This window comes from Alteromonas sp. 5NW40-0090 (assembly GCF_057552975.1).
The window spans coordinates 173,015-288,357 of record NZ_BAAJLT010000001.1 but is presented as its reverse complement, the minus strand read 5'-3'; the positions used below and the strand labels follow the sequence as shown (position 1 = coordinate 288,357).

The window sequence follows — 115,343 nt, the reverse complement described above, 5'->3', positions numbered from 1 at the left end:
AGAGAGTGCTTTGATGGAAGATTATGACAGTGCCATGCATGTCATAGGAGCGCTAAAATCTAAAGGGTTTATTATAGCATTGGACGACTTTGGTACTGGGTACTCATCGTTAAAATATTTAAAAGATTTCCCGATTGACGTACTAAAAATAGATAAGAGCTTTGTTCAGGGTATTGGTCTTAATAGTGGCAATGAAGCAATTATTCTAGCGACATTACGTATGGCTGAGAGTCTGAATATTGAATGCGTGGCTGAAGGAATTGAGACCTTGGAGCAGGTCGAATTCTTTCAGCGAAACGGCTGCAGATATTTGCAGGGTTTTTATTTCTCTAAACCTGTTGCTGCTGACAAGCTATCAGGCCTAATAAACGCAATGAATACGAATGGCAAGTCGCTAAGTTAATAGCGGCTTGCTAGCATCGCGTCGCATTTGTATTCAAATGTTTTAATTCAAACCGCGCTGTGTTTCTAAGTAGTTGGCAAAGCTGCCAAGCCAATGGCTGGCCATATAATGCATGTCGCCAAACACCGCGTTGAGCCCGGCCTCTCGATGTGAACTTAATGCTTTCTTAAGCACAGGTAAGCGTTTGTCACGTTTAGGCAAAGCCTGCATTATTCCTTCTATCATCCACGCTTGGCTGATGTTCAGCACGTCTAAGTGAGCGAGTTTACCATCTGTTTTGTTAGTCACAGTCGCAGGCGCTAGCCAAGTTGATGTTTACCGTGAGGCCTGGGAAAAACGCTGAAAGCCATTGGCTATAGTCTTTTTTAGACATTACTTGGCGCATTAAGTCAGCTTCTGCCAAACACGGTGATAGGAAATCTTGACCAGAGGGTTCGTAAGCAAGAGGGCATTGTTTATCGGCCAGATAATAGTTTTTCACTCTAGATGTTAACAGCGCTTCAAATTCCTTGTTCTCTGCAGTTTTTGCTCAATCTAACATTAATCCAAAAGCAAAGGCGGTTTGGGTGTGTTCACCCGTTCGAATAGGGTAAGCCAATTTAGGTAACCACGCGCTTACTCTTGCCACGATTTCTTCCTCAAGTGGCAGTAGCGCGTCCAGCCACACCTTTGCTTCTGGAATTAATGATTGACGCAGTTCCGCAGTTAATTGTAGAAACCAAGTTGCCTTAGTTTTAATTCAGCTTTCGATACACTCTAGTTTTTCAGTAAACACACTTGTACAGCCAATATTGTCTATTACCCACTGTGCGTTGTAATAGGTGTCGCCATATCTTTCCCCGCTGTCGCACATAAGCGTAACTATTGAACCCGCTTCACCCTTTTGTTTCATTCGTTTGGCAATACTTAATGCGCCCCATAAGTTGGTACCGGTAGAGGGGCCGGCTTTTATTCCCATGGAATTGTTTAACCAGTGCATACTAGCAATACTGGCCGCGTCGGGAACCGCAATCATGTCGTCTATAACGTCGTGCTGAAAAGAGGCTTCCACTTTAGGGCGTCCAATCCCCTCTATGCGGCTTCCACGGGTAGCGGTAAGTGTATGATCCTTATTCTTGAAGCTATCAAAAAATACACTGAATTCTGGGTCCACTACAACGAGTTTTGAAGCGAGGCCTTTGTATCGTATGTAGCGGCCTATGGTTGCTGATGTTCCGCCTGTGCCTGCACTCATAACCACGGTGTGTGGAACAGGGTGGGGCTCGGCTTTCATCTGCTCAAAAATACTTTCAGCAATATTATTATTGCCGCGCCAGTCTGTAGCGCGTTCAGCGTAAAGGAACTGATCCATAAAGTAGCCGTTAAGTTCTTTCGCTACCTTAGTGGCTTCGCTGTGCATTTGAGTAGGGCAGTCGACGAAATGACATTGACCACCGTAACGTTCAATAAGCGCTATTTTACTCTGGGCGGTAGATTTAGGCATGACGGCAACAAACGGCACACCAATCATTTTTGCAAAGTAAGCTTCAGACACAGCCGTGCTGCCTGATGATGCCTCGACCACAGTTGTTCCCTCTACAATTTTTCCATTACATAGGGCATACAGAAAAAGGGAGCGAGCCAAACGGTGTTTTAAGCTGCCCGTGGGGTGAGTGCTTTCATCTTTTAGATAGATGTCGATACTTTGAAATGCTATTTGCTCAAGCTTTATCAGGTGGGTGTCTGCAGAGCGCTGATAATCTGCATTAATGGTGTTAATCGCTTTTGAAACCCAGCTTTTCATAACAGTTCTCTCCTTTAATTAAATTCTTGGCCATTACTTAAGAAAATGCGCGCTGCAGTCAAAGTTCAGAGGGGGACTGTCCTCTCTAAACGCCAGAAAAGAATATCAGTACAATATGAGTAATAGATTCTATTATTCCACTTTGTGGCTATATTTGTGCAATATAATTTCGTTTAATGCTTTAATGATGCAGTTATATTTTAAAAGTGGTGATGGCGTAGAAGTTTGAGAGATTAGAATTAACCCAAGGTTGTGACGACAAGGGCAAAAAGAAAGCCGAAAGGAAGGTAACTTTTGGTAAGGTTCATTCCACGTAACGCTAAACAGACCCTTGTTATTCTTCAGTACAAAAAAGTTCAGAATCCTCATCTATATTGGTATCGTTAGCAAACGACGTTATTAAAAGGTAACAATATGAAAATTAGGGCGCTTTTCTTTGCCACAGCTCTTTTGCCCGCATTATGCGTATCCTCGTTGGCTTATTCGAAAGAAGAGCAAAGGCTAAAAGTTGCTACATTTAACGTAAGTATGGAAGCGACTAACTATAAAGCCTTAGGCATGGAGCCGAGCGACAAAGTACTTCAGCATGTTCTGTCTACGGGTGAGCACAGCCAAGTTAAAAATATTGCTGAAATTATTCAGCGTGTTAACCCTGATATTTTATTGCTCAATGAGTTTGATTACATTGCAGATAAGCGTAAAGGGGTCGAAGCGTTTATTAAAAATTATCTAAATGTTTCACAGCGTGGCCTAAATCCAGTGGATTACCCTTACACATACGTAGCGCCAGTAAACACGGGCGAGCCCACCACCTTCGACTTAGACAATAATGGTAAGGCAGAAGGTATTGGTGGCGATGCCTTTGGGTTCGGATTATACCCAGGACAATACGGTATGGCGCTACTGTCAAAATATCCTATTGATGTGGATAGTATCCGTACCTTTCAGACATTCAAATGGCACCATATGCCTCATCCCCAAGTACCTATTATTCCTGATGAAAATGGCAGTGTGGACAATGGCAACCCTTGGTACGATGTAAATGAGTGGGCGGCATTGAGGTTAAGTTCAAAGTCTCACTGGGACGTACCAATCAAAGTGGTTGATAAGACCGTACACGTGTTAGCAATGCACCCAACGCCACCGAACTTTGATGGAAACGAAGACAGAAACGGAAAGCGCAATTTCGATGAAATAAGGCTGATGGCGGATTACCTTTCTCCTAACAAAGGCGCATATATCTATGATGACACGGGTGAGAAAGTGAGCCTAGCAAACAATACGCGCTTTGTGCTTGTAGGCGATTTTAATGCTGCCGATATCGGGGACAAACACAGAGAAGGTGTAATAGAACAGCTAACTGAACACCCGCTCGTCAATAACGACACCATTCCAACAAGCGCAGGTGGTGCAGGTGCATCCGGCGCTGCGTTTAGCAAGCGTTTTACCGCTTATTGGGGCGCGAGAGCCGACTATGTTCTACCATCTCGATATGGATTCGATGTACATGATGCAGGCGTTTTTTGGCCAGCTAAAACAAGTGACCTGTATCGATTAGTAAAAGACCGTGCCGCCAGCTCAGATCATAGGTTAGTCTGGGTAAGCTTGTCGCTAGAACAAGATAAATAAAGATCATCAAACGATTGCCTATTATTTACTTGTTGTTTTATCTTACTTGAAATAGCCGCAGTAAGCGGCCTTTTTTAGCCCAATTTAGTTTAGCTACGTTTTGCGGCTTTGAGCATTACCCGAGTTAGATGTTGTGAAATAGGCAATTACTGCTAAATTAGCGACAAACCAAAGGTCTTTAATAACGAATTGACCTAGGCGGTTGACGATAGTCGTGCTGTTAAAGGTATCCGGCACAGTAAACAAAAACGTTTGTGTCATCAGAAAAACCGATAAACAAGCCAGTCCGCTCGCAATGATCACCGGCTTGTTCTTAGAAAAGATGCCCGCACCCAATAGCAATGCAAAGAGGACATCAAACCCACCAATTACATTCGATGCCCCTTGAACGCTAAACACAGCATATAGCCACGACATAAACGGTGATGTTTCAACTAGCCCCACAATTGCATTAGCTTCAAACTCGAAAAACTTCATGCCTCCTATCCATAATAAGACCATGGCTACAGGAGCAAAGTTGAGGTATGTCAGTTGCCTGTGCGAAAATTTTTCGCGATAAAACAAGAATAGGAAAAGCGGTAATACTGCGAAGTACTTGATGATGCCTTGACCGCTGCCAATAATCGGGAAGCCCCCTAAATCGGCCATCCATCTCGTTGGTGATAATAACGTCAGCAATGGAACGGCAGTTACAAAAGCGGCATATATTGTTACTGCTCTTGCTGAAACAAGGCTAAAACGTGCTGCAATGGTCATTAACGGTAGTAACAGCAATGCGATACCTGAAAAAGCACCAAGGGCACTCTCGCTCAACACAGTGTCTAACGAGTAGAAATTAAATGTAGCGATAAGTGCATTGGGGTTTGCACCCAATAAAAATGTTAGGCCAAGAACTGCGAAGCTAAAAGTGAGCAATGCGGTGACCATGTTTTCGGTTTGGTTTAGTGTCATAAAGCGTCCGTAAATACTGCTAGTTTTGCGAAGTGTATGTAGAGACCCGTCGAGGTAGCACTAAAATTTCATAGGTTTGATAATTTATTAGGCATAGCGCAATAAGCAAATAAGGATTTATCGACAAAATAAGAACTTATCTAATAGCGGTTGTCATAAGTAGCAGCGGTCTTAAATAAATTAGGTCTTAAGTAATGTGGGGCTTAAATAGTTTGGTTTTTAAACAGTAGTGGTTTAAAAAGTAAAATAAATTGAGAGAAAAAATGAAACAAGCAAGCAGTAGAGCACAGAAGCGTTTTAGGATCTGGTTTATAGCAGGCGTGTGTGCAGCCTTGTCTGCTTGTGGCGCTCAGCCCCCAGAACCTATTGATGAGCCAATCGCGAGTGTTGAAGACGTCGAAAAATTAGAGCAAGTTGTTGATACCTCTTTGCCTTTGGTGCAGCAGGCCTATTCCATTGAGTCTGAAAAAGTGTGCGATAAACACGGTGGTAACTGGAAGAAAGTAGGCCGACAGCAGGCGCATGCTTGTGTGCTACCAGCAAACGATGCTGGTAATGCGTGTAATGACAGCAGCGAGTGCGAAGTGGCTTGTGTTACGAAAAACAATAATATGGAAGCGGGAGAAAAGGCGCGCGGCGTGTGTTTAGAAAGTACGGACTTATTCGGCTGTAGAGCCTATGTGTCTAACGGCGTTGTGGAGCATACCTTGTGTGTTGACTAAGAGGTTGTTTAGCAAACGAACGTTGAATGAAGCGCACGCCATCGGCAATGCGCTTCACAACAACGCGGGTTAATTAACGTTGGGGAACTCGATTTTGTCCAGTTCGCTCGCCGTTTCATTGCACTCACCTAATAGGTGAAGCCTATCTTCGGTTTGGTGTGTATCTATTTCTAGAAAGCCCGTTTGGCAGTAACCGGTCTCATCCAGTTTCTCATCTAGAGACGTATAAAGTTGCTCAATCATTCTATCGCTGCTATGTGACGAGCCTTCGCGACTTTCCTGTCCTTTGCGACCGCCACGACCACTTCGTTCGCCTCCCTGACCACGGCCGCCTTTACCGCCACCTTTGGCACTGTCACGATGCTGCATTAACGGAATGCTAAAGGCGAAGAGCTTGGTACCGTCTTGCTTGATCTTCGTTTCAAAAAATATTTCATCCATGTCTAAAGGTGGTGGCCTATGAGCGCACGCACTGACAATCAAAGAGGTCGTTATTACTAATAGTGTTTTATTCATTTTATTTAACGCTTATTTGAACCACGTCACTTTGAGATTCAAACGCCTCTTTAGTTGCAGCACCCAGTGTAAGTTTTAAGTAAAGCATTTCGGTATGCAAACTTCATAACGAGCGTATCGTTACAAGCAACACTCATTACGTTATGCATTTTACATCAAAAAGAAGCGGCATTGCCGAAGCGACAAGTCTCAACCAGATAGTCAATAAGTGCTCGGGTACGGCTTGGCACATGCTTACGAGAAGGATAAACCAAGGTAAACAACAAGGTTTCACTTCCAAGTGACGGGAAAATTCGTATAAGTTCGTTAGATGCGACTTCTTTTTGCACAGTTGAAGGTAGCAGCGTAGATATTCCCAACCCTGCTTTGACCATTTCTTGAACAAGGTGAGGAGAGTTACACAGCTCGTAATGTTTGGGTGTAACGTCTATTGGTGTGTTGTCCAGCATTAGGTAATGCATGATTCGTGAATTTAACTGAGATAGCAAAATCCAGGTATGATTATTAAGTTCTGCAATAGTCTTAGGTTCACCATATTTCTTGAGATAATCAGGGCTAGCATATAAGGCGAATTGTTCTTGATATAAGACCCTACCGACGAGCGAGTCGTCTCGTGGCAAACCAATTCGAATTCCTACATCAATATTCTGAGCGATAAGGTCGAGCTTATCGTCACTGCTCACTATGTGTAAATCTATTTCAGGATAGCGGCGCTTGAACTCAGGCAGCAACGGTAATAAAAATTTGTGTGCAATGTCGTTGGTGACTGTTATTGATACTCTTCCTTTTGGCGCCGGTTGACGCAGCTCTTCATCAATACCATGCAAAATCTCGTGGCACTTTTTCGCATGGGAAAATACAGCATTTCCCTCGTCAGTAAGCATGAGCTGTCGAGTAGTTCTTTGCAGTAATCGCACGTCAAGAGATGCTTCTAAACCTGCCACTTGCTCGCTAACTCTAGATCGACTGGTGCCTAAACGGCGGGCAGCTTCCGCAAAGCTTCCACATTCTACTACGCTGGCAAATATGGCGAGTGCCTTAAGATGTGAATAGTTAATTGTACTCATATTCGTAACAATTCGTTCTGTATGTGTCTACTTATCATAACAGTGTTTCACGCACATAATCACCTCTGTGTTCAACCAGTACTCATTTAATTGATAGAGGATAGATTATGATTGCAGTAACCGGCTCTAACGGACAATTAGGTCAAAAAGTTATTCAAACACTGCTTAATACAGAGAAGGCAAACACTATTGTTGCACTAGTGCGCAACCCTGATAACGCACACGCATTAAAGCAGTTGGGAGTAGTAGTACGGCAGGCCGACTACAATAACCCGGAAACGCTTAAGTCAGCTTTTGAGGGTGTTGAGAAGTTGTTGCTAATATCAGGTACAGAGTTTGGGAAACGCTTTGAGCAGCACAAAGCGGTAATAGATGCAGCTATGGCACAAAACGTTAGCCTCATTGCTTATACCAGTTTGTTGAAAGCAGATACGTCTCCTTTGCTGTTAGCGCAAGAACATAAACAAACCGAGGCTTACTTTAAAAATGTGTCAGCGCCTTTCGTGTTTCTTCGAAATGGGTGGTACACGGAAAATTACACCGATAATGTAGACAGCGTACTGCAGATGGGAGCGGTGGCAGGCGCTGCAAAGCAGGGAGTTTTGTCTACCGCTAGCCGACAAGATTATGCAGACGCCGCAGTGGCCGTTCTCCTATCATCGCAAAATCAAACAGGCAAAATTTATGAGCTTGCTGGCGACACGGGCTTTACGCTAATGGAGTATGCTTCCACCCTATCTGAAATTACCGGCGAAGATATTGGTTTTTTAGACATGGATGAGAGCGCTTATAGAGAAGCACTCATTAAAGCTGGGCTGCCTGAAGGTATGGCAGCAGCATTAGCAGATTCAGAGCATTACGCCGCCTCGGGGTGGCTTCAAGATAACAGCGGCACCTTATCATCACTACTTGGTCGTCCAACTGCAACTCTGCGTGCAACACTTGCTGCGAAAATGAAAAGCTGAGTATTTAAAAGCTAAGTAAATTACCATCCCATGCGCATTACCTTGAATTATCATTCAAGTGATGCGCTTATTGTGCAACACTTGCGTATTCATATTTTAAATCACTTGCATCCGCAATTTGCTTATTTACAGGGATAGGTTCCATGCTTTCCAACATCATTCGCTTTGCGAAAAACATCGTCGTGTCGTTAATTGCAATCTTTGTGTGTTTTGGTGTGCTCGACTTCTTGTGGCTTGGCGTTATTGCGGATGGCTGGTATCAAAGTGAAATGGCTCCTCTGCTTAGAAGTCAATTTATCACGTGGCCTTGGGTGGTTTTTTACCTCATGTATGGATGTGTGGTGTTTGTACTTGCTGTGGTGGCGAACAGAGATAAGTCGTTACTTTATGCAGGGATCGATGGCGCGCTTCTAGGGTTGGCCAGTTATGGCGCCTACAATTTAACGGCGTACAGCATTATTGAAGGTTTTACTTTGTTTATTATGTTGATTGACTGGGCGTGGGGCACGTGCCTAACCAGCGCAAGCGCCATGGCCGGCTGGTTAGGGTTTCAAATGGTTAAGGGAAAGAGTAGCGAATAATGCGTTTTAACACGCTGGCGTATTGTTTTAAAAAGCCGCCAGTGTTGTAGTACATGCCGTGTTCTTCGAATACGGCTTTTACCTTGGGCGCCATCTCTCGGTAGCGTCTGGCTGGGATATCTGGAAACAGGTGGTGCTCAATTTGAAAGCTTAAATGCCCAGTAAGCACGTGAAACAGGTTTCCGCCCTTTATGTTCGACGAGCCCAGCGCTTGTCGGTAGTACCATTGCCCTCGGGTTTCATTAACACAATCTTCTTGTTTAAACGTTTCCACGTCGCCAGTGAAATGACCGCAAAAGATAATAGTAGATGTCCATAAATTGCGTAGTAAATTGGCGATAAGGTTGCCGGTAAATACCCATAAAAATAACGGCCCAGCTAATAAAGGAAATAGTGCATAATCTTTTACTAACTGACGTGCGCCTTTACTAAAAAAGCGTTTCTTAAGTTCATTATGGGTAACCTGATTCTTACGGTTGTCCTTCTTTTTTCCAAAAAAGACCCGCTCAGCGGCCATTTCGTGATACGACACACCCCACTGAAATAAAACACTAAGTACGATGTAAGTCGCAAACTGCCATAGGTTTTTTACACGCCATCTAAAATCGTTAGACAGGCGAAGCAAGCCGTAGCCAAAGTCTCTGTCTTTTCCAATAATATTGGTATACGTGTGATGCTCATAATTGTGAACGCGATTCCAGCTCGCACCATCGCAGGCAATATCCCACTCATAGCCTTTCGAATTAATGTGTTTGTCGTTCATCCAATCGTACTGGCCGTGCATTACGTTGTGGCCTATTTCCATATTATCGAGAATTTTTGCTGTAGCTAAACTCAATACGCCGGCAACCCAGAGCAGCGGTTGAATGAACCCCAACATTAAAAGTATCCGTCCGCTCCACTCGCAAATTCGCTGAACAAGAATAATACGTCGGATATAGGCCGCATCTTCAGCGCCCACTTTTCGTTTAATGTCAGCTTTAATTTCATCAAGCTGAGCGGCAAGTAACTCGTAGTTCGGTTTCTCTTTAGTGCTCGTTGACCGAATAGCTTTGGTTTCACTTATCGGAGAATGCGCTTGTTCGATGGCTTCTTCACGGTGTTGGTTGTCTATTGCAACGCTGGTGTTCATAGTTGAATCTCCAAATCAGTAACGGCTTGTGATACACACAGCTGAATAAGTTGCTCTGCGCTATCTGAAAGCTCACCCGTGCGGGTATCTCTCACTACGCCCCGTTTCTTAACACATTGGCATTGATGACAAATTCCCATGCCACAGCCATAAGTCACTGGTTGTTCTGCTTGCTGAAGTTGTATAAGTAGGGTTTGCTGATTGTCGACAGTTAAAGATTGGCCGTTGTGTACCAGGGAAAAGGTTTCACTTTGGCTAAGACTAGAACTGCTTACGACAGGAAGCGCAGCGAAGTGCTCGCTCGAAAGAGGCGCATTGATTGTTTTTGCATAACTTTCAACTTGCTCGAACATGGCATATGGACCACACACTAACCAGTGTGCATTGGCAAAGTTACACAGATGCGCTTCTACGTCTCCGTCTTTTTGCTTGCTCAAAATATCATAGGTGAAGTGCTCACAGCGCTGACTGAACGCTGATAATTCATTGAGTAATACATGCTCGTCCGGCTTAGCAAAATAAAGTAAGTGTACCGGTGTATGGTTTAGCTGCGCGTTGTTGACGGCATCGTCAAGCATGGCAATGAAAGGAGTTATACCCGAGCCGCCCGCTATCATAAGTAGGGGCTTTTCAACCTTCGGCCAGATAAATTCCCCCATAGGGGCTGAGATGTTTACCCATTGACTAGGCACACAAGAGTGAAGATAAGGTGTTAATGCGCCCTGAGCTTTAACCTTGGTTACAAGACGAATCTGCTTTTCTTTTTGTCGGGTGTTAGCACCACTCGCTATGGTAAACACGCGAGTGGTGAGCCTGCCATTAATTTCTATGGTTAATGCGATATGCTGCCCTGCAACATGCGTTGGCCAAGACCTCTCTGGCATAAGTAACACCTCGAGCATATCCGTGCTTAGTTTTTTTACTGCCACAACTTTGGCTCTGAAATACCCATCGCGCCACGCGGGTTTAACTTGCTGCATCAGCACTTCCCAGTAGCCCTTCCAAGAGGCATGGTGAAAAATGCGATCAGTGAATTTATCTAGTAATAGTCTCAATGTAGAAATCACACCTGTATTTCGTCGGAATATCTTAAATACAAAAAGGATGAAAATATTTTAGCTTACACTTGTACGCTAATTCAGCGCACAAGTGTAAGCTTAATTTTCTCTGCGTCAAGAGGAGATGCATGAAATTTGGGATAACGTCGCCGAAATACACCGGTACTTTTGTGAAAAATGCAAAAGTGCTTTGTTAAAAGTACGGGTTCTAACCCAGCTTTAGGGCCTTATATTTACCGTTATCTACACGTGTAAATTTTAAGAGTAAAGTTTAAAGGACTGTATTATGAAACTATTTGAAACCCTATCGCTGGCTGGAAAAACGCTTAACAATCGAATTGTTATGCCGCCAATGACTCGCTCCCGCTCAACACAGCCGGGAGATGTGCCCAACGCATTAATGGCTGAATATTACGCTCAGCGCGCAAGTGCAGGGCTTATTGTGAGTGAAGGCACACAAATTTCGGCACTCGGTAAGGGGTATGCGTGGACACCAGGTATTTATACCAAGGCGCAAATTGAAGGCTGGAAGTTGGTAACTGATAAAGTCCATGAAGCGGGTGGTGTGATGTTTGCGCAACTTTGGCACGTGGGCCGCGTATCTCACCCTTCAAATACAGAAGGGCAGCAGCCAATTAGCGCATCGGCGGTCCAAGCAAAAGGGGTAAAAGTATTTGTTGATGAAGGCGGCAACCCTGGCTTTGTTGAGTCGGTCATGCCACGCGAAATGAGCATTGAAGATATAAAAGCCGTGGTAGAAGAGTATCGCGTTGCGGCGCGTAATGCAGTAGATGCTGGGTTTGATGGCATTGAGTTGCATTCGGCTAATGGTTACTTGCTTAACCAGTTTATTGATTCTCAGAGTAATGCAAGAGCTGATGAATACGGCGGAAGTGTACAGAACCGTATTCGATTCTTGAAAGAAGTGGTGCAGGCTGTGTCTGAGGAAATTGGCGCTGATAAAGTAGGTGTACGTTTAGCGCCCCTAACAACATTAAACGGGACGGTCGACGACAATCCCGAAGAGACCTATCTTGCTATTGCTTCCATGCTTAATAGTTTCAAAATTGGCTATATGCATATTGCGGAAGCCGACTGGGATGATGCGCCGCAAATGCCAATATCATTTAAACAGGCAATTCGTGAAGCCTTTAGCGGCCTGCTCATTTATGCAGGAAAGTACGACACAGAGCGTGCCGAAAAAGCGTTAACTGAGGGATGGGCAGATATGATTGGTTTTGGTCGACCTTTCGTGGCGAACCCAGATTTACCCTACAGACTAGCGAATAATGTACCGCTGAATGAGCACAACCCCGATACGTTATTTGGCGGTGGTGAGAAGGGCTACACTGATTATTCTTTTGCTAAATAGCCTGAAATTCCAGCGGGTGTGTAAAAAACACTTTGCTCAGGAAAAAGGGGCAATCCATTAAAAATAAGCATGGCTCTTTTTTACCAGAACGAACAGCACTTAAAACATGTTGTTCGTTCTAATTCTTACTTTCGTCAGTCAGCAGTTAGACTCATTACGGATCAGTTATACACATTTGTGTTAACACCGTTGATTCTCACCGAGTCATTTCTACACTTTACGGTTAATATTTACGATTGCGATATAGCCAAGTGAAAATTCCGCTTCCCGCTATTAACATTGACGTGGCAAGCCACAATTTAGAAATGGGCGTGCCGTTGGGGCACTGCAACGCCATCGTTGCCCCCGCAAGGTTCTGGCAATCGACGAGTTGGCCCAAGGCCAATACAAAAAGACCGAGAAGTACGCCGATAACGGCATAAGATAAATTATTGAACGACATACTTTTCCTAAAAGGTTTACCAAACAATTCGCACACTAAACGCATGTGACAATAAGCAATAATGCTCCAAATTAGTGCAGCTGAAGGCTGCCTTTTTAAACATTTACTCTATTCGTATGGGCTAAGACAGCCTACCCAATAGTCGGTGCGCGCCATTGAACGGCAAAAATACTCGCTTCAACGAAGGCGCTTAAAATCCATACGAAAATTTGCACAAACTCAGTGTCGCAATATTTGCGCCAACCCCTATCAAAATTCCTTCAAATTCGGTACTATCCGCGGTCTTAAATTTTTAACGAAATAAGCGGACTATGTTTGAAATAAACCCCGTTATGAATGCGATAAAAGATATCCGCGAGCGCACTGAAGCGCTTAGGGGGTATCTTTGACTTTGATGCAAAGTCAGAGCGTTTAGAAGAAGTTAGCCGAGAGTTAGAAAGTCCTGACGTTTGGAACGAGCCAGACAGAGCGCAGGCCCTTGGCAAAGAAAAAGTGGCCCTGGAGCAAATCGTAGAGACGATCCACAAGCTCGATCAGGGAACTGAAGACGTTGAAGGTCTCGTTGAATTGGCCGTTGAAGCTGAAGATGAAGATACCTTCGTTGAGGCCCAAAGTGAACTTGATGGCTTAATTGAGCAACTAGAAGTGCTTGAGTTTCGTCGCATGTTTTCTGGCCCTAACGACGAAAACGACTGCTATATTGATATTCAGTCGGGCTCTGGTGGTACAGAAGCGCAAGATTGGGCCAATATGCTGCTACGCATGTATTTGCGTTGGGGCGAAGCGCATGGTTTTAAAACGGAACTTATTGAAGTGTCGGAAGGCGAAGTCGCGGGCATTAAAAGTGCTACGCTGCGCGTTCAGGGCGAATATGCGTTTGGCTGGCTGCGCACAGAAACAGGCGTGCACCGCTTAGTACGTAAATCGCCGTTTGACTCGGGCAACCGCCGTCATACGTCGTTTTCATCTGCGTTTGTATATCCTGAAATTGATGACGACATCGATATAGAAATCAACCCGTCTGATTTACGTATAGACACCTATCGCGCATCGGGCGCGGGTGGTCAGCACGTAAACAGAACAGACTCTGCGGTACGTATTACCCATGAACCTACGGGCATTGTGGTGCAGTGTCAGAACGACCGCTCGCAGCACAAAAACAAAGATCAGGCGATGAAGCAGTTAAAAGCCAAACTTTATGAGTTTGAACTGCAAAAACAAAACGCCGAAAAACAAGCGATGGAAGACAGCAAGTCTGATATCGGCTGGGGAAGCCAAATACGCTCTTACGTTTTGGATGACTCTCGCATTAAAGATTTGCGTACTGGCGTGGAAACACGCAACACTCAAGCCGTGCTGGATGGCGACTTGGACAAATTTATTGAAGCCAGCCTGAAATCTGGGCTGTAAACCGAACAACGAAGTGAAAGGTTATGACTGACCAACAAACAGACGATAACAAATTGATTGCAGAGCGCCGTGCTAAGCTAAGCGCTATTCGCGAGCAGTGCCGTGCAAACGGTTTCCCAAACAGCTTCCGTCGCGAAAACTATGCGGATGAGCTTCAAGCTAAGTTCGGTGAATTCGACAAAGAAACGCTACAAGAGCAGGGTAACAAAGTAAGCATCGCTGGCCGTATTATGGCAAAGCGTGGCCCTTTCATGCTGCTTCAAGATATGACTGGCCGTATTCAGGCATATGCAGATAAAGACACGCAAAAAGCCCTTAAAGCAAAATATGGTGCACTAGATATTGGTGACATTATTGGCGTGGCGGGTGACCTGCATAAGTCAGGTAAAGGCGACCTTTACGTGAACATGGAGCAATACGAGTTGCTAACCAAAGCACTTCGTCCATTGCCAGAAAAATTCCACGGTTTGAGTGACCAGGAAACGAAATATCGCCAGCGCTATGTTGATTTGATCACAAGTGAACAAACGCGCAAGACGTTCATGATCCGTAGCAAGATTGTAAACGGTATTCGCAATTACCTTACCGAACGTGACTACCTTGAAGTAGAAACGCCAATGCTACAGGTTATTCCTGGTGGCGCGACAGCGAAGCCGTTCGTGACTCACCACAATGCGCTAGATATTGATATGTACCTACGTATTGCACCAGAGCTTTACCTTAAGCGCCTAGTGGTTGGTGGTTTTGAGCGTGTGTTCGAAATTAACCGTAACTTCCGTAACGAAGGCTTATCAACTCGTCACAACCCAGAGTTTACTATGCTTGAGTTCTACCAAGCGTATGCAGACTACAATGACCTGATGAACCTTACCGAAGATATGCTGCGCACGCTGGCAGAAGATATTCTTGGTACAAGCATTATCAAAAACACAACTAAAGACGCTGAAGGTAACGTAACGTCTGAAGTTGAATACGATTTTGGTAAGCCGTTTGACCGCTTAAGCATGGGCGAAGCTATTCTTAAGTACTGGCCAGAAGCTAACGAAGAAGCTATTCGCGACCCAGAGGCGAACCTTGACGCGCTTAAAGCAATGGCAAAACAGCTTCACATTAAAGAGCCTGAAGTTGATGGCATTTGGGGTGCGGGTAAGTACCTTTGCGAAATCTTCGAAGCAACAGCAGAAGAGAAGCTTATCCAACCTACGTTTATTACAGAATATCCGTGGGAAGTATCGCCGCTTGCGCGCCGTAACGACAACAACCCATTCATTACCGACCGTTTCGAGTTCTTCGTAGGTGGACGTGAGTTAGCGAACGGCTTTAGCGAGCTTAATGACCCAGAAGATCAGGCGGAACGTTTTGCGAAGCAGGTTGAAGAGAAAGACGCTGGCGACGATGAAGCCATGCACTTTGACGATGACTACATCCGCGCCCTTGAATATGGCTTGCCGCCAACGGCGGGTGAAGGTATCGGTATTGACCGTCTAGCTATGCTATTTACTGATAGCTCTACCATTAAAGATGTTATCTTGTTCCCACACATGAAGCCTCAGGCGCCAAAAGACGCGCAAGAAGCGGGTGAACAAGAATAATCTTAATCCTTAAATAGCGTGATTTAGGTGTTCGGCGTTGTTAAAGCTTCAGCGCCTTAAGACGCTCTACTAAAAGGGTATTCTCGGGAACGGGAATACCCTTTTTTGTTGCCATATCTACAATGTAACCGTTGATGGCGTCTATTTCTGTTTGCCTACCGTGGGCCACGTCCTGATGCATACTTGAGTAGTTTTCTCCGGTCGCCTTGGCGACAGACAGTACATTTTCATGAACTGACAGTGCATCAAAATCTAGCCCGTAAGCATTCGCTACCAGAGTAAACTCATTGCAAATTGCGATGCGGCTTTGTTCAAATTCAGTGTTACCAATGTGCTTATTTTGAATATTGTGAAGCGCCGTTAGTGGGTTAATTACGGCATTAACGGAAAGCTTCGTCCACAGTGCTTTTAGAATATTACTTTGGTATTGCACCGGAGGAAGAGCCTTATCTAACGTGGCAATTGCGCTGGCTAGCTGTGGCACTATTTGTGAAAGGTCGGTCAAAGTTTGAGGTGATGGTTTATTTACATTTGGCGCGCCAATTTGCGTTGCGCCAACGCCAGTATACTTAACATGAAAACCACTTGATGTGCTTACCTTTAACGCGCCATGACTGGTTGTAGCGAGAAGCAAAGGATAATCGCCGCCAAGTAAATCTCTTGCGACCTCAAGCCCGCCCATACCGTTGTGCAGCAGCACTACGGTAGGTTGTTGCGTGAGATAGGGAAGCCACTGCAATAGGGCTGCTTTAAGTTGATATACTTTTAAGGGGAATATCAGCACATCACTTTTAGGTAACACAATAGGTGAGGGTTTGGCTGGTTTTAGCGCAGTGGTTTGGCCGTTTTGCCAATGTGCGCAAGACGGCATGGTTCTTATATCTCTGGGGTAGCAGTCATACGGCACGCCGTTTTTCTGGGCGCTCGCAGCAACTAGGCTTCCTATGGCACCGCCGCCGACTATGTGTAGTTTACCCATTAGCATCTATTAAACACTCAATGTCGTTCTATTTTATTATGGTCATCGACACTTATCTGGCCTATCGCACTTTTCCTTATTGCGCCGGCATATAGCGTGCAGGCAGGGAAGGCCATGGATAAGTCTCTGGTGCGTTAAGTCCGTTGTACCAAGCCTGCACGTCGTCTTCGTTTATGACTTCACCTTTATCGAAAGGTGCAGTAACCGCTAATTCACCAGAAAATAAAGGAAGCTGTAAATGCCATGCATGAAGATACATCCTGTCTGATGCCTCACCACCATAAAGTGTATCACCCAAAATAGGTGCACCAATGCTTTTAAGCGCAACACGAATTTGATGGGTTTTTCCCGAATGAGGCTTAACGATAAACCCTCGGGTACCGGGCTTAGCCGCGTTACTGAAAAACTGAGTAATAGCCGGATTTTCTAAAGTTTTAAGCAAAATCCGCTGACCGCCTCGACGATTTTTCATATCGCCCATTAACGTGCCTTGTTTCTTTTTCGGCTTGTGATTACTAAGGGCCAAGTAATATTTGCTGACGCGTCTTGATGAGAATAACTCGCCAATTTCACTGGCTACAGCTGCATTTTTAGCAAGGCACAAACAACCCGACGTGCCCGTATCTAGACGGTGGCAAAGATGCAGTTCTGTCAAACTCAACTGCTTTTTTAACCGGGTAACAATGCCTTCTACTTTTTCTGATTTACCGTTTTCGGCAGCACTGTCATCAACGTCAGCCTCATTAGTGGCATCGTGCATAGCAATGCCAATTGGCTTATTAACGATGACGAGGTCAGCGTTTTCAAAAAGAATAGGGATCGGCTGCACTAGCTATTTTCTAACTCTGAAATGGCTTCTTCATAATCAAGCTCGTCGACTGCATCAATAATTGCCGCCCGTTTGTCTTGAGGTAACGCAAGAGCATCTAACCATTCATCTAGCTTGTCCTGCGCAATAAATTCGCTCGCTTTTAGCGCCGACAATAGCTGTTTGCGAGCCTGCTCAGCTGCCGCGCCGTTCGCTGGTGCAGGTGTGGTAGCTTCTGGCTCGTTAATCAGTGTGTCTACTGTCGCAATGGTTTCATTAAGTACTGCGACAAACGCAGGGTATTCTTCAGCCACGCGTTTATCATTTCTAAAACCGCTTTCAATCGGTTTACTCGCATTATGCAATGCAAAAAGCCCAAGGTTTCCTGTCACCCCTTTCAGAGTGTGAACAAGAGAATAGGCTTCATTAAAGTCACCTTTAGCAACATGCGCTTGTAAGTCAGCATCAAGAGAACGGTATTCATCCGTAAATTTACCAAGAAGGGTGAACAACAGTTTTTTATTACCACTTAACTGTGACATTCCGAAGTCGATATCGAGCACTGTTGTTGACTGTTCCATACATCTATCCTTTTATTTCGCAACTTCTAATGGGAAATTTCTTATCCAGGCAGAAACTATTTGTCAGTTCATTCGTACCACTTAACGGATTCAACTGGCTAACAGCTTCTTTACCAAAGACTATGAAGTGTAAGTGTATTTCAGAAATACACAAATTAATACAATCATAGCAAAGTCGAAGCAAGTAAAGCGCTAAAAAGTCTGGTAATCTTCGGTGTTCGCTCGCGCTTTTTAGTCGCAATTTCATACTTAATCGTCGGCTGTGGTGATGAATTACGGCAAAGTATAGTCAGAGTGAAGTCGAGTGAAAGAATGTAGTAATTTAAAAGGAATCATCATGTCAGGAAAACTGACCCTACGTACCCTCTTTATGACCATAAGCGTCATTGCAGTAACAGCGTGTCAGCACGTACAGGAAGAGAAAACAAATAGTCAACTAGACACTGTAGCTGGCGCGTCAAACACCGTGTCGATCCCTTACGAAAAATACACATTAGATAACGGGCTCACGGTCATTCTGCACGAAGACCATTCTGATCCGCTGGTTCACGTCGATGTTACCTATCACGTTGGCTCTGCGCGAGAAGACGTAGGCAAATCGGGATTTGCTCACTTTTTTGAACACATGATGTTTCAAGGCTCAAAGCATGTTGCCGATGAGCAGCATTTTAAGGTTATTACAGAATCGGGCGGTAATTTAAACGGCACCACCAATACCGATCGCACTAACTATTTTGAAACAGTGCCTGCCAACCAATTAGAAAAAGTCCTTTGGCTAGAATCTGACAGAATGGGCTACCTGTTAGAAGCCGTAGACCAAACTAAGTTTGAAAACCAAAGAGAAACCGTTAAAAACGAGCGCGCCCAACGTGTGGACAATCAGCCCTATGGATTGCGTTTCGAGTTGAACGGTGAAGCGCTATACCCAGAAGGGCATCCATACTCGTGGATGACGATCGGCTATGTAGAAGATTTAGACCGCGTTGACGTCAATGACCTAAAAGCCTTTTTTAAGCGCTGGTATGGCCCGAACAATGCGGTCCTAACCATTGGTGGCGATATCGACGTAGCCAAAACCAAAGCGTGGGTGAATAAATACTTTGGGGAAATCCCAAGAGGACCGAAAGTAGAAGAGCCCGAGCCTCAGCCTGTAACGTTAGACGAAACCCGTTATGTAACGTTAGAAGATAAAGTTCATCTTCCGCTTCTGCAAATAACTTATCCTACAGTGTATGGTCGCCATGAAGACGAAGCGCCACTGGACGTGCTGGCCGATATTTTAGGCGGTGGAAAAACCTCACTGTTTTACAAAAACCTAGTGAAAGAAGGCATGGCGGTGCAAGCCGTGGTGTCTCACCCTTGCCGCGAACTTGCCTGTGAATTCCAGCTACTCGCTTTAGCTAACCCTGCAAAAATCACCTCACTTTCTACTCTCCAGAACGTACTGAATGAAACCCTAAAAGAGTTTGAGACACGCGGTGTAACGGCAGATGATTTAGCGCGTACAAAAGGACAAATTGAAGCACGTACGGTATTTGGCTTACAAAGTGTATCTGGCAAAGTGTCAGCCCTCGCCGCTAACGAAACCTTTTACCAAACGCCAGATTTGATTGCCGAAGATATTGCGCGCTATAACGCCGTAACTGCTGAAGACGTTATGCGTGTTTACAATAAATATATCAAAGACGCCAATAGCGTTGTATTAAGCGTGGTGCCAAAAGGGCAGGTTCAGCTCGCTGCGGCTGAGCAGACCTTTGAACGTCCGGTGAGAAATATTGAAATCGATACGGTAGAAGTGTCTGAAAATGAAGCCGTTACCAGTGCTCTATCTACCAATACCGCCCCTAGCTTTGATAGAAGCGTAATGCCGAAAGCCGGTGAGGCACCGGTTGTGGAAGTTCCTGATTATTGGGAATCTGAACTTGCCAACGGCATTGAAATACTTGGCGTAACCAGCACCGAAACGCCAACGGTAACGCTTACATTAGGTATGGATGGAGGCATGTTGCTAGACCCTGAGGGTAAAGCGGGTACGGCCTACTTAACCGCGTTACTTATGAATGAGACTACAAAGCATTACAGCAACGAAGAATTAGCCAGCGAACTTGCAAAACTGGGTAGCGCTATCCGATTTAGTACTGCAGGTAGATACTCACAAGTTTACGTGTCTACTTTAACCAAGCATTTAGATGAAACCCTAGCGCTGTTAAAAGAAAAGCTGTTCAACCCTGCGTTCACTCAAGAAGATTTCGACCGCATGAAAGAGCGTGTTGTACAAGGCTTACAGCAGCAAGCGAAAACGCCGTCTAGCTTAGCCCGCCGCGCGCGTGACCTCGTTTTGTTTGGTGAAGAGAACCGCGTGAGCCTGCCGGATGAAGGCACGCTGCAAACTGTGCAGAATATCACGTTGGAAGATGTTAAAACGTTTTATGCCAATTACTATTCGCCAGATAAAGCGAGTATCGTCGTTGTTGGTAACTTACCGAAAAAAGACATGGTAAATACACTAGACTTTATTGGTCAGTGGAAGGGGAATACCTATGAATTTGCTGATTACAGCGACTTTCCCAAGTACGAAGAAAACCAAATCTTCCTAGTAGATAGCCCAGAAGCGGTTCAGTCGGTAGTATTTATTGTTGATAGAAGCTTACCTTTTGATGCGACAGGCGATCACTTTAAGTCTCGCCTTATGAACTTCCCATTAGGGGGAGCATTTAACAGCCGCATAAATCTTAATCTTCGAGAAGATAAAGGCTTCACCTATGGAGCAAATAGTGGTTTCGTTGGTGGCAAAACCCTTGGCTGGTTTGAAGCAAGTACCGACCTCACTGCTGCTAACACAGGTGAAGGTATCGCTGAAATTTTAAAAGAGATTAATCGCTACCGCACTGAAGGTGTAACCGAGGAAGAAATTGCGTTCATGCGCAATGCCTTTACGTTAAGCGATGCACTTGAATTTGAAACACCTACCAGTAAAGCGCGCTTCCTACGACAGTTGCTTAGCTATGGTCTTGATAAAGGTTATCGTGCAGAGCAGCTTGCTATTATCAACAATATTGATAAAGAAACGATGGATGCGTTGGCAAAGCAATATTTGAATCTCGACAAGATGCAAATTATTGTAGTAGGCGATAAAGCAAAAATTTTGCCTCAGTTAAACGCGCTATCGATGCCAATTATCGAGTTATCAGTAGAGAGTAATACTCGAGAAACGTTAAACTGATAGATTAATTTTTGTTGAATTTACATTATTGCCCCCCATAACAGGGGGCTATATTGACATAACGGACCACCATTTTGACTGTAGACTCATCCCGTTTTGAAGCGCGCATTGCTGCGCTTAAGTCACCCGAATTTCTCGCTGCGCTAAAAGATATTAAGCGCGGCGTTGAGCGCGAAGCCCTTCGTATAAACCCGAACGGAACGTTGGCACAAACACCCCATCCTAAACCGCTGGGATCTGCGCTAACCCATGATTCAATCACTACAGATTTTTCTGAGTCTTTGCTTGAATTCATCACGCCGCCAGAAAACAGTGCTGTCAAAACGATTTCTCAGTTAAAAGATATCCATAAATTCGTTATTGATAATATTGGTGAAGAGCAAATATGGCCGCTAAGTATGCCATGCTTTATAGATGATGAAGCGCACATTCCCATCGCCTATTTTGGTGAGTCAAATGTGGGCAAGATGAAGCGTGTATATCGCATTGGTCTGAAAAACCGCTACGGCAGTATGATGCAGGCAATTGCCGGCGTGCATTTCAACTTTTCTCTTCCCGAAACGTTTTGGAAGCTATGGGCTGAACTGAACGGAAAAGAACATTCTCAAGAGCAGACTTCAGCCGATTATTTTGGGCTTATCCGCAACTACCGCAGGTTGTGTTGGCTTATTCCTTATTTGTACGGTGCATCCCCTGCATTATGTGGATCGTTTTTAAAAGGAAAGCAGCATGCGTTACCTTTTAAAAAGGTAGGTAAGGGCACGGTATACATGCCATACGCGACATCACTTCGCATGAGTGATTTAGGCTACACAAGTGCAGAGCAATCGTCGCTTAAGATTTGTTACAACAAGCTAGACAACTATGTCACCTTGCTGCGCGATGCGATGAATACGCCGTCATCTAGGTTCAGCCAGTTTGCTGCAGGCGAAGAGGGCAATTATCAACAGTTAAGTCGCAACATCATTCAAATTGAAAATGAACTGTACTCGCCTATACGCCCTAAGCAGCCCACTCAGTCAATGGAAAAGCCAACAGACGCTTTGGTTAGACGCGGTATCAGCTACATTGAAGTGCGCGCTCTAGATGTAAATCCATTTTCGGCAATTGGTATTTCACAGGCGCAATTTGATTTCTTAGATGTTTTCTTAGTAGCGTGCTTACTAATGCCAAGTGCAGAACTTGATGAAGCGCAGCTTAAAGAAGCTAAAGAGAATATGAATAAAGTGGTGTTAGAAGGGCGAAACCCCGATTTGCTCCTGCAAAATGGCGGAGAAAATATTTCACTACCTAACTGGTGTGCTTCGCTGTTTAAGTCCTTCGAGCAAGCGGCCGAATTACTTGACTTGGCCAATGATACGTCGCGTTATACCCAAGCGGTGAAGGTCGAGGCTGAAAAAGTAGCGGATCCGGCGCTAACGCCGTCAGGTAAACTACTTGCGACTTTGCTAGAAAGCGACAAAGATAATGGCGTGTTGGGCTTAGAACTGGCACAAGCTTATCAAGCTGAGATGAAGTCTTTTGAATACTCGGATACAGATGCTGCTGGATTTGCTGCCCAAGCTGACGTGTCGTTTGCTGCTCAAAAAGAAATAGAAGCTGCTGATGTGAAAGACTTTGATACATTCATTCGTGATTATTTCGCTGAGGCCCCAGCAAAAAAAAATGCCTGACATAGGTCAGGCATCGAAGGGTTCCAGGGAAACACACATTTTACTAGAACATTAGTTAAGACAAGCTATGAACCAAAAGTTCAAAAAATTGGTTGTTTTTTTATCAACTCTCATCGTTCTTTTTCCACTGTTTATCGCTGGGTGTGCAACTACGCCTCCTAAAGACATCAGTAATTTGTGCGAAATATTCTACGAAAAGGACGATTGGTATGATGCAGCTGCTGATGCCCGCGATAAATGGGGTGTGCCTATACATGTTCCAATGGCCATGATGTATCAAGAAAGTTCCTTCCGCCACGATGCGCTTCCACCGCGAGATTATGTTTTCTTCGGGCTTATTCCTTGGGGGCGTGTTAGTTCGGCTTATGGCTATTCACAAGCGAAAACACCTACCTGGTCTGACTATATGAGAGAAACAGATAACAGTGGTGCGGATCGTGATGATTTCGAAGACGCTATCGACTTTATGGGGTGGTTTATTTACAAGTCGCAAAAAGTGAACGGTATTTCTAAATGGGACGCCTACGCGCAATACCTTAACTATCACGAAGGATGGGGCGGGTACAAACGCAGAAGCTATGATAGAAAGCCGTGGCTGAAGAAAGTGGCGTCAAAAGTTAAAGCGCGCTCGTTGCGCTATGCTACGCAACTTAAAACCTGCGAGGAAGATCTTCAAAAAGGTTGGTTTATGAAGCTGTTTAGCTAAATTACAGAAACGAGAAGAAGCGACGTTATAGTCGCTTTTTTTATGCGTCTATGAACGTTGATTAAAATAAGTAGAAGAATATATTGAAGAAAAAATTGAGGGATAGACGGGCGTCTATCCCTCAGCGACGCTAAGCCAAGACCGTTTTTTTACCCAACGTCGAACAGGCATTTACAAGATATTGCAAATGAGAATGATTTGCAATACATTTTTGTGGTTAATTTTATGCCTCGATATGCAGTTAATTTATCTGGCCCTAATCTTGTTCTATACTTTTTAAGTGGAGGAACGTATGGATATAGACAAGTTTAGTGCGCATGGAGAAGTTCACGCTCATTTTCAAGCAGAGCAAAATATTCTACATATAGACTTAGTAGGTCCGTTTAATCTTGAGTTCATGCAAAAGTATGAGCGTGTGGTTGGCGCACAAAGAAAGAATATTGATACACCGTGTTGGGGAAGCTTAGTAAATGTGCATGGTCTAGCACTTGCGCCCATGGAGGCTACTAACGCTGGGCAAGAAATTGTTAGTAAAGCCGTAGCATTGGGACTAATCGCCACGGCAGTGGTGCTTCATGAACCAGAAGGTGTGGCAATGCAAAAGAAGTTTTGGTCTCGTGTTTATGAATCTTCAACACTAGCATTCGAATACTTTGACGACACTGCTCAGGCAACACTGTGGTTGAGTGAAAAAGTACTTGCTTGTCTGCAGGCCCACTATGTTAATCAGTTCAATAATGCCAGACGATAGCCATAACAGTCCTAACTTGGCGAACTCGCCCTGTCAAAACTGATCTTTGCTCAGTGCTCCACTCTACCAATTGAATGAAGGCATAACAGGAGGTAGCCATGGTAGGTAGTCAGCACCAATACCGTTTTTTCAACGTCAACAATGTGCTATTCGATATACCAAGCAATGTTTACGACGATAGCGTCGTCGACGGATGGTTTAGGAATATCGCAAGAGAGGGTCAGAAACTTGATAAGTGGGTAATTCTATCTATTCCCGACAAAAGTTTAACGATTACACATACTGCCGCATCTCAACTTTGCTCACGGCTTCCCTTTCTGAGAACGTATGGATGTTTGGGTTTTCTTTTGCTTGCGAACCATGTAAACGCCAAAATCTTTCAACACAGTCTTCGAGCAACACCCCCCAATTTTGATATACAAGTTAGTGAGTCGATGGAGCAGCTGTGCCGTAATGCGGAGGCGTTGCTTGGTTATGAGGGAAACCTGAACATATTCAATCGTTACAACTAAGTATGGCAAAGCCCCAATTGTGATGGCGCGACAAATAGGCGGATTGGTATTAACTGTATGTTGACCTGGATCAAATAATTAGGCCGACAGCTAACGACTAGAAATCGAATTTGATCTGGATCACATCCTCTATCTAACGCCTCTTCTACTATTTACTTAGTTGAAGAGGAGATTACTTATGTTGTGGACTATGATGAAAGACCCCGTAGTATGGGGCTCACTACTCGGTATAGGCATTATTGTAGCGATGATGATGTATTACACTTATTTGTTTATGCACAACAGTGCAGATGAAGACAAATAAGTCACCATGTAAGGCTGTTCAGGTGCAAATTAACGCTTGTTGTTTTGAAGCGGTATGTCGATGAGTACCAGTAGTGCTGCTTGTCCACCGTATTCGAGGGGCGCTTGATGAAATGCACGTACGTGTGGGTGCTGAACTAAGTAATGGGGCAGGGCGGCTTTTAGCACGCCCTGACCAAAACCATGCATTACGCACACGCAATCTATCAGTTCTTTTCTTGCCGTGTGAATAAGTGCGGCAAGCTCGGCTTTTGCCATCTCTCGGGTAAGGCCATGTAAATCTAACGTCATTTCTGGCGAGTAGTCGCCACGGCGCAGCTGCTTCAAAATATGCGTAGACTCACCTTCTTGGCAAAAGCGCATGGGCCCTTCTTGCGGCAACGCTGCCTGGTACATATCAGAAAAGTCGAAGCTTGCCGCTAATTGCTTGCTGTGTTTTAGATGTTTACCTTTTACCTGCTGCGACTTCTTAAATAACTCAACTTGCTTATCAGGCTCAACTTTATCTTGTGATAAAGGCGTCACTCCCTGCATTGCATCGGCAAATGAAAAAGTCTCTTCCTCGGTATTCGTAGACATATTTCCATTACGGGCGCCTTCCTGTCTCGCCTGACTTTTATGGCGATGAGGTTCAGAAAGTTGCTTCTTTAATGCTTTGAGTTCTTTTTTAAAGGTTTTCATCAACAACAGCTTGGGTAAATACACTCGAGTTTAACGATTCAAAACGCCTAAATTATAACGAATAGAAAGATTCGGTACGTAGTTAATTATGTGAATCGGTATGAAGTTTGGGTATGATACCAGCTTTGAAATTTTTGATGTACCCAAACGCCATGACCGATAAGTTTTACCTTGAAGAAGCCATTGAAGATCTGCATACCCTGTTAGATATGACACGATGGGCAACCAGCCGTTTTAACGATGCGGCCTTGTACTTTGGTCATGGTACTGACAATGCATGGGATGAAGCGACAAGCCTAGTTATGCAAGCCTTACATTTGCCTCATCCTATATTAGAGCAAGTTGGGGACAGCGTAATGACGTCTCGCTTAACGAAAAGCGAGCGAGAGAAGATTGCAGAGCTTGTTTTAAAGCGCGTGCAAACTCGCATGCCATTGCCTTATATCACAAATGAAGCCTGGTTTTGCGGTATGCCATTTTACGTAGACGAGCGCGTGCTTATTCCACGTTCACCGTTTGCTGAACTCATTCAAAACGAATTTGCGCCTTTTGTAGAGTCGACGCCAAACACTATTCTCGACATGTGCACGGGCGGTGCGTGTATTGCTATTGCGCTTGCTCATGCATACCCAGAGGCGCAGGTAGACGCTGTAGATATCAGCACAGATGCCTTAGAAGTTGCCGATATTAATATTCAGGAGCATGGTCTAAGTCACCGTGTGTATCCAATCCAGTCAGATCTGTTTTCAAGTTTAGAAGGGCAGGAGTACGATCTTATCGTGTCTAACCCGCCTTACGTTGATGCAGAGGACATGGCTGATTTGCCAGAAGAGTATCACCACGAGCCTGAGCTCGCCCTTGCCGCAGGTGAAGATGGTTTGGAACTGGTTGATATCATGCTTAAAGAGGCGCCAACTTACCTTAATGACGGTGGCTGGTTATTCGTAGAGGTAGGGAATAGTGAAGTGCATATGAGCGAAAGGTTCCCTGGCTTAGAAGTCATTTGGCTTGAATTCGATAACGGTGGTTCAGGTATTTTCGCCGTGCGCAAAGACACACTAGTACAGTATTTTAGTAGTAAGGATTAATAGTTAATTATGTCAGGTAACAGCTTCGGAAAACTTTTCACTGTAACCACGTTTGGTGAAAGCCACGGCATTGCAATTGGCGGTGTGGTAGACGGTTGCCCTCCTGGACTTGAGATCACAGAAGAAGATCTTCAGGTTGATTTAGACAGACGCAAACCCGGCACTTCGCGCTATACCACAGCGCGAAGAGAAGACGATGAAGTACAAATTTTATCTGGCGTATTTGAAGGTAAAACTACTGGCACCAGTATTGGTTTATTGATTAAAAATAAAGATCAGCGAAGCCAAGATTACGGCAATATCAAGGACCGCTTTCGTCCAGGCCACGCTGACTATACCTACGATCAAAAGTACGGAAGCCGTGACTACCGAGGTGGTGGTCGTTCATCAGCCCGCGAAACAGCTATTCGCGTAGCCGCAGGTGGTATTGCGAAAAAGTACCTCAAAGAAGTGCACGGCATTGAAGTGTTAGGCTATTTGTCTCAGCTTGGCCCGGTAACGGTAGATAAAGTTGATCATAGTGTGACTAACACTAACCCGTTCTTCTGCCCAGATGAGTCTAAGTTAGATGCGCTGGACGAGTACATGCGTGACCTTAAAAAATCTGGTGACAGCATTGGCGCAAAAGTATCGGTGGTAGCGAAGAACGTGCCTGTAGGCCTTGGCGAGCCAGTTTTTGATAGGCTAGATGCTGAAATTGCCCACGCCATGATGGGAATTAACGCAGTGAAAGGCGTGGAAATTGGTGATGGTTTTGATGTTATTAATCAAAAAGGCAGTGAACACCGCGATACGCTTACTCCTGACGGCTTCACCTCTAATCATGCAGGTGGCGTGCTAGGCGGCATCTCTACCGGTCAGGATATTGAAGTACACATGGCGCTTAAGCCTACCTCAAGTATTTCGGTTCCGGGTAAAACTATCAATAAAGATAATGAGGAAATCGATATCGTCACCAAAGGGCGTCACGACCCGTGTGTGGGTATCCGTGCTGTACCTATTGCCGAAGCCATGCTGGCGCTGGTATTGATGGATCATCTGCTGCGTCACCGCGCGCAAAATGCCGGTGTGATATCAACGACGAAACCAATTGCGAGTCAGGCATAGCGTTTATAATCCCAACGCCGCATTCTAACGACCGCCATATTCACGCGGTTTACAAATACGCGCAGCACTAAAAACATGCTGTGCTAATGAATTTTACTATTCGCCACTACCCGTTTTGCGCTAGTGGCGTTTTTGCATATGGAGATGTGAATTGTCATCTAATGGTCTAAACCACGGCGAAAGCGTTGATACAGCCGCAAAAAGCAGCAAAGCTGCTCTCTTTATCCTGGCTATTACCTACTGGCTTTATTTCGGGCAACTTGGCGTGCTAGTGCCTTATTTAGGTATCTTCCTTGATGGGCGGGGATTCTCCTCTGCCGAAATCGGTGAGCTCTTTGCGGTTATAACGCTAGCACGTATTTTAGGGCCAGGCCTGTGGGCAGGCGTGGCCGATAAAACGGGTAATGCCATCGGCGTAATGCGTTTAGGCTGCTTGCTCACCGTACTGACTTTCAGTTCGGTGTTTTACTTCACCAGTTTTTGGGGGCTTACGCTGGCGTTCGGATTAATGATGATGTTCTGGACAGCGGTGTTGCCTCAGCTTGAAGTTATCACAATGAACACGGTGGCGAAAACCAACGCTACCTATGGGCAGGTAAGACTATGGGGGAGCGTTGGCTTTATTTGTTTGACGGTCGGTGTAGGAAAGGCCCTAGATATTTTTTCTACCGATACGCCAGTGCACGCCAGTATTGGCGTACTTGCACTCTTGTTTGTAAGTACCTTGTTTATACGTGCTCCCAAAGAACCTGCACCTGAATCGTCTACGGCGGGCAGTATTTGGAAGTACGCCAAGCAAAAACCTTTTGCTATCTTTATTTTCGCTTCAGCGTGCTTGCAAATTAGCTTTGGTGCGTATTACGGTTTCTTCGCACTTTACATGCGCGACCTTGATTACAGCGGCCAACAAACTGGCATCTTTATCGCGCTAGGGGTACTTGCCGAGGTGGGGATATTTCTCATTGCCCGCAGGCTTATTAGTCAGTTTGGCGTTTGGAATTTATTGTTTGTGAGCATCGCACTAACAGGGCTTCGCTGGTATGTGATGGCGGCATTTGCCGATAGCTTTATGGTGATCGTATTAAGCCAGCTTATTCATGCCTTAAGCTTTGGGTTAACCCATGCTGTGTCGGTGCATTTTATCCACCAGTTCCTTCCGAAGGCGTATCAAAGCCGAGGACAAGCTGTATATATCAGTATAGCGTTTGGATTAGGTGGCGCATTTGGCAACTACATGGCTGGGCAGCAGTGGCAGCAAGGTACTAACGCCTATGAGACGTTCGTTACCGCAGCCGTTTTTGCAGCAATAGGCGCACTGTCACTGCTACTGTGTTCCAGAAAAGACATGGAAAGTGCAAAGGCGGCTTAAAATCTTGTTCTGATGGCTGACCGCAGGCTTACGCCTGCGGTACACGTTTACACTCTGATATCACGTCAATGCCTTCATCACCATTGTCTTGCTCTAAACGTACATCAAATTTCCACAGCCTGTGCAGGTGGCGCATAACTTCATCTTTTGAATCGCCTAGCGGAATTCCTCGCTGAGGAATATAGCGAAGAGTAAGCGAGCGGTCGCCTCTCACATCAACGTTATGTACCTGGATGTTGGGTTCTAAATTACTCAAATTGTATTGAGCAGACAGCTTCTCTTTAATAATTTGATAACCCATTTCGTCGTGGATAGCGCTTACCGCAATAAAGGGCTTAGCTGTATCGTCCTCAAGGGCGAATAACTTAAAGTCGCGAATTACTTTAGGTGATAAAAACTGGCTAATAAAACTTTCGTCTTTAAAGTTTTCCATGGCGAAATGCACGGTCTCAAGCCAGTCTTTACCCGCAATACTCGGTAAATATTTATAATCTTCTTCAGTTGGGGACTGACATACCCGTTTAATATCCATAAACATGGAAAAGCCTAATGCGTATGGATTAATGCCAGAGTAGTAAGGGCTGTTGTATTCTGGCTGCATGACAACGCTTGAATGACTGTGCAAAAACTCCATCATAAAGCGGTCGCTGACCAACCCCTCGTCATACATCTGATTTAGAATATGGTAATGCCAAAAACAGGCCCATCCCTCATTCATTACTTGGGTTTGTTTTTGCGGATAAAAATACTGCGAAACTTTCCGTACAATACGCACAATCTCTCGCTGCCAAGGTTCAAGTAAAGGAGCGTTTTTTTCGATAAAATAAAGCAGGTTTTCTTGCGGTTCTTGTGGAAAGCGAATTTTTTCTTTGTGTTTGCTATGCGGGCTATTTGGCAAGGTGCGCCAAAGCTCGTTCACTTGCGATTGCAGGTAGGCCTCGCGCTCTTCTTGTCTGTTTTTCTCTTCTTGTAACGAAATTTTCTGCGGGCGTTTGTATCGGTCAACGCCGTAATTCATTAGCGCGTGGCACGAGTCGAGCATATTTTCGACTTCATCAAATCCATATTTTTGTTCGCATTTAGCAATGTAGTTTTTAGCAAAGACCAGGTAGTCGATGATAGAGCTGGCATCGGTCCAGGTTTTAAATAAGTAGTTGCCTTTGAAGAATGAGTTGTGACCGTAGCACGCATGAGCCATAACGAGCGCTTGCATGGTAATGGTGTTCTCTTCCATTAAGTACGCAATGCAGGGGTCAGAGTTAATGACGATTTCGTAAGCCAGCCCCATTTGTCCACGACGGTATTGTTGCTCAGTTTGAATAAACTTTTTGCCAAAGCTCCAGTGCGTGTAGTTAAGCGGCATGCCGATGCTGGCGTACGCATCCATCATCTGCTCGGCGGTAATAACCTCAATTTGATTAGGATAGATGTCTAACTTAAATTTTTTGGCGATGCGATCGATATGTTGCTCATACTCTTCGATAAGTGGAAACGTCCAGTCGGGCCCATCGCTTAATAAGTGGCGTTTTGATGTTTCAGGCTTGCTGTTTTCTTTTGCCATAGCGTCGGTTGTCATATTAGGCTCCTTGCTGCGCATCTTGTTCAGAGCGTTTGAATAACTCTCTGAACACAGGATAGATGTCGGCCTGTGTCTGTATGTGCTTACATACAAAGTTGTCGTGAGTGGCGGCCACTTTCTCGTATTCTCGCCACAAACTTTGGTGCTGCCTCTCGGTTATCTCGATATAGGCATAGTAACGGGTTGCGGGTAGCAGTTTAGCGGCAAGTAAGTCACGACACTGCGGCGAGTCATCAGCCCAATTATCGCCATCTGACGCTTGTGCTGCATAGATATTCCAATTTCCATCGCTGTAGCGCTCGCGAACGACTTCATCCATTAGCTTCAATGCACTTGAAACAATAGTGCCGCCGGTTTCTTGAGAGTAGAAAAACTCGTGCTCGTCTACTTCTTTCGCTTGCGTGTGATGACGAATGTACACCACGTCTACGTTTTCGTAGGTTCGCGTCAAAAAGAGATACAGCAAGATGTAAAACCGTTTAGCCATGTCTTTGGTGGCTTGGTCCATAGAGCCAGATACATCCATTAAACAAAACATTACGGCTTTGCTTGAGGGAAGCGGACGCTTGTCATAGTTCTTAAAGCGCAAATCGAAAGTATCAATAAAAGGCACGCGGGCTATTTTGGCTTTAAGTGCTTCAATTTCTTCATTTAATGCATTTATGGCTAACGTATTGTCGTGCTTGTCTTCTATAAGCAGTGCAAGTTTTTCTTCAAGCTCTCTCAGTTTCTTTCTATCATTTCCGCTTAAGGCAATACGCCTTGCCACAGAGCCTTTGAGTGAGCGAACAATATCTAAATTACTTGGCACGCCATCGGTCTGATAACCTGCGCGATAGGTTTCGTATTGGGTGACTTTATCAAATTGATTTTTCTTTAAGTTGGGAAGCGCTAAATCTTCAAAAAGTAGATCTAAATATTCGTCTTTGGATATAGAAAATACGAACTCATCTTGGCCTTCGCCTTCATTGCTAGCGTCGCCTTCGCCTGCGCCCTTGCCACCGCCACCTGGCGGTCTATCAATTTTATCACCCGCTGTGAATTGGTCGTTGCCGGGGTGGACAATATCTCTACTGCCGCCGCGGCCGGTATGAAAAATAGGTTCAGAGATATCTCTGGCTGGAATGCTTATTTGCTCGCCAGAATCTAAATCGGTAACAGAACGTTTACCCACTGCATCAGAAACAGCGCGCTTTATCTGCTGTTTGTAACGCTTGATAAAGCGCTGGCGGTTTACCGTACTCTTACCTTTGCTGTTTAACCTTCGGTCAATAAAATGCGCCATACACACCTGCTTGTCTTGTTGTGAACTACAAATACCCGTGCTGAAGCACGCATTACACGCGCTTCAGCACCACATGCGTTTAGCGCTAAGACGCTTTACGTACGCGCAGGTACCATTCACACAGCAACCGAACTTGTTTTTGCGTATATCCCTTCTCGGTCATACGATTTACAAAGTCGTCGTGTTTTTTCTGCTCCTCTGCAGAGCCTTTGGTGTTGAAAGAAATAACCGGCAGTAAGTCTTCCGTGTTAGAGAACATTTTCTTCTCAATCACGGTGCGAAGTTTCTCGTAACTGGTCCATGCTGGGTTTTTGCCGCCGTTATTTGCACGGGCTCTCAAAACAAAGTTAACGATTTCGTTACGGAAGTCTTTAGGATTACTTATTCCCGCAGGCTTCTCTGTTTTTTCTAACTCAGCATTCAGTGACGCTCTGTCGAACAGCTGTCCGGTTTCTGGATCGCGATACTCTTGGTCTTGGATCCAGAAATCAGCATAGGTGACATAGCGGTCAAACAGGTTTTGCCCATATTCAGAATAGGACTCCAAGTAAGCCGTTTGAATCTCTTTACCAATGAATTCCACGTAGCGAGGGATAAGGTAGCCTTTCAAAAACTCCAAATACTTATCAGCGGTTTCTTGAGGGAACTGCTCCCGTTCAATTTGACGCTCCAGTACATAAAACAAATGGACTGGGTTTGCCGCCACTTCTTGGTGATCGAAGTTAAAAACCCGAGAGAGAATCTTAAATGCAAAGCGGGTGGATAACCCTTCCATGCCTTCATCGACACCGGCGTAATCGCGGTACTCTTGATAAGACTTGGCTTTCGGATCGGTGTCTTTCAGGCTCTCGCCATCATACACGCGCATTTTAGAAAACAGACTGGAGTTCTCTGGCTCTTTCAAGCGCGATAACACCGTAAACTGCGCTAAACACTCTAGCGTGTCTGGAGCACACGGCGCGCCGTTAAGCTCGCTGCTGTCTAGTAACTTTTTGTAGATCTTAATTTCTTCACGTACTCGCAAACAGTACGGTACTTTTACAATATAGACACGATCTAGGAAGGCTTCGTTATTCTTATTGTTTCTAAACGATTGCCACTCAGATTCGTTTGAATGCGCAAGTATAAGCCCATCGAAGGGTAGGGCAGAGAAGCCCTCTGTTGGGTTGTAGTTACCCTCTTGTGTAGCGGTTAATAGTGGATGCAGCACCTTAATCGGTGCTTTGAACATCTCTACAAATTCCATTAAGCCCTGATTGGCTTTACATAAAGAACCCGAATAACTGTAAGCATCGGGGTCGTTTTGTGCATATTGTTCTAAGCGGCGAATATCAACTTTACCCACCAAAGATGAAATATCTTGGTTGTTTTCATCACCAGGCTCAGTTTTAGCAATACCCACCTGGTCGAGCACTGACGGATAAATGCGAACCACCTTAAACTGGGTAATATCGCCATTGAATTCATGCAGGCGTTTGCGCGCCCACGGCGACATAATGGTTTTTAAGTAGCGTTTAGGAATGCCGTACTCTTTTTGTAAAATGTCGCCATCTTCTTTGACGTCAAACAGACAGAATGGATGGTCGTTAACAGGCGAGCCTTTCAGCATGTAAATAGGTACGTGCTGCATCAGTTCTTTAAGTCTCTCTGCCAGAGACGATTTACCGCCACCCACTGGACCGAGCAAATAGAGAATTTGTTTCTTCTCTTCAAGACCTTGCGCGGCGTGTTTAAGGTAAGAAACAATTTGCTCTATGGCCTCTTCCATGCCATAGAATTCTGAAAAAGCTGGATAACGAGAAATAACGCGGTTTGAGAAAATGCGGCTAAGTGCCGGGTCGTTGGCAGTGTCGATTAATTCAGGCTCACCAATAGCTTGTAGCAAACGTTCTGCTGCATTTGCATAAGCGGTTTGATCCTCTTTACAAATTTCAAGGAACTCCCCAATGGTGAACTCTTCCTGTTTTCGCTCTTCATAGCGACTTTGATAGTGTTCAAAAATACCCATGAATACCCCTTAAATACGGAACCCCGTAATTTCAGCTTAGTCGGTATTTGGGAAAAGGATAGTAATTATTGTGTATAGTTTTTAATCTTTTCGTCTAATGAAAAATGCAACTTTAATAAGAATTTAGTGTCACTTAATCAACAACAGCGCATAAAAAAGCCCCGCTTAGAAGCGGGGCTTTTTATTCGTATTCTTTAGCGCTGTGTAGTACGAACTGCGTACTACAAAAAAGCGTAAGGCTTACGCAAAGTTTTTGCTTGCGAATTCCCAGTTAACCAGTGCCCAGAAGTTTTCTAGGTACTTAGGACGCGCGTTACGATAATCGATGTAGTAAGCGTGTTCCCAAAGGTCAACTGTAAGTACTGGTGTTAGGTCATCGCCAGAAATAGGTGTTTCAGCGTTGCTAGTGTTAACGATATCTAGGCTACCGTCTGCAGTTTTAACTAGCCATGTCCAGCTAGAACCGAAGTTGTTTACTGCTTTGTCGTTGAACGCTGCTTGGAAGTCTGCAAATGAACCCCATTTTGCGTTGATCGCATCAGCTAGTGCGCCAGTAGGCTCGCCGCCGCCATTCGGGCTAAGGCAGTGCCAGTAGAACGTGTGGTTCCACACTTGCGCTGCGTTATTGAAAACACCGCCTTCAGAAGATTTGATGATTTCTTCTAGGCTTTTGTTTTCCATGTCAGTACCTTCAACTAGGCCGTTCAGCTTAGTTACATAAGTAGCGTGGTGCTTGCCATAGTGGTACTCAAGCGTTTCAGCAGAAATATGCGGTTCTAGTGCATTTTGTTCGTATGGTAATGCTGGTAGTTCAAAAGCCATGACGGTCTCCATGTTGGTTTAGTATTGTAGTCTAAAGCACACTTATCTTCGCCTGTTCAATAAGTGCCAGTCAACGCTTTGCTGACTATATCACTTTAGACGCTAAAGCATATCCCAGATGTGGGGATAAAGTCTTATAACTCAATGACAAAATTGTGAATTTTTTTTCAAAATCTATTTTGTGGAAATATAGCGTTGGTAGATATACAGGTAGATAGGGATAGAGCGTACTAAAAGATCAATTCAGTAATGGGTAATTAAAAAGGATTTTATGATACCCTTTGCCTTGATAAATCATTCATGCATTCCCATCTTTAGTGGGAATACACTTTTGTGCTCAGAGGAATCAAATGGATAATACTGAAAATCAATCAACGCTAGATAGAATCAAGCAGCAAATCGAAGAAAACCCAATTTTGTTGTACATGAAAGGTTCTCCTAAACTACCTAGCTGTGGCTTTTCTTCACAAGCATCACAAGCGTTGATGTCATGTGGCGAACCATTTGCTTATGTAGATATTCTACAAAACCCTGATATTCGTGCTGAACTGCCTAAATACGCGAACTGGCCTACTTTCCCACAATTATGGGTAGAAGGCGAGCTTGTTGGTGGTTGCGATATTATTATTGAAATGTTCCAACAAAACGAACTTCAGCCGCTTATCAAAGAGACAGCTGAAAAATACAAAGAAGAAGAGTAAGCCTTTCGATTTGTAGCAGATTTCTGACATCTTGAATATCGATTACAAAGCTGGCTTTATGCCAGCTTTTTTCATTAAAAACCGCCAAAAACGCCTCACTTTTATTCCCGTGAAAATTATATAGACAGGTCAGAAATAAAGATCCTCTATGGTCTGAAAAAATATTTTTATTTTGTCTAAAAAGGTTTGTTTTTTAATATCTTGCGTTCTATAAAATCAACCATCTGGCCACAAATGAGTCAGTGTTGAAGGTATAAAATAACAACCTCTCGAAATACTTTTTTATTGTGTGAATAACGCTGAAAGTGTTTTAGAGAAAATCCGGGAAATCACCATGAATACAACCTTGTCTTTATTGACTAAAAACGTGCGTGGCGTATTAGCTGCATCAGCCGCGTTTTCAGTAATGGCTGCGGCACCTGTCTATGCACAGGAAGCTGAAGAAAGTGCAAAAGCTGAAGATTTTGAACAAATTGCTGTAGTTGGTTCGCGCGCAGCACCTCGCTCCGTCGCAGACTCAGCGGTGCCAATTGATATTATTTCTGACGAAGAGTTTAAGCAGCAGGGTGCCACAGATATGGTATCTATGATGCAAACTGTTGTTCCGTCTTTTAACGTAAACGACCAGCCAATAAACGATGCTTCAACGCTTGTTCGTCCCGCTAACCTTCGCGGCATGGCATCGGACCACACGCTAGTGCTTGTAAATGGTAAGCGTCGTCACCGCTCTGCGGTCATCACTTTCTTAGGTGGCGGTCTTTCAGATGGTGCACAAGGTCCTGATATTTCTGTTATTCCAGCAGCGGCACTGAAGCAGGTAGAAGTCCTTCGTGACGGTGCAGCGGCGCAATACGGTTCAGACGCCATTGCTGGTGTAATTAACTTCGTACTTAATGATGCGTCGGAAGGCGGTACATTTGAAGCACGTTACGGCTCTTTCTACGAAGGCGACGGCGATATGATTCAGCTGTCAGGTAACGTGGGTTTGCCATTATCTGACAAAGGCTTTCTTAACCTTTCAGCTGAGTACCGTACTGCTGACGATACGTCTCGCAGCGTTCAGCGTGACGATGCTGCTGAACTAGTAGCTGCGGGTAACACCTTTGTTGCAGACCCTGCACAAATTTGGGGCTCTCCTGAAATTAAGCATGACATTAAGCTTTTCGCTAATGCGGGACTTGAGCTTTCCGATACGTCAGAAGCGTATATATTTGGTAACTTTGCCGAGCGTGAAGTTGAGGGGGGCTTTTATTTCCGTAACCCGCACAACCGTGGTGGCGTAAATGATGGCGGTATTGATCCTGCTGATCGCAACGGCGACGGCGTGATTGAAGAGGGGGAAGGTTTTCAGTTGCTGCTAGTTGGTGACTTAACAGGCGATATGTCTGGGAACTGCCCAACAGATATACGCGTTGGCGACAATGTCCTTACTAATCCACGCTACATCAATGAAGTAGCGAACAACCCAGATTGTTTTGCATTTAACGAAATGCTTCCAGGTGGATTCACACCTCGCTTTGGCGGTACGGTAACAGACATGTCTCTTGTCTTTGGTACTAAAGGCGAGTTAGACAACGACATTACCTATGACGTAAGTTTAAACCTTGGTCAAAACGAAGTTGATTTTGCTATTAGCAACACTATCAATCCGTCACTTGGCCCAGAAACGCCAACGTCATTTAGCCCAGGCCGTTACACGCAGTCTGAGCAAACTCTTGATATTGATTTTACAAAACCTTTCGATGTTGGTTTGTATGAGCCGCTATTCGTAGCGACTGGATTCCAATACCGCAACGAGAGTTATGAGAGCGTTGCAGGTGATACTGCCTCTTATGAAATAGGTCCGCTGGCGACACAAGGCTTTGGCATTGGCTCAAATGGTTTCCCTGGCTTGGCGGCCAATAGCCAAGGTCGTGTGTCCCGCAACAACATCGCGCTTTACATTGACGCTGAAGCCTATATCACTGAAAACTTCATGCTAGCCGGTGCGCTACGTTACGAAGACTTCTCTGATTTTGGCGATACCACGAAAGGTAAAATTGCTTTCCGTTGGCAGGCGCTTGAGAACATTGCGTTCCGCGGTGCATTCTCTACAGGCTTTAAAGCGCCTACGCTCGGTCAAAGTAACGTTCGTAACGTAACCACAGCGTTCGGCACAGGTGGTGAGCTTATCGACCGTGCAACGTTGCCACCAACAGATCCGGTATCTCAGCTTAAAGGTGGCGAGCAGTTAACGCCTGAAGAGTCAGAAAGTATCACGTTTGGTGTGGTAGCCGATTTCGATAATGGCCTATTCATTACCGCTGACTACTACAACATAGAACTGACTGACCGTATCAGTACGGCGTCTGGTATCGAGTTGACTGACGAAGATATCGCAGCACTGCTTGCGCAAGGCATTAATGATGCGTCTAGCTTCCAAGAGATCAGTTTCTTTACTAACGACTTCGATACAACGACAGAAGGTGTAGACGTTGTAGCGAATTACGCAATGGAAATGATGGGCGGTGAAACTAAGTTCTCACTTGCTTACAACTGGACGTCGACAGAAGTAGATCGCGCGTCAGAGAACATCTCTGACTTCCGTATTCGCATGCTTGAAGACAACCTTCCAGCAGTACGCTACAGTGCAACAGCGAATCACACCAATGGTGACTGGCGCTTCCTTGCACGCTTGAACTATTACGGTAGCATCTTTGAAGATCACTTAGATTCTGCATTGCCTATCGATAAAGTAGGTTCAGAGTTTACTGTTGACTTAGAAGTAGCTTATAACTTCACTGAAGAGTTTACTGTAACGGTAGGCGCGAAAAACGCCTTTGATGAATACCCAGATGAGAATACACAGTATGCTGGTATCGCAGGTTCGTTGTATCCAACTACCTCACCAATCGGTATTAACGGTGGCTTCTATTATCTAAGAGGTGTTTACACGTTCTAATCGCTAATACTAGCGAAAACAACTTTCACAATTGTTTCGACGTGGAGGGGAGCGTTAGCTCCCCTTTTATTTTCAATATCGAACATCATTTACGTGAAAAGTCATGAAGAAACAGGCATTATTGATGCCATTGTAAGCAATTCGAAACACACAACTTTTATTATTATGACAAGAAAGTCGACAGTAGCTGAAACCTTTTTAAAATACCGCTCGAAATTAATGCGCGCGGTAGGTTCTATTGTTGGCGCTGACGATATTGAAGATATCGTGCAAGAAGCCTTTATAAAGAGCTACGAAGCAGAATTAAAACAAGAAATACAATACGAGCGGACATACATGCTCAAAACAGCGCGTAACTTAGCGCTAAACCATGTTGCTAAAGCTGAAAATAAAAACAAACAGCAGCTGGATGACATGGATATTTTGCCTTACGAACTTGTTGGGCACAGTTTAGAAAAGAATGTAGAAAGTAAAGAGCGCTTTATTCATTTTTGCCGAGCGACAGACACACTGTCAGCTGATGTAAAACGCGTATTTTTACTGAAAAAAGTATATGGCATGCGACAAAAAGAGATCGCAGAGCTTGTAGGGCTAAGTGAAAGCACCGTAGAAAAGCATGTCGCCAAAGGTTTAATGATGTGCTCTAGATATTTAGCTGAGCTGTCAAAGGACAGTGCACCTTCCCGTGCCACTGCTACCGAGACTCAGGACATAAGCAGTAGTTAACATGAACAATATTCGCCAGTTTTCAAGCAAAGAAGATATTCAAGAGCAAGCCTGCCTTTGGATAAGCCGTCTCGATCGCGGTTTAAAAAGTGACGAAAAAGTAGAATTAGACGCCTGGTTGGCAGAGAGTAATGCGCATCGCCAAGCATTATTAGATGCCGCTAGCTTGTGGGACGATATGTCGGTGCTTAACGAACTAAGCGGCCTGTTTCCACAACCAACAACCCGTAGTACCGCTAAAAACAAAGCTTGCCGAAGGCTGCTGTGTGGAGCATCGCTGCTACCTTCTTAGTCATGGCAATTGCTGTTGGCGTCATTGTTCAGCGAACTTGGTTAAACAGCGCTCCTGAATTTGCTGCTATAAGCCAAAAAGTACAAACCGGCGTGGGTGAACAGAAAAATGTAACGCTAGCGGATGGTTCAAAGCTTCACTTGAATACTAACTCTACGGTAACCATAGACTTTACATCGACGGCGCGTAACATTGTTCTTTTGAAAGGCGAAGCTCACTTTGAAGTCGCTCACGATAAAACGCGGCCATTTTCCGTTACTGCGGGAAACAATACGGTTACTGCGGTGGGTACAGCGTTCAATATGCAGTATGTTGATGACAACGCGTTCGAACTTGTTGTTACCGATGGCAAAGTGTTAGTTAAAGACCGCTTCAAAGCGTCGTCTTCTAATGACTCCCTGTTTGGAAAGCGCCCCGTTGCTGAAGAGGGGCTATTGATGTTTGCTGGGGAGAAAGCCACCGTTGTGGGTAAAGTTGAAGCCCGTGAGAGCATGTCACAAAATGAAATTGATGATGATCTAGCGTGGCAGCAAGGTATGATTGTTTTCAAAGGTGAACCTTTGGAATCGGTGCTTGCTGAAATTGGGCGATACACACCCGTTCGCTTCCATATCTCTGACGATAGTTTGCGAAAGCGAAGAGTGGCTGGCTATTTTAAAGTGGGCGATATAAACGGTTTGCTATCGGCACTTGAAAGCAGTTTTAATATTAAATACGAGAAGGTCACTGAAAACAGCATTGAGCTTAAGCTGGCGAAAAGTTAAATATTTCTGAAAGTTAGATGTTATCGGTTATTCCCTGTTGGCATCAATTTATTTAATGTGACACTATAATTAAAATAATAAGCACATCGATTTTTTATCTTGCACTACAGCAATTTTGCGATAAGCAGGCAAACGAAAAAGGCAATAGAGAAGCTGCATGCCCTTGCGTGTTTGGCTGGTTGTCGTTCGCAAAAAAAAATCTGGAAACCTTCAATCTTTTCGATTGGTTCACCTTTGTATATAGCTTCCGGTGTATGCTTATTTCTGTCAGCAACCCCGTCACTCTCTGCGCAAGACGAAAACCGTTTACCCTCTGAAAAAACATCGGCAACTGTGCCTAATGCGTTTAGTTTTTCAATTCCAGCCCAAAACGCTAACGAAGCGCTAACGGAACTGGCAAAGCAAGCCAACACCACGTTACTGTTTCCATTTGACCTCGCGAAAAAAGTCACCACTAATGCAGTCAGCGGTACTTTTACGTTGAATGAAGCATTGGCTCAACTTCTAGAAGGAACGGATTTAGCCGTAGTAACCGACGAAAGTGGGGCATTGAGTATTCGTTCGCGCGCGTCGTTAACAGCAAAAAACGACGAGTACAAAAATGAAGAGCAGCCGGTAGAAGAGCAAGCTAATGGACTTGAAAAAATTGCTGTAGTGGGTACTCGTAATGCGCCACGAAGCGCCGTCGATTCGCCGGTTCCCCTTGATGTCATAGATGCACAAGCGCTGAGTTCACAAGGTAATAGTGATGTGCTGTCTATGTTGAGTGCTATGGTTCCTTCACTCAATGTGAACGACCAGCCCATTAATGACGCTAGCAGCTTGGTAAGGCCTGCAAATCTAAGGGGCATGTCTTCAGATCACACGTTGCTACTGTTAAATGGAAAGCGACGCCATCGTTCAGCCGTTATTACGTTCTTGGGGGGCGGTCTATCTGACGGTGCACAAGGCCCCGACATCTCGGTAATTCCCGCGTATGCTTTGAAGCAAGTGGAGGTGCTTCGAGATGGTGCTTCAGCTCAATATGGCTCAGACGCTATTGCGGGCGTTATCAACTTTGTACTTAATGATGCCCGTGAAGGTGGTAGCGCAGCGTTAAAAGTTGGTGGGTTCAGCGAAGGTGATGGTGAACTGTTTCAAATACAACTTAATAAGGGCTTTGCGTTAGGCGAACATGGCTTTTTAAATGCGACGGCAGAGTATCGGCAGCAAAATGGCACCTCGCGCTCTGTGCAGCGTAATGATGCCCAAGCGTTGATTGACCAAGGAAATAGTTTTATAGCTTTTCCTTCTCAGGTTTGGGGAGCACTTGACGTTAACGAAGATATTAAGCTGGCGCTTAATACTGGGGCAGACCTTTCGTCAACGTCACAGTTTTATAGCTTTGCAACTGCCGCGAGAAGGGAGATAAACGGGGGGTTTTACTTTCGAAATCCTCAAACCCGCGAAGGGGTATTTAGCCGAACGAACCCAAATACGGGGGAACGTCGTCTTATCGTCGCCGACTTAGACGGGTTAGATAACGGCATAGCGTGCCCTTCAATTACGCTATCGAATGACAATGTATTAGACAATGCAAACTACCAACTTATCGCTGATAATTCGACAGAGCTTGGCGCAAATTGCTTTGCTTTTAATGAGTGGTTCCCCGGCGGCTTTACGCCTCGATTTGGTGGCACAATAACTGATGCCTCTATAGCCATGGGCGTAAAACAAGAACTGTCTGGTGGTTGGGCAATGGACATCAGTGCTGCCCTGGGTTACAGCGATATAGAGTACGTCATCTCAAATACGGTTAATCCTTCTCTGGGTCCGCAATCGCCAACGACCTTTTCACCGGGTGGGGTATCGCAAGTAGAGCGAACATTTAATCTGGATTTTACGAAACTCATTCAAACCATCTTCGACGACCCGGTTAGCATTGCAGTTGGTGTAGAGTGGCGAAAGGAAACGTATTTTCAAAAAGCTGGAGATGAAGCTTCGTACATTGCAGGGCCTTTTGCTTTAGAGCCGCCGATAGGTTTAAGTCAGGGCTTTTCAATTGGCTCAAACGGCTTTCCTGGTTATCAGCCGCAATCTGCCGGGCACTGGAGTCGCAGTAATTGGGCAATGTATGCGGATTTGGAGTTTTACGTTACTGACTCATGGCAGTTTGGTGTGGCGACACGGGTAGAGCATTTTAGTGATTTCGGGTCAACATTTGATGGAAAGCTAAGTACCCGTTACAAACTTAATGACACATTTGCATTGAGAGGTTCGGTAAACACAGGCTTTAAAGCGCCGACAGTAGGGCAAAGCAACGTTATTAATGTAACTACGGCCTATGGCCTTAATGGCTTAGAAGATCAAGCTACTTTACCCCCTACAGACCTTATATCGCTCCAGTTAGGTGCTACGCCACTGACTCCGGAAGAATCTGCAAACTTCAGCCTAGGCGTGGTTATGCAAGCAGGTGACAGTTTCTTTGCCACGCTTGATTACTTTAACATCCGCCTTGCCGATCGCATTAGTACAACGTCTGCCATTCCTTTGACCGACGACGATGTCAACGCACTTATTGCTCTAGGCCGTCCCGATGCAGCGAGATATAATTCAGCTAAATACTTTACCAATGACTTTGACACAAAAACACAGGGTGTCGATTTAGTTGTTAATTACAACTTCGCTTTACATGATTGGTCAAATGCATTGCTCATTGCCTACAACTGGACAGACACGCAAGTAGAACGGGTTACTCTTTATCCAGCGCTGACCGATGGCGAAATACAGCTTCAACCTAATCTTACTTCGGCACGAATACGAATGTTAGAGGATAATCTACCTGCGCATCGAGGCAGCATTACACTAGAGCAATCGAGAGGCGCATGGGCATTCACTTGGCGACTGAACTATTATGGAAAGTTTTATGAAGATCATCTTGATGCATCTGCTGGTTTAAATATTTACGGCAGTCCACTCACCACTTTTGATGCGCAGCTCGCTTGGAAAATATTGCCTGATACTCAGCTTAAAATGGGGGCGCAGAACTTGTTTGATGCGCTACCAGATGAAAACCCGTTTAAAGGGGAAGTGGGAGCGCTATATCCACCCACCTCGCCAGGCGGCATTAACGGTGCATTTTACTATGCTGGTATCGAATATAGCTTTAAATAACCCAAAGCAATGGCCAGGCGACTTTTGAAAGAGTAAAAAGGTGGGAAGTTAAAGTGAAACGGTATAACCATAGCCTGCAGTTCAAATAGCTATAATAGGCTTGCTAGAATAAGGTAGCGCTATTTAGCCAACGTCTTTGAACAGTGACTCATCAATAATGGTTTGATCAATGATTTGTTGTGCCATATTTATGCATTTACCGCATTGAGAGCCAAGCTCTAAATGTTGACGTAACTCACGCATATTTCCCACACCGTTTTCTTCAACGGCAGCGCGAATGCTTTTATCAGTTACTCCATAGCACATACAAACAAACATTAAACGTACTCCAAATGAATCTGTAAATGATAATAATTGTTATTCTTTACTTTAGCAAGTGGATAATGACAAATTTAATACAAGGTCAATGGGGAAAGACTGAACCAAGTGGGAGTGTTGGTAGGATCAGTTAAAAAAACTTGTTGTTTAATATTGTTATTTTCCTATTCGTACCTATTTCGTCTGGAAGAAATTTCATATCCAAGTGGTTACGCAACGTAATCGCTTCTATTATTACAATCCAAATATAAATGGAGAGACTCATGAGTGTATTAGTTGGCCGTCCAGCCCCCGATTTTACTGCAGCTGCGGTACTTGGTAGCGGTGAAATCGTAGATTCATTCACGCTAAGTGAAGCAATCAAAGGCAAGAAAGCTGTTGTATTCTTCTACCCACTAGATTTTACGTTTGTATGCCCGTCGGAGCTTATTGCTTTTGACAAGCGTTTTGACGAGTTCAAAAAGCGTGGTGTTGAGGTAATTGGTGTGTCTATAGATTCTCAGTTCTCTCACAACGCGTGGAGAAATACGCCAGTAAATCAAGGTGGTATCGGTCCGGTTAAGTACACCCTCGTTGCTGACGTTAAGCATGACATCTGTCAAGCTTACGATGTAGAGCATCCAGAAGATGGCGTAGCGTTCCGTGGCTCGTTCCTAATCGACGAAGAAGGCATGGTACGTCACCAAGTAATCAACGACCTTCCACTTGGCCGTAACGTTGATGAAATGCTACGCATGGTTGATGCACTAGCATTCCACCAAGAGCATGGTGAAGTTTGCCCAGCGGGTTGGACTGAAGGTAAAGCGGGTATGGATGCGTCGCCTGAAGGTGTTGCTAAGTACCTATCTGAAGAAGCAGACAAGCTATAAGCTAAACTGTTAGTAAATGATAAGAAAACAGCGCCTTTTGGCGCTGTTTTAGTTTATAGCTAGGCTTCGCAAATCTACCCTTGACTCTCTATTGGCCAGCCACCTAACGCTTTGTATCGGTTTACCATATAACAAAATAGCTCTGTGGTTTTCTGAGCATCGTACAGGGCGCTATGTGCTTCGTTTTGATCAAATGCAATCCCCGCAGCACGGCATGCCTTAACCAAAACAGTCTGACCTAAGGCGAGACCTGCAAGACTGGTGGTATCAAAAGAAACAAACGGGTGGAACGGTGTACGCTTTATATTGCAGCGTTCTATCGCGGCATTGACGAAACTTTGATCGAATGTTGCATTGTGAGCAACAATAACTGAACGTTGGCAGTCTGCATTTTTTTGCGCTTTGCGGATACCTTTACACAAGTCCTTCATGGCCTCGCTTTCTTCAATGGCCCCTCGCAAAGCACAATTAGGATCGATGCCGTTAAATTCAAGCGCAGCGGGCTCTAAATTTGAGCCCTCAAACGGGTCAATGTGATAATGAAAGGTTTGATCAGGATGAAGTATACCGTCTTCATCCATTTTCACCGTTACCGCAGCTAATTCTAACAGGGCGTCAGTGCCTGCATTAAATCCAGCTGTTTCAACGTCGATAACAACGGGAAAGTAACCTCGAAAGCGCTGGGAAAGAAGGGGCGGATTGGCAGACATAAACACTCTTGTAATACTGGATTGCGTAAAATAGTTGGCGGCTTTGATGCTTACCAACCTACGAAACATATTGTGTAGGAGAATTATCGCAAGGATACCTCTGAGTTGCCAGTTTCAATTTGTAATCAATAAATCAGATACATAGCAATGGTACAAAACGCGAGTGGTATTAAACGCTAAACTTTTCTACAATTTGGACGATATTCTTAATAAGCGTGCAAAAATTAGAGGATTCACTTTGTGGTCCTGCGTGTAAACTGATTAATCAAGCACATAAATTTACGGCGTATTAATAACCTTTATCCGTATTAGTTTGTCTTTCGTTGTGGTGTCGAAATGGTATCGAAATTAAAATATATCGCTTTATTGGGGTTGGTGGGGTCATTGTCTTCCCACGCTGCCATGCGGCAATATTCCGCAACTATAGAAAGTTCCAACTGGCGTATTGCTAGCGACACCCGTCTTCAGTGTACTCTCAACCACGAACTACCGGGTTATGGCGAAGCTATGTTCACAAGCACAGCATCGAAGCAGCTTAATATGGAGTTTGAACTGGACATGCACTTGTTGCCAAACAAGTTTGACATGGCTGCAGTTTATTCAGTACCGCCTAAATGGATGCCAGGCGTTGCGCCTAAAACTATTGCCGACATGTCTATTCGTAAACAGTACAATGGCGACTTACCACAAGACGCTGCGTGGACAATGCTGTCTGAGTTAGAGAAAGGGTTTTGGCCTACAATTTACTATCAAGACTGGTATAACAAATACGACCAAGTGAGTGTGGCGCTAAATGCCAGTAATTTCTCCGGCGTATACCGAGAATTTGTAAAGTGTGTATCGAATTTATTGCCGTTTGGTTTTGATGACATTGCCTACACGGTATTGTCGTATCAAAACAACAGTACAGAGCTAACCAAATATTCGCAGAAGCGCTTAACCATGATAGGTGAATACTTAAAAGAAGACAGCGAGCTTGAGCTTGTGCTTCTTGATGGTTACACCGATAGCTACGGCGGTCGCTATAATAATGAACAGTTGTCTATTCGACGTGCTAACGAAGTAAAAAGCTATTTGACTACGCTAGGTGTACCTGAAGATCGAATTCAGTTAACAGGCCACGGTGAGAAACGCCACATTGCGCCAAACGATACGCGAGAAAGCCGCGCCCAAAACAGACGCGTGGTGGTGCGACTTTCAAAATCCTAGGCGCTAATTGTCGCGCCTACACTCGCTTTTAAATGCGTTAGTTTAATTTTTCTCGCCACCTTAATACCGGTACTAAATGATCGGTGAAAACTCCGTCAGCACCTACCACCTTGTCTAAAACTTCCAAGACTTGTTCTGAACTCATACCTGCCGGTAGTGCATCATGTCGGTAGGTGTAGGGGTGGATTGTCAGGTTATTTTCGTGGGCGTAGGCAATCCATGCCGCGGCTTCTATTTTTCCTTGAGCCATCGCTTCATTATCAAGTAAATGGCCTAACCAAGGGCCTATGCCGTCGGTATACAACGCAACCTGCTGCATGCCTTCCTGAGTGCGCAGCCAGTTATAATCTGTGTCGCTTTCGCCCCAGTCATTTTCGCCAATCAGCATCACAACTTTGCCTTTATAGCCCAGGGTTTCACGAATGCGCTTAACTTCGTTAAAATCGAAGCATTGCAGGTAGCTATTACCGCTCTCTCCACCAAACCCGTAAGCATTTAAAGCATCCACAACGATTTTACTGGCATCAACGCCTTCTTTAATGTGAAAGGCAGGGGACTTTACTTCAGGATAAACCCCTACAGACGTCCCAAATTGGCGATTTAGCTCGCTGATTAGCTCAAAGTGTTCATTTAACGTGGCCACTTTAAAATTAGCACGCGTGCCGCGGTACCTATTTTTAAAAACTTGCTTCCCGTCACTGTTAGCGCGCTCGTGTACCCGTAGTTGTCGCAGTTCTTCAAGAGTAAAATCACGCGCGTAATAGCGTCCGTCATCGCGGTGGCGTGCAGGAAACACATCTTCTACATTGGTGACCGTTTCTAAGTGGATGTCGTGTAGCACAACGGGTATGTCGTCTTTGGTGATAACAACATCTTGCTCAATAAAATCAGGGCCCAGAGAAAAGGCGAGGGTAGCTGCTTCGAGGGTATGCTCAGGTAAATAGCCCGACGCGCCGCGATGGGCTATCACGGTAAAGTGCGTTTCAACATTTTCTTGTGTGTCAGCGTGTGTTTGCGCACTCTCGTTATTTGCAGCCATGGCCGATAACGCACTGCCAGCAGCAACTGCACCGGTAAAAGCGACAAACAACGCTGGCAGAATAGCGGCCAGTATTGCTATTGGCTGACTGCGTAAGCCTATATTGTGCGCTGCTCGAGATTTCCGACATATCGCTGTTCTAGCTTGGCTTTTGTTTTTATCATTTTGCGAAAATAATAAGCGGTTACGTAGCATGTCGTGTCACTCCATGTGGTTTTTCATCGGTTTTTTTCCAGTGCCGCACGTTTTTAAGTTGATAGTTTGGCGACTTAAGCGTTCAAATCGCTCTGATTACGCTGGCTGCATCTTTAGTTCTTGTTTTTGAGCCATTTCATAGCGAAATGGATTTATTTTGTATGAGTTCTATTGCATACCCATCGGGGTCGCGAACAAAAGCAATAACAGTGGAGCCGCCTTTAACTGGCCCCGGTTTACGATATACATCAGCGCCATTTGTTTCTAAGTTTTCACAAAACTGATAGATATCATCGACCTCAATCGCAATATGACCATACGCGTTACCTTTATCGTAGGTGTTGTCGCCCCAGTTATAGGTAAGCTCTAAGACGGTACTCTCGGTTTCATCGCCATATCCTACGAAAGCTAGCGTGTATTCATACTCTTTGTTTTCAGACTGACGAAGAAGGCGCATGCCCATTAGTGAGGTATAAAAGTGAAGAGAGGCCTCTAAGTTTTCAACTCGAAGCATGGTGTGAAGCATTCGCATAATAAATTCCCATTGGAGCCACCGGAATAATGCGGTGGCACACTGCACTGTGATTGCGTGTTGGGCGTTACTTTTTGTACACATAAATACTGTGGGTACTTTATTTTAGTAAACGCAAACAACACGCTTTTATGATAATTAGGAAATGTTAACGCTTTAAGACAATATTACAATTCTAGTTAAACGTACTATACCTGCGGTAACACGCCGCGATTACGAACATTTTAAGTCTCGCTGAGTGGGTAATTATCTATGCGGACTGGTATTAATAGCCCCATAGGCCGATATTATCAATTTTAAGACGGCGAGGTTGGCTCAATAGGTACACCACCATGTTACCTAAATCTTCATTTTGAATCAGGCCTTCGTCCACTTTCTCTGTTACTGCTTTCTGCGACTGAATCAGTGCAGGGTTTAGGGAATGTACATGAATACCGTAGGGGCGAACCTCTTCTTGCAACGCTTTTCCAAGCCCCACCATCGCAAATTTTGATGCACAGTAAACGCCTGCATTGGCATAGCCGTTCAATGCCGCCTGAGAAGCGATATTGATAATGTAGCCTTCCTTGTTGTTAATCATGTGAGGCACGACCTCTTTGCTCATGAGAAAAGTCCCTTTTACGTTAGTATCCATTACTTCGTCCCAATCATCTTCACTGGTTTCCCAGATAAGCGTTTCTTTACCAAAACCACTGTTATTAATTAGAACGTGTAGCTCGCCAAATGTAGCTTTTACCTTTTTGACAAAGTTGGCGACCTCATCGCTTCTTGATACATCACAAACTTGACCAACGACCTTGCCCGGGAATAGGGCGTCGAACTGTTCTACAGTCTGCTTGATCGTATTTTCAGTACGCCCGCATATGGCGACGTTCATTCCTGCTTCAAGCAGAAAGTGTGCGATAGTTTTACCTAGCCCTTTTCCGCCTCCAGTAATAATGGCTGTTTTACCTGCTAACGCATACATGTCTGTCATAACTTAAACCTTAATGAAAAAAATAAGGTTAACCGAGCTTTCAACTGCCTTGAACAAACATACGTATTCAGCTTCTCAAAAAACATTTTTGTAAAAAAGTTGTGTTTTGGTTAAAAAATAAACTGAAAACTAGTGGACATTACTCTCAATAACCTGTACCTTTCGCATCGCTCTAGATATGTTATTTGCTTTACCTAATACTGCGCTGTACCTCTTTTTTAAATCTTTCAAATTGAAGTTTTATATAGATATACAACTGCTTTACTAGCTTGGAGATGTCTATAGCTATTCGGTGGTTTCCACCATTACATCAATTTTTTAAAAGGTTTTTATTATGTCTAATTCTGTAAACGGTACAGTTAAGTGGTTCAACGAAGAAAAAGGTTTTGGTTTCATCACTCCTGAAGCTGGCGGCAAAGACGTATTCGTACATTTCCGTTCAATTACTTCTGACGGTTTCAAAACGTTGAAAGAAGGCCAAGAAGTTAGCTTCGAAGTTGAACAAGGCCAAAAAGGTCCACAAGCTGCTAACGTAGTAGTTCGATAAGACCTCTATGCTTATCTAGGGTCATTTCTCTTATCTGAAGTGGCCTCATAAAATATGGGCTCTTTCTGAAACTTTGTGTTCACGCAAGAGCCTAATTATCGTTTTTCGATTTCTTTACCCAACCTGCGAGGAATTCAAAAAAAACAACATTAATAAAGAAGTATTTACTATGCAATTTCAAGATTCCATTTCTACCTTTAATAGCGCCATATCACATGCGTTAATTTCTAATATCTCCATAAATAAAACAACCGTTGCCTTTAAACATGCGAATACGTATAGGCATGTAGAATTGCCATCAAGGCAAGAAGCAAAGCGATTTGTTGCCCAGCTTATTCAAGCGCAATAAAACGTAAGTATTTCGGACTAGCAGAGGCGAGGGCAAGCAGAGTACTGGTAAGCATTGGCCAGCACGAGATGCACTGACCAATGTTCGATGATTACTAACGTGTAACTACTGTTTAGCTTTTAAGTTAACGTCCGAGTCAGCTAGCAAGTATATGCTTGCTGCGTAGGCTGCAATATTTTGCGCAAGCTCATCGGGGTCAATTTTATCTAAGGTATCATCTGGCGTGTGGTGAAGATCAAAATAATCTCTACCGTTTTGGTTTAGCCTAATCGTTGGTACGCCTTTCGCTGCAAGCGGAATAATGTCAGGGCCGCCGCCAGCAATGTCTGAACCGCCACGCACTATCCCTAGCGGTGATAAAATCTTCGCGATTTCGTCGACTAGCACAGTCGCTTCGGGGTTCACGTTTGACACAAGCTGCCAGATAGTTTGCGCGCCAAAGTCAGACTCTGTGGCCAGAACGTGGTTTTCAAGGTTCTTTTCGTGTTGTTTAGCGTAAGCAAAGGCGCCTAATAGGCCCACTTCTTCAGCGCCAAACATAACCACACGAATGGTGCGTTTTGGGCGCTCTGGCAGTGAAGCAATTAACGCAGCAGCTGCCGTGGTAATAGCAACGCCCGCGCCGTCATCAACAGCACCAGTACCTAAATCCCAGCTGTCTAGGTGGCCGCCAATAAGGATAATCTCTTCGGGCTTCTCACTGCCCACTAAATCCAGTATTACGTTGCCGCTGTTTACTTCGCCTTTCCATTTCGATTCAGAGTGAAGCGACAATGACAGCGGTTTACCTAAGTTATGTAAACGTCGTAAATGGTCTGCGTCAGGGTTTGAGATAGCGACTACGGGAATATCTGCCCAATTATCGCCGTCTGAACTCATCATGCCTGAATGAGGAAAACGATGAGAGTCAGAACCTACTGAGCGCACGACCAGCGCTTCAGCGCCACCGCGTTGCGCATGTTGCCAACCAATACGGCGACGTTGATTTGCTTGACCATAGCCTGCACCTGTTTGGCTTTTAACCATGGCGTCGCCATCGACAAATGCAATTTTGCCTTTAAGGGCACCATCTTTAACTGCGGTTAGCGCGTGAATGTCTCTGAAATAAACGATGTCTGCATTGATCTCCCTTTCAGAAGGCGCTGCGCCGCCAAGGGCTGTGCCGTAAAGTGGTTGGGCATAAGGCGCCGTGAGTGAAATGTGTAGGTGGCCTCTATCCCAAAATGGCATAGTGAATTCTTCTATGCTGACTTTATCAAAACCAAGACGCTCGCCTACCACCACGCCCCAATCTCTGGCTCGCTTTTCAGCTTCAGAGCCGCCTAAGCGAGGGCCAATCTCAGTGGTTAGTGATTCAACAATGCTGTAGCCTAAGTCACTTTTCAGCGCTTTTTGAATTAATGCTTCCGCATTTTTCTTTTGCTCGTCAGTAATGGGGGAAGTTTCTGCAAAAACACCAAAACTGCATGCACTTACTAATGCACCAAACGCTAGCTTTCTAGCGATAGTATTCAATCGAGACATGTGTTCTCCATGGATTTATTTTTATATTTCTTTTTTATTTGCGCGAGCAAAACGTTAACCCATCCATCATAGCCAATTTGATTGTCCCTTTCGAGGCAAACCACAAGGCTAAGTCGTATGTTAATCGCAAAATCGTTTGTGTGAGTAAGTGAATGGAATTAAAAAAAGAGGAGCCTAATGGCTCCTCTTTAAAAATGTTCTATTTGCGCTTCTTTTTAAGCGCCAACTTTTGCTTTTTCTCTTGTTCTTTCAGCACTTCGTTAATAAAACTCTTTCTGCCGAACTCACGTGTGATAACACACTTGTTTAAGTCGAAACCGCGGGCAGGGCAGTATTCTCTACCGTACAAGATAATCTGTAGATGCAGGTCGTTCCATCTTTCTCTAGGGAACAAGCGTTTTGCGTCACGCTCTGTCTGCTCAACACTCTTTCCGTTCGACAAACCCCAGCGGTACATTAAACGGTGAATATGAGTATCTACCGGGAAAGCAGGAATGCCAAAGCCTTGAGACATAACCACAGCAGCAGTCTTATGACCCACAGCGGGCATGGCTTCCAGCGCTTCAAAGTTTGCAGGCACTTCACCATTGTGCTGCTTGATGATCATGTCAGACAAATGCCAAATGCCTTTGGACTTCATGGGAGACAAACCACAAGGACGGATAATGTCTTGTATTTCTTCAATACTCATTAGCACCATGTCGTAGGGATTATCTGCGCGAGCGAATAGCTTTGGCGTAATTTGATTAACGCGCTCGTCGGTACATTGAGCCGACAGTAGAACTGCAATGAGCAACGTATAAGGGTCTTTATGATCTAAAAAGATAGGAATTTCCGGATAAAGGTCATCCAGTATTCGCATGATTTCTTTTACTTTTTCCTGCTTAGAAAGCGGCTTGTCCGGCTTAACTACATCATTCATTTCTAAATACTTTTTTTTGCATGTTTTAGCGTTTAGCTTTCGGCGGTAACGCGTACCCGTTCAGCCTTTACTGCTGGCGATGTTTGCTTAGCGGCTAACTTTGCATCAATACTGTTTTTGATAGCAATGAGAAGACCCATACCTAAAAAGGCACCAGGCGGCAGTATCGCAAGCAAAAACGGATTTTCAGTGTTGAAAAGCGTTATGGTCCAGTTCTCAGCAATTGAGCCAAACAGTCTGTCTGCCCCTGCTAGTAATGTACCTGCACCCAATATCTCGCGCATACCACCTAAAATGACCAGCACTGCGGTAAAACCCAGTCCCATCATGAGTCCGTCGTAAGCAGAGGCGAGCGGCCCATTTTTCGACGCAAAGGCCTCTGCGCGGCCTATGATGGCGCAGTTAGTTACAATCAGCGGAATGAAAATACCTAGCGCTAAGTAAAGGTCATAGGTGTATGCATTCATTAATAGCTGAACAATGGTAACGAACGCAGCAATGATCATAACAAAAACGGGAATGCGAATTTCGTTTCTTACCACATTACGAACGAGTGAAACGGTAACGTTACTGCCAATGAGTACCAACATGGTAGCAAGGCCTAACCCGAGACCATTGATAAACGTCGCGGTAACGGCCAATAGCGGGCACAAACCTAACAGTTGTACCAGCGCAGGATTGTTCTTCCAAAGCCCTTGTAAAGACAGGTCGCGAAAATCAGTCACGTTATAGCTCCTCTACACTATGAGGTTGAGCCTCATTCACGTTAATCGCATCAATCGTTTCAACGGAATCTGTATTTGCGCAGGTGTTAGGAGCGTTGAAAAGTGCAGATTGGTTGGCCTGTGCATAAAGCAAGGCTTCGCGTACTGCTCTTACTACTGCTCTCGGCGTGATGGTAGCGCCAGTGAACTGATCGAACTCACCACCGTCCTTTTTGACCTGCCAAGGCGCCAAATTGTCGGGTGAAAAAGGCCTGTCACTGAACGTCGTTATCCAGTTGCTAACGGCAAGCTCTATTTTATCGCCAAGCCCAGGGGTTTCTTTGTGTTCGATAACGCGCACGCCAAGCACCCTCATACTGATGCTATTAGTGTTGGGCGCAGAAATATCGGACGCATTCTCGTCTTGCTGAGATGACTTCTGAGGTGTTGAGTCAAGCTCGGCCAACTCCGAGAGCGCTAACGCGGTGATATTGAGATTTTTGCTCTCACCGTCGAGCGAGTCAGTACTCAAGCTGCCTGGTGTGTTTCCACCAACTTGTGTATCCACTTTTACACCAACAACGATATCGATATCTCCACTGTATCCGTCTGGAGCAGTGGCTTCTAATACTAATGCGCTAGGTTGGCCATTTAACGTCGCACGATATATTTTGTGGGCTTTTTTGTTGCCAAGTTCAGGTGCATTGACCTCTGTGCAGTTGGCGTAAAGGGCATTGTCGTGGAATTCGCTAGGCACGACTTCATTAAGTACGCTTAGCAGTTTTTGCTGCTTTTGTTGCTCAATTTTATCTTGGGTGCCAAAAAATGTGAGTGCTATTAATGCTGTGGTAACAACGGCAAACGCACCTAACATAAGGCCGTTTTTGGCCAGGCTTTCTTTCATCATTAGTGTTTACCTCGACCTTTTACGTTTTTGCCGTACACGCGAGGACGGGTATAGTAATCAATCAAAGGCACCGCCATATTCATAATAATAACCGCAAACGCGACAGCATCAGGGTAACCACCAAAGGTACGGATTATTACCACCCAAAAGCCAATCGCTGCACCAAATATAATGCGGCCTCTTGGTGTTGTTGACGCTGAAACCGGGTCGGTGGCGATAAAGAAGGCGCCTACCATTACTGCACCGTTAAACAGGTGAAATAGCGGTGAAGCGTAGTAATCGGCGTTTGCTAAATGAAGCAGTGATGCACAAACAAACACGCTTAGCAGCATACCTCCCGGGATATGCCAGCTGATAACGCGGGTCTTCCATAGGTAGAGGCCACCAAGTAGGTATGCAAGACTCACCATTCCCCATCCAGCACCAGCAGCTTCGAATACCCCGCCATCGAAGATTGGCTTCGCTAATGACTCTGAGTATGTTACGCCTTGCGTTAGGTCGGTTTTCAATGTGTCTAACGGTGTAGCCATGGTTACACCATCGGCAATGGTTTTGAGTTGAGTGACATCGTATCCGCTAGTAGTAAAACCAGTAAATATGAGTGATACCGAATCAAAGAAACTTGGCGTAATGCCAGCGTGAGTCGCAGGAGGCAGCCATAGGCTCATAGCCGCAGGGAATGAAATAAGCAGCACCACATACGCAATCATGGCAGGGTTGAAAATATTAAAGCCAAGCCCGCCGTAAACCTGTTTAGCCACCGCAATAGCGAAGAAAACACCCGTTACTGTCATCCACCAAGGTAGGGTAGGAGGAATACTAATTGCGATGAGTAAGCCGCTTAATACTGCGCTGTAATCTGTTAATGTGCGCTCGATGGGGCGATTTCTTAAAAATAAAATCACGCCCTCAATGACCAGTGCACTCACTACCGCAATGATGGCTTGAATGAGCATTCCCCAGCCAAAAAAGAAGGATTGTGCAATTATGCCAGGGAGCATGGCATAAATAACCATACGCATGACTTGGCCAGTATCGCGTTTAACCCGTTGGTGTGGTGAACTCGATAAACTTAACTTCATTATGATTCTTTCTCTTGTTCAGCTGCTGCTTTTTTTGCTTTAGCCTTTGCTACTGCAGCTGCAATGCGCGCCTTTTTCTCTTCAGCTTGATTTGACGAGACTGCGTCGTTAGCGTCAGTCTCGACATCAGGACTCGATGCTTGCGTTTTTTGCGAAGCGGCCTTTTTAGCTTTCGCTTTCGCTACCGCCGCTGCGATCCTAGCCTGCTTTTCATCTAGCTGTTCTTTGGACTGACTGTCTGGTTGCTCATCTAATTGAGTTGGCGCACTCTGCACTGAAACTGACTTATCAGGTTGCCCGTCATCGCTATTTTTAGCTGCTTTTTGCGCTTTAGCTTTAGCGATTGCCGCGGCAATACGCGCTTTTTTCTGCGCTTCAGCGGTTAGCTCTGAATTAGCTTCAGTATCGGAAAGTTCAGTATGTTTTTCGCCTTGAGAGCCCGCAGGTTTTTCTGTTGAAGATACTTCAGACTGGCTGGCTTGCGCGGCTTTTTTTGCTTTTGCTCTAGCGATAGCGGCAGCAACTTTAGCTTTTTTCTCATCTTCTGGCGATGATGACTGATTACTTGGCTGGTCTGTGGTTGATGGTTCGACAGCGCTTTCATCTTGCGTTTCGTTTTGAGCTTGTGCGGCTTTCTTCGCTTTTGCTCTTGCGATTGCTGCAGCAACCTTTGCCTTTTTGTCATCTTCTGGCGATGACGCCTGTTCAGCTTGCTTATCCGCGCTTTCAAGTTGAGCTTCGTTCTGGGCTTGTGCGGCTTTTTTCGCCTTTGCTCTGGCAATAGCTGCCGCTACTTGTGCTTTTTTATCATCTGCTGCAATGCTTGGGTTGTCGGTATTTGTTGTATTACTGTCACCCTTTGCGTTGGCCTGCATAGCCGCTTTCTTTGCTTTCGCACGCGCAAGCGCCGCCGCTACTTTGTCCTTTGCCTCATTTGAACCTGAATCGACAGCGCTATTCACATTATCGGCTACAGCATTTTCTTCTTTGGCTTTGTTGGCGGCTAAACGTGCTTCTTTTGCTTTTCTATGTTTTTCTTCGCGCTCAAGTTTTTCGCGCTCTAAACGTTCTTTACGTGCTTCAAAACGCTGTTTAGCCTTCTCAGCCTTGTTCTTTTCATCACGCTGAATACGTATTTCGGATTTAGCCTGGCGGTAATAATGCACCAATGGGATTTCACTGGGGCAAACGTAAGCGCACGCGCCGCACTCTATACAGTCGAAAAGGTCGTATTCTTCGGCTTTGTCGTATTCTTTTGCTTTGGCGTGCCAAAACATTTGTTGGGGGAGCAATGACGCAGGGCATGCGTCGGCGCATGCGCTACAGCGAATACAGGGGCGCTCTGCATTGTCGTCTACCAGCTCTTTTTTTGCTGGAACCAGCAAACAGTTTGTGGTTTTTACTACGGGGATCGAAGCGTCTGATAAGGTAAAGCCCATCATAGGCCCGCCCATAATCACTTTAGGTGCTTTCTGTTTTTTCGGGTTGTAGTTTGCTTCATTCAATAGATGAGAGACGGGCGTACCCAACAACGCTCTAAAATTGCTTGGTGATTCAACGGCTTCACCAGTTACGGTTACAACCCGTTCAATTAGCGGCTTACCGTGTAAAATAGCGTCTGCAATGGCATAGCAGGTACCCACGTTGAACATCATCACGCCTACGTCGGCAGGCAACCCATTTCTCGGTACTTCTCGCCCAGTCAGTACCTGAATCAGCTGTTTTTCTCCGCCGGCAGGGTATTTAGTTTCAACGCTAATAACGCGATAGTCTTTCTTATCCTGACAGGCAATATTAAGTGCTTCGAAAGCCTCGGGCTTGTTGTCTTCAACGGCCACCACAATGGCCTTCGGCCCAATAAGGTGAGTAAGAATGTCTAGACCCTGGCGTATTTGCCAGGCATGCTCACGCATCAATCGATCATCAGAAGTAATGTAAGGCTCGCACTCAATCCCATTTAAAATAAGAAACTCAACAGGTTTAGACGTTGAGGTTTTTATATGGGTAGGGAAGCCGGCACCACCCATTCCTGAAATTCCTGCTTGGCAAATAGCTTCTATAAGCTTGTTCTTATCTATGTCGCTATAATTTGCTATTGGAGATAGGTCGCACCATGTGTCTTTACCGTCAGGACGTATCGAAATACACATTTCTGTTAGGCCGCTAGGGTGCGCTACAACATGTGGTGCAATCGCAACAACCTCGCCTGAGGTTGGCGCATGAACTGGCACAGAAAAAGGCGATGAGCTTTGCGAAAGAATTTGGCCTTTCAATACGCTATCGCCAACTTCTACGCAGCAGATACCGTCTGAGCCAATGTGCTGCCTTAAAGGAACAATCAATAATTCGGGTAACGACGGTTTCTTTATTACTGATGTATTAGATAGAGATTTCTTATCGTCGGGATGTACGCCACCTGGAAATGAGTACATCTTTCCCGCTTCGAGGGTCTCTATAATTGAATCAAAACTTGGATACATCACAATTACGACACCATTTTGATGGGAATATCACCTTTAGGCGATGATTCAAAATCCCACTTCCATGTAGAAGTTGTTTGAACAATTGGTACCATGTCGATACAGTCGACAGGGCAGGGATCTACACATAGGTCACACCCTGTACATTCATCAGTAATAACCGTGTGCATGTGTTTGGCGGCACCTAAAATGGCGTCGACAGGGCAGGCCTGAATACATTTGGTACAGCCGATACATTCGTCTTCGCGTATAAACGCGACTTTTTTAACGTCTTCTTCACCGTGAGCAGCATCAAGAGGTTTTGGTTCAACCCCCATCAAATCTGCGAGCTTTTTAATCGTTGCCTCGCCACCAGGTGGGCACTTATTAATATCATCACCGTCTGCAATTGCCTCAGCATAAGGCTTGCAGCCCGGATATCCGCATTGGCCACACTGAGTTTGTGGTAGTACGGCATCTATTTGCTCAACAAGTGGGTCGCCCTCAACTTTAAAGCGGATGCTCGCGTAGCCCAGAACCAAGCCAAAAATAAGCGCAAGGACGCCAATGGCAACAACGGCGAATATAATAGCGGTAGATATCGTCATTACACTTTCACCAGTCCACTAAAGCCCATAAATGCGAGAGACATGAGACCAGCGGTTATCATAGCGATTGAGGCACCTTTAAAAGATACAGGTACATCAGCAGCAGCTAGACGCTCACGCATGGCCGCAAATAACACCAGTACTAGAGAGAACCCTACAGCAGCGCCGAAACCATAAATAAGACTCTGCATGAAATTATGCTGTTCGGTAAGGTTTAATAGCGCTACACCAAGCACTGCACAGTTGGTTGTGATAAGAGGAAGGAAAATACCTAACAATCTATATAAGGTAGGGCTGGTTTTGTGCACGACCATTTCTGTGAACTGAACCACCACCGCGATAACAAGAATAAAAGCAAGCGTTCTAAGGTAACCGATGCCCAGTGGAGCAAGTAAATAGGTTTCCACTAGGTAGCTCGACGCAGAGGCAAGGGTGAGTACAAATGTGGTGGCCATAGACATGCCCATAGCAGTTTCAAGTTTGCCAGACACACCCATAAACGGGCATAAGCCGAGAAACTTAACCAACACAAAATTGTTAACCAGTACTGTACCAATCAATAGCAGTAAAAATTCAGTCATGAATAACGCAATTCCTTCGAGGAATTTTGACGGACAATGCCCGCGAATTAAAAAGAAAAACAGATTAGGTCTATTATCCCTTTTTAGAACGGGTTTAACAACTTGATTGAATTAGGGTTATTTAATGTCTAAACGCGTTGTTTTAGGAATTAAAATAGAATGAAGTGGGTGAGGCGATTAAGAGCCAACTAAGTGGCTCCCCCTCCCCGACTCGAACGGGGGACCTGCGGATTAACAGTCCGTCGCTCTAACCAACTGAGCTAAGGGGGAATCGACACCTAAGTTGTTTGCTGAAGTTGGCTCCCCCTCCCCGACTCGAACGGGGGACCTGCGGATTAACAGTCCGTCGCTCTAACCAACTGAGCTAAGGGGGACCTGTGCTTCAACGGAGGCGAATATTAAAGACGTACTTAGGAACTGTCAACAACATAAATGAAATATTTGTGCTGACTGCGCAAAAAATAGCTTTTTACGGCTTTTATGTTCATTTTGTCGTCAATGCTGAGAAAGTGATGGTTAATAACTGCACATTATTCCCTCATCGCTTATGAACAAGAGGTTGTTTTAGTAATTGATAGTTTTACCATCTCGTTTACTTATATATCTCACTTAAGTTAAAGGGTATAACTAAATAGAATAAAAAAGCGCTTCCATACTGGTATTATGTACAGGTTTTAATAAATCTGTAACCTGTACCTGAGGATTAAAAGGTTAGTCACCACTTACGTGCTGAGAAATTAATCGAGCACGAAATCCCGCCGAATATGGTCTGGCGTTAGTTATCCACTAAATCTGTGGATAACTATGTTGATAGCTTAGAATCGCTGTAGTTATTTACGAGATCGCTTACGTATTGATCTAATCAGGTTATGGCGTTATTAAGTGGATAATCTTTTTAATACAAAGCTTTAGGGTGTTTTTTTTGATCTTGTTTCCCGATCAGAATAGATCGGTTGAACAAAAATTAGCTTGTGTGTTAATTCAACGAATGCCTAAATGCTATTCAATGAAATCCATCTTAATTCTCAACGCCTTACATTTTGTTAACATTTTTGTGTGTCTTTTAAACGCTCTATTTGGATAGCTCGATGTGCCCGAGACGTTTTGCCTGCATATTAAAAGTGAAACAGGATAGAAATTAAACTGTAATGAAAACATACGCACGAGTTTTGATTTATTTTTACAAAAAACTAGTAGTTTTGTGGCGTAGCCAGCGAAATGGTTCATCGCACGTACTTTTGTCAAAAACATCGCTTTTTATACAACCCTCTTATGCTTTGTTTTGTTTGTCGAATACGCATAGCTAAATAGTGTTCACTCTTTTACACTAACGCGCAATTGATGAGGGGATTTTTAGTTTGCCGGAGCTCAAGTGATAAAAAGTAACGCTAAACAACGTACTTCCGACTTATTGGAAGGAGATATAGGTACTACGTTAAAGCGTATGACTATTCCCATGATTCTGGGAATGGTAATGATGATGAGCTTTGGACTTATCGATACCTTTTTTGTGAGCTTGTTGGGCACCGACCCTCTAGCTGCTATTAGTTTTACCTTTCCCGTTACTTTTACCGTAATAAGCCTAAACATAGGTTTAGGTATTGGTACCTCTGCAATTATAGGCAAATTACAGGGCAGTAAAGAAATAACCAAGTCTCAACATTATGCGACGGGTTCATTAATGCTGTCCGTTTTGCTTGTGGGTGCATTAGCTGCAATTGGCTTTTTCACCATAGAGCCTGTGTTCAAGTTGCTTAATGCAACAGACAATCTCATGCCTTACATATCTGACTATATGGGATTATGGTACTTGTCGAGTATCTTTCTGGCCATGCCGATGGTGGGCAATAGTGTGCTGCGAGCGTGTGGCGATACCCGCACACCCAGTATTGTTATGGCGGCAGGCGGCGGATTAAACGCGTTGCTTGATCCTATATTCATTTTCGGCCTTGGGCCCATTCCAGCAATGGGAATAAAAGGCGCGGCACTCGCTACCTTCATAGCGTGGATAGTTGGTGCATTATGGATTCTTTATATTTTAGCCGTTCGTCGAAAGTTGATGTTGCCTCGACTGCTGACACTTGCCGAGCTGCGTGATAGCAGCCGTGAAATTCTCAAAATAGGACTACCTGCGGCGGGTGCTAATATGCTTACCCCTGTTGCCGGTGGCGTGATGACAGCTGTAGTTGCTGGTTACGGCGCCGAAGCGGTTGCAGCGTGGGGAGTAGGAAATAGAATGGAGTCTATTGCAAGTATTGTTGTGCTAGCACTTTCCATGACACTGCCTCCATTTATCAGTCAAAACGTTGGGGCAGGCCAAGTAGAACGGGTAAAAACGGCATATTCGCTTACATTAAAATTTGTTCTGGTTTGGCAGTTCGCCATTTTTCTTGTTATGTGGGGACTGTCTAGCTGGATAGCCGTCGCTTTTGCTAATGAAGCAGAGGTAAGCGTACTAATACAGTTGTTTCTTATGATTGTGCCGCTGGGTTATGGCATGCAAGGCATTATCATTCTGACTAACTCATCGTTGAATGCCATGCATCGTCCAATGACGGCATTAACGTTAAGTGTCATCCGCTTATTTGTTTTCTTCGTACCTATCAGCGTTGCGGGTAGTTTTCTATTTGAACTGAAAGGGTTATTTGCAGGAACAGTCATTGCCAATATTGCAATGGCGTGTGTTTCATTTGTTGTTTTCAAACGTGCGATTACTCAGTTTGAATCAGATAAAGAAACGTCTGAGCACAGCTAATACCAGAGCGGCTATTTAAGGTTGTGCGGTTTTAATGTGAGTAGTTTGACCGCAAGCAAGATGTTAAGCAGTAAGCTAAAGAAAAGGTTAAGTAAATGAGTAGAGGGTTTGAGCTTCATTCTAAATACAAGCCAGCAGGCGACCAGCCAAAAGCAATAGAAGCTTTGGTGGATGGCCTAGAAAGTGGCTTGGCCGGCCAAACACTGCTAGGTGTTACGGGGTCGGGTAAAACCTTTACCATGGCTAATGTCATTAAAGAAGTGCAGAGACCAACGCTTATTCTTGCACACAACAAAACCTTAGCTGCTCAGCTTTACGGTGAGATGAAAGAGTTCTTCCCCAACAACGCCGTAGAGTACTTCGTTTCATATTATGATTATTATCAGCCAGAAGCCTACGTTCCAAGTACAGATACCTTTATTGAGAAAGACGCATCAATCAATGATCACATTGAACAAATGCGACTGTCCGCCACTAAAGCGTTGATGGAGCGCAGAGACGTAGTCATTGTAGCGAGTGTGTCGGCTATTTATGGTTTGGGGGACCCTGAATCCTACATGAAGATGCTATTGCACCTTCGCCAGGGCGACACCATGGACCAACGTGACATTTTACGTCGCCTTGCAGAACTGCAGTACAAGCGTAACGATTTAGCCTTTGAAAGGGGTACGTTCCGTGTGCGTGGCGATGTTATAGATATTTTCCCTGCGGACTCTGAAAAGCAAGCCGTAAGGGTCGAGCTTTTTGACGACGAGATAGATAAAATTAGCCTGTTCGACCCGCTAACCGGGGCTGTCGATAAGTCAGTTATTCGAGCAACGGTTTTTCCTAAAACGCATTATGTAACCCCACGAGAGAAAATCCTCAATGCTATTGAGCATATCAAGGAAGAACTTGGCGATCGCAAAAAGCAGCTTCAGGAGGCGAACAAGCTGATTGAAGAGCAGCGTATTTCACAGCGAACCCAGTTCGATATCGAGATGATGATGGAGCTTGGCTATTGTTCTGGGATCGAGAATTACTCTCGCTATCTTTCAGGAAGAGCACCGGGCGAACCACCTCCAACCTTATTGGACTATTTTCCAGCAGATGGCCTAATGTTTATCGACGAGTCTCACGTAACTGTCTCTCAAGTAGGGGCAATGTATCGCGGGGATCGCTCTAGAAAAGAGACCTTGGTGGAGTTTGGTTTCAGGCTGCCGTCGGCATTGGACAATCGTCCGCTTAAGTTTGAAGAATTTGAACAGATTTGTCCCCAAACCATCTATGTTTCTGCGACGCCAGGCGATTATGAATTAAAGAAAACTGACGGTGAGATAGTAGAGCAGGTCGTACGTCCAACAGGTTTGCTAGACCCTGTTATTGAAGTACGGCCTGTAGCCACTCAGGTTGATGATGTCCTGTCTGAAATTCAAAAGCGGGTAGAGCTTGACGAACGTGTGCTTATTACTACCTTAACCAAGCGTATGGCTGAAGATTTAAGCGAGTATTTAAATGAGCATGGCGTTAAGGTTCGTTATCTGCATTCGGACATCGATACCGTAGAGCGAATTGAAATAATCCGAGACTTGCGGTTAGGTAAATTCGACGTGCTGGTTGGTATTAACCTGCTGCGTGAAGGTCTAGACATGCCGGAAGTGTCTCTTGTGGCTATCTTAGATGCCGACAAAGAAGGCTTCTTGCGCGCTGAACGTTCGTTAATCCAGACTATTGGTAGAGCCGCGCGTCACGTGAATGGTAAAGCTATTTTGTACGCTGACAGTATTACCAAGTCGATGAAAAAAGCGATGGACGAGACCGAGCGCCGTCGTGAGAAGCAAATGGCGCATAATGAGGCAAACGGTATTACGCCAATGCGACTTAATAAGCCTATTACCGACATTATGGACTTAGGCGACTCTGCACACCCTGCGTCAGGTAAAGTCAGACTGCGCAAAGTTGAAGAGAAGAAAAAACAGCAGAAAACAGCTAGTGCCACTGAGCTGATGGACCAGATAACCGAGCTTGAAAAGCAGATGTTCGAATATGCTCGAGAACTCGAATTTGAAAAAGCTGCATCATTGCGTGATGATATAGAAGCGCTGAGAAAGCAGGTAGTTACACTGTCCTAGTCCACACTTATCGAAAGATAACGACACTCTTTTTTCGCTGCAATGTGTCGAGAATTTATCTAGGCCTGTTGATCTATGATGTAATGCAAAGGTCAACAGGCCCTAGTATGCGTGCTTTAGTATTAAACTAAATAACTCTTACTGAGCTTAAGCGTATTTCTTCTTTAATGGCCTTTATATTCCTATAGATATTCTGGGTTTAATGCCGACCTGGCTAGCACAAATTTGTAATTTTCATCACATAATGAGACGAAAAGCCGTAAAATATCGTTGTAATAGCGCAATTAGTTACATATAGTTCTAGCTTGAGTATCGATAACTATACCTATAAACAGGTGCTAATATGCTTAATCGTCTTCAGGAGTCAGATATCAAGCTACTGCGAGTGTTTTACGCGGTAGCGAGCTGCAACGGATTTACTGCGGCAGAACCTGTGTTGCGTATGCAACGCCCCAATATCAGTGCCGCAATCAAAAAGCTAGAAGAGCGTTTAGACTTGGTGCTATGCCACCGTGGCCGTGGTGGCTTTCAAATGACAAAAGAAGGCGAGGTGGTTTTTCAAGAAACCAAGCGCATCTTCAATGCCTTCGACAACTTTGTGTTCAACCTGAAATCGCTGCACGATGACTACTCCGGCCATATCACGCTAGTGTTAATGGCGGGCCTTCCACTTTCAATGCATTTAGCCGTGAGTAAAGCGGTTAAAAGTACTATGAAGAAGTTTGACGATATTCATGTGAATATTCAAACACGTCTTTACAACGAGGTTGAACATGTCGCGCTATCTGGCGAATGCCATCTTGTTGTTTCAACCTACGATATGGTTAAGCCTGAATCAGTAACTTTCCACCCCGTCGGGATTAAGACGGAAGGACGATTGTACTGCGCGCCAACTCACCCTTTGGCGAAGTATCGCGATACTGAGTTACCAGAAGGCGTTAAAATTGGTGACTATCCTGCTATCGGAATTTCAGGCTTATCGTCAGCTAACTATATCGAAGATGAAACCAGGCTATCTATCCAGACCTTCTCTGATTCATTTGACGCAGCAATGTCGGCGATAATGACCGGTGAATACATAGGTTTGTTGCCAGATTATATGGCAAAAGAGCAAGGGGCGGCGCTAGGACTTGTTCCAATTGCGCAGGGGAGTTTATTTAACTTCAGTCACGAGTTGTTTGTTATGAATGGCAAAAACACACGGTTAAATCCGGTCTTACGTCACTGTATTAAAGAGTTAAGCTATTTTATTTCTGAAAGTCAGAAGTAGATTTATCAACGCAAGCGATATGAAAACACCTCTTGTCTGAACGCGTCTAAAAACACGTAAACAAGGGGTGCTTTTTTATCGGACAACGTGTGCCGGTTAGCGCAACGTTTATTCGTACTCTAAAGGATCGATTGCATCGTTTTCTTTAAATGCCTCTAGGCGTTCTTCGCACGCTCCGCATTTTCCACACGCTTTTTCCCTGCCATTATAACAGGTCCAGGTCTGTCCATAATCCAGTCCCATCGACAAGCCGTCCGTTAAAATAGCCGTTTTGCTGTCGTCAATATAAGGCGTCATAATAGTAACGGGAGTATAGTTAGCAATCCCGCATACATCATTCATTTTATGCACGAATTCAGGGCGGCAATCTGGATAAATGGCGTGATCGCCAGAGTGAGCACCATAATAAACTTCGTTAGCCTCTAAACTTACTGCGTAGCCAACGGCTAGTGAGAGTAATATCATATTACGATTTGGCACCACGGTTTGCTTCATGCTTGGCTCTTCATAGTGGCCTTCTGGTACGTCGATATCTGACGTGAGGGCAGAGCCACCGATAAGCGTATTTATAGCGCTAATATCAACAATTTTGTGTGGGACATTTAGGGATTTGCATACGTTCGCCGCATAATCTAGCTCTTTTTTGTGGCGTTGACCGTAGTTAAAGCTCAGTGCATGAACTTTTTTACCTGCTTTAAGCGCTCTGTGCAGCACTGTGAAGGAGTCCATGCCTCCTGAATAAATAACAACAACGTTTTCTGACATAGTTTTTCGAAGATTTAAGAAATTATGCCCGAATTTTATGTGATCCTTGGTAAAATCCCAACATACAATCGTTAAAGGGTATCAAATTGTCTGTAATGTCCACATTAAACATCAATGAGATGTTTGAAACTATCCAGGGTGAAGGTGCTCACACTGGTATTCCTTCTATCTTTGTTCGTTTACAAGGCTGTCCTGTGGGCTGTCCATGGTGTGATACCAAACACACATGGGAAATTAAGCCTGACTTGAGCGTGTCGCCACAAGCTGTGATCACAAAGGGCGAAGAGTCTGAAACTTATTTCATCTCCAGTGAGGAGGCTTTGCTGGCTGAGTTTGGGAAACAAGGCTATATGGCAAAGCATGTGGTTATTACCGGCGGTGAGCCATGTATGTACGACCTACGTCCTCTGACGAGCCTACTTCACGACAACGGGTACACGACACAAATAGAGACCAGCGGTACTTTTGAAGTACTTTGTGACACACGTACGTATGTGACGGTTTCTCCTAAAATAAACATGAAAGGCGGATATGACGTCTTAGTAAGTGCGCTTGAAAGAGCGAATGAAATCAAGCACCCCATCGCCATGCAAAAGCATATTGACGAGCTTGATGCGCTGCTTGCTAATGTATCGTCACTAGACGGAAAACAGGTTTGTTTACAACCAATTAGCCAACAGAAACGAGCCACCGAACTTGCAGTGCGTACTTGTATTGAACGTAACTGGCGGCTATCTTTACAAACACATAAATACATTGGTATTGAATAGGTGTTTAAGGCGCGCAGGCTTTACGAGTAAACTTATCTCGCGCTGAAGTACTCAAATTAACAAGGTACATGAAGATGCATAGCTTTAATCTGCTAAAAAAAGCCCTAATAGCGGCCTTCACGTTATGTTCTTTTACTGCTGCATCGATTGCTGAAGCCGCTACTTGGACAATCACTTATCCGCGTCCTATAGACGACTCAGATGCCCGTGCCCAATACCCTATTGCTCTGCTTAAGCTCGCTCTTGATAAAACGGGGGTAAATTATGAGCTGCGCCCTTCTGATCGTATATTGCTGACCGGCAAAGCGATGCGTCAGCTGCGTGAAAACAGAGAAGTTAACGTAGTATGGAGCATGACGGATAGCCAGCGCGAAAAGGAACTGACCCCCATTCGTATTCCAATCGCAAAAGGGCTTATAGGTCTTCGTGTTTTCGTTATTAACGAAAATAAAAAGGCGAAGTTCAACGATGTGCTGTCGCTGACCGATATGCGTAAACTCGTACCGATTCAAGGCGAAGAGTGGCCAGACACCAAAATTCTTCAAGCCAGTGGGTTTAATGTATTTACTGTGCCTGAATTCCGCGAAGCGTATGACATGATTAAACAAGGGAAAGGGGACTTTTTTCCTCGTTCTGTTATGGAAGTAAATGCAGAGCTTGAGGCGGAAGGTCGTCGTAACAATCTTTATCTTGAGCCTACAATGGCGCTGTATTACCCCACCGCTATGTATTACTTTGTAAGCTCAAGTAACAAGACGTTAGCGAATCTTATTGAAACAGGCCTTAACCGAGCCATTGAAGATGGCTCTTTTGATGCGTTGTTTGAATCTACCTACGCCCCAATCTTAGCGTCTTTGGGGGTTAATGAGCGTAAAATTTTCACTCTCGAAAATCCGTTATTACCTATTGAGACCCCTCTTACTAATTCTGCTTTATGGTATAAACCAACAAGAGAAGCATCAAAAGAATAAATAGACAATAAAAAACGCGGCGTAGGCCGCGTTTTTTAAATATTAGATCTGCTTGTACGATTGTCTATTAAGACTCGCCTGCGTGGACGCCTTTCATCGAACGGCCAGAAGGATCTGCGTTGTTTTTAAAGCTCTCATCCCACTCAAGCGCCTCTGCTGTACTACACGCAATAGATTTACCGCCTGGTACACAGCGCGCCGCACTTTCTTGAGGAAAGTAGCTCTCGAAGATAGTGCGATAGTAGTAGCCTTCTTTTGTGTCTGGTGTGTTGACTGGGAAGCGGAACTCCGCTGTTGCAAGTTGCTGGTCAGTCACTTCGTTTTCAACGAAATCACGAATTGAATCAATCCACGAATAACCTACACCATCACCAAACTGTTCTTTTTGACGCCACAGTACTTCCGCGGGAAGGGTTTCGCCGTTATCAAATGCTTTACGAAGGATCCACTTCTCCATTTTTCCATCTAGACACATTTTGTCTTGTGGATTTAAACGCATAGCTACGTCAATGAAATTCTTATCTAAGAATGGCACACGAGCTTCTACACCCCATGCTGATGTGGCTTTGTTAGCACGCGCACAGTCAAACATGTGAAGTCGATCTAGCTTACGTACTGTCTCTTCGTGGAATTCTTTGGCGTTTGGCGCTTTATGGAAATATAAGTAACCACCAAAAATTTCATCAGAACCTTCACCCGATAGCACCATCTTAATGCCCATCGCTTTAATCTTGCGTGTCATTAAGTACATTGGAGTAGCGGCGCGGATCGTTGTTGTATCGTAGGTTTCCAAGTGATAGATAACATCACGGATGGCATCTAAACCTTCTTGAATAGTAAAATGGATTTCATGGTGAACGGTACCAATCATATCCGCCACTTTCTTCGCGGCTTTAAGATCAGGAGCACCTTCAAGACCTACAGCAAAACTGTGCAGACGAGGCCACCATGCATCTGTCTTGTCTTCATCTTCAACACGTTTAGCTACGTACTGTGCAGCGACTGCAGAAACCAATGATGAGTCTAAACCACCTGAGAGAAGTACTGCGTAAGGTACATCAGACATCATGTGTGACTTAACCGCTTTCTCGAATGCTACACGTAGCTCTTCTAGGTTGCTGGTGTTGTCTTTTACGTTGTCGTATTCCATCCAGTCGCGTTTGTAGTACTTAGTGATTTTACCTTCTTTGCTCCACAGGTAGTGGCCAGGAGGAAACTCACTGATTGTTTTACATACGCCTGCTAACGCTTTCATTTCCGATGAAACATAGAAGTTGCCGTGTTCATCATATCCCGTATAAAGCGGAATAATGCCAATGTGGTCACGGGCAATAAGGTATGCATCTTGTTCTTCATCGTAAAGAATAAACGCAAACATGCCTTCTAAATCATCAATAAAGTCGATACCTTTTTGCTGAAAAAGCGGAAGGATAACTTCACAATCTGAACGGGTTTTAAATGGATACGGCTCATCTAAGTCAGCGGCTAGCTGCTTGTGGTTATAAATCTCGCCGTTAACAGCAAGAATTTGCTTATCGTTTTGGCTGATAAGAGGCTGAGCCCCTGTATCTACGTCGACAATCGCCAGTCTTTCGTGACAAAGAATGGTATTGTCATTATTCCAGATACCCGACCAGTCAGGGCCACGGTGGCGCAAAAGTTTTGATAAATCGAGGGCTTGGGTTCTGAGTTCAGACACATCGGTTTTGATATCAAGGATACCGAAAATACCACACATATAACGGATTCTCTCTGTTCACTTGTTGAAAAAAATAAATTGAAGTTTTTTCTGTCGGTACTCGCGTACGAGTGGGCGAAGGATTGTTTTTATTCTTTTTTCGCGTGCCTTGAATGTGCCAGTCTGGCAGGAAATTGCAAGTACATTATGATGAGAAAATGGAAATACTTATTCCTTTTATCTCAAAATAGCCGTTTATTAACATTTTTATCCTATTTCGAGTGCATAAATAAATAGCGCGTGAGTTTACTGAATAGTAAAAAATAGCGATTCGAAGCCGCTTGGAGCAGTGCTTTTGGAATGAGAAATAAGAAAGGGCCTGTAAAAAGGCCCTTTTAGTTTTACTGCATAACTAAGCATTTTTAACGCTTAGAAGTCGGTGCGGATATTAATCTTTGCGCTGAAACTCACTCGCTTTATTCCACCTAGGCCAAGCGTCTGCATTTGCAACGCCCACACCTACGTCAAACAGCATTTGCGTGTCTTGCACAATTCCGCTTAAATCCCAATCATCGCGATACTGATCGCATACTTGGTGGTAGCAGCCCGTAACAATAACATTCATGCGTTTTCTATATTTAGCTGTTTCTTCATCTTCTGGTTCGTTACCGCCCTCTGCATAGAGTGCTGGAACACCTTGTTTGGCAAAGCTGAAGTGATCTGAGCGGTAATAGTAACCAGCTTCAGGTCTGTCTTCTTGTGTTAAAGTTCGGCCTTGCTTTGCGGCAGCGGCTTCAAGGTAATCTTCCATTTCTGATTTACCCATGCCCACAACCGCCACGTTCTTGGTTTTACCCAATACGTTCATTGCATCCATATTGATGTTTGCAACGGTATTCTCAATAGGAATAACCGGGTTGCTGGCATAAAATTTACTGCCCAATAGACCTTGCTCTTCAGCCGTAACTACTAAAAACGACACTGAACGCTTAGGTGCAGGCGTAAGTTCTGAATAGGCTTTAGCCATAGCAAGCATTGCTGCAGTACCTGTGGCGTTGTCGTGCGCGCCGTTATAGATTTGGTCACCTTCTTTGCTTTCGTCTTTACCTAAATGATCCCAATGGGCTGTGTAGATAATATGCTCATCAGGAAACTCGGTACCCGGTAACGTGGCGATGACGTTGTTGCTTTCTGACTTTTTGAAAGTGTTTTTCACGGTAACCGACGCGTTAATATCCATCGCTTTGCTATATGGACCCTGCATGGCGTTAGCTTTCTCTGTGTCGAAATCAAGGCCAGCATCGGCAAACACTTTTTTCGCTGCATCTAACGTAAGCCAGCCTTCAACGGCAACGCGGCTCGCGCCTTTATCGGCACTCACTAAACCGTACTGCGGACCACTCCAGCTGTTTGCAACAACTGACCAGCCGTAGGAGGCAGGTGCAGTTTCGTGAACAATAATGGCACCCGCCGCTCCTTGTCGGCTCGCTTCTTCGTATTTGTAACTCCAACGGCCATAATAGGTCATGGTAGTACCTTGAAACTTACCGCTTTCTGGGTTTTCAAAACCAGGGTCGTTAATTAGCATAACCACGGTTTTGCCCTTAACATCTAATCCTTCATAATCGTTCCAGTCATACTCTGGTGCATTTACACCATAACCTACGAACACCAGCTCCGAATCTTCAAGAGATACAGAGCTTTGTTCACGCTTAGAAGAGGCAACCATTTGCTCTTTGTAGGCAAAGGTATTGTCGCCTATGGTCATTGTCATATCTGGATCAGCGGTGATCTCCATAAGCGCTACTTTTTGAAGGAAGCTATCGCCGTTACCTGGCTTAAGTCCCACTTTAGTAAATTCACTGACCAGGTAATCAATGGTTTTCTTTTCACCTTCAGTTGTCGGTAAACGACCTTCAAACTCATCTGAAGATAATACTTTTAGTGGCTCGCGAATGTCGGCATCGGAAATACTATTGTAAACACTGTCGAAGTTAGACGCTGCAGACATGGTTTTCTGTGCGGACTCGTTTGTTGAGGTGCTGTCGTTATTAGGTGTGCAAGCACTTACGCCCAGAAGGGTAGGTACAAGCAATGGCAAAAACACTTTTTTCATTGTTAGTCTCTGTTTGCTCTACAATACGCACCCAGTATAGAGAAAACCCCAAAGCGAACCAATAGTTGATATGCAATCAGACTCAATACCCTTCTGTAAAGACTACCTATTAAAACACGCGAGTAAACCAGTTACGGACCTTTTAGAAGAGGTTGGCTTGCTTGATAAAAGTGCTTTTCCTACTCCTGATTTGCTAAACAATTTAACGGTGCATTACTGTAACTCTTGGAAAGGGCCTTTGTTTAAAGGGCAAAGCCAGTTTTCAGAAGATGATCAGCGTTACTACGAAACCATCATCAGCGAAGATGGGGTTGTGCCTACTCGTGAGCAAAGCTGGCATGATCTATTTAATGCCCTTATTTGGCTTCAATTTCCAAAAACAAAATCGTTGTTAAATGAGCTACACATCAATGACATTAAACTCCATGGTGTAAACCCCAGAACGTCACGACGCAATCGCATTACTCACTTCGATGAATGCGGAGTAGTACTTGCTATCGAAACACCTGAAGAAAATAGTCCGCGCTCATACAGTGAATTCTCTGATAACGGCACCAATTCGCAAAACAAAATTAATGGAACCTTGCCTTGTACAGCTAATGCGTTGGAAGCATTCTTAGGTGACCTCGCCGCGCATGAATGGGAGAAAGTTTTTGTCTACAAGCGAGCTTTGTGGCATTCAAAAGTAAGCCCCTTTATTTTTGGCCACGCAAATTTAGAAATGATGCTTAATCCGTTTGTCGGTCTCACAGGCAAATGGCTAGCAGTGTCTGTGCCTCACGGTTTTAGCCGTCTTGATAAATGGCAGCAGCGAACGATAGTTGATGATGCCATGATTACACGTATCAAAGCGTTAAATTATTTTGAGAGTACACCGCTTTTAAAGCCACTGCCTTTGCTTGGCGTACCTTCATGGCACACTCAACAAGATAAAGAGTTTTATCAGAATAACGACTATTTTAGACCACTACGCGAGGGAAGTAAGCCGACTATTCAGCTACCCTTGTGGACTTAAGTGTGTTGCGCTGCCCACGTTTTTCAACGAAAACAGCGCCAATTGGTAGCCAAATGATAAAAGGCTATTGAATAGAGGTGTTTTAGAATAGCGCCAAGGCAATCAGCCAAATGCCATAAATAACCACATACGGCGCGCATGCAATTAGTGCTGCCTTCTTAAGAGGAAAAGACGTCCATTGCGAGATGCCCACAGTAGCAAGATAGATACCCCAAAAAAGCTCTAGCCTTAACGCTTGACCGAAAGCATACCAAGGCGAGTCCATCGGGATATTCGCAATATAACCAAGAGACGCAGGCGACAAGATTGAAGGCGCTACCTGATGGTCGCCAGCAAACAACAGCAGAGCAACGCCAACCAAACCAGTCAACACATAAGGCATTGAAAGCCACCACGCAAAACCGTACCAGTCAGTAAAACCGTAAACATGACTGTCATCTGAACGTGTCATTAAGTTCACGTAAACGGCGTACACAGCGTTTATAATGATAGGAACAAAAAAGGCGCCAATAATGGAAGACCAAAGCAATGCATCTCTAGTGAAGAAGGCTTTCATTTGTTCTTCTTCTGCAGGGCTCATGTCACCTTGTGCCGCTATGTTCATCTTTGCAAACCACTCAATGTCGACGAAGTTCACGTAAAGGTATTGTGATACTAGCGTAATAGCCATGATCAAGATAAATGGCATCCAGCTCCAGTTGTTATGCTCACCAACTGCTTTGAAGACGCCATTCGGTTTGAAAAAGATATCATTACACGCTTGGAAAGGATTCGTCACAGTGTGCATCCATTGCTCCTCTTTCTAGTTTTTATTTGTTGTTCAGATTCTGTGTAAAACAATGACTATATGTTATCGCTCGTTAACACGTGAATAAGTTTAGGCTTACAGGTTACTGGCGAGCACAGATTATGTACAGCACAAGATTCTGATAAAGAGACATTTTTTGTAAGGGAAAATGTATAAGGCTAGTTAAGCGTAGGGCGCACGCTCAGTTAAATAGAGGTAAAAGGGAAGCTAGGCTTCCCTCTCATTTTCTATGGTTGCAAACCATAAACAGTCTACAGATAAGTTATATTCAGCAGCGTTAGCACTATTGCGCTGTACATCACAGAAATAGGTAGCCCTATCTTTATGAAATGCGCAAATTTGTAGTTGGCAGCGTTATAGACCAAAAGGTTAGTCTGGTAACCAAATGGCGATATAAAGCTCGCGCTCGCCGCAAAGGCAACTGCTAAAGCAAATGGCATTAGCGGCGCTCCGATAATTTGCACTAGCCCGTAAGCAAAAGGAAACATTAATGCCGCAGCCGCATTGTTGGTTACAAACTCAGTTAAAAGTAGGGTGAATAAGTAGATTGCCACGAGCGCTACAAACCAATCAGTGCCCGCCAAAAGAGGCATTAGCGCTTCGGTTGTAGTCATAATCACCCCAGAGTTTTCTAGTGCAGTGGCTAAACTCAATGCACCAACTATCACAACAATTAAGTTTAGCGGAAGATTGCGTTTCATTTCGCCATTTGACGTAACCCTAACGCCAATAAGGACAGCGGCTAAGAATAGTAGACCGATAGCCAATGAAATGACGTTAGTCGCGGCTAGTAACACTGTGGTAAGGAAGCCGCCAAGGGTAATCCATTCTTGCTTGTTCGTTAGTGGACGGGCAATTTTTTGCTCTGACAAAATAAAAAAGTTTTTATTTAAATTTTGACGCGTCGCAAAGTCAGGGCCCGTAGCTAAAAGTAAGAAGTCACCTGCTTGAAGCTTTATTTCTCCCAACTTGCCTGAAAGCTGCTCTCCATCGCGCCGAATTGCCACAACGGCGGCATCAAACAAGGCTCTAAAGCCAAGTTTTTTTATGGTTTGCCCAATAACTTGAGCGCGATTGGCAACCACTACCTCGGTTAAGCTCTCACGCAGTACCCCATCAGACTCAGCGAACATGCTTAGCCCCTTTATGTGGCTAAGATTATCAAGTTTTTGGACGTTGCCAGAAAATATCAATTTATCGTTTTCGAGAATCACCAAATCAGGGCCCACAGGAGAAATAAGATTCCCATTGCGCACCACTTCTACCAAAAAGAGTTCTGGTAAATTGCGTAAATGGTTTTGTTCTACGGTTTTGCCTATGAGTTCTGAACCAGACTCTACTTCAGCTTCAACCATATACTCGTGATAGTTATTACTCTTATTGCCAATATGAGGTAGCAAAGGAAGTAATAAGAACATGAGTAAACCACAGCTTAAACCCGCTACGGTGCCATAAAGTGTGAAATCAAAAAAGCTAAAGCCCGGATGCCCATGCTCCTGCAAAAAGCTGTCTACAATCAGGTTGGTAGACGTACCGATTAAGGTGACCGTACCACCTAAAATAGCTGCATATGAGAGGGGGATTAGCAATCGGGAGGCAGGGTGATATTGGTTTTGCTTAATTGGACCAATAAGGCTCGCCACAATAGCTGTATTGTTTAATAGCGCAGACGATAAAAAGGTCAGTGAAAACAAGCGCCAATAGGATTGAGTAAAGTTAGCATTTACTAGTTTCCTACCTAAACGTTTTATTAACGCTGTTTTATCAATTGCACTGCTCACCAAAAGCAACAAAACAAGGGTAATAAGGCCCTTGTTTGTTAAATTTAGCAAGATGTCATCAAGAGATAACTGCTGGGTAACCAGTAAAGCTAACACTGCACCAGAAAACACAGTGGAAGGGCGCTGATTGGTAACGATCAGCGCGCATATCGTACTGGCAAATACTGCCAGTACGATGAACTGGGTCACATCCATATTGCTCCAGTCCTGCTTAAAGTTTACTGATATCCACAGAGTTCCAATGCGGGAAGTGCTTGCGTACTAGTGCATTGAATTCAAGTTCGAACTCAGAGAAATTAGGCGATGTATGCTGTGCGTCACCCGCAATTTCATCAATGATCATGCCCGCGCCAACGGTACCGTTGGTAAGGCGATCGATAACAATGAAAGAACCAGTAGGGCGGTTACGCTTATACGGGTCGCATGCAACAGGTTGAGTAAACTTAACGTCTACCACACCAATCTCGTTAAGATTTAAGTGCATAGCATCCGTTTCTTCTAGCGTATTCACATCAATTTGATTATCGATATGGGCAACAACCCCAGGCGTTGATTTAGTCGCGAACTTAAACAAATATTGCTTGTTTGGCATTAGCGGTTCTTCAGACATCCACACAAGGTGAGTTTTAAATTGTGTGCTTAGCAATGGCAAGTTATCTGATTTTACAATCATGTCGCCACGAGAAATGTCAATTTCATCTTCTAGCGTTAGCGTTACCGCTTGAGGCACATAAGCGCGCTCTTGGTCGCCTTCAAACGTAACGACTTGCTTCACTTTTGATTTCTTACCAGAAGGAAGTGCCGTTACTTCATCACCTGGTGCAACTTGGCCAGATACCACGGTACCCGCAAAGCCACGGAAATCTAGGTTAGGGCGGTTAACGTATTGTACAGGGAAGCGAAAATCTTCTAGGTTGTCATCTTCACCAATTTCAATGTTTTCCAACATTTCCATAAGTGGCGTGCCGTCAAACCAAGGGGTCTTTTCGCTCTTGCCTACTACGTTGTCGCCTTCAAGTGCTGAAATAGGTACGAACTGAATGTCAGGAATATCAAGCTGCTCAGCAAACTTCAGGTAGTCTTCCTGAATTTGCTTGTATACTTCTTCTGAATAGTCCATCAAGTCCATTTTATTGATAGCAACAATAACGTGTTTGATACCTAAAAGAGAAACTAGGAACGAGTGACGTTTCGTTTGTACTTTAACGCCGCCACGAGCATCAACAAGAATAATAGCAAGATCGCATGTTGAGGCACCCGTTACCATGTTACGGGTGTACTGCTCGTGTCCCGGAGTATCTGCGATGATAAACTTACGCTTGTCAGTAGAGAAGTAGCGATACGCTACGTCGATAGTAATCCCTTGCTCACGCTCAGACTGAAGACCGTCTACAAGAAGGGCAAGGTCAACTTTCTCGCCGGTAGTGCCCACTTTTTTGCTGTCTTTAGTGATAGCGGCAAGTTGGTCTTCATAAATCATTTTAGAGTCGTGAAGCAAGCGACCAATTAGGGTACTTTTACCGTCATCTACGCTACCGCAGGTAAGGAAACGTAGCATGTCTTTCTTTTCGTGTTGTTCTAGATAAGACAGAATGTCCTGTCTTAATAATTCGTTTTCATTGTTCATGTTATGCGCTCACAAGGAAAAAGGGGTTTAACACAGACTCTTTTTGGTTGTACGTAAGAGCGTCAGCGTTGTCATCTAATGGATTTTCAGGATCAAGTACGGTTACGTTTGCGCCTGCCGCTAGTGCGACGGCGTGTGCTGCACCTGTATCCCATTCAGATGTTGGGCCTAAACGAGGGTAAAGATGTGCTTCACCCTCAGCCACCAAGCAAAGCTTCAGTGAACTACCCATCGCTACAAGCTCGGTTTCACCTTCAAGCTGCGCCAATAAATTCTGAATTTCAGGGCTTTGGTGAGAACGACTACCTACCACTTTCCACACTTCGGCACCATCGTGCTTGCGCGCAGAAATAGCCGTAAATTCGTCATTCACTTCAGTCCACGCACCTTCTCCAACAATACCTACATAGCTTTTGTTTAGTGCTGGCGCGTAAACCACACCCATGGTCGGTTTACCGTTTTCGATAAGTGCAATATTTACCGTAAACTCACCGTTTTTCTTAATAAACTCTTTAGTGCCGTCTAGCGGGTCTACCAGCCAGTATGACGACCACGTTTTGCGCTCTTCCCATGAAATATCTGCTGACTCTTCAGAAAGAATCGGCAGATCAGATTCAGCTTCAAGGGCGTTAACGATTACGTTATGGGCGGCAAGGTCAGCTTCTGTTAGTGGGCTGGTATCCTGCTTTTCATAAATGGCGAAGTCTTTCTCGTAAATGGCCATTATCTTATCGCCGGCTTCTTTGGCGATAGCTAGCACTTTTTGTGCAAGACTATTTAAAGGCTGTGTCATTACACCAATCCCTTTTCTTGAAGCAAAGCATACAATCGCTCAGCGGTTTGCTCTGCGGGTTCATCCTGATAGGTTAAGTGTACTTCTGGCGCTTCAGGTGCTTCATAGGCTGAATCAATACCTGTGAAGTCCTTAATTTCACCGCTACGCGCTTTCTTGTATAGCCCTTTCGGGTCGCGTTTCTCGCACACTTCAAGTGGCGTATCAACAAAAACTTCTACAAACTCTCCGCCTTCCATTAAGCTGCGGCAGTAATCGCGGTCGGCTTTGAAAGGCGAGATAAAAGCGGTAAGCACAATGGTACCGGCATCAACAAACAGTTTAGCGACTTCGCTAATGCGGCGAATGTTTTCAACGCGATCTTTATCGCTAAAACCCAAGTCGCCACACAGACCGTGGCGCACGTTGTCGCCGTCAAGCAGATAGGTGTGCTTGTTCTGCTCATGAAGCTTTTTCTCAAGCAGGTTTGCTAATGTCGATTTACCAGAGCCGCTTAAACCCGTTAGCCAAAATACACGAGGCGTTTGACCAAGCTTTTCAGAGCGGGTGGTCTTGTTTACTTCGTGTTTATGCCAAACAACGTTGTCGGTGGCCATTAGAAGTACCCTTCCATTTTCTTCTTCTCCATCGAGCCTGCGCTGTCATGGTCGATAACTCGGCCCTGACGTTCAGACGTCTTGGTAAGCAGCATTTCTTGAATAACTTCAGGTAGGGTTGCTGCTTCTGACTCTACCGCACCGGTCAGTGGGTAACAGCCAAGAGTACGGAAACGCACAGAGCGCATCTCTGGTACTTCACCTTCTTCTAGCGGCATACGGTCGTCGTCTACCATAATAAGAATGCCGTCGCGCTCAACAACAGGGCGAGGCTTAGAAAGGTAAAGTTGTGGAATATCGATGTTCTCTAGGTAGATGTATTGCCATATATCTAGCTCAGTCCAGTTAGACATTGGGAATACACGAATGCTTTCACCTTTGTTAACCTGAGAGTTATAAATATTCCAAAGCTCTGGACGCTGGTTTTTTGGGTCCCAGCGGTGGTTACTGTCGCGGAATGAGTAAACACGTTCTTTGGCACGTGATTTTTCTTCGTCGCGTCGAGCGCCACCAAATGCAGCATCGAACTTATATTTGTTCAGCGCTTGCTTAAGTGCTTGGGTTTTCATGATGTCAGTATGTTTTGCTGAACCGTGGCTAAATGGGCCAACGCCAGCTTCAACACCTTCTTCATTGATGTGAACAAGCAAATCAAAACCGTGCTTCTTAGCTTGTTCGTCACGGAACTTAATCATTTCACCAAACTTCCACGTTGTATCTACGTGTAATAGTGGGAAAGGAATTTTGCCGGGCGCGAAGGCTTTACGGGCAAGGTGAAGCAGCACAGAAGAGTCTTTTCCTACAGAGTAAAGCATAACTGGGTTTTCAAACTCAGCAGCAACCTCACGGAAAATCTGGATACTCTCGGCTTCGAGTTGTTTCAAATGCGTTACAGACGGGATACTAGCAGTCATTTTGAAGTCCGAATTTTATGTTATATACAAAAAAGTTATATATGGGTTATTTTTCTGCATAGAACGATAACATATTTAATTTCAAAAGTAGTATGCGATTTTGCTATTTAAAATAGCTATCTTATTCCATTAAATAAAATTTTCACGCAATTGAAGCATAAGCTAATTTTTTCAAGGGCTGTGAAAAGATAAAAGCCCTGTTTAGAAATATAAACAGGGCTTGTTATTCACTATTGTTGCGAATGACTTTTTACGTATCGTTCGCTTACTTTTCGCTCAATTTGGACTGGAAAGCGTCGAACGTATCGACCACACCTTCTCTTGGCGAACCAGATTTACTTAAAACCATGATGGTTAAGCTGGATAAAATAAACCCAGGTACAATCTCGTACATCCAGTCACCAAGCTTCTGGCCGCCAATTTCAATAGGAAGATAAATCCACAGTAACACCGTCACTGCACCAACAATCATACCGCCCAGTGCTGCACGGCGAGTCATTTCACGCTTAAACAGACTAAATAGTACAAGCGGTCCGAAGGCGGCACCAAAGCCAGCCCAAGCATTACTTACAAGTGTCAAAATGGTGCTGTCTCTATCATAAGCTAGATAGATTGCTACAAGCGCGACAACGACTACGCTGACACGACCAGCAATAACGAGCTCGCCATCTGACGCATCACGTCTCAGGAACGCCTGATAAAAGTCGCTGGTTAGTGAACTTGAGGTTACCAACAGCTGGGACGAAATAGTACTCATGATTGCCGCTAAAATGGCAGCAAGAAGAAAGCCCCCGATAAGCGGGTGGAACAGTATTTGAGAGAGATAAATAAAGACGGTTTCAGGATCGATTTCGTTTCCGTTACCTGTTACATAAGCAAGACCGAAAAGCCCCGTCATTAACGCACCAATAATCGACACAATCATCCAACTCATACCGATATTGCGGGCAGTTGGTATATCTTTAACAGAACGTATCGCCATAAAACGCACAATAATATGAGGCTGCCCAAAGTAGCCTAGCCCCCAAGACATGAGTGAAACAATGCCAATCACACTCAAGGCTTCATTGGTAGAGGCATCCATGAACGCATCAAATAATGCAGGGTTTATTGTATCTAAAGCGTCTATTGAGGCACCAATTCCGCCGAGCTCACTGATAACAACGGCAGGTACCATAATGAGTGAAACAAACATGATGCACCCTTGTACGAAATCGGTCATGCTCACGGCCATGAAACCGCCAACAAGGGTGTAGGCGACAACGACACCAGCGGTAACATACAAACCTGTCTCGTAAGTTAAACCAAACGATGTTTCAAATAGCTTTCCGCCAGCCACTACGCCAGATGATGTGTAAAGGGTAAAGAAAACAACGATGACCACAGACGCGATTACTCTTAGTAGGCGAGAGTTATCGGCAAAGCGATTTTCAAAATAGTCGGGGAGGGTGATAGAGTTATTAGCCACTTCAGTGTAAACGCGAAGTCGCGGAGCAACTAACATATAATTTGCGAGCGCACCTAGAACTAACCCTACAGCAATCCAACCTGCAGATAAGCCTGAAACATACATAGCGCCGGGTAAACCCATGAGCATCCAACCACTCATGTCTGATGCACCCGCTGAAAGTGCGGTTACTGCGGGGCCTAATTGGCGGCCGCCAAGCATGTAGCCTTCTACGTTGGTGTCTGTTTGCCGATAGGCGAAAAGGCCTATTCCCAACATTACAACAAAATACAAACCTAACGAGATTATCGTGCCAGTAGCCATATAAATTCCCTATGCTTTTTTTCTCATGCTAACACCTATGACATAGAGTCTCTATGTCAGTCGGCGACCTTGCGTGTTTTCTATACGGCTATACGTAAATAAAGTTTGGCGAAAAATTAAAATGCATAGGCTTCGACGCGCGCACGACCGGTCCTTTTGGCCTTATAGAGAAGCTCATCACATGCTTTTATGATAGTGTCTAAATTGGTTTCCCCATTCACATTAAGCAGCCCGGAAGAAAAACTAACTGAGAATTGTGCATTGGTATGACACCAATGTTTTTGGCGTGAAAGCGTCATGTTCAATTCATCAAGTATGCGTTTCGCCGACTGTTGGTCAGAGTCAGAAAAATAAATCAAAAACTCTTCGCCACCATATCGACATAGCTTATCTGATTTGCGAATTCTCTTTTGTATTATCTGGGTAAGTGTAGTTAGCACTTCATCGCCTACAGTGTGACCGTATTTGTCATTAACCTTTTTAAAATTATCAACATCAAGTAGGGCTATGCAGGATGTTCCGTTGCCTTTTAATGACTTCTTGAGGCTATTCAACATTGCACGACGGGTCAGGGCACCAGTAAGAGAGTCCCTCTCTGCGAGTAAATCACTTTGTCGTTTAGAAATCCAAAGCCATAAAGCGAGTATGAGAAGAATAGTGACAATGAGTACAAAAATGGTAGTTTTCATTGCTTCTTTATCGGTGGATAACCCTTCTTTTTCGTCTTGCAGTGCGTTGATTTCTTTCTGTCGATAATGGGCTAGCTCGATATCTTTAGCGATACTATTTGAGAAATTAGACGAAGAAAACTGAAATTGCTCTGTGTTTTTCTCGAAGAGCAGTTGGTTGTACGCTTTTGAATGCTCGTAGGCTTTTTCGTAATTACCGGCAGCGTCGTAAATTCTTGTAAGTTCAAGCTCTTTTCTCAACAAATATTGTTTCTTAAATCCATCTGTGGATACGTTCTTTCGCACTGCATCTTCGAACTTTTGAAGTGACAAAAAGAGTCGCTTACTATCGTTTTCAAAGACTGCTTTATAGGACTGATAAAGATAAACAAGTTCTTCTGGTTTAGTTGCAGTTTGATTGATGTCTATTTTGTCTAATCTGTTTACGACAGACTCTATTTCCTTATCATGAGTTTGCCGAAACCCCATCATAAGCACTCGTAATCTTTGATAAAGGGTCAGAAACATTTCAAGTGCAGAGTTTTTGTCTTTTACAAATTCGAGAGCTTTGTCGGAAATAAGCAATGCGTCTTGGTATTTATTTTGGAGGAGAAGAGAATCAATCGAAGTAAAATATGCCCACGTAACGAATTCGTCATTGAGTTTACTTTGCTTGATTATAGTCATTGAGTGAGAGTAAGCTCTGCTTGGTACAGATAACTCTGTAAAAGCAATGCGAAGCCATTCGTGGGCAGTATCGCTATCTAAAATGTTTTCTAAATTTAAAGTAGAAGCGCGTGGGGGCAAATAGGGGAGTGCATATTCTATTTCATTGATTGCCTGAATGGGATTAGCTAACGTGAGTTCCATAGATAGCCATATGCTGGCTATAGCAGTCGCGGTTTTACTCCCCGTTTCCAGAACTTCACGCTTCAAGCGTCTGAGCGCAGGCACAGTAACGGTAATTCGCTGAGATGAACCGTCAAAGTCATTCATAGCTCTGGCGTAAGTATAATAAGCCCGTGTGGCAGCGTACAAACCTGGACTCAGAGATTTTAATTCTTCCCAATGGTTCTTAAGCAAAGGCGACTTTACGTAAATGGGAACGCGAGGCTTTTCAACCTCGTTAGCCGTTCCCGTCGCCAGTAAGTGCCTGAAGATAATACCTTCACTACTTTCATCATTTTGAATCTGTGACTTCTTAATCTCAATCACTATCTGGTCGTTGTCGATAGCTGATGGGCTATTCCAATTATAAATCACTAATGCTGCTAGTTGACTATAAGCATTAAGCTTTTTAAGCCTTTGCTCTAAAGAATGATGAGCTAACTGGGCTTGAAGTGAGTCGCTGAAGACTAAGATAATAAGTAGACAAAACTTCACCCTTGTAAAACGACACCAAGCGGTCATTGAATTTGCTACCTCTATACTGCGGATTAGCTAAAATATTTACTGATAATTAAACAACTGTTTAATTCTAAAGTATAAGTTTTATTGCGCATGTTTTCACCTTAAATTTAGGTAAAAAAATCGGCCGCAGTGGGCCGACGAAGGGAAGTGCATAAGGTACGCACTTTTTTGGAAAGGGGGGGGCGTCTTCCGTTAGGCTGAAAATTGAATCCTTTCAGAGACCGCTTTTTTCATTTCGCTTAAATCAGCGTTTTTATCGCCAACAATCATCACATTCGCATGATTCATCTTTATGCTCTCTCCATGAAATTGACCGTCAGCAAACTCGCTGGGTACTGAGATATCTCCACGCTCAGGTACTACGAATACAGACATTTTCCCTTGTGGCGTATTCACAATAAGGTGCAGGCTTCTCACTGTACTTAAGTGACAATAGTTCACCACTTCAACACCATCAAGCATCTCACTAAAGCTACCGCCAAAGCTTGCCAGTTTTGCATTTACCATATCTAAGTCTGCAGGAAGCAGCGAGTGGGCACTCTCCATTTCGGCATACTGCATGTGGGCAAGTGCTTGCCCGCCAATACTAAGCGGTTGGTGGTACCACATGGTAAGTCCGATACCTACAGTGAAAGCAACAGATGCGGCCATCGCCAAATACCAACGACTCCGGCGTTTGTAGCGATTGAACTCGTCAGTCGACTGTTGCCAAATGAGCTTGCTAGCAAGGTCTTCTGGCACATCGATTTTTAAAGCTTGCTTTAATTGCTTATCTAACTGCTTTTGTTCATTCCAGAAACTGCGTTTGCTTTCATCCGCTTTTGCCGCTTCTACAACATCACTGTCAGTCGTTTCTGGATCGGCGTAGATTCGACGCCTAAATTCTAACTCATCCATTTACACGACCTCTCTGTTCATTTTGCTTCTCTAATGCCTCTTTTAGCTGATTCCTCGCCCTGAAAAGGCGAGTCATTACCGTGTTCTTGTTAAGCCCTAACTGATTGGCGATCTCTTCGCCACTAAAACCGAAAATCAATTGGAGTATTAAGGGTTCACGATACTCAACACTCAATCCACCTAATAGTCGCTGAAGCTCTCTATCTTTCAAGTCCCCATCAGCATGCTGTGTGTCATCTTGAATATGGCAATCGTCTATATCTACCGTGTCGAATTGCTTTCGTTCAAACCGACGGGCATTCTCACGGCGAAGAATGGTTATTAACCAAGACTTTGCCGCCTTTTCATCATTTAGGGCGTCTAAAGAGCGCCAAGCACGAAGAAATGTTTCCTGTACGACATCCTCAGCAATGCTCTGGTCTTTTATAAGCCAGAATGCATAGCGGTAAATGTCGGCGTGGAATGCCTTTACCAGTGCTTCATATCTTTGGTGTTTTGCTTTCATATTCGATAAGACCTGACCACTGTCAGATTTATTTCGCCCAAACATAAAAAAATCCAAAAACTTAAGTTTTTTTCACTATGGCATAAAAAACGCGCCATTTCGTTATCCGAAAGACGCGTTTTCATCTTATTTTCAGTGATCAGAGCACCTATTAAGGAATGCTAAGCACCTTTTTGAGCAGCAATCCAAGCGTTAATATTTTCTTCTAAAATTGAAAGTGGTACGGGACCATACTTAAGCACTTCATCATGGAAACCTTTCCAATCAAACTTATCACCAAGCTCAGTTTGAGCATGCGCTCTAAGCTCCATGATTTTTAGTTTGCCAATCATATAGGCAGTGGCTTGTCCTGGCATGGCAATATAGCGTTCAATGGCTTTTTGCGCGTCATATTCAGGGTTTGGGGTGTTCTCTATTAGATAGTTTACCGCTTCTTCACGGGACCATTTCTTCGCGTGAATACCCGTATCAACAACAAGTCTGCAAGCGCGCCAAAGTTCCATAGCTAGGCGACCGAAATCAGAATACGGATCTTCATAAAAGCCCATATCTTTTGCAAGTTCTTCGGTATAAAGGCCCCAGCCTTCCGTGTATGCGGTAAAGCTCAAGAACTTCTGAAACTGAGGCACTCCCTCTAATTCTTGTGCAATAGCGCGCTGCATGTGGTGACCTGGGATGCCCTCGTGATACGCCAGCGCCTCTAACTGGTAAGTCGGCATAGCTTTCATATCATAAAGGTTGGCGTAATAGATACCGGGGCGGCTGCCGTCTTGCGCAGGACTTTGGTAAAACGCCTTGCCCGCAGACTGTTCGCGGAACGCTTCAACACGTTTAACAATCATTGGGGCTTCTGGAAGAATACCAAAGTATTCAGGAATCGCCTCTCGCATGTCGTCTATGGCGGTTTTCGCCATATCAAGATATTGCTGTCTACCTTCATCGGTTGAAGGCAGATAGAATTGATCATCTTCACGCATAAAGACAAAAAATTCTTGAAGGGTGCCTTCAAATTTCACCTGTTTCATAATATCACGCATTGCGTTGTGTATGCGTTCTACGTTCTCTACGCCAATTTGGTGAACTTCATCAGCGGAAAGGTCAGTGGTGGTAAACCAGTTCAGACGATTTTGATACCACTTATCTCCATTGGGTAAGCGCCACACGCCGTCGCCTTCAGGCGTTACTTCTCTTTGATGAGCTAACTCTTCGATGAACTTCTCGTAAGATGGCATGACCGAAGTAACTAACGCGGCTTTTGCCTCTCCTAATAGCGTGGTTTTTTCAGCCTCTGTAATATCAAGGTTGTTTACCTTGTTTTGAAAATCTTCCCAAATAGTAGACGGTGTTTCGCTTGAATCAAACGGCGCGCCAGTTATCACATTTTTTGACGCATCAATCATTTGATCATAAGCCCATGCGGGTGGGAATACGCCGACTTTTTCGCGAACTTTCATTTGTTCGATAACTTGATCAAAGTATGTACGTACATTGTCTAGTCGTCCAATGTAGGCCTGAGCATCTTCTTTACTCTTTACACTGTGAATGTTGATAAGGAAGCTAGGCACTTGCGTATGTGCGGCACGGAACTGATGCACTATATAGCGGTGATGCCTAAATTCATCGTTAGCCAGATCGCGCTCAATGCCCAGTTTATAAAGGCGTAAGCTTAACTTTTCTTGTTCACTTAACTTTGTCGTGTCGAAACTATTAAGCTTTTCAAGACGATTTTTAACAATGGCAACGCGGGCATCGGCTTCTTCATCACTGATGTCATCCCATTTATCGTAGTCCCACTTTTTACCGAGGTAACTTTGGAACAGTGGAGAGCGCTTAAGATCCTCTTCAAAAGTACGTTCAAAAAACGCATTCAGGCGCTCAGATTCAGACTGTCCAGCGGGCTGTTCCGTTTTAATAGGTTCTGGCGCTGTGTTAGATGTTTCGCTTGCTGGAGAGCAAGCGGTTAACGTTGTAATGGCCAACGCTATCGGCGTTAGCTTTAATAGTGTTTTCTTCATTGTATTCCCCGTCGCGTTTAATTGATTATTTTTATAAGCTAAAGCTTCTAAGGTTAATAAGTCTTAAAGAGGACAATAAGGCTCAAAGGCTCAAAGGCTCGACTGTTTCTCGAACGCAAACATTTCTGTTACGGAGCCCTTGCCACCGTGATTTAGCTAGTTGCAAGGGCTTTCATTACGCAAATTCTAGTGTATTAGCAAATGAAATGCGTTTTATGAAGCAGGATATAAGGCAGATAGCGTGTTATTGTTCCCTTCACTTTTTTGCTTCCACGCGCTGCGGGCAAGCTTAACTTCATTTGAAAGTGTATCTAAAGCTTTCATGACCTGTTTAGATTGGGTGTTAGCGTCAGCTTTATTGGCTGAAAAGCGCAGTGCATAGAGCTCATTAACACTAGCGTTGATTCCTTCAAACTGCGAAAGTTGCGCTTTACCCGAAGTTAATGCGGTTATCCACTGTTTAAGCACGGGCGTAAGTGAGCTTGTGTCTTTTGCCTTTATTACTGACATTAGGTTTTGGAATTGTACTTTTTCATCCCACTGAGCATAAGAGTGGAAGCGCTGTGCAGAACCGGTTTTGTTAGTGGTCCCAGGCCCCGTCATCTGAAACTGCTTAAGCTTTCTGTAAGTAAATATCCATCCCGCAAGCGCAATAACGAACAGCGCAAATAGTGCACCAGTTACCATCCAATTAAGCTGGGTATTTTCGTCAGTATCGACTCCACCTGAAGCGCTGTCTAATGGATTATCCCCACTGCTAGCACTAGCGTTAGGCTGTGTTGTAGCTGACGGTATATCATTTTTAATATCTTCATTGCTTGCACTACTGGCTGATGGAGTGTTTAGCATATTCGGAGTATTGGCATTATTTGCGCCAGACGCTGGCGCTACCTTAATTGAACGAGCGGGTATAGTGGCATACTCAGTTTGCTGAGTAAGCGTATTAAACCAAGGGATAGTAATTTCAGGTAAGACAAAGTTACCCGGCTGCGTAGGAATAATTGCCAGCGAGGTTTGGCGCTGTGAAATTAAGCTCTGGTCTTTTTCAACTGTCGTTGTGTTTGATTGATCTGGATACAGCTTAAAGTTTGGCGGATAAAACTCAGGAATATCAGGAAGCTGCTCTTCTACTACGCCCAATGCGGTTAGCGTAACAATACGGGTGACTGGTTCACCTGCTACAAAACTATCACCTTGTGGCCATTCTTCATCCACTCGCACCATTTCAGAAGGCAACCAAGGGTAATCTATCCCCTGAGGAATGGGCTTAATGTTTACCGTAATGTCGGGCCCAACCCGATTGATTTGCTGGGTACGGTTAAAGAAGCCAAAACGTTGGTTAGTATTGGCTGCCATTACTTCGCCAGTGAAGATAGGGCCTCTTAGTGTGAATTCACCGGATGCTTGAGGCACAACAGCAAATTGACGCTCAATAATTTGATACCGTTTACCGTTTACTATATCGGTATACTGTTTGTCTTCACCTAACTGGGTAATTTCCGCATTTTGCATTTCTGGCGCTTGTAGACTGCCGCGCTCAATATTGCTAGAAAGAAACAGCTTAACCGTATAAAGCAGCTGTTGATTTAGATAGGCCTCTTTCAAGTCGATATCCGTGGTAACAAAATAGTCCCTTGCCACGTTACTTTGTTCTTGAACTGGTATTACTTTAACTTGAATAGGCTTGGTTGATTTTCCTTCAATGGTTAATGGAGGAATGGTGAACGTGCCTTCCTTTCGGGGAAATAACGTAGTGGTCCAAACGGTGGTGCGCTTGGTGTCGAAATTGACGATTGAGGTTTGGCTACTTACCGATGTTCTGCCGACAACAAAATCTTTAAGCAGGGGAGAGCTGTCGAATGCATCTCTGTCCGCGCTGCCGTCTGCAGTAACCGTTAAGCGAATCGCTTCATCCAACATGACAGGGTTTCTATCAATGGTGGCTTCCAGCGAATTTATATCGGCATAAGCCACCGCATTTACAAGTAGGGTAAATAAAAAAACTATACGTGTAGATTGTAATAAGGCTCTCATCTACCAATCACTCCGGTTTGAAGGCATACGTTGACGCTGACGTTTTTGTGCTTCTAATTGCATTTTTCGTTTTAGTAAGAATGCAGGATCGTCTGGCACGCGGCGCATTAAACTCTCCATTCGCTGCAACTCTTCTTTTTCTGCGTCGGTAAGCTCGGTTTCTTGACCTTGCATAGCCTGTGCTTCCTGCTCTGCTTGTTGTTCGTTTTCTTGTGCTTGCGCGCTGTTACCTTGATCAGACTCTTCCTGTTCTGCATTTTGCTGCTGAGAGTCTGATGACTCGTTCTGACTGTTCATCTCGGAATCATCAGGCTGTTGTGAGTTATCTCCGCCACTTTGCTGTTCATCGTTAGCTTGGCTTTGATCAGACTGTTGACCCTCATTATTGTCTTGCTGACCATTCTGCGCGTTTGAACCTTCCTGATTGTTCTGCTCCCCTGATTGCTTGTTGTTATCAGAGTTATCAGAGCTGTCAGAGTTATCAGAGCTATCTTGGCCATTATCCTGCGAGTCACTCTGTTCGCCGTCATCGCCATTTTCGTTCTGGTTTTGCTCCTGATTCTGCTGTTGCTGCTGTTTCAGCAAATCCTCGACAATCTTTTTGTTGGTTTTTGCATCGTCGAAATCGGGTGCTTCGCTTAACGCCTGATCATATTTCTTAATAGCGTCTTCAAGCTTACCGAGTTTTGCCAGTGCATTGCCTTGATTGTAAAGACTCTCGGGGCCAGGAATGTTCTTGAAGGCATTTAATGCACCTTCGTAGTCACCTGATTTATAAAGTGATGATGCTTTCCAGGTGTCGTCATTAAACTGATTAACTGCGTCTTTGTACTTGCCTCTTTGGTAACTGTTCAATGCTTCCTGGTTGTCATTCATAAATGGCGTTTGCCACCATGAAAGTGAATCAGGTTTATTTGCCATCTCTAGAGTATCTTCTGGTGCGCCTATGCCTTGTGACGTGCCAGCAATTTCTGAGGCTTGGGCACGTTGCAGAGCATGGGCGTTTTTAATCATAGAGGGGCTAAGTAAACCCACCAACACGATGAAAACTAACCCGCGTTTGAATGCAAAGGCGGCAAACGGTAGAAGTATAAGCAGCAAGTAAGGGCCAACTTCTTTCCACTGGTCTCCTTGCAAATTACTCTCTTCTTCGTTCTCTTCGCTGTCGCTTTTATCTAGTAGAGATACCGAGGCAAGGGCATCAATGTCGGTGTCGTTTGATGTAAAGGATTCAAAGCGTCCGCCGCTCGTTTTAACCACGCCTTTCACTGCGCCTTCGTTTAACTTGGGTATAACGATGCTGCCGGTGAAGTCTTTTAATAGCTCGCCGCTTTGCTGGCGGATAGGCGCGCCTTCAGATGTCCCAACGGTAAGTGCATTTACTGTAAAAGGAATAGAAGCCACATACTCCTGAAGCTCTTGTTGTTGTTCTAACTCTATTCCGTCAGTAATCCAGTAGATCATGCCTGAGTTATATCCGGCATTCGTGAGAAGCTCTGACGCACTCTCTATGCCTAGGAGTGGGTCGCTGCCTGGCACGGGCATAATTTCCGGTGACAGGCTTGGGATTAGGGTTGTGATATTTCCTGCGTCTTCGGTTAAGGGGCTAATGACAAACGCATCGCCAGCGTAAGCAACTAAGCCCATTTCACCTTCACCAATAGCGTTGACTAGGTCTATCGCTTTATATTTAGCGCGAGTAAGCCTGTCTGGCATCATATCGGTAGCGCGCATTGAAAGCGACATATCTATGACTATAACGTGTCCCATTTTTAACTGGTAAACCGGTTGCGGCAGACGCTCCCACGTTGGGCCAGCGAGTGCTATCACACTTATAATCCAAACAAGAGCAAGCATCCACATTGGAGGTTTTGCGCCCATTTCGGTTTTTCCAATCACCATATATTGATATAAGTGAGAAGGGATCACAGATTGCCAGCCAGATTGCTTAGCTGTGGTTTTTCTAATTAAAAACACAAGCAGCATCAAGGGTGCGAGCGCGATAAACCATTCGGGGCGTAAAAAATGAAATTGGTTTAAGAAGTCGAATTCCATTACTTCGTCTCCCTATTTGTTTGCGCTGCTTGAGTTGCTTGTATTGCATCAGCGGTGTTCGAGTGTTGCGCGGACAAATTAATGCGTCTTTGTGCAAACCAACGAAATGTTGATACAAGTACCGTCACAAAAGCCCATAGTGCTGACAGTAATATCGCAGCACCAAGGGGATAGTAAAATAGTGCGCTCAATGGACGCATCTTGCGCGTTTCACCTTCAATAGGCTCAAGCGCGTCAAGTTGTTGATAAATAGCCTGAAGTTCCTGGGCATTTCGAGCCCTAAAATATTGGCCGCCAGTGCTAGTTGCAATGTCAGTTAACATGCCTTCATCAAGTTCTTGCGACGGGTTTATTTGTCGGCTACCGAAAAAGCTTTGGATCAGCATTTTATCTGCGCCCACACCAATTGTGTAAACCTTCACACCCTTACTAATTGCCAACTCTTTCGCCTGCTCGGGTGTAATATTCCCTGCAGTATTTTGCCCATCGGTAAGAAGAATTAACACGTTATTAGACTCTTCCCGTTCGTCAAAGCGTTTCACTGCTAAACCTATCGCATCGCCTATGGCCGTCTGTTCGCCAACCAACCCAATGACAGCTTCACTCAGAAGTGTAGAAACAGTATCTCTGTCATAGGTAAGCGGCGCTTGAACGTACGCGGTATCGGCAAATAAAATAAGGCCAATTCTGTCGCCCACGCGACGCTGAATAAAGTCATAAACCACCGACTTAGTCATTGTTAAACGGTTAACTTGTCGGCCATTTAGCTGCATATCATCTATCTTCATACTGCCCGATAAGTCTACTGCTAACATCATTTCTCGACCTTCGTTTGGTATGCTAACAGGCTCTCCTAACCATTGAGGGCGCGCGGCAGCCGTTACTAGCAGCAGCCATATCAAGCTACTTACCACTAGCGGTATTCTGGTTTGTTTCAATTGGGTTTGCTCTGACACATCGCCAGGTCGCAAACTTGGAACCCGCAGTGCAGCCATGGGCATGTCTTGTGCTTTTTTAGAAAGCAGGCGTACGATAATAGGCAAGGGAAGTACAAAAAAGACCCACCACCAAGCAAAATTAAGCATGATGCGGCTCCTTGGCTGGTTTATTATGAGGGTTGCCATCGTTTAGACCGCCTTCATTCACACCGCCGTAAGCCCCCTTGTTTTTAGGCAGTCTGGCTTTTGAAAGCCAGTTTTTTACTGCCCCTTTGCAGGTTTCAAAATCACTAGGGTTGGGGGTGGCTTGATAAACATTGCTTACTAACAAACCTAAATCACTTTCAAGTTTGCTATCACTACTTCTCAATGCAGAGGTTAAGAACGCTTGCCACTGTTTACCGTATAACCCAGCTACTTGCTGAGTTGGGTAATAGCTCATAGCCGTGCGTTTTAGAATTGAGTTTAACGCCACGGGCCAATTGCTTTGTTGTGCCGAAATCGATTCAAGTAAGGCTAAAGCTTGCTTACGCGCCTTGTTGTGACGTAGGTGGGCAGTGATAGCTTTATATAGGCAAAATAGAGCAATTAAGACTACTGCGATAGCGACCCACCAACCCCAATCTAATGGCCAAATGTTGACCTCTGTAGGTACGTGTATATCGCGCAGTTGAGCTAGTGGGTCTTGCTGCTGAGGGGGCACTGGTATTTGATTTGCCGGCGGCATCGATTGAGCAGCTGATTTTGTGTAACTAGATAGAAAGTTTGGTAAAAAATGGGTTGAAAAAATACTGCTTTGCATTAATTAAGCTCCAACCTTTGTTCTTGTTGCATACTTTGAAGCTGTTCGTCTAAAGGAAGGCCCGCTGAAACACTAAATCGAGCGATATTGTTTTTGCGCAAGGTGCTATAAATCACGCTGTTGTGTTCACTGCGCCATTTTTGATAGTGCTGTTGCTCGGTATTGTCGCCTAACACCCAGCGTTGTTGGTTTTGGCCATCAGAAACGCTGACGGTTTGTAATGAACTGGTTTGTGGCAAGGCGTGTTCTATTGGATCGTTAATTACGATAGCCCTCACTTCACAGTGTCGTGTTAAGTGACTTAAGTGTTGAATAGCTTGGGTACTTAAATGCTGAAAGTCTGACACGAGATAAACCAGGCTCCCCGGCCTTGCTAATCGTCTTGCCCTAGCGCACGCATCGGCAAAAGCTTGTTCGTCTTTGACTTTGTCCGGCTTAGATTGCGCGCTCTGTTCGTGCAATGCCATAAGTTCATGGCACACGTGCAACACGGCTTTTTTGCGGGTAAGCGGTTTAATTTCCTTGTGCTGTTGCTGGTTAAATACCAGTGCTCCGACCTTATCGCCACGAGCGGCAGCAGACCAGCTAATCAATGAAGATACGTGCGCTGCCTGCACCGCTTTAGTAAGCAGCTGCGTGCCAAATGCCATTGAAGGTAGGTAGTCACAGAATAGAAAAACCGGGCGCTCACGTTCTTCCCGATACACTTTAGTGTGAGTTTTACCCGTGCGCGCAGTTACGCGCCAATCAATAGCGCGAATATCATCACCGGGCTGATAGTGACGGGCCTCATCAAACTCCATGCCTCGGCCTTTATGCTTGGTGAGATAACTTCCAGCAAGTTTAGCTTGTGGCATACGTTTAGGCGCCAAACTAAACAGCTTAGCTAACTGCTGGTAGCGTAATAACTCTGCGGTAGACAGCGAGACCCCGTTACTTTGCAGCTTATTTAGCTGCGCTTGTACATTCACCATAGCTTAAGGAACTGCGACAGTTGCAACAATCTTATCAAGTACGTCGTTAATCGTTACGCCTTCAGCCTCGGCTTGATATGAAAGAATAATGCGGTGGCGAAGCACATTGTGAACCACAGCTTGAATATCATCAGGACCAACAAAGTCTCTGCCGCTAAGCCAAGCGTGAGCGCGTGCACAGCGATCTAAGCTGATGGTTGCTCGTGGGCTTGTTCCCATCGCTATCCACTGGCCTAATTCAGCGTCAAAATTTGCAGGCTGACGTGTGGCCATAATCAATTGAACTAAATACTGTTCTAACTCAGGCGCCATATACAAAGACAACGCTTCTCTACGCGACGTAAAAATATCGTCTTGAGTTAGCGTTGGTGGGGTAACAGGCGGTTCTGAGAGGGCTTCACCTCGGGTTAAACGCAATATTTCTAATTCTGTCTCGGCGCCAGGATAATCGATGTCCACGTGCATTAAGAATCGGTCTAGCTGTGCCTCAGGTAGTGGATAAGTTCCTTCCTGTTCTAGCGGGTTTTGCGTTGCCATTACTAAAAATAGCGGAGGAAGAGGGTAGGTTTTACTGCCTACCGTAATTTGACGTTCCGCCATGGCCTCAAGCAGGGCCGATTGCACTTTTGCGGGTGCGCGGTTGATTTCATCGGCTAGCACTAAGTTATGAAAGAGCGGCCCTTTTTGAAAAACAAACTCACCAGTTTCAGGGCGGTAGATGTCTGTACCGGTTAAGTCGGCAGGCAAAAGGTCTGGGGTAAATTGTACGCGATGAAAGTCGCCGTCAATACCATTAGCAAGTGCATTGATTGCGCGTGTTTTTGCAAGCCCAGGAGGACCTTCTACCAGAAGGTGGCCGTCGGCCAAAAGAGCGATAAGAAGGCTTTTGGTTAACGCATGCTGACCAATTATCTGCTGGTCTAAATAAGCGTGTAACTGTTGAAATTGCGCTGCTGCCATAATGCAAAATTTCCGTTTGAGTTCTCGTTATCAGAAAGTGTCATCGGAACGATAGGTTTATAAATCTCTTATAAAGTGATCGCTTAGCTAAAAAGTAAATTACATATTAATTAGATAGCTTTAGCCCGTCACAATGACACAAAACAGACTTTCATTTCCATATAAGGTTCATTCTATCTTTCTTCAAGTCGTCAAACAGTAATAAAAATGCGATATGTGGTGTGATGCAAAACGTGCTTTCTTTAATTTGAAAAATTTTAGCAGGCAAATTTGCAGGCGAACTTCACGAACGGTGCAAACTTTAGTTTCATTTATATTGCGCTTACCCCTGCATTATTTGCTATTTTGTTCATTGTTTGTAAAAATCGGGTTTATTACAGGTCAGACCACTTCGCTAGCAATGAGCAAAAGGTGAAGCTGGTCATAAATTTAGGTGCATTATGGCAACAAAACAATCAGTTACTACCCGAGAGGGTGATCGCATCGCCATTGTCGCGGGGTTGCGTACTCCGTTTGCGAAGATGGCTACATATTTCCACGGTGTTCCGGCTGTTGATCTAGGTAAAATGGTCGTAAACGAACTTCTCGTTCGCCATGGTGTTCAAAAAGAGTGGGTTGACCAGGTTGTCTACGGTCAAGTAGTGCAAATGCCTGAAGCGCCAAACATTGCGCGCGAAATCGTGCTTGGTACAGGCATGAATATTCACACCGATGCTTACAGCGTATCTCGCGCTTGTGCGACGAGTTTTCAATCTACGGTTAACATCGCTGAAAGCATGATGGCAGGCACGGTACAGGTAGGTATTGCTGGTGGTGCAGACTCAACATCGGTATCACCTATCGGTGTGTCTAAGAACCTTGCACGTGCGCTGGTAGATTTACAGAAAACCAAGACCTTGGGTCAAAAGCTGAATATCTTTAAGCGTTTAAGCTTAAAAGACTTAGCGCCAGTACCTCCTGCTGTAGCTGAGTACTCTACAGGTTTGTCGATGGGGCAAACGGCAGAGCAAATGGCGAAAACACATCAAATTTCTCGTGAAGAGCAAGACAAGCTTGCACATCGTTCGCACAGCCTAGCCGCTGAAAGCTGGGAAGCAGGCAAGCTGTCTAGCGAAGTGATGACCGCTTATGCTGAACCTTATAAAGGTGCGCTTGAGCGCGATAACAATGTACGTTTCGATTCTAAGCTTGAAGGCTACGCGAAACTTCGCCCAGTATTCGATAAAAAGTACGGCTCGGTAACCGCGGCAAACGCTACACCGCTTACTGACGGTGCTTCTGCAGTGCTTATGATGACAGAGAGCCGAGCAAAAGAGCTAGGCTACACGCCGCTGGGTTATATAAAGAGCTACGCGTTCTCGGCAATCGACGTGTGGGAAGACATGCTAATGGGACCATCGTACGCGACACCTATTGCGTTAGATCGCGCAGGTATGACGCTTAACGACCTAACGCTGATTGAAATGCACGAAGCGTTCGCTGCGCAAACCTTGGCAAACGTTAAGATGTTCGCAAGTGACAAGTTCGCTAAAGAGAAACTTGGCCGCGACAAAGCGACGGGCGAAATTGATATGGACAAATTCAACGTAATGGGTAGTTCAATTGCCTACGGTCACCCGTTTGCCGCAACCGGTACACGTATGATCACGCAAATGCTTAACGAACTAAATCGCCGTGGCGGTGGAACAGGTCTTCTTACTGCATGTGCTGCGGGTGGACTTGGTGCCGCAATGATCGTGGAGACAGAATAATATGAGTCAGGAACAAGAAATGACAAATGAAGTTCAGCCAACATCAGGCGCATTTACGTTAACCAAGCAAGATAATGGCGTTGCTATTCTTAGCATGGACGTACCTGGTGAGAGCATGAATACGCTTAAAGCTGAGTTTGGCGATGAGATATCTGCCGTGCTTGATGACATAGAGCGTGACAGCAGCATTAAAGGTGTAGTATTAACGAGTGGCAAGCCAAGCTCATTCGTAGCAGGCGCCGATATCACCATGCTAGCAGCGTGCAAAACCGCTGAAGACGCCACAACGATTGCCGCTGGCGGTCAAGCCATTTTCGATAGAATTGAGAACATGAAGGCTACCTTCGTTGCGGCTATTCACGGCCCAGCGTTAGGCGGTGGTTTAGAGCTAGCATTAGCGTGTCACTACCGTGTATGTACCGATTCACCTAGTACTCAGGTAGGTCTACCGGAAGTGCAGCTTGGCTTGTTGCCAGGCAGTGGCGGTACCCAGCGTCTTCCTCGCCTAATTGGCATTCAGCAAGCAATGAAAATGATGCTTACTGGCTCTCCAGCACGCGCTAAGCAAGCTAAAAAGTATGGCATTGTAGATGAAGTCGTGCCGCATAGCGTGCTTTTGAAAGTGGCCGAGCAGTTTGCCCTTAAACGCAAGCCTGAACGTGAAGCGCCGCAAAAGAGCGTAATGGACAAAATGTTAGAGAAGACCGGCCCAGGCCGAAACATGATGTTCAAAAAAGCGCGGGAAGCGACGTTTGCCAAAACCAAAGGTAATTATCCAGCGCCTGGGTACATTATTGATGTCATCGAAACCGGCATGAACGAAGGGATGAAAGCGGGGCTTAAAGCCGAAGCTGAAGCCTTTGGTAAGCTTGTTATGACGCCGGAATCTTTCCAATTACGCCAGATTTTCTTCGCAACAACAGAAATGAAAAAAGAAAACGGCGTTGAGGGTGTTAAACCCGAAAAGATGAAGAAAGTAGGCGTACTTGGCGGTGGTTTAATGGGCGGTGGTATCGCCTATGTAACGTCGACCAAAGCAGGTGTACCTGTGCGTATTAAAGACGTACGTGCGGAAGGTATCGCCAATGCAATGAAGTACAGCTATGACATCTTAAACAAAAAGGTGAAGAAGCGTTTCATGCGTAACAGCGAAATGCAGAAGCAGTTAGCGCTACTCACTGGTACACTTGATTACAGCGGCTATCAAGATGCTGATATCGTGGTTGAGGCGGTTTTTGAAGACCTCGACCTTAAGCAAAAAATGGTGGCGGATATTGAAGAGAACTGCAAAGAAAGCACGATCTTCGCGTCTAATACATCGTCTATTCCAATCACACAAATTGCAGCTAAAGCAGCACGTCCCGAAAACGTGATTGGTCTGCATTACTTCTCGCCAGTAGACAAAATGCCATTGGCTGAAGTTATTGCTCACGATAAAACGTCTGACCAAGTCATTTCATCTACGGTAGAGTTTGCTAAAAAGCAAGGTAAAACGCCCGTAGTTGTTAAAGACGGTGCGGGTTTCTACGTAAACCGTATTTTAGCGCCTTACATGAATGAAGCGGCAAACCTCATTCTTGACGGTGAGCCTATTGAGCACATCGATAAGTCATTGGTTAAGTTTGGCTTCCCTGTAGGCCCTGTGAAACTACTTGATGAAGTGGGCATTGATGTTGGTACTAAGATTATCCCATTCCTTGTAGAGGCTTTCGGCGAGCGCTTCACTGCGCCAAGTGCTTTTGACAAAGTACTTGCAGACGGCAGAAAGGGTAAGAAAAACCAGAAAGGGTTTTATTCCTATGAAGGCAAAAAGCCAGGTAAAGAAGTGGATGAATCAATCTACGAATTACTTGGGCTATCACCTTCTGCTAAGCTAAGCGAAAAAGAAGTAGCGGAACGCTGTGTATTAATGATGCTTAATGAAGCGGCACGCTGTTTAGACGAAGGCGTTATCCGCAATGCCCGCGATGGCGACATTGGTGCTATCTTCGGAATTGGCTTCCCTCCATTCTTAGGCGGCCCATTCCGCTATATGGATACACTGGGAATTAAACATGTTGTTGCTCGTTTAAACCATTATGCTACTGCTGTAGGTGATAAATTTGCACCTGCTGAAGTGTTAGTGAAAATGGCTGAAAACGATCAAAAATTTTACAGCTAAGTTTATAAAATGTTAAAAGCCGGGCTTTGCCCGGTTTTTTTATGTCTAATGAGTATTTTTGCTGGTTTATTGTTCTATTTTGGGTAGAATTCCAGCGGTTAAAAAATGTACGTGTCAAATTGTTGGCGTCAATTATCAGTAAGTTAAATTGAATAGTTGATGGAGACAAGTAACCCAACGTAATTAGGTTAAACAGGCGGAGGCAGTGTGATTTCACTCGTAGTATTAAGCGTTATCTTTTCTCTATATTTTTATGTAGAAGCGTTTAAATGGGGAATGAATGCGAAGAAGTGGGCAATAGCGGGTTTTGCGTTAGGTCCAATCTTATTACCTATGTTCTCGATCTCTCGCCATATACACTGGCGCAATGCAGTGGGGTTTAATAATCTTTATATTTCTGCGTAGACTGTGCGTTGTGCACTCAATACACCTATCTTATTATCTTTCATATATAAAAAAAGAGAGTTTATACTCTCTTTTTTTGAAAATCGTTTTAACTTCAAATTAGAAGCCCACACCACCGTGACCACCACCTGTTTTAGGTCTTACATACTCAGTCTGAGTTGTAGTTTCTTTTTGTGACTCAGGAGCTTGTTTAGCGCCTTCTTGCTTGTCGGCAGCAACTGGGGTAGCGGTAGAAAGTACTAGTGCAACTGCGTACTCTTTTAACATGTTAATTTCCTCTGATTTTTTTGAACGAACAAACAAAGCCGATTTTTTATATTTGTTACCGGCACTCTAGTCATAGCTAGTTACGTGCCAACATTTAAAGTATTTAATTAATTCTTTTAAATCAGTGGGTTATGATTTTGTTGGGAGATGCCAAGAATAGAGCTAAAAGCTAGCGTCATAATAATGGCACTAAAGTCTAATATACGAAGGTTGAAAGGGAAGAGTTTTGCCTTAGGTTGCCGCTTGAAGGTAGTTAGCAGGGTAAGAAATGCCCCTCAGTAAAGAATGCTGAAGGGGAGTTAAAGGCGTTAGTACTGGCTACTGCCTAATAGTGTATGTAGCTTTTGATTTTCGGTAAGCAGCTTTTCAAAACGTTCAGCGTTTAATGGGCGGCTGTATAGGAACCCTTGTAACATTTCGCAGTCATAGCGACGTAGTATGTCTAATTGTGACTCTTCTTCTACACCTTCGGCTACCACTTTAAGACCTAAATTGTGGGCAATATTTATAATGGCAGCAGCCATGTGCCTATCTACATTGCTTTTTGCAATATCATCGATAAATGCTTTATCAATTTTTAATGTGTTCAACGGAAAGCGTTTTAAATACGCCAGTGAAGAGTAGCCTGTGCCAAAATCATCCAGCGCTAAGTGGATACCTCGCTCACGCAGTCGCGTCATCATTTGAAGGCCGTTTTCGGGGCTTTCCATTAGCGTGCCTTCGGTAATCTCACACTCAAGATGCAGTGGTGACAGACCTACATCGCTCAATATTCTGTTTATTCTGTCATCTAGGTCTGGCAGTTCGAACTGCTTTGCCGAAATATTAACGGCTACACGACCGCTAAACAAACCCTGATTTACCCAGCGTTTGGTATCGGCGCAGGCCTTGCGAAGTACCTGCTCACCAATTTCAATAATCTGACCTGTTTGCTCTGCTAACGGGATAAATTGCCCAGGGCTTACTATGCCTTTTTGCGGGTGTTCAAAACGTACTAAAGCCTCCATGCTGACTAACTTGCCCGAAGCAATATCCACTTTAGGCTGATAGTAAACAGTGAATAGGTCGTCTTTAATGCCTTGGCGGATTAAGTTTTCAATTTGCAGCTGCCTCACTGCATTTTGATTCATTTCACCACTGAAGAACTGATAGCTGTTGCCGCCGTTGTTTTTAGCAAAGTACATAGCCGTATCTGCGTTCTTAAGCATTTCTTGGGGTGACTCACCGTCATCGGGGTAAAAGGCAATACCAATACTCGCGCCCAGCACAAACTCTTGTTTATTGATAATAAAGGGGCGCGATAAAGTATCTAATAAGCTTTGTGCATAATGGGTTACCGTATGAATATCTGCGTTATCTTCCATCAATATACTGAATTCATCACCTCCCAGTCGGTAGCAGGTGGCATTTTTACCAGTAATGCGCTGTAGTCGCTTAGCTATTTGCTTAATTAAAATGTCGCCGGTTTGGTGGCCCAGTGAGTCGTTTATCTTTTTAAAGTTATCCATGTCCAAGCAAAGTAAGGAGTGAGCGCTGGACTTTCGCACCAAGTTTTGATGACTTGCTTGGAAAAACGAACGGTTAGGTAGCTCGGTAAGGGGGTCGATGTTCGCGAGCTTTAATAGTTCTTTTTCGGTGCTCTTACGTGAAGTAATATCGCTGAAAACACCCACGAAATGACTAATTTTGCCGTCTTCATCGTGAACGGCATCAATATTTAGCTCCATTTCGTAGCGCTCGCCGTTCACACGTACGCTCTCTACTTCACCTGACCAGTTGCCCTTAGATTTAAGGGTTTTCTTGATTTCTTCGGTAAATGCATCAGGGTACAAGTGAAAATGCATATAGCTGGCAAGGGCTTGGTCGCGGGTTTCTCCGGTATAGCTGCAGTAGGCGTTGTTAACGCTGATAAATTTGAACTGGGTATTAGTAATAAATACCCCTTCTGAAATATTCTCTATCGAGCGCTTGAACAGGTTCAGTTGTTCTTCTGCTTCTTTTAAGTGGTGGATATTCTTTAACGTACCCGTCATTCGCACCGGCTGCTCATTATGGTCACGCTCTACCACTTTTCCACGGTCAAGGATCCAGATCCACTGATTTTTAAACGTCTTAGCGCGGTAGGCTAGTTCATAAAAATCACTGTTGCCTTCTAAATGCTCTCTGAGCGCAGATTTAACACGATTAATGTCGTTAGGATGAATATTAGCATCATAAGCGCCGGTGGTACGAATATCGTCTTGAGGAAAATCTAACGTGCCCCAAGTGTTTGCCCTATAAACCTGACCTCGATACACGTCCCAGTCCCACAACTCATCGCCAGAGCTCCATAGGGTGAGCTTTAAACGTTCTTCCGATTCCTTGATAGCAAGCTGATTTGCCTTTCTTATTTGGTACTGGCGAATAATAAAAGCAAGTATCGCTAAGGCGATTAAACAATAAAACACAAGGGCAACGCTGTGAAGCCAGGGAGGGCGCGCAATAGTAATTTTTAAATCTCTGCTGTCGGACCACGCTTTTCCTGGCTCTTTAGCCTGCAATGAAAAAATATAGTTACCAAAAGATATGTTGTTGAATTGAGCAGTACGTTCTTTGTCGACATAAATCCAGTCATTCTCAAAACCATTTAGCTTGTAACGATAGGTGACTTGGTCCGGATAAACCGGGTTAACCAGCCCAAAAGAGATACTAAAACGGGTTTCGTCGTGTTTTAGCGCCAACTGCTCTTCGTAAGTGATATTTTCTTTCAACGACAAATAGTTCGAAGCTTCATCACTTTCAATTTGCTTTTGTCTGGCCTTTGCCAACGAGCCAAATACACTAACTTGGTAAAGTTGAGGGGAAAGAGTTTGCTCAACTTGGTCACTCGCGCTTATAGCTTGCTTTGAAATTTTAACGAAGCCTTTATTGCCACCAAAATAAATGGTTTTGTCAGCAGTGGCAATCACCGCGCCCTCACCAAGAGAGTTAAATTCAAGCTGAGCGTTGGGAATACTATCCGCTTCACGAAGTGTCGGCAAATGAACCTTATGGACGCCTTTAGCATCTGAATACCAGATGCTGTTTCCTACAGCTACTGTCGAAGTTATAAAACCACTTTGGTTGTCTCTTTTTTGTTTGTTGAGTACAGCAAAGTTCTTTTTATCAAGCTGAATAACGCCGTCAGAGCGTGTAGTTAACCATAAGCTTGATGGGGTTTCATTTACACCATAGACCAAAGAGTTTATGCCGTTTGACGAGTCCAAAACTTGAATGACTCTACTCTCATTAACAGAATAAATGACAAGTTTTTCACCAGCTCTGAACCAAACGTTTTTGTTACCATCTTGAAAGATGGCTAACATATCCCCCGGTTTTTCTGTTATTGCCGTATTCGATATTTTGATGTCTTGAACCTTGCCTGAAATAGTATCTATTGAATATACATAACCAACGGCTACCTGAACCCAAATGGCTGAATCGCTTTTAAAGATATAATCTATAAAAGACCCTTTGAAATACTCATGCACTAATTCTAGGCTGTTACCGTTTTCTTTGAGCACAAGTAATCCGGTAGACGAAGCAATCCAAATGTTATCCTGTCCGTCAATTTCAATATCCCAATAATGAATGGCTGGGTCCATTTTTTCGAAAAAGCCGAAAAACGTAATATTGCCCGTTTCCCGAGAAATTTTGCCTAGTCCTTTTTGTTGAGAAACTAGGTAGAGTGTCTTGTCGCTGCTTTCCGCAAAGCCCCACAAAGTAGAGAAATTATCGTCGCTATGGCGATCAGAGTTATACACAGGCTGAAAATGTACGCTGGCGTATTCAGGGTGATATTTAAAAGCACCTCGGTGAAAGGTAGCGGCCCATACTACTCCGGTGCGATCCTCAATCACTCGCATTACGATTGCAGATGGAATACCAGTAGAGCTATAAGTGTCTGAATTTAAATGCAGATAATCAGGTCGGTAATCAGGGGAGATAGAACTTTCAGCAGCATCGGACAATAGGAAAAGCCCAATGTAAGTACCCACCCAAATATCTTTACCCACTACAGAGATTGAAAAAGAATTAACTTCTTCGGTAACGCCCAAGTCATCGCCTTGAATCCGCTTTAAAATGCGGCCATTAGACGCTAAAACGATTAGGCCCTCATTTGTTGCTAACCAATAATTGCCGTTAATTACAGCGATATCGTGCAGTGCACGTATATCTAAAGAAACCCCCCAAGGGTTGACTTTTTTTGTATCGTGAACTTCCAGCGTTTCGGTATCTATAAACGCAGCGCCAAACTTGTTGGACCCTACCCAGATACGGTTAGCCTCTTCAAAAATCACTTTAATAAAGCTCTCTTCTTTAAATACTTGTGTGATAACGCTTATTTGGGAAGTTTGTTTTGAATAGCGGTACAAAAACTTTTTACCAGCGAATAATATGTCACCATTGTTCGCTTCTGAAATCGCAGAGATTAAGTCTGTCTTTATCACCGAGTTATCTTTATCGAAGACTTTAAAACTGTCTGACTCAGGCTGATAGAGAGCTAGCCCTGAATGGGTGCCGACCCACAGCAGTCCTTCAGAATCGACAAAGAGTGTTTGAATGTATCCTGAAGGCAGGGAGTTAGGATCAACATCTGACGGGTGGTATTGCTTTACGTCATAACCCGAGTAGCGATTGAGGCCATTTGACGTCGCTAGCCAAATAAACCCCATATGGTCTTCCACAATGTCTAACACTGCGGTGTCTGATAGGCCGTGTTGCTTATTTAATTCTGTGAAGTGAAGATCAGAAACTTCAATCGCCTTTGCAGAATTGAAAATAATTCCTGACAAAGCCAACGAGAGAAGCAGCATTGAATAAATTAGGGTTGAGCGCACCTATACACCTTTGGCATACGCCATTTATTATTTTTTTAATTTTACTGGCAGCATCCCTAACAACCAGAATAATAAATATGCCGAATTAACCGAGTCTCTACAAGGACTTTTTAGAGATAGCAGGGATGATGGGTTACTTATTAAGCAACCGAGGGGCAATTCGGTGTCTATTTATCGACTCCGTGGTCAAAAACTTGACGTTTATATTCTAGCTATATTGCAGGTTAGTGTTTGTTTTCCACAAGATGTTGAAAGAACAGGCGGTGTTGCTAGTTACTTTTTAGGTTGGCTATTTATGAGCGCGGTATACTTATCGCGTAAACAAGATGCTAAACGTTCCGTGGATAGACAGGCAAATCGCCGGTTGTGTTTAACATTATGCTATTAGTGATACGTTGGTTAGTAGTACGGGATTTCTTGCTTAAAGTGAGAAATGCTGTTGATAGTTCGTTTCCCTTGGGTTGAGATTGCTTCGAACTTTCCTCTTGAAAACAGAACCAGTTCTCCGCAACGTTCGCGTTTAGCGAGTTGGTGTGCAAAATCTTGAATTTCTTCAAAACTCAGCGCTTTCACTCGCTCGGCAAGCTTAACGTTTCTATTAAAACCTAAATCTTGGGTACCTAAGCTCACCCATAATCGCTGAGACTTCATCGAAAGGGTAAGGTCGCGTTCTTCTAGCTGCTTTATGAGATTTTGTTGAATAGTTGGCCAATAGAAGCGGTAGAATTCTATTTCGTTTAATTGCTGAAATAAAAAATCGGTCATCGCATCTAACAAGTGTTTGGGACTGCACTGTGGACTTTGAATGTAAAACGCCATGCCGGGGTGCTGATTGTGTGGAACATAGCCCGTTCCGACGATATAGCCCAGTTGTTGTTCTGTACGTAACGAATTGAAAAATGGAGCGGCTAGCATTTGCTCTAATACCATACATAACGCGGTATCGGTTAACCCTGGGGACGGGGCCTGTAGATAAAGCACAACCGCTGAATCGTCATGATTACACAGCACTTCATGATAAAGTGTCCCGTCTACTGGAAGCTTAGATACGGCACGTGATAGTGGACCACCACCTGCATTTTTACATTGTTTTTGTAGGTTTGCTGAAAAGGCTTTTGCTTCTTCACTCGCCCAGTTTCCGTGAATAAATGCTTCAATAAAATAATGTTCAAAAGCACGGGTTCTGAAATTAAGCATTTGCTCGTAAGAAATAGTGTCTATCACATCTAATAGTTCTACTGGAGCCTGGGTATTGCGTTGAATAAGCACGCTTAACCTAGAAAATAAACGGTTGGTTGGCTTGTTCAATAGCGAGTTGTGAAGGCTTTGGAGCTGCAGCGTTTTGTGATGCTCAAACGCTCTTTCGTCGGGTACAAAATCAAGTATAGCATCGAGAAGTTCTTTGGCCAAAAAGGTTTGCTGGTTAGTAAAGCCTCGCGTGTGAAGCGTAAAACCAGCTTGATGGCCATATATACGATAGTGAAGACCGGCAATTTCAGCTCGATAATATTTTGCCTGCAAATGATCATTTAAAGCGCCAAGCCAAATGCGTTTGGCGGCAACAGACGGTAAAGAGTCAGAAAATTTTGCAGCGTCAAAAGAAATATAAATATCGCCTTTAGGGCTGTGGAACTGCTGGTCTTGCGCAAACCAGAACCGGTAACCGCCCGCATCGACTAACTTATTAGGAATGTTAAATCCTGTTTCAGGCAGTATAAGGCTGTACTCGTTTGCTAAATAAGGGTTGGGTGGAGGAAGCTGTAATTCACTTATAGGTGAAGGCAAAGATAGTTTTTGTAATAACGCAGCATCAATTTTCTCTACGCTGTATTCAGCTTCGTAGAACGCACAAACTTGTGTGGTCTTTACGTCTTTCGAAATAACTTTCAGACGAATGTTGTCTGGAGTGAAATAGGACAAAGCATGTTCAATGACGCTTTTATCATAGCTTCCTATGGTAGAACGCAGTTTGCATAATTCGTCTGGACCAAAAATAAACTGGTGCTGCGCATATTCAGTAACCAAGCTAAGTGGCTTGATATTTTCTTCGTACTCAAGGGCTAGCGTATTTAACTTCGATTTCTCGTGAAAACGCCAGTCCTCATGAGAAGCGTCTCGAATTACTGAGATATAACTAAAAAGTGCCTCTAATACACGATCTTTATTGTCGAGCCCGTTTTGCGACAGCTGAAAGCTCACATTAAAGTCTTTAAAGCTGTCTCCTTCTATACCTGAGCCAGCAATGAGGTTCAGCGCCCAGTCTTTTTCTTTAAGGTAGGCAAGTAAACTTCCTTCACCTTCATCCCCAATTAAATGACTAATATAGTTCAATGGTTTTGTTTTGTAGTCATTCTGCAAAGCGGGTAGGGCGAACGTTACTATCATTCGCTTAGCTGACTGCAGTGGATGAATGTTTATCTGTATTCCTAGCTCATTATCGGTGTAAAGCTGTGGCCAATTATCAGCTGCCAATTCACCTTGTGGCAGACTACCGAAACATTGGTGCACTAATGCTTCAAGCTGTGGGAGCGGCATAGTACTGACGATACACAAGCACATGTTTTTTGCGCAGTAATAGGTTTGATGAAGTGTTTTAAGACGTTGTTTAAGCGCGGCGCATCCATGTTGAGAAAAGGTATCACTATTGCCTACTGAAAACTTAGCAAAGGGATGCTGAGGATTACAGGTTTCTTTGTGAATTTGATAAAGTCGACGCAGGTCGTCTTTCTTTTTGAATTCAAATTCTGCATGGATATTCTTGATTTCGTTAGTTAGCGCCTCGTCTTCAAACAAAGGTTGTCTAAGCATATCAGCGAAGGCGGGCAAGGTTTGCGCAATAGCGTCACCGCTGCAGTTGAAATGGTAGTTTGCATACTCGGTGCCTGTCCAAGCGTTTATCGTGCCCCCATGCTGCTCAATAAAACCATTTATTGCGTTAGGCTTGGGTAAATGACGGCTTCCCATAAACAGCATATGCTCTAACAGGTGAGCTAACCCCTGACAATCATCAGGGTCGTAGAAGTGCCCGGCTCTTACCGCCATAGAAACAAACGACTCACTTGCCTCAGGCGTATAACATAACATAGCGCGTAGCCCGTTAGGTAAAGTAACATGGTGCGCGTCTTCTAGGTTTATTGTGTTATTCACATCGTCTCATATTTGATAAAAGGCACCTTACTGCTGGAGCGTCTATTAAGATAATCTTCACTAAACCTTAAATAATGGTCGAAAATTCTCATTATTCATAGTTTAGCGCTAGGCGTAGAATCAGCTCTCTGATATCGTTAGCGTACTTTCATTAATACTATGCGCAATGTTATGTCAGGTCAAAGTAGCAACGACGACATTTATCTTTTCATTATGCGTCACGGTGAAGCAGAAGCGCCCAGACTCGATGACAAGAGTAGGCAGCTTACGTCACTGGGACGAGAGCAAGCTAAGTCAGCTGCACTATGGTTGAAAGACCAATATTGCACGAAAGGTAGTGTCGATATAGCGCTTGTTAGCCCATACCGGCGAGCCAAACAAACCCACGACATGGTGTCATTAGACATAATAGCGGACAAAGTGGAAAGCAATGAAGATATTGTTCCAGAGGGCTCCCCTCGTTTGGTCAGTGACTATATTGATGGACTTCTTCATGCGGCGGTTAATTCAAAAAAGCCAATCAAAAAACTGTTAGTGGTGAGTCACATGCCGCTGGTTAGCTATCTGGTAGATGAACTTTGCCAGTCTTACACTACTAGCTTGTTTTCTACAGCATCAATTGCTGTTATCAAGTATTCATTGAACGAGCACAAAGGCACTTTAGTTACCCACTACCAAGGCGTCTAATGCGTATAGTTGATTCATCCCCAATTTTGTAAAAACTGAACAATTAGTAGTTAAGTATCTTTCTCTTCGGTCGATAGCATCTTTGAGAGTGTCAAAGTTTATTCTATTGAAGGGTTGGGAAATGGACAGCAAATCTATTCCTGAGCTCCTTAAGCGTTCATTGCAATCGCATATGGCGGAGGCTGATTTACGTGAAGATGAGGAGACGCAGGATATTATTGCCAAGTTATCTGAGTTGTCAGATAAAGTCGCTGCTGCGAAAGCGAGAGCGCTGGCAAATCGAGCGCAGCGACTCGCTGATGAAGCAAAAGGCTAGCGTTTGAAACTGCTAGCCTTAGGAGTTTAGTCGTTATTCGATTCTCTTGGCGGCACGTAGTATTCTGGCATGATTCTAACTGTTTTTATCATGCTTTCTGAAATGTCTACAATTTCTAATGGGTAACCCGCCAAACGCACGCTTACCTTGTTCTCAGGAATATCCTCGAGATACTCAAGCAACAGACCGTTAAGGGTTTTGGGACCTTCAGTCGGCAAATTCCAATCCATTTCTCTGTTCAACTCTCGTACGTTGGCGCTTCCATCAACCAGTACCGAGCCATCTTGCTGAACGTGTGCTTCTTTGCTGTGGTCTGGAACCATGCTCGTTGTAAAATCACCGATAATCTCTTCAAGAATATCTTCAAGCGTGACTAAGCCCATGATGTCGCCATACTCATCAACAACCAATGCGATGCGCTCTTTTTCGGCTTGGAATTTGTACATCAATGTGTGCAGTGGTGTAGATTCAGGTGTGTAGTAAATCTCACGAACTGCACGAAGCAAGCTCGATTTAGTAAACTGGTCTTTTGATAGAAGGCGCAGGGCGTCACGCACATGCACAAAGCCTACTGCATCATCGACACTGTCTCGGTATAATAAAACACGGGTATGTTGAGCATGGGTTAACGCTTTCTGAATTTTCTTCCAGTCATCGTTAATGTCGATAGCAAAAATTTCAGCACGCGGCACCATGATATCTTCGGCCGTTACGCTTTCTAAGTCCAAAATACTTACCAACATATCTTGGTGTCGCTTCGGGATCATGGCACCAGCTTCAAAAACTACGGTTCTTAACTCTTCTCGACTTAACGAGTCGTCACTTCCACTTGCAGGGCTAATTCTTAGTAAAGCTAGAATACCGTTTGTGATACCGTTAATCGCTGCCACGAAAGGGTACAACAAGGTAAGTAGTGGAAGCAGAATAATGGAACTCGGAAATGCCACTTTTTCTGGATACAGTGCAGCCAGCGTTTTCGGCGTTACTTCTGCAAAAATAAGTAAGACCAGCGTTAAGCCAAAGGTAGCCGCAAACAGCCCCCAATAGTCACCGAATAAACGAATACAAAGTATGGTTGCAAGCGAGGATGCTGCAATATTAACTAAGTTGTTGCCGATGAGAATAAGGCCGATAAGGCGGTCTGGTCGTTCCAGAAGCTTAGCAACACGTATAGCTGAACGGTTGCCTTCTCCTTGCAAATGCTTGAGTCGATAACGATTAATCGACATCATGCCAGTTTCTGAACTAGAGAAATACGCAGATAGTAATATGAGTACGCCGAGCGCGATAAACAGCGTACTCGTTGATATGTCGTCCAATTAATGGGTTCCTGTCTTAACTTAGGCTTCAAATGTATTGATTTGAGGTGCGAGTTTCAAGGGAAAATTGCTGATATGCCCCTAATTAACTAGATAGCACCAAAAAGTGACAAGCGCCGCCGAGCCGCGTAAAAAGCAAGCCCGGCAGTGAACTCGACAATAAATAACGGAAGTTTTAAAGAAGAAATTCGCGAACTAATTTGCTGCCAAAATAGGCAAGGGACAATAGCGTCACACCCAAGACTGTCATCACAATAACCTGTCGCCCGCGCCAACCTCGAAGTTTCTGGCCTATCAAAAGAATGAGAAAAACAACCAGAGCGGCCGCTGATAGCACCGTTTTATGCGCGTAAGTTTTGTTAAACATATCTTCTAAGAAAACAAACCCGCTAATTAGTGAGACGGTTAGTAGACAAGTTCCCGCAAGCAGCAGCTTGAACAAAATGTTTTCTACAAGCATTAAAGGCGGTAGTGATGAATGTAGTAGCGCAGCACCTTTTTGCTTTAGCCGGTAGGTAATGTAGGACATTTGCAGTGCGTATAGGAATGCAATGACCAAAGTGCAGTAGGCAAATAATGACAAACTGATATGGATAACCAAGCCTGGCTGTAGCTCAATATGCATGATGTACGACACAGGAATAAACTGTGATGCAAGTACCGTAAGGCTTGCAAAACCAAACACTACAGGGAGTAGAATAAGATTGGGGATGGCACGGGCAAAAATAAGCATGGAAACGGTGATTATCCACGACACTAATGAAAGCACGTTGGTTACACTCATGTCTTGCCCAGGCGCGACAATAATAACCTTGGTGAGAAAAGCGATATGTGCAATTGCCCCAAGACTAGCGATAGATAGCCCTAATCGCTTATTCGGGCCGTCTTGGTGTACGAATTTGCCAATAAGTACTGCCGCAGCTAATGCGTAGAGTAAAGCAGCAGAAATGGCGAAAAGGGTGTTCATGATGCGTCCTGTAATAGGTAGGTGACGTCTTCACCGACTGAGTCGGTATTGATACTGCAACTTGCAAGTAAATTCAACCATCTCCTTGATTTTGTTTGTTTCACACCCACTTTTAGTGTGGGTATAGGAGCAAGGAAGGACAATTTTTACTCCATATCGACTTCGAAATTCGTACATCAAATTTCGACAACCCTTAACGCAAAAGTTTAAAAATTTAACCGCAATTGTGGGTACGTTACCGTTCGCTTTTACGTTACAATGCGGGCATTACGTCTGAAATAAAAAGAAGTTTCATACTATGTTTGAGAATTTATCAGAACGCTTAGGCCAGACATTACGAAATGTCAGCGGTAAAGGGCGTCTTACTGAAGACAATATTAAAGAAACGCTACGCGAAGTGCGTATGGCGCTACTTGAAGCCGACGTTGCGCTACCCGTAGTAAAAGCGTTTGTTGCACAGGTAAAAGAACGTGCAGTTGGTACCGAAGTAACCAAAAGCCTCAAGCCTGGCCAAGTATTTATTAAAATCGTTCAGTCTGAACTAGAGTCGGTGATGGGGGAGGCGAACGAAAAGCTTAACCTCGCAACTCAACCTCCGGCTGTTGTGCTTATGGCGGGCTTACAAGGTGCGGGTAAAACTACGTCTGTAGGTAAACTTGCGAAATACCTAACTGAGCGCGAGAAAAAGAAAGTGATGGTAGTGAGTGCCGACGTCTATCGTCCGGCCGCTATCAAGCAGCTTGAAACCCTTGCCGGTGAAGTGAATGTAGCTTTTCACCCGTCAACGATTTTACAAAAGCCCATTGATATCGTTAACGATGCCATTGTTGAAGCGAAGAAGAATTTCTTCGATGTTCTACTAGTCGATACAGCTGGTCGTTTACATGTCGACAACGACATGATGGACGAAATTAAAGAGCTTCACGCTGCCGTTAAGCCAATTGAAACCCTGTTCGTGGTTGATGCCATGACCGGTCAGGATGCTGCGAATACGGCAAAGGCGTTTAACGATGCACTTCCGCTAACCGGCGTGATTCTGACCAAAGCAGATGGTGATGCAAGAGGTGGTGCTGCCCTGTCGGTTCGTCACATCACGGGTAAACCCATCAAGTTTATCGGTATGGGCGAAAAGGTTGATGCACTTGAGCCTTTCCACCCTGAGCGTATTGCGTCCCGTATCTTGGGCATGGGCGACGTACTTAGCCTTATCGAAGAGGTTGAGCGTAAAGTCGATAAGTCGAAAGCGGAAAAGCTGGCCAAGAAGGTACAGAAAGGTAAAGGCTTCGATCTGCAAGACTTTAAAGATCAGCTTGAGCAAATGAAGAACATGGGCGGCATGATGGGAATGCTTGATAAGCTGCCCGGCATGGGCGGTATGTCTGATAAAATTAAAGATCAGGCAAACGACAAGCAGTTCAATCAAATGGAAGCCATCATTAACTCAATGACACCGGCTGAACGTGCACGTCCAGATATGATTAAAGGGTCGCGCAAGCGCCGTATTGCAGCAGGCTCAGGTACGCAAATTCAAGACGTAAACCGTTTGCTTAAACAGTTTACGCAAATGCAGAAAATGATGAAGAAAATGTCTGGCGGCGGCATGAAGAAGATGATGCGCCAGATGAAAGGCATGATGCCTCCGGGTGGCGGTTTTGGCGGCCCAGGCGGCTTCGGCGGGGGCGGCGGCTTCCCACCACGCTAATTCTCTACAGTTCTAAAACGACTAAAAACCTCAACAGCAGCAATGCGTTGAGGTTTTTTTGTTTTTGTTGCATCCAATATCAAATGTGGCTCGTTTGGCTTGTTGAACAAGACGTGAGCAGTATCTATCGCACAGATTCGCGGTTGACAGCGTCTCTTCACTAAACAACAAGTACGGAGATGAAGATGGAATTCAATAAAACATCACAACAAAAATTAAAACTTTCACTATTAGCTACAGCAATGGTGTTCGCACTTAGTGCCTGTGATGGTGATGACGGCACAGACGGCTTGAATGGGATTGATGGTGTAGACGGTACAGACGGTGTTGACGGAGCTCCAGGACAAGATGGCGCGCCGGGCTTCGCTGCGGGTACGTTTTTGGTTGCGAATAATGGCGATGCTAATCGCAACACGGTAACTGTGGTAGATCAAAATGCCAATGCACTCAGCACGGTCACCACAGGTGCTAATGAAGGCATTGTCTTCACTGAAAGCGGAGCCTTGGTGCAAGCAGGTGACAGTGATTTACCTTTATTGAGGACATTGTGTAATTTCGATGTCCAAACCAACTATATGATGAATACGGGCAACGAAGTAACCGGTACAGCAACAGGCCTGGTTAACCCTAAAGGTATCGCGTTTGCTGAAAATGCTGGTTTGGTAATGGTAGCTGATTTTAACGGTCAAAAGGTAAGCGTTTTTGGTGGGCAAGCGTCGGGAGACGTTGAGCCTGTTGCTGAGATTATGGTTTCCGCAAAACCATGGGACCTAGCATACGATGAACAGAACGATAGATTATTTGTGGCTCTAACCGATGGTACGTTAGCGGTATATGACAATGTAGCTGGTTCGGGTTTTGCGCCCACAGTAATGCGCTCGGTGGTGCCTTCTGATGCAGATGGCAATCAAATATCAGTAAACCTTCATGGTATTGTATATGAGCCTATGTCTAACCGCATGGTCGTTTCTGATGTGGGTGATGCAGCAGTTGCAGACGATGGTCAAATTTTTGTATTAGAGAATATCTCGTTAGCTGACGGAGTTGTCGTACCAACAAGAATCATCGGTGGAGCGTCGACTCAACTCGGTAATCCTGTAGACATTATTCTTACGGGCTCTGACCTTCGCGTGGCGGAAAAATCAAACGACGCCATTTTGGTGTTCTCTAACATATTCAACGGTGCTAGTGGTGACATTGCACCGACGTTATCTACACCTTCGGTGAAACCGGAGTCTTTGGCTGAGTTTAAAGAATTAGATGAAATGAAAGACGCATCGGACGACGGGATAACGACTATGCCTATTATGGGCCTTTCGGTATCAAGTAACCCTGCAAGCGAAGGTGCAACCACGGGGCAAGTAGCGCAATACAGCGCTGTACTTTCCAGTGAGCTAAGCTCTTTTGACGCTGGTATGAGCATTGAGAGTGCCGCTTTCACGGCAAGTGGCGATGGTGTCATCACCTTTGATGATGTGGATAGCTCAACTGGTGGCTTACTAGTAATCAACCGCTTGAAAACTATGCGCGATGGAATGACGTACAGCGATAGCTACGACCACATGATTATGGGTAGCGATACCGGACTGATTGCACCGAAAGGGTTAGACATTGCTTCTGAAGCAGGTGTGGTATTTGTGGCTGATGTTAACGAAGCTTCTCCTGCCGTTCGCGTATTTTCGCCTTGTGCGTCAGGCAATGTTGCGCCTCTATTAACACTTGAAGCGGCCAACGGGGCTCGCCCTTGGGATGTGGATTACGACCCATCCACTGATAGCGCGTATCTGGCGTTAACTAACGGTTCGGTTGCCGTGTTTGAAGAAGTGATACGCAAAATGGAAAGCGGTGAAACCGTAATTACGGGTGAAGACAGGCTGATTGTTCCTGCAAGTGGTGGGACAGCATTTGCCGCGCCAACCAACATCCATGGCATAGACTATGATAGCCAAAGCGATAGCTTGGTCATTTCCGATGTAGGCAGCGCAGCAGATGCTACTGACGGTAAATTGTACGTGATCCCTGGCGCAGGCAGTGCCGATGGCATAACTAATGTATCGGTTAATATTGCAGGACCGAACTCAATGTTGGGTAATCCGGTAGACTTGATGCTCAGCAATGGTCATGTATATGTTGCTGAAAAATCAAATGGCATGATCCTGCGCTTTGACAACATTCTAAATACAGCCTCAGGTGACATTGCGCCGACTTTCAGCATGATGTATCCCGCGCCTGAGTCGGTAAATGTATTGTCAGTGAAGTAAAACAGCTGATAGACAGCCTTATAGAAAAAGTTCATTTCTTAGCTGTTCAATGAAAGCTCAATGCTTTCGCTAAAGCGGCACGTACCTAATCAGTACGTGCCGCTTTATATTTAAGTGGTGTTATTGGCATATTCAAAAGCCTGGCTAACTTAACTTTTAAACAATAGCATGCTTTATAACCAACAAATCGCCGCGCATCTGTGCAAATTTGTGAATTCATAATACACTGACGGGCTACATCGTGCGCATGTGCTCGCTTTCTTTCAGGTATGCAACTTTTACCCTATTAAAGCAGGTACAGTTTTGTGCTGGGTGAGCGTTCATCCGGCAGAGTTATTGATACAGGAACACTATGGCAGGCTTAAAACGTATTATTCTTATCGACACGCATCTACCAGGCGTGGTCGAGCTAAAGCTTGATGGACACACCAATATTTGTGGTACCAATGCGTCGGGTAAAACCACGCTTCAACGACTTATTCCCGTGTTTTACGGCGAGTATCCTAGTCGCGTGGTACCGGCAACCCGTGACAGCTTTGAACGCTGGTACTTGCCTCGTTTATCTAGCTTTATTATTTATGAATATACACGTGCCGAAGGTGACCTATGCCAAGCAGTGTTAAGCTCAAACGGAACCGGCGTTAATTATCGTTTAATTGGCAAGCCATTTGAAATCAATGATTATTTGATAGAGCAAAAGAACGGCAAACACGCCAGTGTAAGCAGCGCTGAGCTTGCACGCGCCATGAAGCGCAACAACATTTTGGTAACGAGCTTACTTAATACGAAAGACTTCCGCGCTATCATTCAAAACGACCACGGTGTGCTTAACCAGAGTAACAATGCCCGTGAGCTATTAGGCTACGCCAAAATCTTTAGCCTTTGCGAACCGTCGAAACACATGCGCCACATCGAAAAATTGGCTAAAGCGGTTCACTCGAAAGAAGGCAAGATGGAAACCATCAAGGCCATGATCGCAGCCATTTTAGAAGAGGATGGCGTTACGCCACCTACTTCTGGCCTAAGCCGCCACCGTGTCGATGATTGGATTAAAGAATGTCACTTAATTAAACAATTCGACAAAATTCGCCCTGAGTTTTCTAAGCTTGAACAAGCTGACATGGCGCTAACCACAACAGAGCAAGTGCTTGCTAACCTTAAGCATAGCTTCGAGCTTGATAAGACCTACTTGGCTGCGCGCGTTGAAACAACAAAGAATGAACTGGATGAGAATAGCTTCCAGCGCAAACAAACGGACAGCGAGTGGGGTGATACCCGCGATCACCTAAATCAGGT

93 protein-coding genes, 2 tRNA genes and 1 pseudogene (2 of these 96 running past the window's edge) are annotated in these 115,343 nt (G+C 44.5%); 40 read left to right on the top strand and 56 right to left on the bottom strand.

The genetic code is table 11. The features are described 5' to 3' along the window. Nucleotides 1–403, top strand: the 3' portion of a protein-coding gene (locus tag AC27KT_RS01255) for an EAL domain-containing protein (RefSeq protein WP_487126711.1). It extends 4,253 nt beyond the left edge of the window; only the last 403 of its 4,656 coding nucleotides appear in the window; its start codon lies off the left edge, out of view; the stop codon is at nucleotides 401–403. A 42-nt stretch (nucleotides 404–445) separates the two neighbouring features. On the opposite strand, the pseudogene AC27KT_RS01250 reads toward AC27KT_RS01255, so the two are convergent. Continuing rightward, a pseudogene (locus tag AC27KT_RS01250) lies at nucleotides 446–1,124 on the bottom strand (DUF2891 family protein); the annotation flags it as partial. 18 nt (nucleotides 1,125–1,142) lie between these two features. Then, nucleotides 1,143–2,186 (bottom strand): PLP-dependent cysteine synthase family protein, encoded by a 1,044-nt coding sequence (locus AC27KT_RS01245; protein WP_487126709.1) that lies wholly within the window; start codon nucleotides 2,184–2,186, stop codon nucleotides 1,143–1,145. A gap of 414 nt (nucleotides 2,187–2,600) precedes the next feature. Here AC27KT_RS01245 and AC27KT_RS01240 point away from each other — a divergent pair, with 414 nt between their 5' ends. Continuing rightward, a complete protein-coding gene (locus AC27KT_RS01240) occupies nucleotides 2,601–3,815 on the top strand; it encodes an endonuclease/exonuclease/phosphatase family protein (RefSeq protein WP_487126707.1) in 1,215 nt (404 codons plus the stop codon). Between the two features lie 93 nt (nucleotides 3,816–3,908). On the opposite strand, the gene AC27KT_RS01235 is transcribed toward AC27KT_RS01240, so the two are convergent. After that, nucleotides 3,909–4,766: a DUF417 family protein gene (locus tag AC27KT_RS01235; protein ID WP_487126705.1), complete on the bottom strand. Its 858-nt coding sequence runs from the start codon at nucleotides 4,764–4,766 to the stop codon at nucleotides 3,909–3,911. Nucleotides 4,767–5,029: 263 nt separating this feature from the next. Here AC27KT_RS01235 and AC27KT_RS01230 point away from each other — a divergent pair, with 263 nt between their 5' ends. Then, nucleotides 5,030–5,488, top strand: a complete 459-nt coding sequence (locus tag AC27KT_RS01230; protein ID WP_321825212.1) for a hypothetical protein — start codon at nucleotides 5,030–5,032, stop codon at nucleotides 5,486–5,488. 69 nt (nucleotides 5,489–5,557) lie between these two features. Here the strand turns inward: AC27KT_RS01230 and AC27KT_RS01225 are convergent, their stop codons facing one another. Together AC27KT_RS01225 and AC27KT_RS01220 are read right to left on the bottom strand one after the other, a co-directional pair. Next, a complete protein-coding gene (locus AC27KT_RS01225; RefSeq protein ID WP_487126703.1) occupies nucleotides 5,558–5,929 on the bottom strand; it encodes a hypothetical protein in 372 nt (123 codons plus the stop codon). Between the two features lie 230 nt (nucleotides 5,930–6,159). Beyond that, the gene (locus tag AC27KT_RS01220) at nucleotides 6,160–7,071 is read right to left on the bottom strand and encodes a LysR family transcriptional regulator (RefSeq protein ID WP_342340470.1); all 912 of its coding nucleotides are present in this window, start codon (nucleotides 7,069–7,071) and stop codon (nucleotides 6,160–6,162) included. A 107-nt stretch (nucleotides 7,072–7,178) separates the two neighbouring features. Here AC27KT_RS01220 and AC27KT_RS01215 point away from each other — a divergent pair, with 107 nt between their 5' ends. Both AC27KT_RS01215 and AC27KT_RS01210 read left to right on the top strand, forming a co-directional pair. Beyond that, a complete protein-coding gene (locus AC27KT_RS01215) occupies nucleotides 7,179–8,036 on the top strand; it encodes an SDR family oxidoreductase (protein ID WP_101563790.1) in 858 nt (285 codons plus the stop codon). A gap of 143 nt (nucleotides 8,037–8,179) precedes the next feature. Further along, the gene (locus AC27KT_RS01210; protein WP_039226505.1) at nucleotides 8,180–8,617 is read left to right on the top strand and encodes a DUF2177 family protein; all 438 of its coding nucleotides are present in this window, start codon (nucleotides 8,180–8,182) and stop codon (nucleotides 8,615–8,617) included. Here the strand turns inward: AC27KT_RS01210 and AC27KT_RS01205 are convergent. Together AC27KT_RS01205 and AC27KT_RS01200 are read right to left on the bottom strand one after the other, a co-directional pair. Beyond that, on the bottom strand, nucleotides 8,595–9,749 hold the full coding sequence (locus tag AC27KT_RS01205; RefSeq protein WP_342340472.1) for a fatty acid desaturase family protein: 1,155 nt from the start codon (nucleotides 9,747–9,749) through the stop codon (nucleotides 8,595–8,597). The genes AC27KT_RS01210 and AC27KT_RS01205 overlap by 23 nt on opposite strands. Further along, complete coding sequence (locus tag AC27KT_RS01200; RefSeq protein ID WP_487126700.1) at nucleotides 9,746–10,804, bottom strand: flavin reductase family protein; 1,059 nt, start codon at nucleotides 10,802–10,804, stop codon at nucleotides 9,746–9,748. The genes AC27KT_RS01205 and AC27KT_RS01200 overlap by 4 nt, the downstream gene beginning before the upstream one ends. A 289-nt stretch (nucleotides 10,805–11,093) precedes the next feature. Here AC27KT_RS01200 and AC27KT_RS01195 point away from each other — a divergent pair, with 289 nt between their 5' ends. Further along, on the top strand, nucleotides 11,094–12,179 hold the full coding sequence (locus AC27KT_RS01195; protein WP_487126698.1) for an alkene reductase: 1,086 nt from the start codon (nucleotides 11,094–11,096) through the stop codon (nucleotides 12,177–12,179). Nucleotides 12,180–12,402: 223 nt separating this feature from the next. Here the strand turns inward: AC27KT_RS01195 and AC27KT_RS01190 are convergent, their stop codons facing one another. Continuing rightward, nucleotides 12,403–12,621: a hypothetical protein gene (locus tag AC27KT_RS01190; protein ID WP_014948746.1), complete on the bottom strand. Its 219-nt coding sequence runs from the start codon at nucleotides 12,619–12,621 to the stop codon at nucleotides 12,403–12,405. A gap of 311 nt (nucleotides 12,622–12,932) precedes the next feature. Between AC27KT_RS01190 and prfB the strand changes: the two genes are divergently transcribed. Together prfB and lysS are read left to right on the top strand one after the other, a co-directional pair. Continuing rightward, nucleotides 12,933–14,031 (top strand): peptide chain release factor 2 gene (gene prfB, locus AC27KT_RS01185; RefSeq protein ID WP_136780840.1). Its coding sequence is split into 2 segments (ribosomal slippage): nucleotides 12,933–13,007 and nucleotides 13,009–14,031, totalling 1,098 coding nucleotides; the frame shifts between segments, so codons are not numbered across the junction. Nucleotides 14,032–14,054: 23 nt separating this feature from the next. Then, nucleotides 14,055–15,623: a lysine--tRNA ligase gene (gene lysS, locus AC27KT_RS01180; RefSeq protein ID WP_014948748.1), complete on the top strand. Its 1,569-nt coding sequence runs from the start codon at nucleotides 14,055–14,057 to the stop codon at nucleotides 15,621–15,623. 40 nt (nucleotides 15,624–15,663) lie between these two features. Here the strand turns inward: lysS and AC27KT_RS01175 are convergent, their stop codons facing one another. From AC27KT_RS01175 to AC27KT_RS01165, 3 genes are all read right to left on the bottom strand, one after another. Continuing rightward, nucleotides 15,664–16,602, bottom strand: a complete 939-nt coding sequence (locus tag AC27KT_RS01175) for a ketopantoate reductase family protein (protein ID WP_487126695.1) — start codon at nucleotides 16,600–16,602, stop codon at nucleotides 15,664–15,666. 76 nt (nucleotides 16,603–16,678) lie between these two features. Further along, nucleotides 16,679–17,431 (bottom strand): pseudouridine synthase, encoded by a 753-nt coding sequence (locus AC27KT_RS01170; RefSeq protein WP_487126693.1) that lies wholly within the window; start codon nucleotides 17,429–17,431, stop codon nucleotides 16,679–16,681. Further along, complete coding sequence (locus AC27KT_RS01165) at nucleotides 17,431–17,991, bottom strand: Hpt domain-containing protein (protein WP_487126691.1); 561 nt, start codon at nucleotides 17,989–17,991, stop codon at nucleotides 17,431–17,433. Before AC27KT_RS01165 ends, AC27KT_RS01170 begins: the two co-directional genes overlap by 1 nt. Nucleotides 17,992–18,328: 337 nt before the next feature. Here AC27KT_RS01165 and AC27KT_RS01160 point away from each other — a divergent pair, with 337 nt between their 5' ends. From AC27KT_RS01160 to AC27KT_RS01135, 6 genes are all read left to right on the top strand, one after another. Beyond that, complete coding sequence (locus tag AC27KT_RS01160) at nucleotides 18,329–21,214, top strand: M16 family metallopeptidase (protein WP_487126689.1); 2,886 nt, start codon at nucleotides 18,329–18,331, stop codon at nucleotides 21,212–21,214. A gap of 74 nt (nucleotides 21,215–21,288) precedes the next feature. After that, nucleotides 21,289–22,887, top strand: coding sequence for a glutamate--cysteine ligase (gene gshA / locus AC27KT_RS01155; protein ID WP_487126687.1), 1,599 nt, complete (start codon nucleotides 21,289–21,291; stop codon nucleotides 22,885–22,887). Nucleotides 22,888–22,954: 67 nt separating this feature from the next. Next, nucleotides 22,955–23,593: a transglycosylase SLT domain-containing protein gene (locus AC27KT_RS01150; RefSeq protein WP_014948754.1), complete on the top strand. Its 639-nt coding sequence runs from the start codon at nucleotides 22,955–22,957 to the stop codon at nucleotides 23,591–23,593. A 292-nt stretch (nucleotides 23,594–23,885) separates the two neighbouring features. After that, on the top strand, nucleotides 23,886–24,344 hold the full coding sequence (locus AC27KT_RS01145; RefSeq protein ID WP_487126685.1) for a hypothetical protein: 459 nt from the start codon (nucleotides 23,886–23,888) through the stop codon (nucleotides 24,342–24,344). A 98-nt stretch (nucleotides 24,345–24,442) separates the two neighbouring features. Then, the gene (locus AC27KT_RS01140) at nucleotides 24,443–24,856 is read left to right on the top strand and encodes a hypothetical protein (RefSeq protein WP_014948756.1); all 414 of its coding nucleotides are present in this window, start codon (nucleotides 24,443–24,445) and stop codon (nucleotides 24,854–24,856) included. A 178-nt stretch (nucleotides 24,857–25,034) separates the two neighbouring features. After that, entirely contained in the window at nucleotides 25,035–25,160 is a 126-nt protein-coding gene (locus AC27KT_RS01135) for a hypothetical protein (protein ID WP_012517787.1), read from the top strand. A gap of 29 nt (nucleotides 25,161–25,189) precedes the next feature. Here AC27KT_RS01135 and smrB read toward each other — a convergent pair whose 3' ends face one another. Further along, nucleotides 25,190–25,840: an endonuclease SmrB gene (smrB, locus tag AC27KT_RS01130; RefSeq protein WP_014948757.1), complete on the bottom strand. Its 651-nt coding sequence runs from the start codon at nucleotides 25,838–25,840 to the stop codon at nucleotides 25,190–25,192. A gap of 152 nt (nucleotides 25,841–25,992) precedes the next feature. Here smrB and prmB point away from each other — a divergent pair, with 152 nt between their 5' ends. The 3 genes from prmB to AC27KT_RS01115 all read left to right on the top strand — a co-directional run bounded on the left by prmB (nucleotide 25,993) and on the right by AC27KT_RS01115 (nucleotide 29,404). Beyond that, complete coding sequence (gene prmB, locus AC27KT_RS01125; RefSeq protein WP_487126980.1) at nucleotides 25,993–26,928, top strand: 50S ribosomal protein L3 N(5)-glutamine methyltransferase; 936 nt, start codon at nucleotides 25,993–25,995, stop codon at nucleotides 26,926–26,928. A gap of 9 nt (nucleotides 26,929–26,937) precedes the next feature. Beyond that, nucleotides 26,938–28,035 carry a chorismate synthase gene (aroC, locus tag AC27KT_RS01120; protein WP_487126682.1) on the top strand — a complete coding sequence of 366 codons (1,098 nt, stop codon included), beginning with the start codon at nucleotides 26,938–26,940 and terminating at the stop codon, nucleotides 28,033–28,035. A gap of 151 nt (nucleotides 28,036–28,186) precedes the next feature. Continuing rightward, on the top strand, nucleotides 28,187–29,404 hold the full coding sequence (locus AC27KT_RS01115; RefSeq protein WP_487126680.1) for an MFS transporter: 1,218 nt from the start codon (nucleotides 28,187–28,189) through the stop codon (nucleotides 29,402–29,404). A 28-nt stretch (nucleotides 29,405–29,432) separates the two neighbouring features. Here AC27KT_RS01115 and AC27KT_RS01110 read toward each other — a convergent pair whose 3' ends face one another. The 4 genes from AC27KT_RS01110 to sodB all read right to left on the bottom strand — a co-directional run bounded on the left by AC27KT_RS01110 (nucleotide 29,433) and on the right by sodB (nucleotide 35,098). Further along, on the bottom strand, nucleotides 29,433–30,980 hold the full coding sequence (locus tag AC27KT_RS01110) for a SpoVR family protein (RefSeq protein ID WP_487126678.1): 1,548 nt from the start codon (nucleotides 30,978–30,980) through the stop codon (nucleotides 29,433–29,435). A gap of 1 nt (nucleotide 30,981) precedes the next feature. Then, on the bottom strand, nucleotides 30,982–32,268 hold the full coding sequence (locus tag AC27KT_RS01105; protein ID WP_487126676.1) for a YeaH/YhbH family protein: 1,287 nt from the start codon (nucleotides 32,266–32,268) through the stop codon (nucleotides 30,982–30,984). An 85-nt stretch (nucleotides 32,269–32,353) separates the two neighbouring features. Then, the gene (locus AC27KT_RS01100) at nucleotides 32,354–34,276 is read right to left on the bottom strand and encodes a PrkA family serine protein kinase (RefSeq protein WP_487126674.1); all 1,923 of its coding nucleotides are present in this window, start codon (nucleotides 34,274–34,276) and stop codon (nucleotides 32,354–32,356) included. Between the two features lie 240 nt (nucleotides 34,277–34,516). Then, on the bottom strand, nucleotides 34,517–35,098 hold the full coding sequence (gene sodB / locus AC27KT_RS01095) for a superoxide dismutase [Fe] (RefSeq protein ID WP_025254504.1): 582 nt from the start codon (nucleotides 35,096–35,098) through the stop codon (nucleotides 34,517–34,519). 350 nt (nucleotides 35,099–35,448) lie between these two features. On the opposite strand from sodB, the gene AC27KT_RS01090 reads away from it, so the two are divergent. The 6 genes from AC27KT_RS01090 to AC27KT_RS01065 all read left to right on the top strand — a co-directional run bounded on the left by AC27KT_RS01090 (nucleotide 35,449) and on the right by AC27KT_RS01065 (nucleotide 43,675). Beyond that, nucleotides 35,449–35,799 (top strand): Grx4 family monothiol glutaredoxin, encoded by a 351-nt coding sequence (locus tag AC27KT_RS01090; protein ID WP_136780857.1) that lies wholly within the window; start codon nucleotides 35,449–35,451, stop codon nucleotides 35,797–35,799. A 334-nt stretch (nucleotides 35,800–36,133) separates the two neighbouring features. After that, entirely contained in the window at nucleotides 36,134–38,740 is a 2,607-nt protein-coding gene (locus AC27KT_RS01085) for a TonB-dependent receptor plug domain-containing protein (protein ID WP_487126671.1), read from the top strand. Nucleotides 38,741–38,905: 165 nt separating this feature from the next. Then, nucleotides 38,906–39,466 carry an RNA polymerase sigma factor gene (locus AC27KT_RS01080; protein WP_487126978.1) on the top strand — a complete coding sequence of 187 codons (561 nt, stop codon included), beginning with the start codon at nucleotides 38,906–38,908 and terminating at the stop codon, nucleotides 39,464–39,466. 1 nt (nucleotide 39,467) lies between these two features. Then, the gene (locus tag AC27KT_RS01075; protein ID WP_487126669.1) at nucleotides 39,468–39,758 is read left to right on the top strand and encodes a FecR/PupR family sigma factor regulator; all 291 of its coding nucleotides are present in this window, start codon (nucleotides 39,468–39,470) and stop codon (nucleotides 39,756–39,758) included. Beyond that, nucleotides 39,731–40,522, top strand: coding sequence for a FecR family protein (locus AC27KT_RS01070; RefSeq protein ID WP_487126667.1), 792 nt, complete (start codon nucleotides 39,731–39,733; stop codon nucleotides 40,520–40,522). The genes AC27KT_RS01075 and AC27KT_RS01070 overlap by 28 nt, the downstream gene beginning before the upstream one ends. Nucleotides 40,523–40,621: 99 nt before the next feature. Continuing rightward, nucleotides 40,622–43,675, top strand: coding sequence for a TonB-dependent receptor domain-containing protein (locus AC27KT_RS01065; protein ID WP_487126665.1), 3,054 nt, complete (start codon nucleotides 40,622–40,624; stop codon nucleotides 43,673–43,675). A gap of 123 nt (nucleotides 43,676–43,798) precedes the next feature. Here AC27KT_RS01065 and AC27KT_RS01060 read toward each other — a convergent pair whose 3' ends face one another. Continuing rightward, nucleotides 43,799–43,993: a bacterioferritin-associated ferredoxin gene (locus tag AC27KT_RS01060; protein WP_025254510.1), complete on the bottom strand. Its 195-nt coding sequence runs from the start codon at nucleotides 43,991–43,993 to the stop codon at nucleotides 43,799–43,801. Nucleotides 43,994–44,256: 263 nt separating this feature from the next. Here AC27KT_RS01060 and AC27KT_RS01055 point away from each other — a divergent pair, with 263 nt between their 5' ends. Beyond that, nucleotides 44,257–44,862, top strand: a complete 606-nt coding sequence (locus tag AC27KT_RS01055) for a peroxiredoxin (RefSeq protein WP_474873728.1) — start codon at nucleotides 44,257–44,259, stop codon at nucleotides 44,860–44,862. 74 nt (nucleotides 44,863–44,936) lie between these two features. On the opposite strand, the gene rnt is transcribed toward AC27KT_RS01055, so the two are convergent. Then, on the bottom strand, nucleotides 44,937–45,572 hold the full coding sequence (rnt, locus tag AC27KT_RS01050) for a ribonuclease T (protein WP_487126662.1): 636 nt from the start codon (nucleotides 45,570–45,572) through the stop codon (nucleotides 44,937–44,939). A 336-nt stretch (nucleotides 45,573–45,908) separates the two neighbouring features. Here rnt and AC27KT_RS01045 point away from each other — a divergent pair, with 336 nt between their 5' ends. Next, nucleotides 45,909–46,781: a flagellar protein MotY gene (locus tag AC27KT_RS01045; RefSeq protein WP_487126660.1), complete on the top strand. Its 873-nt coding sequence runs from the start codon at nucleotides 45,909–45,911 to the stop codon at nucleotides 46,779–46,781. A 37-nt stretch (nucleotides 46,782–46,818) separates the two neighbouring features. Here AC27KT_RS01045 and glpQ read toward each other — a convergent pair whose 3' ends face one another. From glpQ to AC27KT_RS01030, 3 genes are all read right to left on the bottom strand, one after another. Further along, the gene (gene glpQ, locus AC27KT_RS01040; protein ID WP_487126658.1) at nucleotides 46,819–48,015 is read right to left on the bottom strand and encodes a glycerophosphodiester phosphodiesterase; all 1,197 of its coding nucleotides are present in this window, start codon (nucleotides 48,013–48,015) and stop codon (nucleotides 46,819–46,821) included. Nucleotides 48,016–48,151: 136 nt separating this feature from the next. Beyond that, nucleotides 48,152–48,547, bottom strand: a complete 396-nt coding sequence (gene gloA, locus AC27KT_RS01035; protein ID WP_014948774.1) for a lactoylglutathione lyase — start codon at nucleotides 48,545–48,547, stop codon at nucleotides 48,152–48,154. Between the two features lie 265 nt (nucleotides 48,548–48,812). Then, the gene (locus AC27KT_RS01030) at nucleotides 48,813–49,523 is read right to left on the bottom strand and encodes an SDR family oxidoreductase (protein ID WP_487126656.1); all 711 of its coding nucleotides are present in this window, start codon (nucleotides 49,521–49,523) and stop codon (nucleotides 48,813–48,815) included. Nucleotides 49,524–49,857: 334 nt separating this feature from the next. Here AC27KT_RS01030 and cspE point away from each other — a divergent pair, with 334 nt between their 5' ends. Beyond that, nucleotides 49,858–50,070, top strand: a complete 213-nt coding sequence (gene cspE / locus AC27KT_RS01025; protein WP_487126654.1) for a transcription antiterminator/RNA stability regulator CspE — start codon at nucleotides 49,858–49,860, stop codon at nucleotides 50,068–50,070. Nucleotides 50,071–50,524: 454 nt separating this feature from the next. Here cspE and AC27KT_RS01020 read toward each other — a convergent pair whose 3' ends face one another. The 10 genes from AC27KT_RS01020 to AC27KT_RS00975 form a co-directional block, all read right to left on the bottom strand. Beyond that, the gene (locus AC27KT_RS01020; protein ID WP_487126652.1) at nucleotides 50,525–51,943 is read right to left on the bottom strand and encodes a M20/M25/M40 family metallo-hydrolase; all 1,419 of its coding nucleotides are present in this window, start codon (nucleotides 51,941–51,943) and stop codon (nucleotides 50,525–50,527) included. A gap of 199 nt (nucleotides 51,944–52,142) precedes the next feature. Next, nucleotides 52,143–52,865: an endonuclease III domain-containing protein gene (locus AC27KT_RS01015; protein ID WP_487126650.1), complete on the bottom strand. Its 723-nt coding sequence runs from the start codon at nucleotides 52,863–52,865 to the stop codon at nucleotides 52,143–52,145. Nucleotides 52,866–52,897: 32 nt separating this feature from the next. Further along, nucleotides 52,898–53,590: an electron transport complex subunit E gene (locus tag AC27KT_RS01010; protein ID WP_187446086.1), complete on the bottom strand. Its 693-nt coding sequence runs from the start codon at nucleotides 53,588–53,590 to the stop codon at nucleotides 52,898–52,900. 1 nt (nucleotide 53,591) lies between these two features. Then, nucleotides 53,592–54,476 (bottom strand): RnfABCDGE type electron transport complex subunit G, encoded by an 885-nt coding sequence (locus AC27KT_RS01005; RefSeq protein WP_487126648.1) that lies wholly within the window; start codon nucleotides 54,474–54,476, stop codon nucleotides 53,592–53,594. After that, on the bottom strand, nucleotides 54,476–55,558 hold the full coding sequence (rsxD, locus tag AC27KT_RS01000) for an electron transport complex subunit RsxD (RefSeq protein ID WP_487126646.1): 1,083 nt from the start codon (nucleotides 55,556–55,558) through the stop codon (nucleotides 54,476–54,478). The genes AC27KT_RS01005 and rsxD overlap by 1 nt, the downstream gene beginning before the upstream one ends. Further along, nucleotides 55,558–58,038, bottom strand: coding sequence for an electron transport complex subunit RsxC (gene rsxC / locus AC27KT_RS00995; RefSeq protein ID WP_487126976.1), 2,481 nt, complete (start codon nucleotides 58,036–58,038; stop codon nucleotides 55,558–55,560). Before rsxC ends, rsxD begins: the two co-directional genes overlap by 1 nt. 5 nt (nucleotides 58,039–58,043) lie before the next feature. Beyond that, nucleotides 58,044–58,625 (bottom strand): electron transport complex subunit RsxB, encoded by a 582-nt coding sequence (gene rsxB / locus AC27KT_RS00990; RefSeq protein ID WP_487126644.1) that lies wholly within the window; start codon nucleotides 58,623–58,625, stop codon nucleotides 58,044–58,046. Further along, nucleotides 58,625–59,206 carry an electron transport complex subunit RsxA gene (gene rsxA / locus AC27KT_RS00985; protein ID WP_014975993.1) on the bottom strand — a complete coding sequence of 194 codons (582 nt, stop codon included), beginning with the start codon at nucleotides 59,204–59,206 and terminating at the stop codon, nucleotides 58,625–58,627. The genes rsxB and rsxA overlap by 1 nt, the downstream gene beginning before the upstream one ends. A 193-nt stretch (nucleotides 59,207–59,399) precedes the next feature. Next, nucleotides 59,400–59,476: transfer RNA gene (locus tag AC27KT_RS00980), tRNA-Asn, on the bottom strand. A gap of 27 nt (nucleotides 59,477–59,503) precedes the next feature. Next, a tRNA-Asn gene (locus AC27KT_RS00975) sits at nucleotides 59,504–59,580 on the bottom strand. A gap of 998 nt (nucleotides 59,581–60,578) precedes the next feature. Here AC27KT_RS00975 and AC27KT_RS00970 point away from each other — a divergent pair. From AC27KT_RS00970 to AC27KT_RS00960, 3 genes are all read left to right on the top strand, one after another. Then, nucleotides 60,579–61,961: an MATE family efflux transporter gene (locus AC27KT_RS00970; RefSeq protein ID WP_039226571.1), complete on the top strand. Its 1,383-nt coding sequence runs from the start codon at nucleotides 60,579–60,581 to the stop codon at nucleotides 61,959–61,961. Nucleotides 61,962–62,056: 95 nt separating this feature from the next. After that, nucleotides 62,057–64,072 carry an excinuclease ABC subunit UvrB gene (gene uvrB / locus AC27KT_RS00965; RefSeq protein ID WP_014948785.1) on the top strand — a complete coding sequence of 672 codons (2,016 nt, stop codon included), beginning with the start codon at nucleotides 62,057–62,059 and terminating at the stop codon, nucleotides 64,070–64,072. A gap of 343 nt (nucleotides 64,073–64,415) precedes the next feature. Further along, the gene (locus AC27KT_RS00960) at nucleotides 64,416–65,342 is read left to right on the top strand and encodes a LysR family transcriptional regulator (protein ID WP_458730210.1); all 927 of its coding nucleotides are present in this window, start codon (nucleotides 64,416–64,418) and stop codon (nucleotides 65,340–65,342) included. A gap of 108 nt (nucleotides 65,343–65,450) precedes the next feature. Here the strand turns inward: AC27KT_RS00960 and queC are convergent, their stop codons facing one another. After that, the gene (queC, locus tag AC27KT_RS00955; protein ID WP_487126640.1) at nucleotides 65,451–66,107 is read right to left on the bottom strand and encodes a 7-cyano-7-deazaguanine synthase QueC; all 657 of its coding nucleotides are present in this window, start codon (nucleotides 66,105–66,107) and stop codon (nucleotides 65,451–65,453) included. Between the two features lie 95 nt (nucleotides 66,108–66,202). Here queC and queE point away from each other — a divergent pair, with 95 nt between their 5' ends. Both queE and AC27KT_RS00945 read left to right on the top strand, forming a co-directional pair. After that, entirely contained in the window at nucleotides 66,203–66,877 is a 675-nt protein-coding gene (queE, locus tag AC27KT_RS00950; protein ID WP_487126974.1) for a 7-carboxy-7-deazaguanine synthase QueE, read from the top strand. Between the two features lie 74 nt (nucleotides 66,878–66,951). Beyond that, nucleotides 66,952–67,848 (top strand): type 2 periplasmic-binding domain-containing protein, encoded by an 897-nt coding sequence (locus AC27KT_RS00945; protein WP_487126638.1) that lies wholly within the window; start codon nucleotides 66,952–66,954, stop codon nucleotides 67,846–67,848. Between the two features lie 67 nt (nucleotides 67,849–67,915). Here AC27KT_RS00945 and asnB read toward each other — a convergent pair whose 3' ends face one another. Continuing rightward, the gene (asnB, locus tag AC27KT_RS00940) at nucleotides 67,916–69,586 is read right to left on the bottom strand and encodes an asparagine synthase B (protein WP_487126636.1); all 1,671 of its coding nucleotides are present in this window, start codon (nucleotides 69,584–69,586) and stop codon (nucleotides 67,916–67,918) included. A gap of 388 nt (nucleotides 69,587–69,974) precedes the next feature. After that, nucleotides 69,975–71,642, bottom strand: a complete 1,668-nt coding sequence (locus AC27KT_RS00935; RefSeq protein WP_487126634.1) for a M28 family metallopeptidase — start codon at nucleotides 71,640–71,642, stop codon at nucleotides 69,975–69,977. Between the two features lie 70 nt (nucleotides 71,643–71,712). On the opposite strand from AC27KT_RS00935, the gene AC27KT_RS00930 reads away from it, so the two are divergent. Continuing rightward, entirely contained in the window at nucleotides 71,713–72,657 is a 945-nt protein-coding gene (locus tag AC27KT_RS00930; RefSeq protein WP_487126632.1) for a DUF3025 domain-containing protein, read from the top strand. An 82-nt stretch (nucleotides 72,658–72,739) separates the two neighbouring features. Here the strand turns inward: AC27KT_RS00930 and AC27KT_RS00925 are convergent, their stop codons facing one another. From AC27KT_RS00925 to AC27KT_RS00845, 17 genes are all read right to left on the bottom strand, one after another. After that, nucleotides 72,740–73,444 carry a YIP1 family protein gene (locus AC27KT_RS00925; RefSeq protein WP_487126630.1) on the bottom strand — a complete coding sequence of 235 codons (705 nt, stop codon included), beginning with the start codon at nucleotides 73,442–73,444 and terminating at the stop codon, nucleotides 72,740–72,742. A gap of 272 nt (nucleotides 73,445–73,716) precedes the next feature. Continuing rightward, on the bottom strand, nucleotides 73,717–75,441 hold the full coding sequence (locus tag AC27KT_RS00920; protein ID WP_487126628.1) for an SLC13 family permease: 1,725 nt from the start codon (nucleotides 75,439–75,441) through the stop codon (nucleotides 73,717–73,719). Between the two features lie 16 nt (nucleotides 75,442–75,457). Continuing rightward, complete coding sequence (gene cysN / locus AC27KT_RS00915) at nucleotides 75,458–76,873, bottom strand: sulfate adenylyltransferase subunit CysN (protein ID WP_487126626.1); 1,416 nt, start codon at nucleotides 76,871–76,873, stop codon at nucleotides 75,458–75,460. A 1-nt stretch (nucleotide 76,874) separates the two neighbouring features. Beyond that, nucleotides 76,875–77,666, bottom strand: coding sequence for a 3'(2'),5'-bisphosphate nucleotidase CysQ (gene cysQ, locus AC27KT_RS00910; RefSeq protein ID WP_487126624.1), 792 nt, complete (start codon nucleotides 77,664–77,666; stop codon nucleotides 76,875–76,877). After that, nucleotides 77,666–78,262, bottom strand: coding sequence for an adenylyl-sulfate kinase (gene cysC / locus AC27KT_RS00905; RefSeq protein ID WP_487126622.1), 597 nt, complete (start codon nucleotides 78,260–78,262; stop codon nucleotides 77,666–77,668). Before cysC ends, cysQ begins: the two co-directional genes overlap by 1 nt. Continuing rightward, a complete protein-coding gene (gene cysD, locus AC27KT_RS00900; RefSeq protein WP_014976001.1) occupies nucleotides 78,262–79,176 on the bottom strand; it encodes a sulfate adenylyltransferase subunit CysD in 915 nt (304 codons plus the stop codon). The genes cysC and cysD overlap by 1 nt, the downstream gene beginning before the upstream one ends. Nucleotides 79,177–79,441: 265 nt before the next feature. Next, on the bottom strand, nucleotides 79,442–80,947 hold the full coding sequence (gene putP, locus AC27KT_RS00895; RefSeq protein ID WP_487126620.1) for a sodium/proline symporter PutP: 1,506 nt from the start codon (nucleotides 80,945–80,947) through the stop codon (nucleotides 79,442–79,444). 116 nt (nucleotides 80,948–81,063) lie between these two features. Next, nucleotides 81,064–83,025, bottom strand: coding sequence for a GGDEF domain-containing protein (locus tag AC27KT_RS00890; protein ID WP_487126618.1), 1,962 nt, complete (start codon nucleotides 83,023–83,025; stop codon nucleotides 81,064–81,066). 192 nt (nucleotides 83,026–83,217) lie between these two features. Then, the gene (locus AC27KT_RS00885) at nucleotides 83,218–83,922 is read right to left on the bottom strand and encodes a DUF3379 family protein (RefSeq protein WP_487126616.1); all 705 of its coding nucleotides are present in this window, start codon (nucleotides 83,920–83,922) and stop codon (nucleotides 83,218–83,220) included. Beyond that, nucleotides 83,915–84,472, bottom strand: coding sequence for a sigma-70 family RNA polymerase sigma factor (locus AC27KT_RS00880; protein ID WP_487126614.1), 558 nt, complete (start codon nucleotides 84,470–84,472; stop codon nucleotides 83,915–83,917). Before AC27KT_RS00880 ends, AC27KT_RS00885 begins: the two co-directional genes overlap by 8 nt. 116 nt (nucleotides 84,473–84,588) lie before the next feature. After that, nucleotides 84,589–86,442 carry a DUF885 domain-containing protein gene (locus tag AC27KT_RS00875; RefSeq protein ID WP_487126612.1) on the bottom strand — a complete coding sequence of 618 codons (1,854 nt, stop codon included), beginning with the start codon at nucleotides 86,440–86,442 and terminating at the stop codon, nucleotides 84,589–84,591. A gap of 213 nt (nucleotides 86,443–86,655) precedes the next feature. After that, on the bottom strand, nucleotides 86,656–88,476 hold the full coding sequence (locus AC27KT_RS00870) for a BatD family protein (protein ID WP_487126610.1): 1,821 nt from the start codon (nucleotides 88,474–88,476) through the stop codon (nucleotides 86,656–86,658). After that, nucleotides 88,477–90,531, bottom strand: a complete 2,055-nt coding sequence (locus tag AC27KT_RS00865) for a vWA domain-containing protein (protein WP_487126608.1) — start codon at nucleotides 90,529–90,531, stop codon at nucleotides 88,477–88,479. It abuts the gene before it with no gap. After that, nucleotides 90,531–91,616 carry a vWA domain-containing protein gene (locus tag AC27KT_RS00860; RefSeq protein WP_487126606.1) on the bottom strand — a complete coding sequence of 362 codons (1,086 nt, stop codon included), beginning with the start codon at nucleotides 91,614–91,616 and terminating at the stop codon, nucleotides 90,531–90,533. Before AC27KT_RS00860 ends, AC27KT_RS00865 begins: the two co-directional genes overlap by 1 nt. Continuing rightward, nucleotides 91,609–92,271 carry a DUF4381 domain-containing protein gene (locus tag AC27KT_RS00855; protein ID WP_487126604.1) on the bottom strand — a complete coding sequence of 221 codons (663 nt, stop codon included), beginning with the start codon at nucleotides 92,269–92,271 and terminating at the stop codon, nucleotides 91,609–91,611. The genes AC27KT_RS00860 and AC27KT_RS00855 overlap by 8 nt, the downstream gene beginning before the upstream one ends. Then, the gene (locus AC27KT_RS00850; RefSeq protein ID WP_487126602.1) at nucleotides 92,271–93,245 is read right to left on the bottom strand and encodes a DUF58 domain-containing protein; all 975 of its coding nucleotides are present in this window, start codon (nucleotides 93,243–93,245) and stop codon (nucleotides 92,271–92,273) included. The genes AC27KT_RS00855 and AC27KT_RS00850 overlap by 1 nt, the downstream gene beginning before the upstream one ends. 3 nt (nucleotides 93,246–93,248) lie before the next feature. Next, a complete protein-coding gene (locus AC27KT_RS00845; protein WP_487126600.1) occupies nucleotides 93,249–94,205 on the bottom strand; it encodes an AAA family ATPase in 957 nt (318 codons plus the stop codon). A gap of 440 nt (nucleotides 94,206–94,645) precedes the next feature. Here AC27KT_RS00845 and fadI point away from each other — a divergent pair, with 440 nt between their 5' ends. The 3 genes from fadI (at nucleotide 94,646) to AC27KT_RS00830 (ending at nucleotide 98,522) form a co-directional block, all read left to right on the top strand. Continuing rightward, nucleotides 94,646–95,956 carry an acetyl-CoA C-acyltransferase FadI gene (gene fadI, locus AC27KT_RS00840; protein ID WP_014948809.1) on the top strand — a complete coding sequence of 437 codons (1,311 nt, stop codon included), beginning with the start codon at nucleotides 94,646–94,648 and terminating at the stop codon, nucleotides 95,954–95,956. Between the two features lie 19 nt (nucleotides 95,957–95,975). Further along, entirely contained in the window at nucleotides 95,976–98,117 is a 2,142-nt protein-coding gene (fadJ, locus tag AC27KT_RS00835) for a fatty acid oxidation complex subunit alpha FadJ (protein WP_487126598.1), read from the top strand. Nucleotides 98,118–98,324: 207 nt separating this feature from the next. After that, nucleotides 98,325–98,522: a hypothetical protein gene (locus AC27KT_RS00830; RefSeq protein WP_474809048.1), complete on the top strand. Its 198-nt coding sequence runs from the start codon at nucleotides 98,325–98,327 to the stop codon at nucleotides 98,520–98,522. Nucleotides 98,523–98,621: 99 nt separating this feature from the next. Here AC27KT_RS00830 and AC27KT_RS00825 read toward each other — a convergent pair whose 3' ends face one another. The 3 genes from AC27KT_RS00825 to AC27KT_RS00815 all read right to left on the bottom strand — a co-directional run bounded on the left by AC27KT_RS00825 (nucleotide 98,622) and on the right by AC27KT_RS00815 (nucleotide 106,795). Then, complete coding sequence (locus AC27KT_RS00825; RefSeq protein ID WP_487126595.1) at nucleotides 98,622–98,789, bottom strand: hypothetical protein; 168 nt, start codon at nucleotides 98,787–98,789, stop codon at nucleotides 98,622–98,624. Between the two features lie 308 nt (nucleotides 98,790–99,097). Continuing rightward, entirely contained in the window at nucleotides 99,098–103,648 is a 4,551-nt protein-coding gene (locus AC27KT_RS00820) for an EAL domain-containing protein (protein ID WP_487126593.1), read from the bottom strand. Between the two features lie 399 nt (nucleotides 103,649–104,047). After that, complete coding sequence (locus tag AC27KT_RS00815; protein ID WP_487126591.1) at nucleotides 104,048–106,795, bottom strand: insulinase family protein; 2,748 nt, start codon at nucleotides 106,793–106,795, stop codon at nucleotides 104,048–104,050. Nucleotides 106,796–106,966: 171 nt separating this feature from the next. Here AC27KT_RS00815 and sixA point away from each other — a divergent pair, with 171 nt between their 5' ends. Both sixA and AC27KT_RS00805 read left to right on the top strand, forming a co-directional pair. Then, nucleotides 106,967–107,482, top strand: coding sequence for a phosphohistidine phosphatase SixA (gene sixA / locus AC27KT_RS00810; RefSeq protein WP_487126589.1), 516 nt, complete (start codon nucleotides 106,967–106,969; stop codon nucleotides 107,480–107,482). Nucleotides 107,483–107,603: 121 nt separating this feature from the next. After that, nucleotides 107,604–107,798 (top strand): hypothetical protein, encoded by a 195-nt coding sequence (locus AC27KT_RS00805; protein ID WP_014997798.1) that lies wholly within the window; start codon nucleotides 107,604–107,606, stop codon nucleotides 107,796–107,798. Nucleotides 107,799–107,824: 26 nt separating this feature from the next. Here AC27KT_RS00805 and AC27KT_RS00800 read toward each other — a convergent pair whose 3' ends face one another. Both AC27KT_RS00800 and AC27KT_RS00795 read right to left on the bottom strand, forming a co-directional pair. Beyond that, entirely contained in the window at nucleotides 107,825–109,117 is a 1,293-nt protein-coding gene (locus AC27KT_RS00800; RefSeq protein ID WP_487126587.1) for an HlyC/CorC family transporter, read from the bottom strand. Nucleotides 109,118–109,292: 175 nt separating this feature from the next. Further along, entirely contained in the window at nucleotides 109,293–110,084 is a 792-nt protein-coding gene (locus AC27KT_RS00795) for a cytochrome C assembly family protein (RefSeq protein WP_014997800.1), read from the bottom strand. Nucleotides 110,085–110,382: 298 nt separating this feature from the next. On the opposite strand from AC27KT_RS00795, the gene ffh reads away from it, so the two are divergent. The 3 genes from ffh to AC27KT_RS00780 all read left to right on the top strand — a co-directional run. Beyond that, on the top strand, nucleotides 110,383–111,786 hold the full coding sequence (ffh, locus tag AC27KT_RS00790) for a signal recognition particle protein (protein ID WP_487126584.1): 1,404 nt from the start codon (nucleotides 110,383–110,385) through the stop codon (nucleotides 111,784–111,786). Nucleotides 111,787–111,971: 185 nt separating this feature from the next. After that, a complete protein-coding gene (locus AC27KT_RS00785) occupies nucleotides 111,972–114,047 on the top strand; it encodes a hypothetical protein (RefSeq protein WP_487126582.1) in 2,076 nt (691 codons plus the stop codon). A gap of 352 nt (nucleotides 114,048–114,399) precedes the next feature. After that, on the top strand, nucleotides 114,400–115,343 hold the start of the coding sequence (locus AC27KT_RS00780) for an ATP-binding protein (RefSeq protein ID WP_487126580.1). The gene runs 2,779 nt beyond the window's last position; only the first 944 of its 3,723 coding nucleotides appear in the window; it begins with the start codon at nucleotides 114,400–114,402; the stop codon falls past the right edge of the window.

Bases quoted from the DNA above. Each gene is read 5' to 3' on its own strand.
- queC (WP_487126640.1), bottom strand. From the start codon at position 66,107: ATGTCAGAAAACGTTGTTGTTATTTATTCAGGAGGCATGGACTCCTTC.
- ffh (WP_487126584.1), top strand. From the start codon at position 110,383: ATGTTTGAGAATTTATCAGAACGCTTAGGCCAGACATTACGAAATGTC.
- AC27KT_RS00890 (WP_487126618.1), bottom strand. From the start codon at position 83,025: ATGACCGCTTGGTGTCGTTTTACAAGGGTGAAGTTTTGTCTACTTATT.
- cysC (WP_487126622.1), bottom strand. From the start codon at position 78,262: ATGGCCACCGACAACGTTGTTTGGCATAAACACGAAGTAAACAAGACC.
- AC27KT_RS01150 (WP_014948754.1), top strand. From the start codon at position 22,955: ATGAACCAAAAGTTCAAAAAATTGGTTGTTTTTTTATCAACTCTCATC.
- AC27KT_RS01205 (WP_342340472.1), bottom strand. From the start codon at position 9,749: ATGAACACCAGCGTTGCAATAGACAACCAACACCGTGAAGAAGCCATC.
- AC27KT_RS01055 (WP_474873728.1), top strand. From the start codon at position 44,257: ATGAGTGTATTAGTTGGCCGTCCAGCCCCCGATTTTACTGCAGCTGCG.
- AC27KT_RS00865 (WP_487126608.1), bottom strand. From the start codon at position 90,531: ATGGAATTCGACTTCTTAAACCAATTTCATTTTTTACGCCCCGAATGG.
- AC27KT_RS01165 (WP_487126691.1), bottom strand. From the start codon at position 17,991: ATGGAACAGTCAACAACAGTGCTCGATATCGACTTCGGAATGTCACAG.
- fadI (WP_014948809.1), top strand. From the start codon at position 94,646: ATGGCAACAAAACAATCAGTTACTACCCGAGAGGGTGATCGCATCGCC.
- AC27KT_RS00875 (WP_487126612.1), bottom strand. From the start codon at position 86,442: ATGAAGAAAACACTATTAAAGCTAACGCCGATAGCGTTGGCCATTACA.
- AC27KT_RS01110 (WP_487126678.1), bottom strand. From the start codon at position 30,980: ATGACAACCGACGCTATGGCAAAAGAAAACAGCAAGCCTGAAACATCA.
- AC27KT_RS01245 (WP_487126709.1), bottom strand. From the start codon at position 2,186: ATGAAAAGCTGGGTTTCAAAAGCGATTAACACCATTAATGCAGATTAT.
- AC27KT_RS01085 (WP_487126671.1), top strand. From the start codon at position 36,134: ATGAATACAACCTTGTCTTTATTGACTAAAAACGTGCGTGGCGTATTA.
- AC27KT_RS01005 (WP_487126648.1), bottom strand. From the start codon at position 54,476: ATGATGAAAGAAAGCCTGGCCAAAAACGGCCTTATGTTAGGTGCGTTT.
- AC27KT_RS00920 (WP_487126628.1), bottom strand. From the start codon at position 75,441: ATGGATGTGACCCAGTTCATCGTACTGGCAGTATTTGCCAGTACGATA.
- AC27KT_RS01100 (WP_487126674.1), bottom strand. From the start codon at position 34,276: ATGGGTATTTTTGAACACTATCAAAGTCGCTATGAAGAGCGAAAACAG.
- AC27KT_RS00885 (WP_487126616.1), bottom strand. From the start codon at position 83,922: ATGGATGAGTTAGAATTTAGGCGTCGAATCTACGCCGATCCAGAAACG.
- rsxC (WP_487126976.1), bottom strand. From the start codon at position 58,038: ATGTATCCAAGTTTTGATTCAATTATAGAGACCCTCGAAGCGGGAAAG.
- AC27KT_RS01020 (WP_487126652.1), bottom strand. From the start codon at position 51,943: ATGTCTCGATTGAATACTATCGCTAGAAAGCTAGCGTTTGGTGCATTA.
- AC27KT_RS01215 (WP_101563790.1), top strand. From the start codon at position 7,179: ATGATTGCAGTAACCGGCTCTAACGGACAATTAGGTCAAAAAGTTATT.
- AC27KT_RS00870 (WP_487126610.1), bottom strand. From the start codon at position 88,476: ATGAGAGCCTTATTACAATCTACACGTATAGTTTTTTTATTTACCCTA.
- AC27KT_RS00860 (WP_487126606.1), bottom strand. From the start codon at position 91,616: ATGCTTAATTTTGCTTGGTGGTGGGTCTTTTTTGTACTTCCCTTGCCT.
- smrB (WP_014948757.1), bottom strand. From the start codon at position 25,840: ATGAAAACCTTTAAAAAAGAACTCAAAGCATTAAAGAAGCAACTTTCT.
- AC27KT_RS01235 (WP_487126705.1), bottom strand. From the start codon at position 4,766: ATGACACTAAACCAAACCGAAAACATGGTCACCGCATTGCTCACTTTT.
- AC27KT_RS01060 (WP_025254510.1), bottom strand. From the start codon at position 43,993: ATGTTTGTTTGTATGTGCTATGGAGTAACTGATAAAAGCATTCGCGCT.
- fadJ (WP_487126598.1), top strand. From the start codon at position 95,976: ATGACAAATGAAGTTCAGCCAACATCAGGCGCATTTACGTTAACCAAG.
- AC27KT_RS00855 (WP_487126604.1), bottom strand. From the start codon at position 92,271: ATGCAAAGCAGTATTTTTTCAACCCATTTTTTACCAAACTTTCTATCT.
- AC27KT_RS01230 (WP_321825212.1), top strand. From the start codon at position 5,030: ATGAAACAAGCAAGCAGTAGAGCACAGAAGCGTTTTAGGATCTGGTTT.
- AC27KT_RS01140 (WP_014948756.1), top strand. From the start codon at position 24,443: ATGGTAGGTAGTCAGCACCAATACCGTTTTTTCAACGTCAACAATGTG.
- putP (WP_487126620.1), bottom strand. From the start codon at position 80,947: ATGGCTACTGGCACGATAATCTCGTTAGGTTTGTATTTTGTTGTAATG.
- AC27KT_RS00960 (WP_458730210.1), top strand. From the start codon at position 64,416: ATGCTTAATCGTCTTCAGGAGTCAGATATCAAGCTACTGCGAGTGTTT.
- AC27KT_RS01195 (WP_487126698.1), top strand. From the start codon at position 11,094: ATGAAACTATTTGAAACCCTATCGCTGGCTGGAAAAACGCTTAACAAT.
- cspE (WP_487126654.1), top strand. From the start codon at position 49,858: ATGTCTAATTCTGTAAACGGTACAGTTAAGTGGTTCAACGAAGAAAAA.
- queE (WP_487126974.1), top strand. From the start codon at position 66,203: ATGTCCACATTAAACATCAATGAGATGTTTGAAACTATCCAGGGTGAA.
- AC27KT_RS01145 (WP_487126685.1), top strand. From the start codon at position 23,886: ATGGATATAGACAAGTTTAGTGCGCATGGAGAAGTTCACGCTCATTTT.
- AC27KT_RS00925 (WP_487126630.1), bottom strand. From the start codon at position 73,444: ATGCACACTGTGACGAATCCTTTCCAAGCGTGTAATGATATCTTTTTC.
- AC27KT_RS01175 (WP_487126695.1), bottom strand. From the start codon at position 16,602: ATGGGTAAACTACACATAGTCGGCGGCGGTGCCATAGGAAGCCTAGTT.
- AC27KT_RS00845 (WP_487126600.1), bottom strand. From the start codon at position 94,205: ATGGCAGCAGCGCAATTTCAACAGTTACACGCTTATTTAGACCAGCAG.
- AC27KT_RS01160 (WP_487126689.1), top strand. From the start codon at position 18,329: ATGTCAGGAAAACTGACCCTACGTACCCTCTTTATGACCATAAGCGTC.
- AC27KT_RS00850 (WP_487126602.1), bottom strand. From the start codon at position 93,245: ATGGTGAATGTACAAGCGCAGCTAAATAAGCTGCAAAGTAACGGGGTC.
- aroC (WP_487126682.1), top strand. From the start codon at position 26,938: ATGTCAGGTAACAGCTTCGGAAAACTTTTCACTGTAACCACGTTTGGT.
- AC27KT_RS01015 (WP_487126650.1), bottom strand. From the start codon at position 52,865: ATGAATGATGTAGTTAAGCCGGACAAGCCGCTTTCTAAGCAGGAAAAA.
- AC27KT_RS01220 (WP_342340470.1), bottom strand. From the start codon at position 7,071: ATGAGTACAATTAACTATTCACATCTTAAGGCACTCGCCATATTTGCC.
- AC27KT_RS01080 (WP_487126978.1), top strand. From the start codon at position 38,906: ATGACAAGAAAGTCGACAGTAGCTGAAACCTTTTTAAAATACCGCTCG.
- cysQ (WP_487126624.1), bottom strand. From the start codon at position 77,666: ATGACACAGCCTTTAAATAGTCTTGCACAAAAAGTGCTAGCTATCGCC.
- rsxD (WP_487126646.1), bottom strand. From the start codon at position 55,558: ATGAAGTTAAGTTTATCGAGTTCACCACACCAACGGGTTAAACGCGAT.
- prmB (WP_487126980.1), top strand. From the start codon at position 25,993: ATGACCGATAAGTTTTACCTTGAAGAAGCCATTGAAGATCTGCATACC.
- AC27KT_RS00785 (WP_487126582.1), top strand. From the start codon at position 111,972: ATGGAATTCAATAAAACATCACAACAAAAATTAAAACTTTCACTATTA.
- AC27KT_RS00795 (WP_014997800.1), bottom strand. From the start codon at position 110,084: ATGAACACCCTTTTCGCCATTTCTGCTGCTTTACTCTACGCATTAGCT.
- AC27KT_RS01090 (WP_136780857.1), top strand. From the start codon at position 35,449: ATGGATAATACTGAAAATCAATCAACGCTAGATAGAATCAAGCAGCAA.
- gloA (WP_014948774.1), bottom strand. From the start codon at position 48,547: ATGCGAATGCTTCACACCATGCTTCGAGTTGAAAACTTAGAGGCCTCT.
- AC27KT_RS00880 (WP_487126614.1), bottom strand. From the start codon at position 84,472: ATGTTTGGGCGAAATAAATCTGACAGTGGTCAGGTCTTATCGAATATG.
- AC27KT_RS00805 (WP_014997798.1), top strand. From the start codon at position 107,604: ATGGACAGCAAATCTATTCCTGAGCTCCTTAAGCGTTCATTGCAATCG.
- AC27KT_RS01135 (WP_012517787.1), top strand. From the start codon at position 25,035: ATGTTGTGGACTATGATGAAAGACCCCGTAGTATGGGGCTCACTACTC.
- sixA (WP_487126589.1), top strand. From the start codon at position 106,967: ATGTCAGGTCAAAGTAGCAACGACGACATTTATCTTTTCATTATGCGT.
- rsxB (WP_487126644.1), bottom strand. From the start codon at position 58,625: ATGACGATATCTACCGCTATTATATTCGCCGTTGTTGCCATTGGCGTC.
- AC27KT_RS01225 (WP_487126703.1), bottom strand. From the start codon at position 5,929: ATGGATGAAATATTTTTTGAAACGAAGATCAAGCAAGACGGTACCAAG.
- AC27KT_RS00930 (WP_487126632.1), top strand. From the start codon at position 71,713: ATGCAATCAGACTCAATACCCTTCTGTAAAGACTACCTATTAAAACAC.
- AC27KT_RS00945 (WP_487126638.1), top strand. From the start codon at position 66,952: ATGCATAGCTTTAATCTGCTAAAAAAAGCCCTAATAGCGGCCTTCACG.
- asnB (WP_487126636.1), bottom strand. From the start codon at position 69,586: ATGTGTGGTATTTTCGGTATCCTTGATATCAAAACCGATGTGTCTGAA.
- uvrB (WP_014948785.1), top strand. From the start codon at position 62,057: ATGAGTAGAGGGTTTGAGCTTCATTCTAAATACAAGCCAGCAGGCGAC.
- AC27KT_RS01105 (WP_487126676.1), bottom strand. From the start codon at position 32,268: ATGGCGCATTTTATTGACCGAAGGTTAAACAGCAAAGGTAAGAGTACG.
- AC27KT_RS00935 (WP_487126634.1), bottom strand. From the start codon at position 71,642: ATGAAAAAAGTGTTTTTGCCATTGCTTGTACCTACCCTTCTGGGCGTA.
- AC27KT_RS01210 (WP_039226505.1), top strand. From the start codon at position 8,180: ATGCTTTCCAACATCATTCGCTTTGCGAAAAACATCGTCGTGTCGTTA.
- cysN (WP_487126626.1), bottom strand. From the start codon at position 76,873: ATGAACAATGAAAACGAATTATTAAGACAGGACATTCTGTCTTATCTA.
- AC27KT_RS01045 (WP_487126660.1), top strand. From the start codon at position 45,909: ATGGTATCGAAATTAAAATATATCGCTTTATTGGGGTTGGTGGGGTCA.
- AC27KT_RS01240 (WP_487126707.1), top strand. From the start codon at position 2,601: ATGAAAATTAGGGCGCTTTTCTTTGCCACAGCTCTTTTGCCCGCATTA.
- AC27KT_RS01075 (WP_487126669.1), top strand. From the start codon at position 39,468: ATGAACAATATTCGCCAGTTTTCAAGCAAAGAAGATATTCAAGAGCAA.
- sodB (WP_025254504.1), bottom strand. From the start codon at position 35,098: ATGGCTTTTGAACTACCAGCATTACCATACGAACAAAATGCACTAGAA.
- glpQ (WP_487126658.1), bottom strand. From the start codon at position 48,015: ATGCTACGTAACCGCTTATTATTTTCGCAAAATGATAAAAACAAAAGC.
- lysS (WP_014948748.1), top strand. From the start codon at position 14,055: ATGACTGACCAACAAACAGACGATAACAAATTGATTGCAGAGCGCCGT.
- rsxA (WP_014975993.1), bottom strand. From the start codon at position 59,206: ATGACTGAATTTTTACTGCTATTGATTGGTACAGTACTGGTTAACAAT.
- AC27KT_RS01190 (WP_014948746.1), bottom strand. From the start codon at position 12,621: ATGTCGTTCAATAATTTATCTTATGCCGTTATCGGCGTACTTCTCGGT.
- cysD (WP_014976001.1), bottom strand. From the start codon at position 79,176: ATGACTGCTAGTATCCCGTCTGTAACGCATTTGAAACAACTCGAAGCC.
- AC27KT_RS00825 (WP_487126595.1), bottom strand. From the start codon at position 98,789: ATGTTAAAAGAGTACGCAGTTGCACTAGTACTTTCTACCGCTACCCCA.
- rnt (WP_487126662.1), bottom strand. From the start codon at position 45,572: ATGTCTGCCAATCCGCCCCTTCTTTCCCAGCGCTTTCGAGGTTACTTT.
- AC27KT_RS01030 (WP_487126656.1), bottom strand. From the start codon at position 49,523: ATGACAGACATGTATGCGTTAGCAGGTAAAACAGCCATTATTACTGGA.